The organism is Mesorhizobium sp. B3-2-1, assembly GCF_006439515.1.
Taxonomy (GTDB): Bacteria; Pseudomonadota; Alphaproteobacteria; order Rhizobiales; family Rhizobiaceae; genus Mesorhizobium.
The window spans coordinates 1-114791 of sequence record NZ_VFTI01000002.1 but is presented as its reverse complement, the minus strand read 5'-3'; the positions used below and the strand labels follow the sequence as shown (position 1 = coordinate 114791).

Sequence of the window (114791 nt, the reverse complement as noted above, 5' to 3'; positions counted from 1 at the left end):
GACGCCGTTGCCGACGTCGTCCTCAACCAGCTCTACCGGTTCACCCCGCTGCAGACGTCTTTCGGCGCCAATATGGTGGCGCTGAACGGCGGCAAACCGGAACTGCTGAACCTGATCGACATGCTGACGGCGTTCGTCACCTTCCGCGAGGAGGTGATCAGCCGGCGGACAAAGTTCCTGCTCCGCAAGGCGCGCGACCGCGCCCATGTGCTGGTTGGTCTGGCAATCGCCGTCGCCAACATCGATGAAGTGATCAAGCTTATCCGCACCGCGCCGGATCCGCAGACGGCGCGCGAGCAGTTGATGGAGCGGCGCTGGCCCGCGGGTGACGTCGAATCGCTGATCCTTCTGATCGACGATCCGCGCCACCGCATCAACGAGGACGGTACCTACAATCTGTCCGAGGAACAGGCGCGCGCCATCCTCGAACTGCGCCTGCAGCGCCTGACCGCGCTCGGCCGCGACGAAATCGCGGATGAGTTGAACACGATCGGCGACGAGATCAAGGACTACCTCGACATCCTGTCGTCTCGCGCGCGCATTCAGCAGATCGTCAAGGACGAGCTCGCCGCCGTACGCGACGAGTTCGGCACGCCACGCCGCACCGAGCTCACCGACGGCGGCGCGGACATGGAAGACGAGGACCTGATCCAGCGCGAGGACATGGTCGTGACGGTGAGCCATTCTGGCTACATCAAGCGCGTGCCGCTCTCGCTGTACCGGGCGCAGCGCCGCGGCGGCAAGGGCCGCTCCGGCATGTCGACCAAGGAAGAGGATTTCGTCACCCGGTTGTTCGTCGCCAACACGCACACGCCGGTGCTGTTCTTCTCCTCGCGCGGCATCGTCTACAAGGAAAAGGTCTGGCGCCTGCCGATCGGCAATCCGCAGTCACGCGGCAAGGCACTGATCAACATGCTGCCGCTGGAGCAGGGCGAGCGCATCACCACGATCATGCCGCTGCCCGAGGACGAGACGAGTTGGGGCGAGCTCGACGTGATGTTCGCCACCACGCGCGGAACCGTGCGCCGCAACAAACTGTCCGACTTCGTACAGGTCAACCGCAACGGCAAGATCGCCATGAAGCTGGAGGAGGAGGGCGACGAGATCCTCGGCGTCGAGACCTGCACCGACAATGACGACGTGCTTTTGACCGCCAGCTCCGGCCAGTGCATCCGCTTCTCGGTCGGCGACGTGCGCGTCTTCCAGAGCCGCAACTCTGTCGGTGTGCGCGGCATCACCATGGCAGACACCGACCGCATCATCTCAATGTCGGTGATCGAGAATGTCGATGCGCCGCCGGCCGAACGGGCCGCCTATCTCAAGCGGGCGGCGGCCGAACGGCGGCTCGCCGCCGGTATCGCCGCCGGTGAAGAGGAAGAGATCGCGCTGACCAACGAAGAGGTCGGCGAGGAGACGGAGCTTTCAGACGAACGCTACGAGTTCCTCAAGATGCACGAACAATACGTGCTGACAGTGACTGAATATGGCTACGGCAAGCGCTCTTCGTCCTATGATTTCCGCCTGACCGGGCGTGGCGGCAAGGGCATCCGAGCCACAGATGTCTCGAAGACGGCCGAAATCGGCCGTCTGGTGGCAACTTTCCCGGTCGGCAACGACGATCAGATCATGCTGGTTTCGGACGGCGGCACCGTCATTCGGGTGCCCGTCAACGGCATCCGTTTCGCCAGCCGCGCCACCAAGGGCGTGACCATCTTCAACACGGCTGAAGGTGAAAAGGTGGTTTCGGTCGAGCGAATCTCGGAGCCGCAATCGGACGAGGAAGTGGAGGAGGCCGTCGAGGATGGCGCGGAGCCCAATTCGACGACTGACGGTCCGGATAGCGCCGAATAGCTCCTGGGGCGGGTTTGACATAGCAACGCCGGCCTAGTCGCCGGGCGCGGCAGCAAGTCAAGACTGACTTAGTAGTGACGATACGGCTTGCGCGAGCCGAAGCCTTCGAAGCGCTTGGTGGTTGCCTTGACGCGGATGCGCTGTGCCTCCTGATGCAGCCCGAATACTGTGGCGATCAGCATGGCGACGGTCATCGCTGTGGCGAGCATGTAGATCAGCATGTGCGTGTTCTCCTGCGTCTTACCAACGGATATATGGGAGTTTGGTTTCATCTTATTAAGGGTGGAACCTAGTGAACGCTGCGTGAAGGCTTCGTGATCAGCGTATTCATCTGTCGTTCATGTGCCGGAAAAGGTTCACGGGCCGCCTGCTGATCGGATTTGCCTTTGTGAGAGAGGCTCGCTAGAAGCTCCCGCATGACCGAACGCATCGCCCTATATGCCGGCTCCTTCGACCCGCTGACCAACGGCCATCTCGATGTGCTGAAAGCATCGCTGGCCGTTGCCGACATCGTTTATGCCGCAATCGGCATTCATCCGGGCAAGAAGGCGCTGTTTTCCTTCGAAGAGCGGGTGCGGTTGATCGAAGCCGCCACGAAAGCCGAATTCGGCAGCGATGGCACCCGCATCAAGGTCGTAGCCTTCGATGGGCTGGTGATCGATGCCGCCAGAAGAGAAGGCGCCTCGATCATGATCCGCGGTCTGCGCGACGGCACCGACCTCGACTACGAAATGCAGATGGCCGGCATGAACGAAACCATGGCGTCGGAGCTGCAGACGGTTTTCCTGCCCGCCAGCCCGTCGGTGCGAACCATTACCGCCACACTTGTGCGCCAGATAGCCTCGATGGGTGGCGACATCCGCCCCTTCGTGCCGGCGGCGGTGGCCGGTGCGCTCACCGCAAAATTCGCGAAATAAGCTCGGAGAAAATCCTCATGCAGCTCAAAAGGCTCGCCTCATTCTTTGTTGTGCTCGCCGGTCTTTTGACCGCGTCCGCTTCGGCCTATGCCGCCGATCCGGAAAACACCATGGTCATCACGCTGAAAGATGGCGACGTGACCGTCGCGCTGCGCCCCGACCTGGCGCCCAAGCATGTTGCCCAGATCAAGAAGCTGGTGCGCGATCATGCCTATGACAATGTCGCTTTCCATCGCGTCATCGACGGCTTCATGGCGCAGACCGGCGACGTCAAGTTCGGCAACATGGAGAAGGGTTTCAATGCCCAGGCCGTCGGCACCGGCGGCTCGGACCTGCCCGACCTGCCGGCCGAATTCTCGCAGACCGAGCACTACAAGCGTGGCGTGGTCGGCATGGCCCGCTCGCAGGATCCGAACTCCGCCAATTCGCAGTTCTTCATCATGTTCGCACCGGCACCGCCGCTCGATGGCCAGTACACCATCGTCGGCAATGTCGTCAGCGGCATGGACCTGGTCGACAAGATCAAGAAGGGCGACGAGGCGGACAACGGCACGGTCACCGAGCCCGACCGGATGATCAAAGTGCGCATCGCCGCTGACAAATAATTCAATTTTTCAAAAGGATATCTAACATGGCTGAGATCAAGGATCGCGAGAACGCGCTCATCATGGAAACGACCAAGGGCAAGGTCGTCATCGAACTGTTTCCCGATTTGGCCCCCGGCCATGTCGCCCGCATCAAGGAACTGGCGCGCGAAGGCGCCTATGACGGCGTCGTCTTCCATCGCGTCATCGAAGGCTTCATGGCGCAGACCGGCGACGTCAAGTTCGGCAATTCGAGCAAGCCCTCGTTTGCACCGTCGCGCGCTGGCATGGGCGGCTCTGAAAAGCCTGACCTGAAGGCTGAGTTCTCCAACGCGAACCACGGGCGCGGCACCTGTTCGATGGCTCGTTCGCAGAACCCGAACTCGGCCAACTCGCAGTTCTTCATCTGCTTCGACGATGCCGCTTTCCTCAACCGCCAGTACACGGTCTGGGGCCAGGTCATCGAAGGCATGGACAATGTCGACAAGATCAAGCGCGGCGAGCCGGTGCAGGATCCCGACAAGATCGTGTCGCTGAAGGTCGCGGCAGACGTCAAGTAAGGCGAAACGACAATGATGGGCGTCGTCTGGTCGCTTCTCGGCATCCTGTCCGGCGCCTTCATTGCCATTCAGGCGCCGATCAACTCGCAGCTTGCACGCGGCCTGGGTCTCCCGGTCGCGGCGGCCGCGTTTTCATTCCTGTCGGGCGCGGTCGTGCTTGGCATCATCTCGGTCACGGTGGTGAAGCTGCAAGGCATATCGCTCGACTGGAAGGCGCCGGCGCCGTGGTTGTTCGTCGCCGGCGGTATGCTCGGCGGCTTCTACGTCACGCTTTCAACCATCCTGACGCCGCGCATCGGTGCGGCCGCCCTGATGGCGTTCCTAGTGGCCGGTCAGTTGATCGCCGGCATGCTCATCGACCGCATCGGCTTCCTTGGCGTTGCGGTGCGTGAAATCTCGCTCGGCCGGATCGCCGGCGCGGTGCTTCTGCTGGCCGGAGCGCTGCTCGTTCGGCTGTTTTGATTCCCGATGCGCGTCGACCTCTTTGATTTCGACCTGCCGGAGGAGCGTATCGCGCTTCGCCCGGCGGAACCGCGCGACAGCGCCAAAATGCTCGTCATCAAGCCGGGCGAGGAGCTGGAGGACCGGACGGTTGGCGATCTGCCGTCCTTGCTCGGCGCCGGCGACGTGCTGGTCTTCAACGACACCAAGGTCATTCCAGCGCAGCTGAAGGGCATCAGGCGGCGCGGCGAAGCACAAGCGCAGGTCGAGGCCACGCTGCACATGCGCATGGCTCCTGACCGTTGGCTGGCGTTCATGCGGCCGGGAAAGCGCATCGCCGCCGGCGACCGCGTCCATTTCGGCCATGACGGCAATTCCTGTTTCCTCGGCCAGCTCGACGCCACCGTGATCGAAAAAGGCGAGGGCGGTGAAGCGCTGCTCGGCTTTGATCTATCCGGGCCTTTCCTCGACGAAGCGCTGCACGCGGTCGGCCACATTCCGCTGCCGCCCTACATCGCCTCGAAGCGCGACGACGACGAGCGCGATCGTGCCGATTACCAGACCATCTATGCCCGGGAGGAGGGTGCGGTAGCGGCACCCACCGCGGGCCTGCATTTCACGCCGGAGCTTTTCGCGGCGCTGGATGCCAAGGGCATCGAACGCCACTTCGTCACGCTTCATGTCGGCGCCGGTACGTTCCTGCCGGTGAAAGCGGACGACACCGCCGACCACAAGATGCATGCCGAGATCGGCTCGGTCAGCGCGGCGACCGCCGAGGCGCTCAACGCCGCGAAGGCGAGGGGCGGGCGCATCGTTGCCGTCGGTACGACCTCGCTGCGCCTGCTGGAGAGCGCGGCGCGTGAAGACGGCACGCTGGCGCCATGGTCCGGACCGACCGACATCTTCATCACGCCCGGTTACCGCTTTCGCACCGCCGACATGCTGATGACCAATTTCCATCTGCCGCGCTCGACATTGTTCATGCTTGTCTCGGCCTTCAGCGGCCTCGACACGATGCGTGCCGCCTATGCGCATGCCATCGCGAACCGTTACAGGTTCTACTCCTATGGCGACGCAAGCCTGCTTTACCGAGCGGAGATGAGCGATGGACGATGATCTGCAAACCCTCGATGGCGAGAGCCTGATCGCGGAAGTGAAAAAGCTCCGCGCCGGCATTCGCGCGCACCGCGATACATCAGGCCACGATCTGTGCTGGCATCACCCCGATCTGTGGGACCTGCTGCCTGAGAAGACCGAGCCATCGATCGCCGTGCCGCCCTGGCCCAAATTCATGCGAGGCTGCATCCGGTACCGTCAATCGCTCGACAGGCAGGCGCCGGATGCGCCGGTCCACGACAAGGAATTCAATGACTGAGACGTTCAGCTTCAAGGTGCTGGCGACCGATGGCAAGGCGCGGCGCGGCCTGATCGACATGCCGCGCGGCGAAATCCGCACGCCGGCCTTCATGCCGGTCGGCACCGGTGGCACGGTCAAGGCCATGTACATGGACCAGGTGCGCGGCGTCGGCGCCGACATCATCCTTGGCAACACCTATCACCTGATGCTGCGGCCCGGGGCCGAGCGCGTGGCGCGGCTCGGCGGTCTGCACGAATTAGCCCGCTGGCCGCATCCGATCCTGACCGACAGCGGCGGATTCCAGGTGATGTCGCTGTCGAAGCTGAGGAAGCTGACCGAGAAAAGCGTCACCTTCCGTTCGCACATCGATGGCGCGGCTTATGAAATGTCACCGGAGCGCTCCATAGAAATTCAAGGATTGCTCGATTCCGACATCCAGATGCAGCTCGACGAATGCACGGCGCTGCCCGCCGAGGTGAAAGAGATCGAGCGCGCCATGGAACTGTCGCTGCGCTGGGCGGCACGCTGCAAGACGGCGTTCGGCGACCAGCCAGGCAAGGCGATGTTCGGCATCGTGCAGGGTGGCGACAACGCCGCGCTCAGGGTGCGCTCGGCGCAGGCGCTGAGTGCGATGAACCTCAAGGGCTATGCTGTCGGCGGCCTGGCTGTCGGCGAGCCGCAAGCGGTGATGCTCGATATGCTCGACATCACGTGCCCGGAACTGCCCGACAACAAGCCGCGCTACCTGATGGGCGTGGGCACGCCGGACGATATCCTGAAATCGGTGGCGCGCGGCATCGACATGTTCGACTGCGTGATGCCGACGCGAGCCGGCCGGCATGGTCTTGCCTATACCAGGCGCGGCAAGGTCAATCTGCGCAACGCCCGCCACGCCGACGATCCGCGCCCGCTCGACGAAGAGAGCGATTGCCCCGCGGCGCGCGACTATTCGCGCGCCTATCTGCACCATCTGGTGCGCTCGCAGGAGGCGCTCGGGGCGATGCTGCTGACCTGGAACAACCTTTCCTACTACCAGATGCTGATGCAGGACATCCGGGCCGCGATCGAAACGGGCAGGTTCGAGGCACGTGGCGCCGAGATCAGCGAAGGCTGGGCGAGGGGCGATATCCCGGGGGTGTAACGCTCCGACGCTGCAGCATTCACGTGCTCAGCGAATTCGACGCCCGCAGGCTGCAGCCGGTGATCTGGAACGTGCCGTCGGGCTGTTGCTGTAGCGTGTAGACCGCCTCGTAGTCCTTGCCGTCGGGGCCGACGATCAGCACCTGCTGGACGATCGAACCCGGGCCCGTCTGCTCGACCTTGCCGAAAGAGTAGGACTGTGGCCTGCGCACAGGCGGATAGCCGTTGGTCACCATGTTCATGAAGGCGTCGACGGTCGGGAATACCTGCTTCACATTCGGGGCGGCGAACCTATAGGCCTTGGCGCCGTCATTGGCGACGAGGGCCTTCAATTGACCGTCGATGACGGCCTGGCCAGCCTTGATCTCGGCATCGCCGGCAAACGCCTGGGAAACCAGCATGAGCGAAACGAATGCGAATGCGAAAAAGCCGCGGCGCATGGCCTGTCTCCACCGTCCCTTCGAAAAGCCGCCTCCAGAAACGCTGTTCCGGGAGGCATCCTAACATATGGGTGAGGGTGCTTCACGGTTTCAGGGGGCGCCAATGATGGGACCCTGAGGGAGAGAGCGTGTGCTGCGCGAGGCCGTTGCCAAGGTAGGTGCCGGCCAAGTGCGCATTCCAACGCTTGAAAGGCCGCCTCCAGTCTGCCAGAAGGGCCGCTTGGACCTGGAAGTTAGCGGGACGAAGCCATGAAGGCGTTTTTCGTGCAGATCAAATGCGAGCTGGGCAAATCCTATGAGGTTGCCAGCGCGCTTGCCGACGCCGAGATCGCCTCGGAAATCTACTCCACCGCCGGCAATTACGATCTGCTCGCCAAATTCTATGTCGATGATGAGGAAGACGTCGGCCATTTCGTCAACGAGAAGGTGCAGATTCTTCCCGGCATCAAGGACACGTTCACCGTCGTCACCTTCCGCGCCTTTTAGCAGCGCGAGGCATTTGCCCGGGCATGAGGCAAAGCCTGATCAAGCTCATATTTCAGCTGCCTCAATTTTAGGCAGCCGCAACATACTGATCGTCGGGATCTCCCAAATCACCGATTACGCTTGATTTTCTCCGACGACGCCAGTGAAATGGCGTCACAGGGGAGTATGCGATTGGCCGCGTTCGATGAAATGCTTCCGGAGGTCTCCGGACTTAGAAGACCATATTCGGCTTACGATCGCTGGCTGAAGGAGCAGGATCCAGCCAGACTTACCGAAAAGATGCAGGACGCCGAACGCGTCTTCCGCAAGACCGGCATCACGTTTGCGGTCTACGGCGAGCAGGAAGCATCCGAACGGCTGATCCCGTTCGATATCGTTCCCCGCATCATTTCAGGCAATGAGTGGCGCCGCCTGACGCAAGGCATCGAGCAACGCGTACAGGCGCTGAACGCCTTCCTCGACGACATCTACCATCGCCAGGAAATCCTTCGCGCCGGCCGCGTCCCCAGGGACCTGATCGCCAGGAACGAGGCATTCCTGCCGGAAATGATTGGCGTGCGGCCGCCGGCCGGCGTCTACACCCACATCATCGGCGTCGACATCGTGCGTATCGGCGAGGACGAGTTCTACGTGCTGGAAGACAATGCGCGCACGCCGTCCGGTGTCTCCTACATGCTGGAGAATCGCGAAACGATGATGCAACTGTTCCCCGAGCTGTTCCAGAAGATCAAGGTGCGGCCGGTGGAGAATTATCCGCAGCTGCTGCGCCAGTCGCTGGCGGCGGTGCGGCCACAAGGCACCAAGGGCGCGCCGACCATCGCGGTTCTGACGCCCGGCAGTTTCAATTCCGCCTATTTCGAACACGCCTTCCTTGCAGATCAGATGGGCGTGCAACTGGTGGAGGGGCAGGATCTGCGCGTCGTCGACGGCCATGTCGCGATGCGGACGACCGAAGGCTACAAGCAGATCGACGTTCTCTACCGCCGCGTGGATGATTCTTTCCTGGACCCGCTGACCTTCAGGCCGGATTCGGCCCTTGGCATACCGGGCATCATGGATGTCTACCGCGCCGGCAACATCACCATCGCCAATGCGCCGGGAACCGGCATCGCCGACGACAAGGCGATCTATTCGTACATGCCCGAGATCGTCGAATTCTACACCGGCCGCAAGGCGATCCTCGGCAACATCCCGACCTGGCGCTGTTCCGAGCCCGACAGCCTGAAATATGTGCTCGAACACATCGACGAGCTTGTGATCAAGGAAGTGCATGGTTCCGGCGGCTACGGCATGCTGGTCGGCCCGGCGGCGACCAAGAAAGAATGTCAGGATTTTGCCAAGAAACTGCAGGCCAAGCCGTCTAATTACATCGCCCAGCCGACGCTCGCGCTCTCGACCTGTCCGATCCTGACTGAAAAGGGGCTGGCGCCGCGCCACGTCGACTTGCGGCCTTATGTGCTGGTTTCCGACCGCATCCAGATCGTGCCTGGTGGGCTGACGCGCGTTGCGCTGAAGGAAGGCTCGCTGGTTGTCAATTCCTCTCAGGGCGGCGGGACGAAGGATACGTGGGTGCTGGATGATTAAAATGGGTGAGTAGGGAATAGTCAGTAATGAGTGGTGGAAGCAGAGGGGACAGGGAAATGCCATATTCCGTTGAAATTCAATCGCTTGCTATTCGCTGCTCGCTATTCCCTACTCACTAGCCCGAAGGGCCATTCCATGCTTCTCGGCCGCACCGCCAACGGGCTCTACTGGATGAACCGCTATATCGAGCGGGCGGAAAACATGGCGCGGCTGGTCGACGCCGGGCTGCGCATGGCGCTGACCCGCACCCAGAATGCGTCCGAGGAATGGAATTCGGTGCTGCTCAGCGCCGGCTCTGACGTCGCCTTCAAGCAGAAATACCCGGACTATACGGCGGCCAATGTCTCTGATTTCCTTTTGCGCGACACGTCGAACCCATCGAGCACGATGTCGTCGATCGAGACTGCCCGCAACAATGCGCGCATGGTGCGCACCGCGCTGACGCGCGAGACCTGGGAGAGCATCAACGAAGCCTGGATGGCGCTGAAACGGATGCTGGCGAGGCCGATCGACGAGCGCGACCTGCCCAACGTGCTCGACGCGATCAAGCGCGAGACCGCGCTGATCCGTGGCTCGTTCTACGGTACCATGCTGCGCAACGAGATTTTCGATTTTTCGCAGCTCGGCACCTATGTCGAGCGCGCCGACAACACCGCGCGCATCCTCGACGTGAAATACTATGTGCTGCTGCCGTCGATCTCCTGGGTCGGCTCGACGCTCGACAACTATCAGTGGGAATCGATCCTGCGCTCGGTGTCGGCGCATCGCTCCTATCGCTGGGTCTACGACGCCGACTACAAGCCGACCAATATCGCGGACTACCTGATCCTCAACGTCCGCATGCCGCGGTCGCTGACCTTCTGCTATCGCTTCCTGGCAGAGCATCTGAAGTTCCTCTCCGACGACTATGGCGAGCGCCATGCGTGTCACGCAACGGCGGAAAAGACGCAGGCAATGCTGAGGGCAGGGTCGATCAAGGATATATTCGACACCGGTCTGCATGAGTTCCTGGCCGGGTTCATCCGCGACAACACCAGGCTCGGCGACGAGATCGCGCAGGACTACAGGTTTTATTGAGGAAGCCATGCGGCTGAAAATCACGCACCGGACCGAATACCGCTACGACGCACCGGTGCAGTATTTGCTTCAGAGGCTGCGGCTGCTGCCCGTGAGCGGGCCGACCCAGACCGTGCTGTCCTGGGCGCTGAAGGTCGAAGGCGCGCGCGAGGAAGTGCGATTTGCCGACCATTACGGCAACGACAACAGGCTGTTGAGCGTCGAGGGTGACCACGACTTCATCACAGTCGAAGCGTTGGGCGAGGTGGTGACGCGCGATACATCGGGCGTCTGTGGGCCGCACCAAGGCTTCGCGCCGCTCTGGCTGTTCGCGCAGGAGACCGCTTTGACCGCCATAGGCGACGGTATCCGCAATCTTACCGAGGCGGTCGGCAAGGGCACCGACCTCGAAAGACTGCACCGGCTGATGGCCGCCATCGGCGAACGCGTCGCCTACACGCCGGGAACCACCAATGCGACAACCTCGGCCGAGGAGGCCTTGGTCCTGAAAACCGGAGTCTGCCAGGACCATAGCCACATTTTTGCCGCCGCCGCGCGCGCCATGGGATTTCCTGCCCGCTACGTCAGCGGTTATCTGATGATGGATGCGGTGGAGCAGGCGGCGAGCCACGCCTGGGCCGAAGCCCATGTCGCCGGCCTCGGCTGGGTTGCCTTCGATCCCGCCAATGGTATTTCTCCCGACGAACGCTATGTGAAGGTGGCCACCGGCCGCGACTACCGTGACGCTTCGCCGGTGTCGGGAATTCGGCTGGGACAGGCGGAAGAACTGCTTGCGGTCACCGTCACGGTAGAGCAGTAATCCCCAGGGATTGCTGCCTCAAGAGATTCCATGACCTATTGCGTCGGCCTCAAGATCGATCGCGGGCTCGTGTTCATGTCGGACACGCGCACCAATGCCGGCATGGATTCGATCTCGACCTTCAAGAAGATGCATGTCTGGGAACAGCCTGGCGAGCGTGTCATCGTCTTGATGTCGGCCGGCAACCTGGCGACGACGCAGGCCGTGGTCAGCCTGCTGGACGAGCGTACCAAGGCGGTGAGCGACCGCCACGAGAAGTTGCTCGAAACGCCGTCCATGTACCAGACGGTGCGGTTGGTCGGCGACACGGTGAAAGAGGTGATCGCGCAATCGTCGCCCGCCGGCGAGAAGGCCGATTCCTATTTCAATGCCTCCTTCATCCTCGGCGGGCAGATCAAGGGCAGCCCGCCGCGCCTTTTCATGATCTATCCCGAAGGCAATTTCATCGAATCGACCGACGACACGCCGTTCTTCCAGATCGGCGAAACCAAATACGGCAAACCGATCATCATTCGCGCCTACGAAAAGACGATGAGCCTCGCTGCGACGGTGAAACTCCTGCTGGTGTCGTTCGATTCGACGTTGAAGTCGAACCTGTCGGTCGGCTTGCCGCTCGACCTGCTTTTCCTGGAACAGGACGCCTTTCAGGTCGGCCTGAAAAAGCGGATCGCCCAGGACGATCAGTATTACCGCACGATCTCTGACGGATGGTCGAATGCCCTGAAGACGGCTTTCGCCAGTTTGCCGGATTTTCCTGGCTAGTCCGCTGTTTCGCCACTTGACGGCGGTTGCATTTATTTCACATGTTAATTAATATCTGAAGAGCCGGCGGCAACCACCGGCAGCGAAGGATCATGTCGGGAGGACAAGATGAACAATGATGATTTCCGGCACTGGTCGCAACGCGCCGCCGATTGGGGCGCCGACTATCGCAACAATTTGCGTGAGCAGCCTGTGCGGCCGCTGGTCGAGCCGGGCGACATTTTCAGGAGCATCGAGGCATCGCCGCCCGAAGAGGCGGAACCGATGGACAGGATTTTCGCCGACTTTGAAGCCAAGATCGTGCCAGGGATGACCCATTGGCAGCACCCGCGCTTCTTCGCCTATTTCCCGGCAAACGCGGCGCCCGTCTCGGTGGTGGCGGAGTATCTGGTGTCGGCGATGGCCGCGCAATGCATGCTTTGGCAGACGTCACCGGCGGCGACCGAGCTTGAAACGCGCACCGTCGACTGGATGCGCCAGGCGCTCGGCCTGCCGGTAGGCTTTTCCGGCGTCATCCAGGATTCGGCCTCCTCGGCGACACTGAACGCCGTGCTGACGATGCGCGAGCGGGCGCTCGATTGGCAAGGCAACAAAAAGGGCCTGGTTGGACAGTCGAGGTTGCGGATCTATTCTTCCGACCAGGTGCATACATCGATCGACCGGGCGATCTGGGTGTCAGGCATCGGTGAGGACAATCTGGTGCGCATTCCGGTCGCCGGCCGTTTTCGCGCCATGGACACGGCGGCCCTGGAAGCAGCCATCATCGCCGACCGGAAAGCCGGCATGCTGCCGGCCGGCATTATCGCCTGCGTCGGCGGCACCAGCACCGGCGGCACGGACGATATTGCAGCGGTCGCGGAGATTGCCCGGCGGCACGGGCTCTACCTGCATGTCGATGCCGCCTGGGCCGGGTCGGCGATGATCTGTCCGGAGTTCCGGCATTTCTGGATCGGTGTCGAAGGCGCGGACTCGATCGTCTTCAATCCGCACAAATGGCTCGGCGCGCAGTTCGATTGCTCGATCCAGTTCCTGCGTGACCCCTTGAGCCATATCAGGACGCTGGCCATCAAGCCCGACTATCTCAAGACGCACGGCCATGACGGCATCATCAACTTCTCAGAATGGTCGGTGCCGCTCGGCCGGCGCTTCCGCGCGCTGAAGCTTTGGTTTCTGCTGCGTGCCCATGGACTGGAAAATCTGCGAACCATGATCCGCAACCATGTCACCTGGAGCGAAGGCCTTGCCACGCGTCTGGCAAGGGAGCCGGATTTCGAGATTGTCAGCGAGCCGATGCTGTCGCTGTTTTCGTTCCGGCACAAGGCTGCCTCGGGCGCCGATGCCGACGAGCACAATCTGCGGCTGGTCAACATGATCAACGACGATGGCCGCATCTACCTGACGCAAACGAAAGTCGATGGCAGGGTGGCGATCCGCTTCCAGGTCGGCCAGTTCGATACGACGGCGGAGGATGTCGATACTGCTTTCGCCGTCATTACCGAAATTGCGCGTGCCACGGCCTGAAAAGGCTGGATCAAGGTCGCGCGGAGGTTCATCCGTACAATCATCGGATTTCATTAGCCGGCTTATGCCTTTTCAACGGTTTCGTTTTCGATTATAAGCAAGAAAAACGAAAACGGGAGCTTGTCTGATGTACCTGTCGCCGCGCCATGCCGAGATCATCCAGATGGCCAAGGACAATGGCCGCGTGCTGGTCGATGACCTGGCCACGCATTTCAACGTGACGCCGCAGACCATACGCAAGGACCTCAATGATCTGTGCGACCAACGGCTGCTTTCGCGCATTCATGGCGGCGCCTTGTTCCCGTCTGGTATCGAGAACATGGAGTATGAAGCCAGGCGCAAGATCGCGGCGGACGAGAAGGAAGCGATCGGCCGCGCGGCGGCCAGGTTGATCCCCGACAACGCCTCGCTGTTCATCAACATCGGCACCACGACGGAAGCGGTCAGCAAGGCATTGCTCGATCATGACGGCCTGATGGTCATCACCAATAACATTAACGTTGCCAACAGGATGCGCATCTATCCCTCGATCGAGGTGGTGATTGCAGGGGGCGTGGTGCGCGGCTCGGACGGGGGTGTCGTCGGCGAGGCGGCAGTCGATTTCATCAGGCAGTTCAAAGTCGATTATGCTGTTATCGGCGCCTCTGCCATCGATCATGATGGCGCCTTGCTCGACTTCGATTTTCGAGAGGTGAAGGTAGCGCAGGCGATCATCGCCAATGCCAGGCACGTCATCCTTGTATCCGACCAGACCAAATTCGAGCGTACGGCGCCGGTGCGCATTGGTCACCTGTCGCAGGTCAACACCTTCATCACCGATCGCTGCGATATCGCGTCGGTGCGCAAAATCTGCCAGGAGGCCGAGGTTCAACTGATCGAGACATCGCTTGGCTAGGCATTTCGCCGTCCTCTCACAGGCTCGTGATATTTCGTTTGACATTCGTTATGAGTTCGAAATAATTCCGCCACGGTTTCGCAAAAGACCCAAAATGGTGCAATGCGAAATCGTGGAGGAATTAAGTGGACACATCCTCAGTCAGGGACATTTTCGTCATAGGTGGCGGCATCAACGGCTGCGGCATCGCCCGTGATGCCGTTGGGCGCGGGTTTTCGGTCTTTCTTGCCGAGATGAACGATCTCGCCAGCGGAACCTCGTCCGGCTCGACCAAGCTGATCCATGGCGGGCTGCGCTATCTCGAATTCTACGAATTCCGCCTGGTGCGCGAAGCGCTCATGGAGCGCGAGGTTCTGTGGAAGAACGCGCCGCACATCATCTGGCCCATGCGCTTCGTGCTGCCCTATGCCAAGGGCCTGCGCCCCGCCTGGCTGATCCGGCTTGGCCTATTCCTTTACGACCACATTGGCGGGCGCAAATTGCTGCCGGCGGCCAGGACGCTCGACATGACAAGCGACCCGGCAGGCAAGCCTTTGAAACCACTGTTCAAGAAGGCTTTCGAATATTCCGACGGCTGGGTCAACGATGCGCGGCTGGTGGCGCTGAATGCACGTGACGCCGCTGACCGGGGCGCAACAATCCGGACCCGCACGAAAGTGGTCGGAGCCCGCCGCGAAGGCGGCATCTGGACGATAAAGATCGAGAACCTGCAGACCGGCGAGACCGAAGAGGTCAAGGCAAGGTTGCTGGTCAATGCGGCGGGTCCTTGGGTCGACCACGTGCTGTCCGGCGTTGTCGGCCTCAATGACGTGCACAATGTCCGCCTCGTGCAGGGCAGCCACATCGTCATCGCCAAGAAGTTCGACGATCCGCGCGCCTATTTTTTCCAGAACAAGGATGGCCGCATCATCTTCGCCATTCCCTACGAGGACGAGTTCACGCTGATCGGCACCACCGATCAGGATTATCCAGGCGATCCGCACGATGTGAAGATCAGCGACACAGAGATCGATTATCTCTGCGCCGCGGCCAGCGAGTATTTCGCGGTTCCCGTCAAGCGTTCGGACATCGTCTGGACCTATTCGGCCGTGCGTCCGCTCTATGATGACGGCGCCTCCAAGGCGCAGGAAGCGACACGTGACTATGTGCTGAAGGCCGATGGCGGTGAGGGTGCCGCGCCGCTGGTCAACGCGTTTGGCGGCAAGATCACCACCTACCGCCGGCTGTCGGAATCGATGCTGGAGAAGATCGAAGGGTTTCTCGGCAAGCGCGGTAAGCCGTGGACATCAGATGCGCCGCTGCCGGGCGGCGATTTTCCGGCCACCGGTTTCGATGCGCAGGTGGCGAAGCTGAAAAGCGCCTATCCTTTCCTCGACCAGCGCTTGGCGCGCCGGCTGACCCGGCTCTACGGGACGCGTGCACAGATTTTGCTCGGCTTGGCCAAGTCGATTGCCGATCTCGGCCGCAATTTCGGTGGCGATCTCCACGAGGCCGAGGTGCGCTATCTCGTTGAAAACGAATGGGCCGTCACGGCGGAAGATGTTTTGTGGCGGCGGACCAAGCGCGGCCTGCATCTTGGCCGCGAGCAGGTCGCGGCACTCGATGAATTCATGCGCGGCATAAGCCGGCGGCATGTCGCGGCTGCCGAATGAAGGGGGCTTTGAGCTGATGCGGAAAGCCTGGGAGGAGGCGTCATGCTTGAACTGAGGAATGTCACCAAGACGGTGGGTGCGGTCGAGCACATCCGGGATGTGTCGCTGACGCTTCAGCACGGCTCGCTCAACGTTTTGCTCGGGCCCACGCTTTCCGGCAAGACCAGCCTGATGCGCCTGATGGCCGGCCTCGATGTGCCGACTTCCGGCTCGGTCTGGTTCGACGGCCAAAATGTCACCGGCACGCCGGTGCAGAAGCGCAAGATCGCCATGGTCTACCAGCAGTTCATCAACTATCCGGCGATGACCGTCTACGACAACATCGCTTCGCCGCTCAGGGTGGCCGGCGTCGAGCAGGACAAGATCGACAGCCAGGTGCGCGAAGCGGCGGCACTCCTCAAGCTGACACCCTATCTCGACCGCACCCCGCTCAGCCTCTCGGGCGGCCAGCAGCAGCGCACGGCGCTGGCGCGTGCCATCGTCAAGAATGCCAGCTTGGTGCTGCTCGACGAGCCGCTTGCCAATCTCGACTACAAGCTGCGCGAGGAATTGCGGGCCGAGCTGCCGAGGATCTTTGCCGCCGCCGGCACCATCTTCGTCTATGCCACCACCGAGCCGCACGAGGCCCTGCTGCTCGGCGGCAACACGGCAACGCTGTCGGAAGGCCGCATCACCCAGTTCGGGCCGACCATCGACGTATTCCGCAAACCGGTCGATCTGGTGACGGCCAGGACCTTCGCCGATCCTCCGCTCAACACCATCGTGCTGGCCAAGAAAGGCCCGGACTTCCTGCTCGAGGGCGGCGTCAAGCTGCCGGTGCCCTCAGAACTCGCCGGCATCACCGATACGAACTATACGATTGGCTTCCAGCCGCACCATCTTTCGCTCGACCGGCCCAATGCCTTCGCGGTGCCGGTGCGGGCAAAGGTCACCATCACCGAAATCACCGGGTCCGAAAGCTTCATCCATCTCGACTTTGCCGATGCGCGCTGGGTGATGCTGACCCACGGCATCAGGGATTTCGAGACCGATGCAGTGGTCGAGGTGTTCATCGATCCCCGTCACATCATGGTCTTCGACGAGCACGGCCGGGCCGTGACCGCGCCGAAGCTGGCGGCTTAGGAGGGACGATATGGCACGCATCGACGTCAACCATGTCAGGCATTCCTATCTGCCGAACCCGCGCACGGATGCCGATTTCGCGCTACGCGAAGTGCACCACACTTTCGAGGATGGTGGTGCCTATGCGCTGCTCGGGCCGTCCGGCTGCGGCAAGACCACGCTGCTCAACATCATTTCAGGCCTGCTTCATCCCTCGCACGGCCAGCTGCTGTTCAACGGCCGGGACGTGACTACCCTGTCAACGCAGGAGCGCAACATCGCGCAGGTGTTCCAGTTCCCGGTCATCTACGACACCATGACGGTCTACGACAATCTGGCCTTCCCGCTGCGCAACCGCGGCGTGCCGGAGGCCGACGTCGACCGCAAGGTGCGCGAGACGCTGGAGATGATCGACCTGGCCTCCTGGGCGAAGAAGAAGGCGAGGGGCCTGACCGCCGACCAGAAGCAGAAGATATCGCTCGGCCGCGGGTTGGTGCGCTCGGACGTCAACGCCATCCTGTTCGACGAACCGCTGACCGTCATCGATCCGCATATGAAATGGGTGCTGCGCTCGCAGTTGAAGCAGTTGCACCGCCGCTTCGGCTACACGATGGTCTATGTCACGCACGACCAGACCGAGGCGCTGACCTTCGCCGACCAGGTCGTGGTGATGTATGATGGCGGCATCGTGCAGATCGGCACGCCGGCGGAACTGTTCGAGCGGCCGCGTCACACTTTTGTCGGCTATTTCATCGGCTCGCCAGGCATGAATGTGGTGCCGGTGGCAATCGAAGGCAGGACGGCGACGCTCGGCTCGCAACGGATCGAATTGCCTGGAGTGCCGAAGGCCAGCGCCGGGGCCGTCGAGCTTGGTATCCGCCCGGAATATGTACGGCTCGGCCGCGACGGCATGGCCGTCTCAATCACCAAGGTCGAGGATGTCGGCCGCCACAAGGTGGTGCGCGCCAAGCTGGAGGGCCGCGACATCGCGGCGGTGATCGGCGAGGACGAGACCGTTCCGGCCGAACCGAAGGTGCGGTTCGATCCGGCCGGTATCAACATCTATGCCGATTCCTGGCGTGTCGAGATGGGGGCATAGATGGACAAGACCTGGAACAACAAGGCCTGGTTCCTGGTGCTGCCGGTGCTGGTTCTGGTGGCCTTCACCGCCGTCATTCCGTTGATGACGGTCGTCAACTATTCGGTGCAGGACACTTTCGGCAACAACGTCTTCTTCTGGGCAGGCACGGAGTGGTTCGAAGAACTGCTTTCATCAAGCCGCTTCTGGGAAGCGATGGTTCGCAACCTGATCTTTTCCTTTATCATCCTGGCGATCGAGGTACCGCTCGGCATCTTCATCGCGCTCAACATGCCGAAAAAGGGCTGGGGCGTGCCGGTGTGCCTGGTGCTGATGTCGTTGCCGCTGCTGATACCGTGGAACGTGGTCGGCACCATCTGGCAGGTGTTCGGGCGCAGCGACATCGGTCTGATGGGCTACTACCTCAACGCCATCGGCATCGACTACAATTACGTGCAGGATCCGTTCGACGCCTGGGTGACGATCGTCATCATGGACGTCTGGCACTGGACCAGTCTTGTCGTGCTGCTCTGCTACGCCGGTCTGGTCTCGATCCCAGACGCTTTCTACCAGGCGGCCAAGATCGACGGCGCGTCGCGCTGGGCAGTCTTCCGCTACATCCAATTGCCGAAGATGCAGCGCGTGCTTCTGATCGCCGTGCTGCTGCGCTTCATGGACAGCTTCATGATCTACACCGAACCCTTCGTCGTCACCGGAGGCGGTCCGGGCAATTCGACGACGTTCCTGTCGATCGACCTCGTCAAGACGGCACTCGGCCAGTTCGACCTTGGTCCGGCGGCGGCAATGTCGCTGGTCTACTTCCTCATCATCCTGTTGTTGTCGTGGGTGTTCTACACCGTGATGACCAACTACGACGCGGAGCGCTGACATGGCCCACGCCAACGAACGCACCGAGCGCAATGCAATGAACGGCACTGCCGCCACCGAAGGGATTGCCAGTTCGCTGTCACAGGGCGAACTCGACCGGCGCATGCGCCGGCGCGGCGAGGAATCGCGCTGGTGGTGGATCGTGCCAACGCTTTACATCATCGTTCTGCTGCTGCCGATCTACTGGCTCATCAACATGAGCTTCAAGACCAATGCCGAGATCGTCAACTCGCTGACGCTTTATCCGCACGCGCCCACGATTGCCAACTACGTCACCATCTTCACGCAGAAGGCCTGGTATTCCGGCTACATCAACTCGATCACCTATGTCGTCATGAACATGGTGATTTCGGTGTCGGTGGCGCTGCCGGCGGCCTACGCTTTCTCGCGATATCGTTTCCTTGGCGACAAGCATCTGTTCTTCTGGCTGCTGACCAACCGCATGGCGCCGCCGGCGGTGTTCGCGCTGCCGTTCTTCCAGCTCTATTCGGCCTTCGGCCTCATCGACACGCACATAGCCGTGGCGCTGGCGCACTGCCTGTTCAACGTGCCGCTGGCGGTGTGGATTCTGGAAGGTTTCATGTCCGGCGTGCCGAAGGAGATCGACGAGACCGCCTATATCGACGGCTATTCGTTCCCGCGCTTCTTCATCAAGATCTTCATGCCTCTGATCGCCAGCGGCATCGGCGTCGCCTGCTTCTTCTGCTTCATGTTTTCATGGGTCGAGCTGCTGATCGCCCGCACGCTGACCACGACCGACGCCAAGCCGATCGCCGCGACCATGACGCGTACGGTGTCGGCGTCGGGCATGGACTGGGGTCTGCTGGCAGCCGCCGGCGTGCTGACGCTGATCCCCGGCGCGCTCGTGATCTGGTTCGTGCGAAACTATATCGCCAAGGGCTTCGCCCTGGGGAGGGTGTGACATGAACCTCGACTTCTCGTGGATGGCATGGACCTGGCCGACGGCCGCGTTCTTCAGCGTCATCGCGGCGCTTCTGCTTGGCATGGGCGTCTGGGAATACGCCTCGCCCGGCGGCAATCCACGTATCGGCGTGCTGCGCTTCGAGACGACGCGCGGCGACCGTCTCTTCGTTTCGCTGCTTGGCAGCGCCTTCATCCATCTCGCTTGGCTGGGTCTGGTTGGACCCAACCTGTGGTGGGCTCTCGCTCTCTCCGTGGTCTACGCCGTTGGCGTGTTCCGCTACGTATAGAGGGGGATACTGATGGAGCGGCCGCCCGTAGATGGTCGCTCCAGATCGCACTTGAAACCTTTTAAAAACTCGGAGGAGACACAATGCGACGGCAAATTTTAACGTCAACGACTGCCCTTGTCCTGTTGCTCGGCGCGGGCAATGCCTATGCCGGAATGGATGATGCAAAGACCTTTCTCGACAAGGAGATAGGACCTCTTTCGACGCTCTCGCGCGCCGATCAGGAAAAGGAAATGCAGTGGTTCATCGATGCGGCCAAGCCGTTTGCCGGCATGGACATCAAGGTCGTGTCGGAAACCTTGACCACGCACCAGTATGAATCGCAGGTGCTGGCGCCTGCCTTCACCGCCATCACCGGCATCAAGGTCACGCATGACGTCATCCAGGAAGGCGACGTCGTCGAGAAGATCCAGACCCAGATGCAGACCGGCCAGAACATCTACGATGGCTGGGTCAACGATTCGGACCTGATCGGTACACACTGGCGCTACCAGCAGGTGCGAAACCTGACTGACTGGATGGCGGGCGAAGGCAAGGACGTCACCGATCCGATGCTCGATGTCGACGACTTCATTGGCACCAAGTTCACCACAGCGCCGGACAAGAAGCTCTACCAGCTTCCCGACCAGCAGTTCGCGAACCTCTACTGGTTCCGTTACGACTGGTTCAACGACGAGAAGAACAAGGCCGACTTCAAGGCGAAATACGGCTACGACCTTGGCGTGCCCGTCAACTGGTCGGCTTATGAGGACATCGCGGAATTCTTCACCGGCCGCGACGTCGGCGGCAAGAAGGTCTATGGCCACATGGACTACGGCAAGAAGGATCCGTCACTCGGCTGGCGGTTTACGGACGCCTGGCTGTCGATGGCCGGCAATGGCGACAAGGGCCTGCCAAACGGCCTGCCGGTTGACGAATGGGGCATCAAGGTGGACGAGAACTCTCGTCCGGTCGGCTCATGCGTGGCGCGCGGCGGCGACACCAACGGCCCGGCGTCGGTCTATGCGATCCAGAAATACCTCGACTGGTTGAAGGCCTATGCGCCGCCGGAGGCGCAAGGCATGACCTTCTCTGAATCAGGCCCGGTTCCGTCGCAAGGCAATGTGGCGCAGCAGATCTTCTGGTACACCGCCTTCACCGCCGACATGGTCAAGCCCGGCCTGCCGGTCATGAACGACGACGGCACGCCGAAGTGGCGCATGGCGCCGTCGCCGCACGGCTCCTACTGGAAGGACGGCATGAAGCTCGGCTACCAGGACGTCGGCTCGTGGACGCTGATGAAGTCGACGCCGACCGACCGCGCCAAGGCCGCGTGGCTCTACGCGCAGTTCGTGATCTCCAAGACCGTGGATGTGAAGAAGAGCCATGTCGGCCTGACCTTCATCCGCGACTCCACGATCCACGACAAGAGCTTCACCGAACGCGCTCCCAAGCTCGGCGGCCTGATCGAGTTCTACCGTTCGCCGGCGCGCGTACAGTGGACGCCGACCGGCACCAACGTTCCCGATTATCCGAAGCTGGCACAGCTCTGGTGGCAGAACATCGGTGACGCCTCGTCGGGCGCCAAGTCGCCGCAGGAGGCCATGAATGGCCTGTGCGCCGATCAGGAGAAGGTTCTGGAGCGCATCGAGAAGTCGGGCGTCCAGGGCGATATCGGTCCGAAGATGGCCGAAGAGCAAGACCTTGCTTACTGGAATGCGGACGCGGTCAAGAAGGGCAACCTCGCACCGCAGCTGAAGCTAGACAACGAGAAGGAAAAGCCGGTCACCATCAACTACGACGAGTTGGTCAAGAGCTGGCAGAAGTAAGACGGTCTATGCGGGCGTTCGCGCTCGTGTGAAATTGAGGGAGGCGGCGCGTTGCCGTCTCCCTTCTTTGTGTCAAGGCGGAGGATGCGGGAATGAGCGGTTTTGTGCTGGCAATCGACCAGGGAACGACATCGACGCGGGCGATCCTGTTCGACGGCCAGATGAAGGTTGTGGGCAGCGGGCAGAAGGAGTTCACCCAGCACTATCCGGCATCCGGCTGGGTCGAGCACGATCCGGAGGAAATCTGGGCAAGCGTGGTGACCACCGTGAAGGCCGCGGTGAAAAAAGCTGGCTGCAATGCGTCGGAGGTGGCTGCCATCGGTATCACCAACCAGCGCGAGACCGTCGTCATCTGGGACAAGGCGACCGGCAAGTCGATCCACAATGCCATCGTCTGGCAAGACCGCCGCACAGCACCGCTGTGCCAGAAGCTGAAGAAGCAGGGGCTGGAGAAGAAATTTACACGCAAGACAGGGCTGCTGCTCGACCCCTATTTCTCTGGCACCAAGATCGCCTGGGTGCTGGACAAGGTGAAGGGCGCGAGGAAACGCGCCGAGAAGGGCGAATTGCTCGCTGGCACCATCGACAGTTTTTTGATCTGGCGGCTGACCGGCGGCAAGGTGCACGCCACCGACGCCACCAACGCCTCACGCACATTGGTCTACAACATCGCGGAGAATGCCTGGGATGAGGAGCTTTTGGCGATTCTCAACATCCCGGCTAAAATGCTGCCGGAGGTCAAGGATTGCGCCGATGATTATGGAATCACAGAGAAAAATCTGTTTGGCGCAGAGATAAGAATCCTCGGCGTTGCCGGCGACCAGCATGCAGCGACCATCGGCCAGGCCTGTTTCGAACCGGGCATGATGAAATCCACCTACGGCACCGGCTGTTTTGCGCTGCTCAACACCGGCAGCGATCTGGTGGTTTCGAAGAACCGCCTCTTGACGACCATCGCCTACCGGCTGAACGGCAAGACCACCTATGCGCTGGAAGGCTCGATCTTCATCGCGGGTGCCGCGGTGCAATGGCTGCGCGACGGCATCAAGGTGATCGGCAAGGCCGAGCAGAGCGGCAAGCTGGCTGCCGAGGCCGATCCGACTCAGAACGTCTATCTGGTTCCGGCCTTTGTCGGGCTTGGCGCGCCGCACTGGGACGCCGAGGCGCGCGGAGCCATCTTTGGGTTGACCCGCAATTCCGGTCCGGCCGAGTTCGCCCGGGCGGCTTTGGAATCAGTCGCCTACCAGACCCGCGACCTACTCGACGCCATGCACAAGGATTGGAAGGGCGCCAAGGCAAAGACGGTGCTCCGAGTCGACGGCGGCATGGTGGCGTCGGACTGGACCATGCAGCGCCTGGCGGACATTCTCGACGCGCCGGTCGATCGGCCGACAATCCTGGAGACGACTGCGCTGGGGGCCGCTTGGCTCGCCGGCTCGAAGGCGGGCGTGTGGCCCGCAGCGAGGGAGTTCGCGAAAAGCTGGGCGCTTGAGCGACGGTTTCAGCCGGAGATGGACGCTTCCAGTCGTGCTGCGAAACTAGCGGGCTGGCGCGATGCCGTGCGCAGGACACTGAGTGCATAAGGAAAAGCCCGCGCCGTTTCTGCCGCGGGCCTTCCACTCACACTTGCAGGTCACTCATACTTACCCACGCATCAGTAAGGCGAACGGCATTCCCGGCGAGGACCATTGTTCGGTTGGAAGGTGTTATCCGAGGCGCGGTAGCTCCGATAGTGATCGTAGCACCACTGCACATGGGCATTGCCTTCATAGACGCGGTTGTTCTCGTTGACGATCGCGCCGGTGATCAGGGCGCCAGTCGCGAAGGCCGCGAGCGGGAACCAGTAGTCGCCATGACGGCGATAGCCGCGGCGATATTCACGATAGCCGCGATGGCCATTCCAATACATGTCACCGTTGCGGCTAAAGCTGCGATTGCGCGAGAAATTGCGGTGGAAGGAGCGGTTCCTTCTCCACTCTTGGTACTGCACTGTCTGTACGTCCGGCGTTGCCACCTGGGATAATGGCACGTAGGCCGGCTGGGCGTTGACTGGCACCACTTCCGCCGCGACGAATGTGGCCGAGAGGGTGGCGGCAAGCAGGCTCGTTGTGATTCTATTCATTGGTATTCTCCTCAAGGGTTTGTCGGGCGTCCCTTTGGAAAAAAACGATAGTGCGTCGGATTTGTTCCCCCATGCTGGCGGCCGCTGCCGGACTGAAATCGAAACTGTCTGGCTGCTCGCCAGAATCCGGGGAACAAGCGGGGGTCAGCGATTTAGGGTAAAGAGCGGGTTTGGAACCCATCTTTTCCGGTTGACCGGTCGCGGCACTCTCCCTATGTTCCGCGCAATTTCGAGGGCGGCCTTTTCGAGCCCGCGGGAGCGCGTAGCTCAGCCGGTAGAGCAACTGACTTTTAATCAGTAGGTCATGGGTTCGAATCCCATCGCGCTCACCACTGTCTGAGGACATGCCAGCGCTTTTGGTTTGCCCGTGAATCCGTGCGGCGCGCAACGACTGGTCAGACGCCTGGTGACAGATGCACGTCCAAAACGGCGGCTTTCTTGGCAATCAGTCCTTCCAGATCCGCGTCGGATCGCTTGGTGCCGGTCCGTTGGCGCAGCAACGAGATCACCGCGCTCATCGAAAGCTGGACGGTGCGATCGCTCAGGATAGCGTCCACCGCGCCGGCGACATCCGGGGTCTCCGTCGGTGCTCGCATGATCGGTTCCTTTCTGTTCAAGTCGGCCTCGGCGCCGTCGGCCGGTCCCCGCACGCCCCGGTCGAAGATGACCGCCAGGCCATTCTTCACGGCGAGGGCGGCGACCATGTCGTCGAGGTGGCGATCGGAGAGCGCCGGCTCCGAAGGATCGGGTTTCAGGGTTCGGCGGATCACTCGGGCGGCCTGGTCCGTCGACACAAAGCCAAAGTGCCGTTTTCTGGCCTCGACATATTGTTCGACGATCATGCTCAGACGCCGGGCTGCGATATCCCCGGGTTCCTGCATCTGGACCTCCTTCGGCTGCCTAAGCGCAAGGGTCGGCATTACTGACAGGAAATAGGGCGGCTGGTCGAATCAAACAGGGGGAACGGATCGATCATTCCACGCACCTTCCAAAGATTCAGGAACGATCCCGGCCCTGATGCATTTTGGCTCTATGACCAGCTCATTGAGGGACGCCGGGACATGAAGATTGCCCATGTCGCGCCACTTTACGAATCGGTGCCGCCAAGGCTTTACGGGGGTACCGAACGTATCATCTCATATCTTACCGAAGCTCTCGTCGATCTCGGCCACGACGTGACATTGTTCGCCAGCGGTGACACGAAGACTTCCGCCAAACTGGTGGCGTGCCGCGAAAGGGCACTTCGTCTCGATCCGCGTCCGCTGAAGTCCGAGATCGCGGCGCATCTGTCGATGCTCGACGAAGTGAGGAATCGGGCCGACGAGTTTGACGTCGTTCATTTCCATCTCAGCCATTTCCTGCATTTCCCGTTTTTCCGCGATATGCCGCAACGCACGGTGACGACCCCGCATGGCAGGCTGGATTACGCGGACCTCGCGCAAGCCTATGACCGGTTTCCGCGGTTCCCCATGATTTCCATATCCCGCAGCCAGCGCGCGCGGTTCGCATCCGCGAATTGGCTGGCGACAATCCACCACGGCTTGCCGCCTGGGCTTTATGAGCCCGATTTCGAGGCAGGCTCGGACGGTACCTATCTTGCATTTCTCGGCAGAATGTCGCGCGACAAGCGGCCGGACCGGGCGATCGAGATTGCCCGCCGCACCGGTCTGAAACTGAAGCTCGCCGCCAAGATCGGCGATGGCGACCGCGCCTATTTCGAAGAAGTCGTGCAGCCGATGATCGATGGCGACCAGGTCGAGTATGTCGGCGAGATCGGCGAGGACCAGAAGAGCGGATTTCTGGGCAATGCGGCCGCTTTGCTGTTTCCCATCGATTGGCCCGAACCCTTCGGGCTTGCGGTGATCGAAGCCATGGCCTGCGGAACCCCGGTCATGGCCTGGAGTTGCGGGGCCATGCCCGAGATCGTCGACCATGGGGTCACGGGCTTTGTCGTCGAAACCATCGAAGACGCCGTCGCCTCGATACCGACTCTCCTGCAACTCGACAGGCGACGAATAAGAACGGTCTTCGAAAGGCGGTTTTCCGCCGTCAGAATGGCCAGGGATTATGTCGCAGCCTATTCGCGGCTGAGCGGTGGCCACGAGCAGAGCAGAGCCTCGTAAACCTTCACCGTCCAGAAATCAGCACGGGACAGTCTTCTTGACCATTACCCAACTCGACGAGCGCAAGCTTGATCCTGCAATAGCACTGGCTTCCCTGGACGAAACCGCGCCCAGGGAACCGCATCGGCTTTACGCCCTCAAGCATGGCGATTGCTTTGCCGTCGCCGATGCCTATGGCGACATACGCGGCGCTGGCGACGGCTTCTTTCGTGACGACACGCGTATGCTTTCGGAATTTCGCCTGACCGTTGGCGGGCGGTCGCTGTCCTTGCTTGGCGCATCGCTTAGCCAGGACAACGTCCTGTTCACCAGCAACCTGACCAATCTGCCGATCGAGAGCGCGGCGGGCCGCCAGATCCCGCAGGGCGCGATCCATATCGAGCGGGTCAGGCTTCTGTGGGAGGAAAGGCTATATGAACGCATCACGCTCTCCAACTATAGCCGGGAGCATTCGACGGTCCTAGTGTCGCTACGCTTTGGCGTCGATTTTCGCGACATGTTCGAAGTCCGGGGTTCGACCCGCTCCAAGCGCGGCACGGCGCACACGGCCGAGATCGACCAGAGTTCGGTCGTGCTCCGCTACGAGGGCCTGGACGAAGTGGTGCGGACATCGGCGATCTCGTTTTCACTGCCGCCCGATCAACTGACCTCCGAGCGGGCGGATTTCTTCATTGCCGTCACCAAGCGCAGCCGCCAGACGTTTTACGTGGAGGTGGGGAGCAAGACAGACGCCCAACCGCAAAGTGATCGGTTCCGGGCCGCCGCGGCCCGCGCCCGTTTCGGCATGCGCGCCAAGCGCCGGCATGGGGCGACGCTCCATAGTTCGGGCCGCGTCTTCAATGATTGGATGGAGCGGGCCCGCGCCGATGTGGCGTTGCTCACGACGGAATTGGCGACGGGGCCTTATCCCTATGCCGGCATTCCGTGGTTCTCCACCGCCTTCGGCCGGGACGGCGTGATTTCAGCTCTGCAGATGCTTTGGCTCAATCCCGGCCTCGCCCGTGGCGTGCTTGCGTTTCTCGCCCAGCACCAGGCGACCGAGACCTCTCCCTTCAGCGATTCCGAGCCCGGCAAGATCATGCACGAGACCCGCAAGGGCGAGATGGCGGCGCTGAGCGAGTTGCCGTTCGGCCGCTATTATGGCGGCGTCGACACGACGCCGCTCTACATCCATCTCGCCTCCGCCTATGCCGACCGCACGGGAGACACGGATTTCATCGATGGCCTGTGGCCATCGCTGTGCGCCGCCGCCGAGTGGATCGAGACAGCGAGCCGTTCGACGGGGTTCCTCACCTACCAGCGCGCCGCGGAATCCGGCCTTGCCAACCAGGGTTGGAAGGACAGTTTCGATTCCGTCTTCCATGCCGATGGCCGCATTCCGAAAGGACCGATCGCGCTGGTCGAGGTCCAGGGTTACGTCTTTGCCGCGTTCCAGGGGCTGGCAAAGCTGGCACGGCTGCGCGGCGAAGAGGAGCGGGCGGAAAATTGGGAAGTGCTCGCCGATGCGATTCGCCAACACGTCGAACGCCATTTCTGGATCGAAGACCTCGGCTATTATGCGCTGGCGATCGACGGCGATGGCCAACCCTGCAAGGTGCGCACGTCCAACGCCGGCCATCTGCTCTATGTCGGCCTTCCCAATCCGGATCGCGCACGCATTGTCGCCGACCAACTGCTATCGGCTTCGTTCCATTCCGGCTGGGGGTTGAGGACGCTGGCGGACGACGCGATCTTCTTCAATCCGATGTCCTATCACAACGGGTCCATCTGGCCGCACGACACCGCGATCTGCGCCGCCGGACTGGCGCGCTACGGCATCCGCGACAGCGTGGTGCGGTTGATGAGTGGGACCTTCGAATCCGCGGTTCATTTCAACATGCGGCTGCCCGAACTGTTCTGTGGGTTCACACGCGCGGCCGGCGAAGCGCCGATTGCCTATCCGGTGGCTTGCCTGCCGCAGGCCTGGTCCGCAGGCTCCGCTTTCATGCTCATGCAGGCCTGCCTCGGCCTTCAGATTGACGGTCGGACGAACGAAATCCACGTGACCCAGCCACGCTTGCCGATCGGTATCGACAATCTCGTCATTCGTCATCTCTCGGTAGGACATGTGGTGGTGGATCTGACGTTTCAACGCGTAGGAGATCGTGTCGGCGCCTTCCTTGCCGATGCGCATGAGGGACTGGTGCCTCTGGTGGTCAGGAGTTGAAAAATCGGAACCATCATGTGTCGGGAACGTTGAACCACCACGCCATGGATGCCGGAGTTCCTGTCGGTGGATTTGCCGCGTCCCATTGAAAGGTAGTCAATTCGAAATGCCCGACAACGGTTCGTATCTATTCGTTTCTCCGGCCGCAATGTGGCTCTTCATTCTCGCAATTGTCGGTATCTCATGCATCGTGCTTGCGGTGGTAATGGCGCGAGGGCTTCGGGCCAGAGGCGCCAAGCTCGCCCGCCTCGAAGCAGAACCCGTTCGCGGTCCTTTGCCGGAATTCGAAAAGAACGGGCAATCCGCGACCGCCGCGCTCGTCCAGTGGTCGCCGGAAACCTTGCGTCACATTTTGGCGAAGGAACTTCCCGATGCACAGGTGATCGTTGTTTCAAATCGCGAACCCTACATCCACAACCGCAAGGGGGATGATATTCAGCTGGTCGTGCCCGCCAGCGGGCTGGTCTCCGCGCTGGAGCCGATTACGCGCGCCTGCGCCGGCACATGGATCGCCTATGGCGGCGGTTCGGCCGATGCGCTTGTCGTCGACGAAAATGACCGCGTCGAGGTGCCGCCTGAAAATCCTTCCTACACGTTGCGCCGCGTCTGGCTGAGCGAGGAAGAACAGCAAGGCTATTATCTCGGATTTGCCAATGAAGGGCTTTGGCCGCTGTGCCACATAGCCTTTACCCGGCCGATATTCCGCGCCTCCGACTGGGAAGCCTATGAGGCGGTCAACCGCAAATTCGCCGACACCGTCGTCGCGGAGGCCCGCAACGAGCGGCCCATCGTGCTGGTCCAGGACTATCATTTCGCGCTGTTGCCGCGGATGATCCGGGAGCGCCTGCCGGAAGCGATCATCATCACCTTCTGGCATATTCCGTGGCCGAATTCCGAGGTGTTCAGTATCTGCCCATGGCGAGAGAAGATTCTCGAAGGATTGCTGGGCAGTTCGATCGTCGGCTTTCACACCCAGTTTCATTGCAACAACTTCATCGATAGCGTCGACCGCTTCCTGGAGAGCAGGATCGAGCGCGAGGATTCAGCCATCTCCTATGGCGGCCAGATCAGCCTGGTTCACGCCTATCCGATTTCAATCGAATGGTTGCCGCCGCATCTGAGCAAACTGCCTGCCGTTGCAGAATGTCGCCAGCTCATTCGCGAGAGATTCGGCTTGGCCGAAAACGTCAGGTTGTGCGTCGGCGTCGAACGCCTCGACTATACCAAGGGCATCCTCGATCGCCTCAACGCGCTCGACGAGCTGCTGACGCTGCATCCGGAATGGATCGGCAAGGTGGCGTTCCTGCAGATCGCCGCGCCCAGCCGCGGCACCTTGCCCGCCTACCAACAATTGTACGAGGAATGTCTGCGCCATGCCGAGGATATCAACCAGCGCCATGGTCGTGAAGGCTATACCCCCGTGGTGCTGGTGACCGAACATCACTCGCAAGTGCAGGTCTACGAGATTTACCGGGCCGCCGACGTCTGTATGGTCACCAGCCTCCACGACGGCATGAACCTGGTTGCAAAGGAGTTTGTGGCGGCGCGCGAGGATGAACAGGGCGTGCTGCTGCTCAGCATGTTCGCCGGCGCGTCGAAAGAGTTGCTGGAAGCGTTGATCGTCAATCCCTACGACGCGGCGATGATGGGCGATGCCCTGCTGCAGGCCTTGACCATGTCATCGGAAGAGCAACGTCAGCGCATGCGGCGCTTGCGCGAGGTCGTGCGTGAAAACAATGTCTATCGATGGGCGGGCAGCATGCTGTTCGACGCGGCGCGCCTGCGCAAACGCGATGCGGTCGATCGTGCCGTCAACGGTGCCCCCGGTTCTGCTGGCCCCGGTTCTGCCGGCCCCGGTTCTCCTGGCCCCGGTTCTCCTGACAATGTGATATCGCTGCACGACCGCAAGCGCGTGGCAGCGCTGTGATGTCGACATTGTCAAACTTGACCGAACCCAACGTCCCGCGGGATGCGTGGGCCTTGTTTCTCGATATTGACGGCACGCTTCTCGAACATGCCGCGCATCCCGATGCGGTGGTTGTCGGCGATGCGTTGCGGACGCTGTTGGCACGGCTCGAATTGCAATTGGACGGAGCTCTGGCATTCATCACGGGGCGGTCGATCGCCGCGGTCGACCATCTTTTCCAGCCCCTCAGACTGCGCGCTGCCGGGCTTTACGGCCTTGAGCACAGGCTCACGCGTGATGGTCCGGTCGAGGCGGCGGGAGAGCCGGCCGACATTGCGGCGCTTGCCGAGGAAATCGAGGCAGAGCTGGACAATACGGACGTCTATATCGAGCGCAAGGGCCCGATCCTGGCCATCCACACACGCGCGGCACCGCAATTGTTGCAGCGCGCCACGCAACTGGTCGAGCAGGCGCTGGACAGGTTGCCCAGGGGATATCGAGTGCTGGCCGGCAATGCCGGCGTCGAATTGATGCCGCTGGAGGCAGCGAAGGGAGCAGCAATCAGGCGCTTCTTGGACCTGCCGGCTTTCGAGGGGAGGCGGCCGGTGTTTCTGGGCGACGACACGTCCGACGAGAATGGTTTCGAGGCCGTCAATGAGATGGACGGCATTTCGATCCGCATCAAACCGCGCGGACCGACCGCCGCACGCCATGCGCTTGCAGGCGTTGGCGAGGCTTTGGCTTGGCTGGGTGCGGTGAGCCAGCGCAATGGGAATGGATCGACAGGTCTGGTCCGTTCCGTTCCTTGAAACAAAGGAGTCGGTGATGACCCAATTCACCAGTCTCATCCGGGAGATCATGCCCACCTGGCTACGCCGGCGGTCGCTCCCGAATGCGTACGAGAGCGAGCCGAGTTTCGATCCGCCACGCCCGCAGGACGCTGACGAGGTCTGGCGCCAGGTTGTCGAAAAGGATCTCTTTGGCGCCAACACGCAGGATTACGCCGAGACCGGGGACAAAAAGACCAGCCGCCACTGAGGGCGGTCAGCCCTCCCCGAAAACCAACGAAACATTGCCGCCGGCGTGACGTTCGAGGCGGCCGGCCAGATCGAGTTCCAGCAGCACCATGAACACCTGGGCGGGATGCAGGCCGGTGTGGCGGATGATTTCGTCGACCGGCACCGGTGTCGGTCCCAGCGCCTCAATCACCTTGGTCCGGTCGCTCTCGCCTGGTGGCGGTGTTGCCGAAAAATCGGGCGGATCTTCAAACGGCGGCAGATCAGGTGCTCGCATGCCGGTCAGCGGAAGGATCGCCCTGGAAACGTCTGAAGCTTCTGTCACCAGCGTGGCGCCGTCCTTGAGCAGGCCGTTGGTGCCGGCTGCGCGCGGATCGAGCGGAGAGCCTGGCACGGCAAAGACCAGTCGGCCCATCTCGCCGGCAAGCCTGGCGCTGATCAGCGAGCCTGAGCGCTGCGCCGCCTCGACCACCACCAACCCAAGGGCAGCGCCCGCGACCAGGCGGTTGCGGCGCGGGAAATCCTGGGCGCGCGGCTGCCAGCCGAACGGCATTTCCGAGATGAAGGCGCCACGTTCGGCGATGTCATCGCACAGTCCGGCATTTTCGGGCGGGTAGGGCAGGTCGAGGCCTCCGGCAAGAACACCGACCGTCCCGGTCGAGAGGCTGCCCTGATGCGCCGCCGTGTCGATGCCGCGCGCCAGGCCGGAGATGATCCCGTAGCCCTCTCTTCCGAGATCGGCTGCCAGCATGCGCGCCATCTTGATGCCGGCAAGCGATGCGTTGCGGGCGCCGACAATCGCGACCCCCGGCAGCCGGAACACCGCGGCGTTCCCCTTGACCGCCAGCAGCGGCGGCGGATTGTCCATGTTGCGCAGAAGCGGCGGATAGTCTGCCTCGCCGATGCCGACAAAGCGTGCCCCGATCCGCCGCGCGGCCTCCATCTCGGCCTCGGCTTCGGCGATGGAAGGGGTGCGCACGATCCGGTTGGCGCCACCGGAAATCATCAGTTCCGGCAGCATTTTCAACGCGACCTCGGCCGAACCGAAGCGGTTGATCAGGTCGCGAAAGGAGGCCGGCCCGACATTCTGGGTGCGGATCAGCCGCAGCCAGCTCAGCCGCTGGCGATCGGTGAGACGCGGCCCGGTGGCCGGTTCGCTCACCCCTTGGCTCCGATCTTGCCTTCGGTGCCGGCAATCAGCCGCGAAATGTTGGCTCTATGCATGATGAAAACGATGATGCTCATCACCACGAACAGCACCGCAATCCGCGGGGTGCTCATGGAATACAGGGCGATCGGGACGACGACGGCCGCAGCCAGCGCTGCCAGCGAGGAGAAGCGGAAAAGAAAAGCCATCACCAGCCAGGCGACAGCGAAGATCAGTGCCACCTGCCAGGCAAGGCCAACCAGCACTCCGAGATAGGTCGCGACGCCCTTGCCCCCTTTGAACCCCAGCCATGCCGGAAACAGATGGCCCAGAAAGGCGCCAAGGCCAGCCCAGATCGCCGTTTCAGGCGCGAAATGGCCTGCTATCAGCACGGCTGCCGTACCTTTCATCGCATCGAGCAGCAAGGTCGCTGCGGCGAGCCCCTTGTTGCCGGTGCGCAGCACATTGGTGGCGCCGATATTGCCGGAGCCGATATTGCGTACGTCTCCAAGGCCGGCCGCACGGGTGAGCAGCAGGCCGAACGGAATTGAGCCCAGCAAATAGCCGAACGCCAACGCCAGGATCAGGCCATAAGTCATTGTTTCCCCCGCATTTTCCACAACCATGCTCGATGCCGCATGGCTACCGCCGGCTCAGGCGGAAAATACTGTGCGGCCCGCCACCAGCGTTTGCAAGACCTTGCCTTGCAGTCGTGCGCCTTCGAAGCAGGTGTTTTTCGAGCGCGAGCGGATGCCGCTTTCACTGACGATCCAGGGTTCGTCGAGGTCGACAATGGCGAGATCGGCTACCGCGCCCGGCTTCAGCGTGCCGCCGGGCAATCCAAACAACCTCGCCGGCGCGGTGGACAAGGTCTCGATCAGCCTGAGCAACGGCACGTCGCCATTGTGGTAGAGGCGCAAGGCCGCGCCCAACAGGGTTTCGAGGCCGATGGCACCGGCTGCCGCGTCGGCAAAGGGCAGCCGCTTGGTGTCGACATCCTGCGGATCATGTGAAGAGACAACGACATCGACCGTTCCGTCCTTCACCGCCTCGATCATCGCCAGCCGGTCCTCTTCGGCGCGCAGCGGCGGCGTCAGGCGGAAGAAGGTGCGGTACTCACCGATGTCGTTTTCATTGAGCGACAGATTGTGGATCGATACGCCCGATGTCACTGCCGCGCCGTCAGCCTTCGCCCGCGCCACGGCGCTTGCCGCCATTGCTGTCGATATCTTCGCGGCATGGTACGAACCGCGCGTCAGCCGTGCCAGCGCAAGATCCCGCTCGAGGGGTATGGATTCGGCTTCACGCGGAATGCCGGAAAGACCGAGCCAACTGGCATACAGGCCTTCATTCATGACGCCCGACGATCCGAGGTCGGCATCCTGCGTTTCATGGACGATGGTGGCGCCGAAATCGCGCGCATAGGTCAGCGCGCGGCGCATCACCAGCGCGCTCGATATGGTATGCCGACCATCGGTGAGGGCGACGGCACCCGCCTCGCGCAGCAGGCCGAACTCCGTCATCTCGCGCCCATGGAGGCCCTTGGTGATGGCGGCGGCCGGAAAGATGTTGACGACGGCCGTGTCCTTGGCGGTGCGCAGCACGAATTCGACCAGCGCCACATTGTCGATCACCGGGTCGGTGTCGGGCATCATGACGATCGACGTCACCCCGCCGGCGGCCGCGGCGACGCTTGCCGAAGCGATGGTTTCGCGATGCTCGCCGCCCGGCTCGCCGATGAAGACGCGGCCATCGATCAAACCTGGCATGATCGCCTTGCCGGCGCAGTCGATTGCCGTGGCTCCGTCGGGGACGCCCTGGTTCAGAGCCACCTTGCCAGCGGCAACGATTTTCTTGCCATCGACTATGACGGAGCCGACTTCGTCGAGCTCGCGCGAAGGGTCGACGATGCGGGCGCGTTCAAAGACCGTGATGCTCATGCGCCGCGGCCCTCTGGATTGCGCCCCTCTTGGTTGCGACCGTCTTGATTACGACGGGGATCGAGCAGCGCTTCCATCACCGCCATGCGCACGGCGACACCCATTTCCACCTGCTCCTGGATGACGCTTTGCGGGCCGTCGGCGATTTCGGAGGCAATCTCGACACCTCGGTTCATCGGGCCGGGATGCATGACCAGCGCGTCGTCCTTGGCCGCCTTCAGCTTCTCGGCATCGAGGCCGAAATAGCGGAAGTATTCGCGCACCGACGGCACGAAGGCGCCTTCCATGCGCTCGCGCTGCAAGCGCAACATCATCACCACATCCGCGTCCTTCAGGCCTTCCGCCATCGAGCGGCAGACGATCACGCCCATCCTGTCGATGCCCGAGGGCAACAGCGTCGAGGGCGCCACCACCCGCACCTGTGCGCCGAGTGCGTTGAGCAGCATGATATTGGAGCGCGCCACACGCGAATGCAGGATGTCGCCGCAGATCGCCACGATCAGCTTCGACAGCGGACCCTTGGCGCGGCGGATGGTGAGCGCGTCGAGCAGCGCCTGTGTCGGGTGTTCATGCGCGCCATCGCCGGCATTGACCACCGAGCAGCCGACCTTCTGCGCCAGAAGGGCCGCCGCGCCCGCCGACTGATGGCGGATGATCAATATATCGGGCCGCATGGCGTTCAGTGTCATCGCGGTGTCGATGAGCGTTTCGCCCTTCTTTACGGAAGAACTCGCCACCGACATGTTCATGACATCGGCGCCGAGCCGTTTTCCGGCCAGTTCGAAGGACGACTGCGTGCGGGTCGAGGCTTCGTAGAAGAGGTTGATCTGGGTGCGGCCGCGCAATGTCGAGGTCTTTTTCTCGGACTGCCGCGAGATCGCGACCGCCCGATCCGCCCTGTCGAGCAACAGCTCGATGTCGGCGGGCGAAAGATCGCTGATGCCCAGAAGATGGCGGTGAGGATAGAGTGGCAGGGACGAAGCGTCGGTCATCTCAAGGGGCTGCTATAGGGTGCGGATTTCGCGCCCGCAAGCACCCGCGTTGGATTGATGCCGTTCTCCCCGGTATTTTCGTCGCGCGCGCAGCAACGCTTGGCTATATCTAGCCGATGGCCTCGGATTCGAGGCTTTCCGACGATAGGGCCTTTCCAGAAGGATTGGCTAGAAGGATTGGGCGTGACCGACGACGTGACGAACCAGCCGCCGCCGCTGACGGGAGGCAACGCCTGGCGAGGCGATCCGCTGCTGATCCAGCTTGCCGAGCGCTTCTCGGATCCGGTGCGCAAGGATCTCGACGGGCTTGGCCGTTTCGTGCTCACGCAAGAGGCGCAGGAACTGGCGCGTCTCGCCAATGTCGAGACGCCGAAACTCAGGACGCACGATCGCCAGGGACGGCGCATCGACCTGGTCGAATTCCATCCTGCCTACCACGCCCTGATGCGCCGTTCGGTGGCCAACGGTCTGCACTCTTCTATCTGGGAAAATGGCGACGCCGAGATTGGCCGCCGCCATCAAGTGCGGGCCGCCCGTTTCTACCTGACCGCCGAACTCGAGACCGGACACCTCTGCCCCATCACCATGACCAGCGCCTCGCTGGCGGCATTGATGGCCAGCCCAAAACTGTTTCGCGAATGGGCGCCGCGCGTGACGACGCGCAAATACGACCAGAGCCAAAAGCCGCCAGTAGAGAAGACCGGACTGACGCTCGGCATGGGCATGACCGAGAAACAGGGCGGCACGGATGTGCGTGCCAATGTGACCAGGGCCGAACGCGTCGGAAGCGGGTTCTACCGCCTGACGGGGCACAAATGGTTCATGTCGGCGCCGATGTCGGATGCCTTCCTGGTGCTGGCGCAGGCGCCGGAGGGGCTGTCGTGCTTCCTGGTGCCACGCGTTCTCGGTGACGGGTCGGGCAATGGCTTTCGCTTCCAGCGGCTGAAGGACAAGCTCGGCAACCGCTCCAACGCGTCTTCCGAAGTCGAGTTCGTCAATGCCATCGGCGAGATGGTCGGTGAGCCCGGCGCCGGCGTCAAGACGATCATGGACATGGTGACGCTGACCCGGCTCGACTGCGCGGTGGCGTCTTCGGCGATCATGCGGGCGGGGCTGGCCGAAGCGATCCAGCATGCCCGCCATCGCCAGGTGTTCGGGACCAACCTGATCGAGCAACCGCTTATGCAGCGCGTGCTGGCCGACATGGCGCTCGATGTCGCCGCGGCGACCGCGCTGTCATTCCGGCTGGCGCGTTCCTTCGACGAGGCGGCGAGCGATCGCGGCGAGGCGGCGTTCGCCCGCGCCATGACGCCGGTCGTCAAATACTGGGTCTGCAAGATCGCGCCGCCGCTGCTTTACGAGGCGATGGAGTGCCTTGGCGGCAATGGCTATGTCGAGGAAGCTCCGCTCGCCCGCTATTACCGTGAAGCGCCCGTCAACGCGATCTGGGAAGGATCGGGCAATGTCATGGCGCTCGACGTGCTGCGCGTGCTTGGCCGCGCGCCGGGCCTTTTCGACGAGGTGCTGGGCGGCATCGACCGCGACCTCGGCACCGGCGGGCGCGGCACGATCGGTGTTCTGAAGGCGGCCATGCAGGTCGCTTCGACGGACGAGGGCTCGGCCCGGCTGCTGACGGAACAGCTTGCACTGTCGGCGGCGGCCGCCGAGCTACGCCGGCTGGGGGCAGGGCGGATCGCCGATGCTTTCGTCGAGACGCGGCTCGCGGGCCAATGGCGCAATACCTACGGTATGCTCGATTCGCGTCACGATGCGCGCATGATCATCGATACGCTCTATCCGCCGGTGAATTGACGACGAAGCCATTCATCGTTCGACGACGTAATCCTGGCCGGCGCCGTTAACCTTAACAAATGGTTTCCATTGCGGCGGCGAACCGCAAAGCCCACTGTCATTCCTGTCGAAGCAGGAATCACGATGCGACACGTATTGACCTCCTTTCTGTCGGTGCACTGGGCGATCGTTTTCGCTCTGCTCGCGCTGATCTGTATCGATGGAAATCGAGGTGTGGCGGCGGCTCTTGGCGTACTCGGCGTCGCCGTCCAAAGCGCCCGATTGATCAATCTGGAGAACATCGTCGTGGTCGCTCCGCTGGCAACCGCATTGCTGGTCGTGGCGGTGCTGTTCTTCTGGGCCTTTGTCGATACGCTGATCAACGACGCGTCCAGCCCGGGCGCCGACAGCGTCGTTCGCATCGCCTTTATTTCCGCTTCGGGCGTGATGTCGATGATCCTGATCGGCGGCGCGGCCCAAGGCATCGACGGCCTGTTCATGGTGGTGGCCGTGCAATTGGCCGCACTTCTGGCCTCCTATGTCGCGATGCTCGCCGAACGGCGTTCGGTGGCTGCGTTGGATGAGGACGATTTCCACGCCACGGCTCACAGCATGGCAAAGGCCGCGGCGCATAATTCACTGCTCTCCCTGATATCGGGCAGGACCGGGCCGAACGGCAAGGTAGGTCGCTGATGCGCTACATCTTCGCATTGTGGGCGGGCCCGATGGCGCTGTTCTGGGGCTGGTTCTACCTGTCGCTCAACGACATGAATTTCGGCTATGTGATGCTCACCCGGCAGCTGCACGATTTCGTGTTCCAGCTCTATGGCCAGCTGCTCGGCATCGATCCGGCAATCATCCCGGGCATGGTGGCAAAAGCCTGCGTGTTCGATGGCTTGCTGCTTGTTGCGATATGGGTGTTTCGCAGGCGTCGCGAGATTTTGGGCTGGATCAGGCGCCGCTGGACGGGTCCGGTTCCGTTCGATCGGCTGCGTCGAGCGACTGAAGCCGGTCCAAAACTCCCTGCAGAATAAAGGCGGCTGCCGCCGAATCGATCTTGCCGGCGCGCTTGGCGCGCGAGAAGTCCATTTCGATCAGAGTCCGTTCGGCCGCGACCGTCGATAGCCGCTCATCCCAGAACACGAAGGGCAGGTCGCTCAGTTGCGCCATGTTGCGCACGAAGGCGCGCGATTTCTGTGCGCGTGGGCCTTCGGATCCGTCCATGTTGATCGGCAGTCCGATCGCCACCGCGCCGACATTTTCTTTCTCCAGTAAGGCCAAAAGGACGGCGGCGTCGAGCGAGAATTTCTTTCTGAGTATGACCGGGCGGGGATGAGCGAAGGAGAAACCGCGGTCGGAAACCGCGACGCCGATCGTCTTGTCGCCGAGATCGAGCCCCGCCAGGGTCCTGCCGCCGGTGAGCCGTGCCGGCAATTGCTCAATCGTGATGACGGCCAACGGTTTTCTCTCGTCTTTTCGGTAGCACGCGTCTTTTCGGATGCGCAGCGGACACTATACCCTTTGATATCGGGGCTATCGGCGTTCTATCGTCAGGCTCGGCAAAAATCGAGGAAATGCATTCATGAAACTGACCTGGTACGGCCACTCGGCCTTCCGCATCGAAACCGGTGCCGCGAAAATCCTGATCGACCCCTATCTGATCGGCAACCCGTCCTGGACAGGCGGGTGGGAAGAGCCGGCCGAAGGGGTCACGCATGTTCTTTTGACGCACGGGCATAGCGACCACATCAGCGGCGCGCTGGAAGTGCTCGGCAAGAGCGGCGCCCAACTGGTCGCCAATTTCGAGATCTGCATGTACCTCGTCGGCAAGGGCGTCAGCGACAAGAAGATCAATCCCGGCAATATCGGCGGCACGGTCGATTGTGGCCGCTTCACCACCACCTTCGTCCAGGCGCTGCACTCCTCCTCGTTTGGCGAAGACGGCGGCAAGAACGTCTATCTCGGCAATCCGGGCGGACTGGTTCTGCATTTCCCGGAAGACAGGACGCTCTACCACATGGGCGATACCGACATCTTTTCCGACATGGCGTTGATCAACGAGCTGCACGAGCCGAAGATCGGCATTGTTCCGATCGGCGACCGCTTCACCATGGGCGGCGCGGTGGCAGCCCTTGCCTGCCGCCGCTTCTTCAAGTTCGACACGGTTGTCCCTTGCCACTTCGGCACGTTTCCAATGATCGATCCGACGGCTGAGAAATTCGAAGCCGGCATGGAAGGATCCGGCGTCAAGGTCGCATTGCCGAAGATTGGTGAAACGATAACCATCTAGAAACAACAAAAACAGAACAAATCCATGGCGTTGGGGCGATCTCTTTGCGTATCGATGGTTGTCGCGGCGTCGCCCGCGCTCGCCGCCGATGAATTCATCGAAGGCGCTATCTGCAGTCCGAGGAGCTTTGCGCGCAGGCCAGGAAGGACACGCTGCAGGCGCTGATCGATACCGGCAACATCGTACTTTCGAAGAATGGCCTGCAAGGCGTGGAATACAATGCGAATTCGTTCATGTCAGCAAGGCGACGCGTGTCCTGTCGGTAACGCGGATCAGGCCGACGCACCTCGATCTCGTCTCGGTCCGGCCCATCGACGATGAAAGCGAGGCGAGCGGTAACAGCGGCAGCTATTATCTGTGCGAGGGTGTTGCCCTGCCATGAAGCTGTTTGCCCGATTGTCGGCCGGCGCATGTTGCGCGCCGCGCGCCGCGCCGCTATAGCCCGGACTGGTTTTCCCCGAGGCAAAATACATGTCCGTTGATGTCAAGACAGTGAAGCGCGTCGCGCATCTCGCCCGCATCGCGGTGAGCGAGGAAGATGCCGAGCGGATGACCGGCGAGTTGAACGCCATACTGGGCTTCGTCGAACAGTTGAACGAGGTCGATGTTTCCGGCGTCGAACCAATGACCTCGGTGACTCCGATGGAGATGAAGAAGCGCGGGGATGTTGTCACCGACGGCAACAAGGCGGCCGAAATCGTTGCCAACGCACCGGCGACCGACGAGAATTTCTTCCTCGTGCCGAAGGTCGTGGAGTAAGGCGCCGATGGCAATCGAGATCGCCATCGAGACGCCGCTGCAGGATGACGTGCGCGGCCTGGTCAGGGAACTCAACGAAACCTTGCTCGAGTTGACGCCGCAGGAGCATTGCTACCATTTGACGGTCGAGCAGATGGCGGGCCAGGACACGACGGTTTTCATCGCTCGCGACAATGGTATCGCCGTTGGGTGTGGCGCCTTGAAGCGGCATGGTGATGCCACCGGCGAGGTGAAACGCATGTACACGCGGCCGTCGCATCGCGGTCAGCGGATCGGCGCCAGGATTGTCGAACGCGTTGAAGCCTTGGCGCGCGACGAAGGGTTGAAGCGGCTGGTGCTGGAAACCGGCGATCGCCATCCCGCCGCCTGGACCGTCTATGAACGTGCCGGGTTCTCGCGCTGCGGCCCGGTGCTGGATTATCCCGATTCCGAGTGGTCGGTGTTTTACGAAAAGAGCCTTTGATGAGCGACCTGACCCATCTGACGATTTCGCAGGCCCGCGCCAAGCTGCGCGCCAAGGAGATCACCGCCACCGAGATCACCGAGGCCTATCTCTTGGCGATCGATCGCGCCAATCCGGCGCTCAATGCCTATGTCGCGGTGACCGGCGACAAGGCGCGCGACATGGCCAAGACGTCGGACGCCAGGCTGCTCAAGGGCGAGGGCGGTGCGCTGGAAGGCATTCCGCTCGGGATCAAGGATCTGTTCGGTACCGAAGGCGTCCATACCCAAGCCTGCAGCCACGTGCTCGACGGCTTCAAGCCGCGCTACGAATCAACCGTCACGTCCAATCTGTGGGCCGACGGCGCGGTCATGCTGGGCAAGCTCAACATGGACGAATTCGCCATGGGCTCGTCCAACGAAACCTCCTACTATGGCCCGGTCATCAACCCGTGGCGACGTTCGCGCCTCGATACGGTGGTGATGCCGACGACGCATCAGGGTGATGGCGGCTTCGTGTCGGCCGGTGGCACGAAAACCCAGCGCAGCCTCGACAATGCACAGCTGGTGCCGGGCGGCTCTTCCGGCGGTTCGGCGACCGCCGTATCAGCCTTCCTTTGCGCCGGTGCGACGGCGACCGACACCGGCGGCTCGATCCGCCAGCCGGCCGCTTTCACCGGCACGGTCGGCATCAAGCCGACCTATGGCCGCTGCTCGCGCTGGGGCATCGTCGCCTTCGCCTCGTCGCTAGACCAGGCCGGGCCGATCGCCCGCGACGTGCGCGACGCCGCGATCCTGCTCAAGTCGATGGCCTCGGTCGATCCGAAGGACACGACGTCAGTCGACAGGCCGGTGCCGGACTACGAGGCTGCGATCGGCAAGCCGATCAGGGGCATGAAGGTCGGTATTCCCAAGGAATACCGCGTCGAAGGCATGCCGGAGGAGATCGAGGCCCTGTGGCAGAAGGGTATTGCCTGGCTCAGGGATGCCGGCGCCGAGATCGTCGACATCTCCCTGCCGCACACCAAATACGCGCTGCCGGCCTATTACATCGTGGCACCCGCGGAAGCTTCGTCCAATCTCGCCCGCTATGACGGCGTCCGCTACGGCTTGCGAGTGCCGGGCAAGGACATCGTCGAGATGTACGAGAAGACCCGCGCCGCCGGCTTTGGCCGCGAGGTCAAGCGCCGCATCATGATCGGCACCTATGTGCTGTCCGCCGGCTACTACGACGCCTACTATCTGCAGGCTCAGAAGGTGCGCAATCTGATCAAGCGCGACTTCGAAAACGTCTTCGCTGCCGGCGTCGATGTCATCCTGACCCCGGCGACACCGTCCGCCGCCTTCGGCATCGCCGACGAGGACATGGCCGCCGATCCGGTCAAGATGTACCTCAACGACATTTTCACGGTCACCGTGAACATGGCCGGCCTGCCGGGCATCGCCGTGCCCGCCGGGCTCGATCCCAAGGGATTGCCGCTCGGCCTGCAGCTGATCGGCAGGCCGTTCGAGGAAGAGACATTGTTCCAGACCGCTGCCGTCATCGAGCAGGCGGCCGGCACATTCCAGCCGGAGAAGTGGTGGTAAGGATATCGCTCGCCTGACGTATGACCCCGAAATTGCGATCGATTTCCGGGGGCATGCGCAAAACTAAAGCATTGCAGCGTCCTTGGCGCTGTAGGGGTTGAGCGATGTTCTACTTTCTCTCCAAGATCTTCTGGTTCTTCATCCAGCCGCTCAACCTGACGATCTTCCTGCTTCTGGCAGGGCTGATCGCCGGGATGCTCAGCCGGCGGCGACTTGCCGTCACCGGCAGCGTGCTGGCGTTTGCGATCCTTGCGCTATCGGCCTGGACGTCGCTGGGCGCCATGATGCTCAATCCGTTGGAAGAACGCTTTCCCAAGCCGCCTTTGCCGGCGAAGGTAGACGGCATCGTCGTGCTCGGCGGCGGCTTCGAGGGCGCTATCAACCTCGCGCGTGGCGGCTATGAATTGAACAGCAGCGGCGATCGCATGGTCGAGACCGCAATCCTCGCCCGGCGCTTCCCGCAGGCCAAAGTGGTGGTGTCAGGCGGAAATGGCTCACTGTTCCTCGACGGCGAAGGTGATGCCGACACCGCGCCGCGCCTGCTCGGCTCGCTCGGCGTTTCGGCGGATCGTCTCGTCCTTGAGGACAAGTCCCGCAACACCTACGAGAATGCGGTCTTCAGCCGCGAACTGGTCAAACCCAAACCGGGCGAAACATGGCTACTGGTGACGTCGGCCTTTCATATGCCGCGCGCCAAGGGGCTATTCGACAAGGCCGGTTTTCCAACCATTCCATGGCCGGTCGACTATCGCACCACGGGGAAGGAAGGCGTCGGCTTCTTTCGCGATAATGCGGCCGATTCGCTTGAGAACACGACCATTGCCGTTCGTGAGTGGATCGGACTTTTCGCCTATTGGCTTTCCGGGCGCATCGATGAGCCGTTTCCGGCGCCGGGCGGCTGACCGATGACGGCGCGCCGCGCCGCCGAGAAGAACTGGCGCCGCACCAGCACGGCGAGCAGCAGAAGCGTCGACAGCACGAACACCACCGGATCGACGAACCAGCCGAGATAGCCGATCGAGAAGAACACGCCGCGCAAGCCCGAGTTGAAATGCTTGCCGGCCAGCATGTTCATTTGCGTCGCGCGCCACACAGCCGTTTGCGTGACCGGATTGCGCGAGGCTTCGCCATGAGGGATCGGCACCGCGCCGATCAGGATCGAACAGTAGTTGAACAGCCTGTAGGCCCAGCCGAATTTGAAGAAGGAAAAGGCTAGGATCAGCACAAGTCCCAGCACCTTGATCTGAAAGGCCGAGCGCGACGGCGCGCCGCCCAAGGGCAGGGTGCTCAACACCTCAAGCACCCGGTCGGACGCGCCAAGCAGGGCGAAACAGCCGCCGAGTGCGATCAGCGAACTGGAGGCGAAGAAGGCGGTTCCTTGCTGCAGGCCGCTCATGATGGCGGTGTCGACGATGCGAATCTCGCGCTCGGCCATAGTGCGCATCCAAGCCTCGCGCTGCGCATTCATGGCGGTCGTCAGCGACATGCGGCTTACCAGCTTGCCGTCGGAAGCGAGCGTGTGCAGCACCCATACGAGGACGAAAAAGCCCAGCGCCGCGAGATCGGCCGTCGAAAGGTAGGAGGAATCGCCCATAGGGTGAATTTATCACATCTTGATGGCTTCGATCGCCCCCGCAGCGTCGGGCAATCAATGTCGCTGCCGGAGCAAACAAGGTCGGCAGGTGCTGCGCCGCGATCGTCAAAAGAGCGGAAACATCCCGGGAATTCCTATATGTAGTCCTCGACGTGATCCAGGAGACAGCGTGTTCCTTTCGGTTTTCGACCTGTTCAAGATCGGCATCGGCCCCTCGAGCTCGCATACGATGGGGCCGATGACGGCTGCGCGGCGCTTCCTCGACGAGGTCGCGGGCGACGACTGGCCGCGCCCCGCCGGCGCCAAGGTCGACCGCATCGGCGCCAGCCTGCATGGCTCGCTCGCCTATACCGGCATCGGCCATGGCAGCGACCGTGCCGTGATTCTCGGCCTTGCCGGTCAGACGCCGCAAACGGTCGACCCTGACCAGGCCGACGGCATCATCAGCCGCATCACCGCCGACAAGCTGGTTTCACCGCCCGGCCACCCATCCTACCATTTCGATCCGGCCACCGATCTGGTACTCGACCGCAAGACACCGCTCACCGGTCATGCCAATGGCATGGCGTTTTATGCCTACGACGCCGTCGGCCGGTTGCTGCTCAAGCGCATCTACTATTCGATCGGCGGTGGCTTCGTGGTTTCGGAGGAAGAGCTGCAGCGGATGAAGGCCAAGGGCTCGGTCACGACCGAGGGCAAGAAAGTGCCGTATCCCTTCAAGAACGCGGTCGAGATGCTGAAGATGGCGGCCAGGAGCGGCCTGTCCATCGCCGACATGAAGCGAACCAACGAGGAGACGCAGATGTCGCGCGAGGCGCTCGACGCCGGTCTCGACGCTATCTGGGACGCGATGAAGGGCTGCATCGACCGCGGCCTGTCGCAGGACGGCATCATGCCGGGCGGGCTGAAGGTGCGGCGACGTGCCAGACAGCTCCATGACAAGCTGCAGGAGCAGTGGCAGCAGAACCGGCCGAATCCGCTGCTAGCCAATGACTGGCTGTCGATCTATGCGATGGCCGTCAACGAGGAGAATGCGGCCGGCGGGCGTGTCGTCACCGCGCCGACCAACGGTGCTGCCGGCACGCTGCCGGCAGTGCTGCGCTACTGGCTGCATTTCCATCCCGAGGCGGACCAGCCGAGCATTCGCGACTTCCTGCTGACGGCCGCGGCGGTCGGCGGCATCATCAAGTCCAATGCGTCGATCTCCGGCGCCGAAGTCGGCTGCCAGGGCGAGGTGGGCTCAGCCTCGGCGATGGCAGCCGCAGGCCTGTGCGCCGTCATGGGCGGCACGCCCGAACAGGTCGAGAATGCCGCCGAAATCGCGCTCGAACATCATCTCGGCATGACCTGCGATCCGGTCGGCGGGCTGGTCCAGGTGCCGTGCATCGAGCGCAACGCGCTGGGTGCCGTGAAGGCGGTGACGGCCGCCTCCCTGGCGATCAAAGGCGATGGCGTGCATTTCGTGCCGCTCGATGCCGCGATCGAGACCATGCGTCAGACCGGCCTCGATATGAACGAGAAGTACAAGGAAACCAGCCTTGGCGGGCTGGCGGTCAATGTCGTGGAGTGTTGAGGGCTGGCCCAAGCCGGCACTGTGGAGAAGTCCGCCAGGCCGTTGACGTCTCGGCGCCCCGGACTAACCTTGGTGCATGGCTCTCAACCTCCTAAAGCTTTGCGTCGGCTGCGACAGTGTCGAGGATCTCGAAGAGTGGATCGCCTTCCGTCTTGAAGAGCGCCGCCGCGCCGGCGAACCAGCCGAACACTGGCACACCACCCGCATGGTGCCGACACGTGGCGACGAGGTCACCGATGGCGGCTCGCTCTACTGGGTGATCAAGGGCAGCGTGCAATGCCGGCAATTGATCACGGAAATCCGGCCGTTCACCGATGACGACGGCATCGGCCGCTGCCATTTGATGCTCGACCCCGAGGTGGTGCGGACCGACTGGCAGCCGCGCCGCGCCTTCCAGGGCTGGCGTTATCTGAAGCCAGCGGACGCCCCGTCCGATCTCGGCAAGGGCAAAGCGGGATTGGTCGAGATGCCGCCGAAACTCAGGCGCGAGCTGGCCGATCTCGGCTTGCTCTAGACATTGAGCGGAAGGATTCCCTGTTTCTGCCCGGACCTTTCTGGCCCTCAATCTTGCCTGGCGCTGGACTTGCAAGCGACGCGACAACGCCACATCTTGAATCATGCGCGATGAACAACCGTCGAAGTCGACACAGGCCGCTGCGTTGAAGACCCAGTTCGCATGATGGTCCTCTTCCAGCCCGGGTAAAGGCCATGATTCTGGCGCAGAAAACGTGTTGAAGGACATCACGCGGCTGTCCAGGCGGACAGGATACCTGCGGGGCGATGGGAAATGTTAGGCGCGATTATCGTTGTGGTGGCGTTGTTGCTGGTGCTCCTGGGGGTAGCCACCGCCTTTCTCCGCGCGGATCCGGCGCAACTCGCAAGCGGGATGAGAACCTTGGGGCCGATCCTGCTGGCGCTGGTCGGCGGCGCCGTGCTCGTGGTCGGGCGTCAAGGCCTCGGCGGCATCATCCTGTTCGTGGCAATCGCCTGGTACGGCGCCACACTTACGCGCCGGCCAAATGCCAGGCCAATTGCTGGAAAACGCTCAACCGTGCGGACAGCGGCACTCGAGATGGAACTCGATCACAATACGGGCGGCCTTGAAGGGCTGGTTCTGGCCGGACGTCACGATGGCAAGATGCTTGGCTCGATGACCCTTGCGGAATTGCAGCATCTCTACCGCGAGCTCTCCGGCGATCCTGAGAGCCGCCAATTGCTAGAGACGTATCTTGACGGCAGATTTCCCGTCTGGCGCAAAAACGCTGAGACGAACGGTGGCGAAGGGCTGGGTATTGCGCCAGGTCCGGGCGCCATGACTAAGGAGGAGGCCTACAAGGTCCTTGGTCTTGAAGCGGGGGCCGCCGCGGCGGATGTCCGCAAGGCGCACCGCCGCCTGATGCAGCGCCTGCACCCCGATATCGGCGGCACGTCTTTCCTGGCGGCGCGGATTAACGAAGCCAAGGACGTCTTGCTCTCCAATCACAACTAGTCTCCTTCGACGCAGTATTTTTCCGGGAGATATCTTCCACGCTGTCCTATTGCTGGACGGCGTAGCACTCGATCTTCTTCTTCTTCAAAGCGGTGCAGGCCTTCCAGGCGGCATCCTTCGACCCAAACCCGCCGAAACGTGCGCGGTAGTAGGTGACGCCGTCCTTGTCGAAAGCGACGGTGAAGCCGGAAGCATCGGCCAGCACCTTGGGAGCCTGCTTGGCAGTCTCGTCGAGGAGAGCCTGGGCCTCGGACTGCTTGGGCGAGGAGGCAACCTGGATGGCCCAGCCCGACGGAACCGACGCGGTGCTGACCGGATCAACGGCCGGGGTGGGTTCGGCATAGGCGGCCACGACCTGGGCAGTGGCGACCTTGGGAGCGGAGACGATGACCGTCTTCACCTTCTTTGCCGGGACAACCAGCTTGGGCGCCTCCGCCTCGGCTGTATCCTCGTCCTCGCTGTCGCCCTGGGCAACGGTCGCATCGTCCGCGACGGCCGTATCGGCTTCCGCCACGGCCACCGGCTTTTCGTCCGGCGTCGGCGCGTCATGCTTGGGCAGGAGAACCTTCGCCAATGCGCTGACGGGATTGCTGTCCGCCTTGGCGATCAGATCGCCGCCACCGCGGGTCGAGGCCCTCGGCAAATAGGTGTTGATCAGGCCTGCCATCTGGTTGTCGCGGCTGCCGCCCGACGTGCCGCCCATGACGACGGCGACAAGGCGGCGGTTGCCGTCATTGACGGACGAGACAAGATTGAAGCCGGAGGCGCGGGTATAGCCGGTCTTGATGCCGTCGACGCCCTTGATGCGCCCGAGCAGGCGGTTGTGGCCATTGATGCGCTGGCGACCGTAGAGAAAGGATCGCTGCGCGAAATAGCCGTAGTACTGGGGAAAATGCTCCCTGAGCGCGATGCCGAGCGTGGCCATGTCGCGCGCCGTGGTGAACTGCCCCGGGTCGGGCAGGCCGTTGGCGTTACGGAAGACGGTGCCGTTCATGCCGAGCTGCCGCGCCTTGGCCGTCATCATGCGGGCGAAATTGGTTTCGTTGCCGCCGAGCATTTCGCCGAGCGCGGTCGCCGAGTCGTTGGCCGACTTGGTGACTATCGACAGGATCGCGGTCTCGACGGCGACCGATCCGCCCGGCTTCACGCCGAGTTTGGTCGGCGCCTCGGCGGATGCGTGGGCCGAAAACACGACTGGCGTGTTTCTGCTGATCTTGCCCTTCGCCATCGCTTCGAAGGTCAGATAGAGCGTCATCATCTTGGTCAGCGAGGCAGGATAGCGCCGGCCATCGGCGTTGGCCGAGTAGAGCACCTTGCCGGTCTTGGCGTCGACGACGATGGCTGCCGACTTTGCCGCGAACGACGAGGCGGCACCCGCGACGACGAATGTCATCGCCATGGCGAGGATCATGATCGTTTTGAGAGGGGACGCGGATTTGGAAACGATGCCCGACAACGCCTGACGCACTGGTAGTTCCTTTGAATTTCTCGTTGCGCTGGAGGCGGCAAAGGGATCCTGCCTCACTTTCGGCCAAGCTAACGGGGCAGCGTTACCAATCCGTTTATGGTAACCGCCGCGTTCACCATTTTCCGGTGGTTTGAGCCTTCCTTTATTCGAATCTTAGCCATTGGCGTTCGGGTAGTGCCTCCATGCAGGCGAAATGTTGACTTTTTGTGCATCGCACAATATGTTACGTGCATTGCACAAAACGCCGCCCGGCTAGGGCGCGTCCTATGAACAGGCAACCGTCAAGGGAATCAGGAAATGACCCAGACCTACGAAGATTTCAGCAAATACGGCAAAGAGTTTGCCGACACCGGACTGAAGAGCTTCGCTTCGCTGTCCAAGGGCGCGCAGGCAATCGCCACCGAGGCCGGCGAATACACCAAGAAGAGCTTCGAAGCCGGTAGCGCCGCGTTCGAGAAGCTGTTCTCGGCCAAGTCACTGGACAAGGCAATCGAGATTCAATCCGACTATGCCAAACAGTCCTACGAGGCGTTCGTCGCCGAGGCCACCAAGATTGGCGACCTCTATGCCGAACTCGCCAAGGAAGCCTACAAGCCGTTCGAATCGATCGTTGCCAAGGCGAAGTAATTTTTGCTCGGGCGGATGATTTCGCCCTGAGAATTCCAGATCCGGCCCTTTGGGCGTGGGAAGGAAACCCGGTCGTGGAAACGCGGCCGGGTTTTTTCATGCCAACGCTTCACGATCGCGAAAATCCGCCAAGTTGGTCACCTAGCCATATTGTCAGCTAACCAGAAGGGCTTAAAATCGTCCATCGAACACCTACATGTGAAACTCGCATGAGGATTCGAAGAGGCAGGACTACGTGACGATCGGTTTGACTGCCACGAGACGAGTGGCGCGGATGCAAAATGGCGGCGGCGACGGCAATGAGGCCGGCCGCGGGACGGCCGTTATCACGCGCACCAAAACCAAGACCAAGAAGCCCAGCCTTTACCGGGTCCTCATCCTCAACGACGACTACACTCCGATGGAGTTCGTGGTTCACGTGCTGGAGCGTTTTTTCCAGAAGGACCGCGAAGCTGCCACACGCATCATGCTTCATGTTCACAATCATGGAGTGGGCGAGTGCGGGGTCTATACATTCGAGGTGGCCGAGACCAAAGTGTCCCAGGTCATGGATTTCGCCCGACAGAATCAGCATCCGCTGCAATGCGTGATGGAGAAGAAGTGAGGTAACATGCCGGCTTTCTCCCAAGGCCTGGAAAAGGCGCTTCATCAAGCGCTGACGCTCGCCAACGAGCGGCACCATGAATATGCAACCCTTGAACACCTGCTGCTCGCGCTCATCGACGACACCGAGGCGGCCGCTGTCATGCGCGCCTGCAACGTCGACCTCGACGAGCTGAAGCATACTGTTCTGACCTACATCGATACCGAGCTCGACAATCTGGTCACCGGCTACGATGAGGATTCCAAACCGACGGCCGGTTTCCAGCGCGTCATCCAGCGCGCGGTCATCCATGTGCAGTCATCTGGCCGCGAGGAAGTGTCGGGTGCCAACGTGCTCGTCGCCATCTTCGCCGAGCGCGAAAGCCATGCCGCTTATTTCCTGCAGGAACAGCAGATGACCCGCTACGACGCGGTCAACTACATCTCGCATGGCATCGCCAAGCGTCCGGGCGCGTCCGAGAGCCGCACCCCGCGCGGCGCCGATGACGAGCAGGGCGGCCAGAACGGCGCCGAGCCGCAGGAAGAAGGCGGTAAGAAGAAGCAGCAGCAGGACGCGCTGACCGCCTATTGCGTCAACCTCAACAACAAGGCCAAGGCCGGCAAGATAGATCCGCTGATCGGCCGCGAGAGCGAGATCAACCGCACCATCCAGGTGCTGTGCCGCCGCTCCAAGAACAACCCGCTCTATGTCGGTGACCCTGGCGTCGGCAAGACGGCGATCGCCGAAGGCCTGGCCAAGCGCATCGTCGAGGGCGACGTGCCTGAGGTGCTGCACAATGCCACCATCTTCGCGCTCGACATGGGCACGCTTTTGGCCGGCACGCGCTATCGTGGCGATTTCGAGGAGCGGCTGAAGCAAGTCGTCAAGGAGCTCGAGGACTATCCGGGCGCAGTGCTGTTCATCGACGAGATCCACACCGTGATCGGCGCCGGCGCGACTTCGGGCGGCGCGATGGACGCGTCGAACCTGTTGAAGCCGGCGCTGTCGTCGGGTGCGATCCGCTGCATTGGTTCGACCACCTACAAGGAATTCCGTCAGTTCTTCGAGAAGGACCGCGCGCTGGTGCGGCGCTTCCAGAAGATCGACGTCAACGAGCCGACCGTCGAGGATGCCATCGAGATCATGAAGGGCCTGAAGCCCTATTATGAGGAATTCCACAAGGTGAAGTTCACCAACGAGGCAATCAAGGCCTCGGTGGAGCTGTCGGCGCGCTACATCAACGACCGCAAGCTGCCGGACAAGGCGATCGACGTGATCGACGAGACCGGCGCCTCGCAGATGCTGGTGCCTGAAGCCAAGCGCAAGAAGACGATCGGCATCAAGGAAATCGAAGCGACGATCGCCACCATGGCGCGCATCCCGCCGAAGACGGTCTCGGCCGATGACGAGAAGGTGCTACAGGGCCTGGACATCGAGCTCAAGCGCGTCGTCTACGGTCAGGACACCGCCATCACCGCGCTGACCTCGGCGATCAAGCTGGCGCGGGCCGGCCTGCGCGAACCGGAAAAGCCGATCGGCTCATATCTGTTCTCGGGTCCGACCGGCGTCGGCAAGACCGAAGTCGCCAAGCAACTGGCCGCCTCGCTCGGCGTCGAACTGATCCGTTTCGACATGTCGGAATATATGGAACGCCACACCGTCTCGCGGTTGATCGGCGCCCCTCCCGGCTATGTCGGCTTCGACCAGGGCGGCCTTTTGACCGACGGTGTCGACCAGCATCCGCACTGCGTGCTGCTGCTCGACGAGGTCGAGAAGGCACATCCGGACCTGTTCAACATCCTGTTGCAGGTGATGGACCACGGCAAGCTGACCGACCACAACGGCAAGCAGATCGACTTCCGCAATGTCATCCTGATCATGACCACCAATGCGGGCGCATCCGATGCGCAGCGCGCGGCGATCGGTTTCGGTTCGACCAAGCGCGAAGGCGACGATGTGGAGGCGATCAACCGGCTGTTCACGCCGGAATTCCGCAACCGTCTCGATGCGATCATTCCGTTCGGCTCGCTGCCGGTGCCGGTCATCCATCAGGTGGTGCAGAAGTTCGTCATGCAACTGGAAGCCCAGCTTTCCGAGCGTGGCGTTACCTTCGACCTGTCGCCCGACGCGATCGCCTGGCTCGCCGACAAGGGCTATGACGAACGCATGGGCGCGCGTCCGCTCGGCCGCGTCATCCAGGAGCACATCAAGAAGCCGCTGGCCGACGAAGTGCTGTTCGGCAAGCTCAAGAAGGGCGGCACGGTGCGCGTCACCGTCGAGAAGAAGGAAACCGGCGAGACCGGCCTCAAGCTCGAATCGCTCGCCGACGAGGCACCAGTGAAGCCGAAGAAGGAAGAGCCGGAAGACGCGCCGAAGCCGCCCAAGGCCGTGGCCAGGAAGCCCGCGGCAAAGAAGGTCGTTGCGCAGAAGCCCGAGCCCAAGGGCAAGGACGGCGGCAAGCGCAGCCTCGTACCGCAACTGCCCAGAAAGGGCTGAGCCTGACAAAAAGTCGAAAGGAGCCCCGGAACGGGGCTTTTTTCATGGAATGAATGAGGTGGCGCATGGCCGGGCAAATCATCATCCTCAACGGCGCGCCGCGTTCGGGAAAGTCGAGCATCGCCGGGGCCATCGGAGAAAGCTTTGACCGTCCATGGATGAATCTGGGCGTTGGCAGCTATGAGCAGATCACGCCGCCGCGATATCGTCCCGGAATAGGCCTGCGCCCTGGCGGCGAGCGGCCCGATCTCGAAGTTTTCGTGCCGCGCTTTTACAGCATGTCGCGGCGAATAGGATTCGCCCGACCTGCTGTAAGTTTCTGATTTTATGCATGTCGTTATCCCGGAACCGAGGACACTTCCGTGCGACATGCATTATGCGGCCCTCTATGAATCAATTGCGGCGCATAGCCGATTGGGGCTGAATGTCGTTGCCGAAGTCGGCCACCACGAAGCCGTAGCTCCTGCCCGCCGCGCTGGCGGCGCGCCTTTCTATGATGACCTCGATCGGGCAGTGAACGCCGACGAACAGGGCCGGCAGGCCGGCGAGCCGCCTTGCGCAATCGGCCAGGATGTGGAGCGGTTTCGAAAAGGTTACCGGCGCGCCCGGTGATCGTGCCTTTGCCTGTACGCCTGTGGCAGGAAGAGGTGCACGGGCCTTGCGTGTATGATTTGGAAGTCGATACGTCACGCCTGGTTCCGGGGTAATGCGCGGATGCGATCCGCCGGCGGCTTCTGACGGGAATGATGCCGCCGACGGCATTTCAGAGGCTTTCGGATCCGTCCTTTTCCGAGCTCCGGCCTTCCTGATCCATCTGTCCGCAAATGATTTCACGTGGATAAGCGCCATCCGCCATGGCCAGGACATGATCCGGTTGCGGCCTCAAGCGAATGAGTGGGGCGCCGAGGTCGGATAGCCCTTCCGAAATCGTGACAGTTCCGGCGTGCGCTCGGGACAATGCTGCGCCAGTGATTTTCCAGATCGCAAGGGCAATGAGGGCGCCGGCGTAGCCGTCAATGGCATAGTGCCAGCCAAGTACCACCGAACCGAGCATGATCAGCGCCGCGAATATCCACATCAAAATGCCAAGGCGGGCGGATAGCCTTGTCGCATGGAGGGCAATGAGCACGGCCGACGCGACATGCATGGAGGGAAATGCCGATATGCCCATGCTGCCCGAAGGCAAGCCCTGATAGCCGCCCCACAGCCTGTCCTGCAGGGACAGAGCCCAGATCGGATATTGCTGATTTGCCGATTGAAGTGCGTCCATCAACGGTTGATAGAGATCGCCAAGGCCGAGCCTGGCGTAGTAGCAAGGGCCGGCGGACGAGAATATCAGGGCAATGCCGAAGCCGCCTATCAGCCATAGCAGCATGAAGCTGAGCAGAAACTGATGGCGCAGCAGGGAATCGCGAGCGGCGGCGACGCTCGAAAAGATCGCCGAGAGCAGCACCACGAACCAAAGATTGTAGCAAAGATTGAGAAAACGAACGGCCTCGGGGCTTTCAATGATCCACCAGACCCATTGGTAGGTAGGGCGGCCGAAATGCAGGCCGACGCTGAATTGCGCAAAGGCCTGGTCCCAGGAGAAAGGCGCCAGCAACGCGATCGCCCCTTTCAGCACCGCGAAGCCGGATACAAAAGCCATGATCGCGACCAGTCCGTTCATGCTGTTGGCGATGCGCCTTCGATCAGACAGCAACTGCCAGAACGAATTCAGGAAAAGGCGGAGCGGCGATGCGGCACCGTCAACAAACGCCAGCCATAACAGCCGGAATGCCGCGTAGACACATCCGGCGACCCACAAATACACCCCCAGGTAGAAGCCGTATTCGGCAAGCAGTCCAAAATCCGGCAGGTTGCCGACCCGGGCGCCAACCACGAAACTCAATCCGAGAGTAAACAAGGCGACCGCATGAACAACGCGGTGGCGAAAAAATGATTCGGCCAAAAGATGCAGAAAGACGCCGCTCGCGCTGGCGTCAGGCTGCCTGCCTATAGTTTCCGAAAGGTCCTGCATCGCCGCCCATCCCTAGCGAAAAGATGCATCGGGACGGCTTGCAAAGATATGAACAAAGTAATCGCAGGCAGCAATACAGGCGACAAGATGATCCGCCGGTTTATAAAGGATTAAGGTCAGCTCTGGAGGACGCCGCGGATCTTGTCTGCGTTCTGCGCCAGCACTTCCGGATTCTCCATCGCGCCTGTGTGCGGCTTCAGAGGGATGCCGTCGAAACGCGGGACGACATGGACATGCAGGTGATAGACGGTTTGTCCGGATGCAGGCTCATTGAACTGCATGATGGTGACGCCGTCGGCATTGAAAGCCTTCCTGACCGCGCGTGCCACTTTCTGAACGACCACGAAAAGGGGGCCGAATGTCGACGGGTCGGCGTCGAGCAGATTGCGCGACGGCGCTTTCGGCACCACCAGCGTATGGCCAGGTCCTTGCGGCATCACATCCATGAAGGCCACGACGGCTTCGTCCTCGTACACACGCTGCGAGGGTATTTCGCCGCGCAGGATTTTTGCGAAGATGTTGTCGGTGTCATAGGCGGCCTCAGTCATGGTGAACGCTCCGGAGTGTGCCTTGCCCTCCGGTGTAGCGAAGCCGCCTCCGAGCGGCAAGACGAAGCTGCGCTGCGATCAGCCGAGATCGCTTGCGCGTCCATGCCCGAGGCATGGCTTGGTGGATACCTGCCGCAGGGTAAACAGCGTCGGCAGGCGTGTCGAAAAAGCCTGCTATTCCTCGAGATCTTTGCGGAACGGGGTATGTTCTTCCAGATATTCGCCCATCCGCTCCACCTCGCGCCGCTCGCGCCCGAGATAATCGGCGACCGCTTTGCGCAGGCCGGGATGGGCAATGTAGTGCGCCGAATGCATGGTCACCGGCCGGTAGCCGCGCGCCAGCTTGTGCTCGCCTTGCGCGCCTGCTTCGACCACCTTCAGCTTGCGTTCGATGGCGAAGTCGATTGCCTGGTGATAGCAGACCTCGAAATGCAGGTAGGGGTGATCCTCGATGCAGCCCCAGTTGCGGCCGTAGAGCGCGTCGGAGCCGATGAAGTTGATGGCGCCGGCAATGTAGCGCCCTTTGCGCCTGGCCATCACCAGCAGGATGTCGTCCGCCATGCGTTCGCCGATCAGCGAGAAGAACTGGCGGTTCAGGTAGGGGCGGCCCCATTTGCGGCTGCCGGTGTCCGTATAGAATGCGAAGAAGTCGTCCCAGGCCTTTTCGGTCAGGTCCTTGCCGGTCAGCCAGTCGATCGTGATGCCATCGGCAAGCGCCTCGCGCCGTTCCTTCTTCATCGCCTTGCGCTTGCGCGAGGCAAGCGTGGCGAGGAAGTCATCATAGGTGGAAAAGCCTTCGTTGAAGAAATGGAATTGCTGGTCGGTGCGATGCAGGAAGCCTGCGGCCTCCAGCGTCGCGACGTCGCTCTCCTGCGCGAAAGTGACATGCGCCGAGGATATGCCGAGCTTGTCGGTCACCATTTTGAGCCCGGCGGCAAGCCCCGCCTTGACCGCGTCCTGATCCTCGCCTTTGCCGACCAGCAGGCGAGGGCCGGTGACGGGCGTGAACGGCACGGCACTTTGCAGTTTTGGATAGTAACGGCCGCCGGCGCGCTCGAAGGCATCCGACCAACCGTGATCGAACACATATTCGCCCTGGCTGTGCGATTTGAGATAGCAGGGAACAGTGCCGAGCAGCCTGCCTTGCGCGGTTTCCAGCCGCAGGTGATGGCCCTGCCAGCCGGTGCGCCGCACGGCGCAGCCGGAATCCTCCAAGGCGCTCAAAAAAGCGAATGAAACGAGTGGGTTATATCCGGCTTCCGCGTCGCCGCGCGTGGTACCGGCAAAGCCGTTCCATTCATCGGAGGTAAAGGCGCCTATGCCCGCGGCGATGCGAATCGAATAGTCCGCATTCGCCGTTTGTCCGTCGCAGTCGTCGCCCTGATCCATGAGGCTTATTTAAGCTCCATTCGGGCCGCTACAAGTCACGTTTCGGGCACCTGCTCAGCCGACTTTGACCATGTCGGGCTCGAACCCTTCGAACGTCATCTGGTCGGCATATCTGAAGGTCAGGTCGATCGCCGGCTGGTCATGCACCGTCCAAGTGATGACAGGCATTTTGAGCTTTTCGCGCACGAAGCTGACAAACGGGTTCGGCAGATCGCCGGCGGCGTAGGAGGTAAAGGAGAGTTCGTGCGCCAGCATGGAAAAATGCGCTTCTATCAGCTTGGCGCCCTTCCCATAGGCAGTCAAACCAGCCGGAATGCCGGGCGCGTGCCTGGGGAAATCGCGGATCAGCCAGTGGTCGAACGACATGATCGCCGCCTTGCCCTTGTAGCGCTTCAGCATCTTGCCCACGCGCGCCACCAGGCCTTCGTCGCGACCGGGAGTTCCTTTCAGTTCGACGACCATGGGCACACGACCATCGACGAGATCGAGCGTTTCCTGCAGCGTCGGCACGCGATCCGCCGTGCCGCCAACCTTGAGCGCGGTAAGTTCGGCCGCGCTGCGTTGCCAGACGAAACCGTCCTGTCCGGTCAGCCGTTGCAAGTCGTCATCATGGATGACGACGGGAACGCCATCCGACGACAGATGCACGTCGCATTCGATCGCGTAGCCGCGTTCGGCCGCGGCGGCGAAGGCGGAAAGCGTGTTTTCCCAGCGCGTCTTGTTCATGTCGTGAAAGCCGCGATGGGCAACCGGCCGGGCAGTCAACCAAGAGAGGTCGGTCATGTCCGCGCCTTCGCTCATTTGACTTCGAAGATCGCTTCGATCTCCACCGCGGCATTAAGCGGCAGGGAGGCGGTGCCGACGGCGGAGCGTGCGTGCTTGCCGGCTTCGCCAAGCGCGGCAACCAGGAAATCCGAGGCGCCGTTGGCGACCAGATGCTGCTCGACGAAGTCGGGGGCCGACGCCACGAAGACGGTGATCTTGACCAGACGGCGGATCTTCTCGAGGTCGCCAAGTGCCGCCTTGGCTTGCGCCAGGATGTTGATGGCGCAGTATTTCGCCGCGTCCTTGCCACTTGCCGTATCGACGTCGCGGCCGAGCAGGCCGCTCGCCTGCAGCTTGCCGTCCTTCAGCGGCAATTGTCCTGCCGTGAACAGCAGGTTTCCGGTCCTGCAATAGGGCACGTAGTTGGCGGCAGGCGCGGCGGCAACAGGAAGCGTCACGCCGAGATCACTTAGCCGCTTTTCGATTGTTTCACTCATTGCTTTTCCCTATTGCTGGAAGGTGCCGCGCTGGCCGGGCCGAAATTGCTATTTTTGCCTCGCTTCCGCCATGACTTTTTTTAAGCTGGACCATCTTTCCCTGCGGTCTGCCATCAGCCGCGACGATTGGAGTACCTCATGCGCGCATCGCGCCTTGCATTCCACGCCGTTCTGTTGTCGGCGCTCTTCCCCGTGGGCTCCGCTTTTGCCGTACCGGCGCTGCAGGCGCATCGCGCCGTCTACGATCTCACCCTCAAGAAAGCGGATGATCGATCCGGCATCACCGGTATCACCGGCCGTATGGTCTACGAGTTCAACGGCTCCGCCTGCGAGGGCTATACGGTGAAATTCCGTTTCGTCACGCAGATCGCGACCAGCGACAACACGAAGCTGACCGACCAGCAGACCACCACCTTCGAGGATGCGGAAGGCAAGATGTTTTCTTTCGTGACGAAGTCCTTCGTCGACCAGAACCTCGACAAGGAGGTCAAGGGCGTCGCGACAAAGAATGCCAAGGGGCTGAAGGTCGATATCGACAAGCCGGAGAAGAACAGTCTTGAACTCGCTGCCACCCAGTTTCCGACCCAGCATCTGGTCGAGCTGATCGGCAAGGCCGAAAAAGGCGAAACCTTCTACCAGACCAACCTGTTCGACGGCTCGGAGGACGCCAACAAAGTGATGACGACCACGGTTGTCGTCGGCAAGAAGACCGAAGCCGACAAGGCCGATCCGGAAGCGCCGGCTCTGGCGAAGCTTGCCACCGATAAATATTGGCCGGTCGACATCGCCTATTTCGACGACAGCGCCCAGAAGGGCGAGGAAGTGCCGGAATACCGGATCAGCTTCAAGCTGCACGAGAACGGCATCACCCGTGATCTCGTCATGGACTATGGCGACTTCTCCATGACCGGCAAGCTGGTCAACCTGTCGCTGTTCGACCAGACAAAGCCTTGTCCGGTATCGAAATAGCAACGATGCGCAACTGAGTTGGCCGCGGCGGGCCTGATGGCGGTCTATGTCGATGCGGCGATCTGGAAGTGGGCAGGCCATCGCTGGTGCCATCTGATGGCCGACGACACCGAAGAGCTGCATCGGTTCGCAGCCCAGCTTGGCGTGAAGCGCTCGTCCTACCAGGGGCCGCCCAGGACATCGGCGCCACACTATGACATAACCGGCTTCGAGCGCGACCGCGCGGTGAGGCTCGGCGCGATCGAATGCAGCCGCGAGGAGATCGTCGCGATCTTCAGGCGCGTGCGGGTACCCAACGGAAAGGTAAAGCGCTGAGGACAGGGCCGTATCGTCGCATGTCACGCCACGGATGCCGCGGCGCTTGCGTTTAGCGCACTTCCCCTCTATATGCCCGCTCATTCCACACACGGACTTTGGTGTCTGCCCGGGAGAAATCCGGCTGAAACCTCCGGTGGCGTTCAAGGACTTCGGTCCAAAAATGCCTGTGTCCGTGGAGGCTAACCGGAAAGGAAATGAGAATGGCACTGCCTGATTTCAGCATGCGTCAGCTTTTGGAAGCTGGCATTCACTTCGGCCACCAGACCCACCGCTGGAACCCGAAGATGGCGCCCTACATCTACGGCGCCCGCAATAACATCCACATCATCGACCTCTCGCAGACGGTGCCTTTGCTGCACCAGGCGCTGAAGCAGGTTTCAGACACCGTTGCCAAGGGCGGCCGCGTGCTGTTCGTCGGCACCAAGCGCCAGGCGTCGGACATCGTCGCCGATGCGGCGCAGCGTTCGGCCCAGTACTACGTCAATTCGCGTTGGCTCGGCGGCATGCTGACCAACTGGAAGACGATCTCGAACTCGATCCAGCGCCTGCGCAAGCTCGACGAGATGCTGGCCGGCGAGGCGCAAGGCCTGACCAAGAAGGAACGCCTGAACCTCGACCGCGAGCGCGAGAAGCTCGACAAGGCGCTCGGCGGCATCAAGGACATGGGCTCGACGCCCGACCTGATGTTCGTGATCGACACCAATAAGGAGGCGATCGCCATCCTCGAGGCGAAGCGCCTGGGCATACCGGTGGTCGCTATCATCGATTCGAACTGCGATCCGGACAAGATCGACTTCCCGATCCCCGGCAATGACGACGCGGCCCGCGCCATCCAGCTCTATTGCGACCTGATCGCCAAGGCTGCGATCGACGGCATCGCCCGTCAGCAGGGCGCGCTCGGCGTCGACATCGGCGCTTCCGTCGAAGCTCCGGTCGAACCGGCGCTCGATCCGGCTCCGGCGTCGGAAGCCCCCGAGGCTTGATAATCGAAGGCCGGCTTGCGGCCTTCATCTTTCTCATATTTTGGCACGCTAAACAGACGCACCGTCGAGATTCGATGGTGCGTCGGCGCATTTGAAACAAAGAGGCGACAATGAGCATTTCGGCTGCACAGGTCAAAGAACTCCGCGACTTGACCGGCGCGGGCATGATGGACTGCAAGGCGGCGTTGAACGAGACCAACGGCAACATGGAAGAGGCCGTCGACTGGCTGCGCAAGAAGGGCATTTCCAAGGCCGACAAGAAGGCTGGCCGCACCGCCGCCGAAGGCCTGATCGGCGTCGACAACGGCGTGCGTGAAGCCGCCGTCGTCGAGGTGAATTCCGAGACCGATTTCGTCGCCCGCAATGCCGCCTTCCAGGAAATCGTCGCCAACGTCGCCAAGGTCGCGCTTGCCTATGGCACGACCGAAGCTGTGGCCGCCGCGAAATATCCGGGTTCGGACAAGTCGGTCACGGACACCATCAAGGACGCTGTCGGCACCATCGGCGAGAACCTTGGCTTTCGCCGCTCGGCCAAGCTGACCGTTCCGCACGGCGCGGTTGCTACCTACGTCCACAATTCGGTTGCCGACGGCCTTGGCAAGCTCGGCGTGCTGGTCGCGATCGAGACCACGGGCAATGAGCACGCCGCCAACGCCTTTGGCCGCCAGGTCGCCATGCATGTCGCCGCCACCAACCCGATGGCGCTGACCGCAGAGCAGATCGACCCGGCAGCTGTCGAGCGCGAGAAGGCAATCTTCTCCGACCAGGCGCGTCAGTCGGGCAAGCCGGAAGCCATCATCGAAAAGATGGTCGAGGGTCGCCTGCGCAAGTTCTATGAGGAAGTCGTGCTCTTGAAGCAGGCGTTCGTGCTCAATCCCGACATCACCGTCGAGAAGGCGCTGAAGGATGCCGAAAAGGAAATCGGCGCGCCGGCCAAGATCACGGCTTATCTGCGCTTCGCGCTTGGCGAGGGCATCGAGAAGGAAGAGTCCGATTTCGCCGCGGAAGTCGCGGCGGCGGTCAAGAAGTAAGCGTCCTACCGCATTATTGCGACTGTGTTTTTCGGCCGGGCGTCCGCGGGGATGCCCGGCCGATTTCGTTTGCGGTGTCGATGAAGGCCCTGAGCTTCGGCGCCATTGCCGCGCGGCGCGGGAAGTAGAGGAAAAGGCCGGGTTCCTCGATCGCCGATTGCGGCAGGACCTGCACCAGGCGCCCGGCTGCAAGATCCGCGCGCGCCAGCGGCTCGAACATATAGGCGAGGCCGACGCCGGCGAGCGCCAGATCAATGGCGGCGAGCGAGTCCGTCACGATGGCCGTACCGCTGGTCTCCATGACCACATCCTTGCCATCCTCGGTCAAATCCCAGCGATAGAGAGCGCCCGAACGGACAAGCCGGTACCCGATGCAATTATGGTTCGCGAGATCGGCTACGCGGCGCGGACGGCCACGTCGCCCGATATAGGCGGGAGAGGCGACGATGACGACCTTGAAGGGCTGCGTCAGTCGGATCGCCACCATGTCCTGCGCTATCATCTCGCCGAGCCGGATGCCGGCGTCAAAGCCTTCGCCGACGATGTCGACCAATCCCTGATCGGCAAAAATCTCGACCGTAATGTCTGGATAGCGCTCGGCCATCGCGGCGACGACCTGCGTCACAGCCAATGGGATCGCGATGTTGGAGGCGTTGATCCTGAGCAGGCCGGACGGCCTGCCCTTGACGCTGCGGATACGCTCCATCCGCTCGGCAATATCCTGGAGGGCAGGGGCCGCCGTTTCCACCAGCGCCTTGCCGGCCTCGGTGAGCGAAACGCTGCGAGTCGTGCGCGCAAACAGCGGCTGGCCGATCCGCTCCTCGACGAGGCGCACCGCATGGCTGACCGCCGAAGGGCTCATGCCGAGTTCAGCCGCGGCAAGCGCGAAACCGCCGCGCCGGGCGACGGCAACGATGACAGGCAGGTGGGCGAGCAGGTCCCGGTCCATTCATGACCTACATCGCATAGTCCATGCAGATCATGCAATCTTATCGACGCCGAGGCAGAGGTCCACATTGTCGCCAACACATCGGCGATCGGGCTGGTGGCACAAAGGAGAAGAGACATGAATGCCTTGAAACACGTTACCTTCGCCGCAGGCCTTGCCTTGGCACCCGTCGATGCCGGTGGTGCCGAACCGACCGGCTGGCAGGCCCTTGCCGATGAACGCGCCGTCATTCGTATCGCCGATGCCAGCGATCGCGCCGTCGACGCGCAGGACTGGAAACGCGCGCGCAGCTATTTCGCCGACCGGGTCACCGCCGACTTCAGCAGCCTGTCGGGTCAGCCCGCGGCCAACATTGCCTCCGACGATCTGATCGGCGCCTGGGCAGGTAACCTCAAGGGCAGCAAGACCAGCCTGCACCTGCGCACCAATCACCAGGTCGTCCTCGGGGCGGACACGGCGACTGTTCTGTCGAACGGCTACGCCTGGAACCGGATGGAGGGCAATGGCGATCCGCTCTGGGAAGTCTGGGGCACATATGAGCACCACTTGACGCGTTCCGGCACCGCCTGGAAGGTCGACGGCTTCACCTTCCGCATGACGCATGAACGCGGCAATCCCTGGGTCAAGACGACCCCAGGCCAATGACGCCTCGCATCAACCGGAGCAGGATCGGAGAAGACAATGACGATGAGCTACTACACACTCGGCAATAGCGGCCTGCGCGTCAGCCGGCTGGCACTGGGCACGATGACCTTCGGCACGGAATGGGGCTGGGGCGCGGACCGGGATACGGCGCGCGCGATGTTCGACGCCTATGTCGAGGCCGGCGGCAATTTCTTCGACACCGCCGACCTTTATACCGGCGGCACGGCCGAGACCTGGCTCGGTGAATTCGTGGCCGAGCGGGGCTTGCGCGACAAGGCGGTGATCGCCACCAAATTCACCATGAACTCGAACCCCGGCAATCCGAACGCCGGCGGCAACGGCCGCAAGAACATCATGCGTGCCGTCGACGCCTCGCTGAAGCGGCTGGGTACCGACTACATCGATCTCTATCTCATGCATATCTGGGACAGGCTGACGCCGGCCGAGGAGGTGCTGCGTACGCTCGACGATCTGGTTCGGGCAGGCAAGATACGTCACATCGGCCTGTCCGACGTGCCGGCCTGGTATGCCGGGCGGGCGCAGGCGATCGCCGAACTGCGCGGCTATGAGCCGATCTCGGCGTTGCAACTCGAATACTCGCTGGCGGAGCGTGCCATCGAGCATGAATTCGTGCCATTCGGGACACGCCATGGCGTCGGCATCATGGTCTGGAGCCCGCTGGCCAGCGGGCTGTTGAGTGGCAAATACCGCCCGGTGCAAGCGGGCAATGCCGGCCGGCTCGACGGTTTCCGCAACACCACCCATCCGGGCTTCCAGAAATTCACCGAGCACAACTGGACTGTCGTGGCGGAGTTGGAAAAAGTCGCCGCCGAACTCGGCCGCGGCATGGCTCAGGTGGCGCTCAACTGGGTGGCGACACAGCCGGGAATCGCCACTGTCATCCTTGGGGCAACGCGGCTTTCGCAGTTGCAGGACAATCTTGCGGCGCTCGATTTCTCCATACCGCCCGCGCTTCGTCAGCGGCTGGACAAGGTGAGCGGCACGCCGGCGCCATTCCCGCATTCCTATTTCGGTCCCGAGATCCAGGTTCGTGTCGCCTGCGGTGTCGTGACCGGCGACAAGCCGTCCGGCTATGCATCGCCGGTCGTGGTCGAAGGCGAGGCCGTTGCCATCAGCAGCACCTGATCCAAAAAGCCTGGAATTTTGCACAAGGGCGCGGCGTGACATCGCTGCGCCCTTCGTGTATCCGGTCAACCCGTCATGACAGCACCGCCGGGCGAAGCAGGAGGTCTTTTTCGCCTTCAGAGCTTGCCGCGCCGGGATTTTCGAGGAACCAGATGACGGCGAAGCCCCTCTACCGACGTGTTCTGCTGAAAGCTTCGGGCGAAGCGTTGATGGGCGAGCAGCATTTCGGCATCGACGTCTCGGTCGTGGACCGCATCGCCGCCGATATCGCCGAGGCGCGCGCGCTGGGCATCGAGGTGGGTGTCGTCATTGGCGGTGGCAATATCTTTCGCGGCGTGGCCGTCGCCTCCAAGGGCGGCGACCGCGTCACCGGCGACCATATGGGCATGCTTGCCACGGTCATAAATTCGCTGGCACTGCGCACGTCTCTGAACAAGATCGGCGTCGACGCCGTCGTGCTGTCTGCGATTGCCATGCCCGAGCTTTGCGAGAGCTTTTCGCAGCGCCAGGCGACCGCCTACATGAACCAGGGCAAGGTGGTGATCTTCGCCGGCGGCACCGGCAATCCGTTCTTCACCACTGATTCGGCTGCCGCGCTCCGCGCGGCCGAGATCGGCGCAGACGCGCTGTTCAAGGGCACGCAAGTCGACGGCGTCTATTCTGCCGACCCGAAAAAGGACCCGAATGCGACACGTTTCGAGCGCATCAGCCATGCCGAGGTCATAAATCGAGGGCTTTCGATCATGGATACGGCTGCGATTGCACTTGCGCGCGAAAACAACATTCCGATAATCGTCTATTCGATCCACGAAAAAGGTGGTTTCGGCGATATTCTGAGGGGCGGCGGCCGCTGTACGGTCGTCGCGGACGAGTGATCCGGGGCCGAAGAAGGGAAACCGGATTTCGAAATCGGGCTCGAACACGGGGTTTTGCCCCGAAGCAGTGAACCCGCGGCAGACGGGTCGAGGAGACTAACATGAGTGGTGAGTACGACGATCTCAAGCGACGCATGGATGGGGCAATCGCGGCGTTCAAGCATGATCTGGCCTCGCTGCGGACCGGTCGCGCCTCAAGCAACTTGCTCGACGCGATCCAGGTGCAAGCCTATGGCACCACCATGCCGATCAATCAGGTGGCCAACGTTACCGTGCCGGAGCCCCGCATGATCTCGGTCTCGGTCTGGGACAAGTCGATGGTCGGTGCGGTCGACCGCGCGATCCGGGAATCCAATCTGGGCTTCAACCCGATCGTCGACGGCACCAATCTGAGGATTCCGCTGCCGGAGCTCAACGAACAGCGCCGCAAGGAGCTGGTCAAAATTTCGCACGGCTATGCCGAGAACGCGCGTGTCGCCGCGCGCCATGTGCGCCGTGACGGCATGGATTTCCTGAAGAAAGCGGAGAAGGACGGCGACATTAGCGAGGACGATCAGCGCAAGCGTTCCGACCAGGTCCAGAAACTTACCGACGAAACCATCAGCACTATCGATCATCTGCTTTCCGACAAGGAAGCTGAAATCATGCAGGTTTAGGGTTGGCCCTTGGCTGACCCGAAAGCGAGATCATGACAACGCCCGCGCATGTCGCGATCATCATGGATGGAAATGGACGCTGGGCCAAGGCGCGCGGCATGCCGAGGCTCGCGGGTCATCGCGCCGGCGTCGAGGCGCTGCGCAAGGCTGTGCGTGCTGCCCCCGGCCTCGGAATCTCCTTCCTGACCGTCTATGCTTTCTCGTCGGAGAACTGGTCGCGACCGAAGTCCGAGGTCAGCGATCTTATGGGCCTGTTGAAGCTGTTCATCCGTCGCGACCTTGCCGAGCTGCACCAGAGCGGCGTGCGGGTCAGGATCATCGGCGACCGGGCAGGGCTGCAGGCGGACATCAGAGGGCTGCTCGACGAAGCCGAATCGCTGACGATCCACAACACCTCGCTGACGCTGGTGATCGCCTTCAACTACGGCGGGCGCGACGAGATCGTCCGCACGGCGCGCAAGCTCGCCGAGGCGGTGGCGCGCGGTGAAATCGACAGCGAGGCGATCACCGCCGAAAGCTTTGCCGGCTCTCTCGATACGCAAGGCATTCCCGATCCGGAGTTGGTCATCCGCACCAGCGGCGAGCTTCGCTTGTCCAACTTCCTCTTGTGGCAGGCCGCCTACAGCGAGCTCGTCTTCCTGCCGTGCTACTGGCCGGACTTCAACCGTGAGCACTTCGCCGAGGCCTTGCGTGAATATGCCGGCCGCGAGCGCCGCTTCGGCGGACTGGGTCCGCAAGACGTCGCTTCGCGACCGGCCGCGGGATGAGCAACCTTCAGCTGCGTGTGATTTCGGCGGTCGTGCTGGCCATTGTCACCCTTGGCCTGACCTGGCTTGGCGGCCTGCCTTTCCGGCTGCTGTGCACCGCGATGGCGGCAATGATCTTTTATGAGTGGACACGCATGGCGCGGCCCGCCGCGGCCGACGGGCTTGGTTTCCTGCCGGAAGCGCTGATGGTCATTTTCGTCGGCGCCCTGATTGCCGGCGTGTCCGCATTTTGGCTGCTGCCGCTCGTGGTGATTCTGGTTGCGATAGCGGCAGCCACCGCGGGAATCCGCAAGATCGGCCAGTGGGACGCCGGCGGCCTTGCCTATGCCTGTGTGTCGGGCCTGTCGCTTGCCCTGCTGCGCGATGGCGATCATTCGGGTCTCGTCGCCATCCTGTTCCTGTTCGCTGTCGTCTGGGCGACCGACATTTTCGCCTATTTCGTTGGGCGCGCCTTCGGCGGGCCCAAACTGGCGCCGTCGATTTCGCCAGGCAAGACGCGCAGCGGCGCGCTCGGCGGGGCGGTCGGTGGCGTCGTCGCGGGACTTCTGCTGGCAGCCATTGCCGGCGCCGGCAACCTGGCTTTGCTTAGCCTTGTGGCGCTGGTTCTGTCTGTTGTCGCCCAGGCTGGCGACCTGTTCGAATCCTGGGTCAAACGGCGGCATGACCGCAAGGATTCGGGCGTGCTCATTCCTGGCCATGGCGGCATCATGGATCGTGTCGACGGGCTTGTCGCGGCCGCTCTTGCCCTATACGTCATCGGTTGGATTTTGGTGGGCGCCAATCATCCGGCACAGGGACTGTTTCCCATTTGAACGGTGTCATTCCACGATCTGGCGCGAACGTGCCTTGGATTCGCCTGTATTGATGTCACAGTCATGCAGCGACCGCGGAAGAATTTGAGGGCTTGAGTTGAACGAGATTCTTCACGCGATTTTCAGCACGGAAGGCCTCTTTCTCGGCACGCTCGTGCCGTTTCTCTTTGTGCTGACCGTGGTGGTGTTCGTTCACGAGATGGGCCACTACCTCGTCGGCCGCTGGTGCGGCATCGGGGTCAGGGCCTTCTCGATCGGCTTCGGTCCGGAGCTCGTCGGCTTCAACGACAGGCACGGTACGCGCTGGAAGCTTTGCGCCATACCGCTAGGCGGTTATGTCAAGTTTGTCGGCGACATGAGCGCCACCTCAAGCAAGCCGACATCGGACGAGCTCGAAACGCTGACCGACGAGGAACGCAAGGTTGCCTTCCACACCCAGGCGATCTGGAAGCGCGCGGCAACTGTGGTGGCCGGCCCGCTGTTCAACTTCCTGCTGACGATCGTCGTCTTTTCCGTGCTGTTTGCCTCCTATGGGCGTTATGTCGCGGAGCCCATGGTGGCGGAGGTTACAACTGGCAGTCCCGCGGCCAAGGCCGGCATTTTGCCTGGAGACCGATTCGTCAGCGTCGACGGCAGCAAGGTCGAAACCTTCGGCGACGTGCAGCGGCTGGTCTCGGGCCGCGCCGGCGATACCATCACCTTCGTCATGCTGCGCAACGGCAAGGAGGTCACGGTGACCGCGTCGCCGCAGCTGATGGAGCAGGAGGACGCGCTCGGCAACAAGATCAAGGTCGCGGTAATCGGCGTCGTCAACAACAAGGAACTCGGCCAGCCTCGTCTCATCACATACACTCCGGTGGGAGCCGTTGCGGCGGCCGTTGAGGAAACGGGCCACGTCATCGAGCGCACTGGCCAGTTTCTGCAGCGCTTCGTCGTCGGGCGCGAGGACAAGTGCCAGTTGGGTGGTCCGGTCAAGATCGCCGGCATGGCCGGCAAGGCTGCCAAACTCGGTTTCGAGTGGCTGGTGCAGCTCGTCGCGCTGCTCTCCGTTGGGATAGGCATTCTAAACCTTTTGCCGATTCCCCCCCTCGACGGCGGCCACCTGTTGTTCTACGGGGTGGAGGCCGTCATCCGCCGGCCGGTGTCGGAACGGATGATGGAAATGGCCTATCGGGCCGGTCTGCTTCTGGTGCTGTGCTTCATGGGGTTCGTGTTCTGGAACGATCTCTTTGGGTGCTGAAATCATGAAGGAATTTGGCCCGGGCATGGTCGATGTTGAGACGCCGTTTACCATGCACGGGGATATGAGTGACGCGAAAGCCACGCAACAGGGTTAAGTAAATACAAATTAACCAGAAGCCTTGCGTGTAGGGAAAATCCGGTTAATACGGTAGGGGAAATGACCGCACGTCCGGTTTTCTCGCCGTGGGGACTACGAGAAAAGGTTATTAAGCCCGATGAAGGCAGCATCCAAGTTTCTAAACGCCGCGTCAGCGGCGGCACTGTCCGCCGCTCTGGTCGTACCCGGTGCGTTCGCAGTGCAGTTCGTTGCCACATCGGCGGCCGAAGCCGCTGTCGTAAGCAGGGTGGAGGTGAGCGGCAACCAGCGTGTCGACGCCGATACCATCCGCAACTACATCACCATCAAGCCCGGCAAGGCCTTCTCCAGCTCCGATGTCGATAGCGCGGTCAAGGCGCTGTTCGGCACCGGACTGTTCTCGGATGTCCAGATCAACCAGGTCGGCTCGACCCTGGTGGTCAAGGTTTCGGAATACAAGGTCGTCAACCAGGTGCTGTTCCAGGGCAACAAGAAGCTCAAGGACAACGCGCTTCAGGCGGCAGTTCAGCTGAAGCCGCGCGGCACGTTCTCTCAGGCTACGCTCGATTCGGACGTCGAGGCGGTCAAGGCCGCTTACAGGCGCATCGGCCGTGACGATGCCGGCGTGACCGCACAGATCATGGAGCTTGGCGACAACCGCGTGAATGTGGTGTTCCACATCACCGAAGGCGATCGCACGCAGATCGCGGCAATCAATTTCGTCGGCAACAGCGCCTATTCGAGCCGCCGCCTGTCGGACGTGATCAACACCAAGCGCTCATCCTGGGTCTCGTTCATCCTGCGCGACGACGTTTATGATGAAGACAAGCTGCGCGCCGACCAGGAACTGCTGCGCCGCTTCTACTTCAATCACGGCTACGCCGATTTCCAGGTCGTGTCCGCTGTCGGCGAGCTCGACAATGCGACCAACAAATACACGGTCACCATCACCGTCCAGGAAGGCGAGCGCTATACTTTCGGCGACATCAGCGTCGAAAGCACGATCCCGGAAGTGGACTCCAAGTCTCTGGAATCGGTGGTCGAAACCCGCAAGGGCGATGTCTACAATGCCAAGAATGTCGAAGACTCCATCATTGCCCTGACCGAGAAGGTGGCCGGTTCCGGCTACGCGTTCGCGCAGGTGACGCCGCGTGGCGACCGCAACTTCGAGAACCATACGATTTCGGTGGTCTACACGGTCGACCAGGGCACCAAGGCCTATGTCGAGCGCATCGAGATCCGCGGCAACGATCGGACGCGTGACTATGTCATTCGCCGCGAATTCGATGTCAGCGAAGGCGACGCGTTCAACCAGGTGCTCATCCAGCGCGCGAAGAAGCGTCTGGAAGACCTCAATTACTTTGACAAAGTCGACATTTCGACGGTGCCTGGCTCGGCCCCTGATCAGGTCGTGCTGGTGGTTGACGTGGTCGAGAAGTCGACGGGTGAATTCTCGGTTGGCGCCGGCTATTCGACCGGTGGCGATACGGCCGGACCGTCCGTCGAAGGGTCGATCACCGAGCGCAACTTCCTCGGTCGCGGCCAGTTCATCAAGGTGTCCGCCGGCGGCGGCAAGAACTCGCGCGATTACAGCCTGTCCTTCACCGAACCCTATTTCCTCGGGCGGCGCATCGCCGCCGGTTTCGACATCTACAAGTCGACGAGGCAGTACAACAACAACTACGACAGCGACACCACGGGCGCGACGATCCGGTTCGGACTGCCGATCACCAACAGCATCACGACCCAGTTGGCGTATAATATCTCGCAGGAGAAGTATAAGGTCGACAAAGGTTGCAATCCCACTGACGCGGTACCGCAAGGTACCTGCAACATTTCGGCAGCCATTCTGGATGCCATAGAAAACCAAAGTCCGTGGGTCAAGTCGTCGGTCAGTCTGGGGTTGGTCTACAACACCATCGACGATATGAAGAACCCGCATGAAGGTATTTACGCCAACACGACGGTGGAAGTTGCTGGCCTTGGTGGCGATGCCAAGTTCGTGAAGGTCACAGGACGCGGCAGCATCTATCAGACGCTGTCGGAACAGCTTGATCTGGTGGGATTGATTTCGGGTGGCGCCGGTCATGTCGAGGGGTATGGCAACGGCGATTTGCGCGTATTCGATCACTTCCAGAGCACCGACCGCATGATCCGCGGCTTTGCCTACGGTGGTATCGGCCCGGTCGCTTCCGGTACAAGCGGTGACCATCTCGGCGGCACGACCTACTTCAACGCGTCGGCGGAAGCCCAGTTTCCGTTGCCGGTTGTTCCGGAGAGCTTCGGTTTGCGTGGTGCGGTGTTCGCCGATGCGGCGACGCTCTATGGCAGCAAGCTTGCCACTGGCCTGGTCGATCAAGATTCTACCGGCATGAAAGTGCGCGCCTCGGTCGGTCTCGGCCTGATGTGGGCCTCGCCGTTCGGGCCGATCCGTATCGACTATGCGATCCCGGTCAAGAAGGAAGCCAAAGACGACGTGCAGGAATTCAACTTCGGCATATCGACCCGCTTCTGATCGGCGGCCAACGATGCTCCCGGGTTTTGGATCCGGGAGAAATGTTCCGACCTAGCTGGATATAGCTTCTGGAATGACCGATCCGGTGTTCTTCGCGCCATCACGCCGGTATACGGCGGCCGAAGTCGCGAATCTGACCGGCTCGGTGCTTGTCGATTCCGGCCAATCCGACGTTTCGATCGAAGCGCTGGCGCCAGCTCATGAAGGTGGCGCCAACGCGCTCGTCTTCGTCGACGGCAAACGCAATTCAGCGCTGATGCCGTCGCTGCGGGCGGCGGCGGTCCTGTGTCCGGCGGACTTCGCAAACAAGGCGCCTGCCGGCATCGCTGTCCTGATCCATCCACGGCCGCAACAGGCTTTCGCGCTGGTTGGGCGCCTCTTGTTCCCGACAGCCGCCACGCCGGGGCCAATGACCGGTGAGACCGGCGTTTCGCCGCATGCCCATATCGACCCGACCGCGCATGTCGAAGCCGGCGCTGTCATCGAGGCCGGCGCTGTCATCGGCCCAGGCGTCTCGATCGGCGGCGGCACCGTCATTGCGCCAAACGCCGTCATCGGACAGTCCTGCCAGATCGGCCGTGACGGCTATGTCGGCCCGGGCGCCAGTATCCAGTACGCGCTGATCGGCAATCGGGTCATCATCCATGGTGGCGCCAGGATCGGCCAGGACGGATTCGGCTTTGTCGGCGGCGCCAAGGGACCGGAGCGTGTTCCACAGATCGGACGTGTCATCATCCAGGACGATGTCGAGATCGGCTCCAATTCCACAGTCGATCGCGGCGCCATGTCCGATACGATCATCGGGCAAGGCACCAAGATCGACAATCTCGTGCAGATCGCCCATAACGTCCGCATCGGCCGCAATTGCATAGTAGCCGGGCTTTCAGGTATTTCCGGTTCCGTCGTGGTGGGTGACAATGTCACCATGGGCGGCGGCGTCGGGCTTGCGGATCATCTGACGATTGGTTCAGGTGCCAAGCTTGCCGCCAGAAGTGGATTTATGAGCAATGTTCCCGCCGGCGAGATATGGGGTGGCTATCCGGCACAGCCGATGGCGGAAGCCATGCGAGAGATAGCCATGTTGCGCACGATGGCCAGGGCACGCAAGCAGGGCAAGGACAATGGCTGACATGGTGGCGGCGACAACGCTGGAAGCGGTCGACATACTGGGGCTGATGAAGCTCCTGCCGCACCGTTATCCCTTCCTCATGATCGACCGCATCGTCGACATCGATGGTGACGAATCCGCCATCGGCATCAAGAACGTGACCATAAACGAGCCGCATTTTCAGGGGCATTTCCCGGAGCAGCCGGTGATGCCGGGCGTACTGATCGTCGAGGCCATGGCGCAGACGGCCGGCGCCATCTGCATCCGAAGCCTCGGAGCGTCGAAACCGTCGCTGGTCTATTTCCTGACCATCGACAACGCCAAATTCCGCAAACCGGTCGTTCCCGGCGACCAGTTGAAGATCCATGTCAAGAAAATCAAGAAGCGCGGCAACCTGCTCAAATTCGCCTGCGAAGCCCTGGTCGAAGGTACCAAGGCGGCCGAGGCCGAGATTTCAGCCATGATGGTCACCGGCGACTGACGATCGAGTGCTTATGAAAATCAAGACGTCAATCCATCCTTCCTCCATCGTGGAAGAAGGCGCCCAAATCGGCCAGGGTGTGCGCATTGGGCCGTTCTGCCATGTCAGCGGCGACGCTGTGATCGGTGACGGTGTCGAACTGGTCAGCCATGTCTCGGTGATGGGCGCGACCACTATCGGAGCGTCGACCAAGGCCTATCCGATGGCGATCCTGGGCGGACCGCCGCAGAATACCAAGCACAAGGGCGGCCGCACCACACTCGTCATCGGCGCCAACTGCACCATCCGCGAAGGCGTGACCATGCATGTCGGCACCGACACCAGCCGCGGCGAAACGACGGTGGGCGACAATGGCAATTTTCTGGCCTACGCCCATATCGCCCATGACTGCGTCGTCGGCAACAACGCTACCTTCGCCAATGGAGCGACATTGGGCGGCCACTGCGAGATCGGCAACAATGTCTATATCGGCGGCCTCAGCGCAGTCCATCAATTCGTGCGTGTAGGCGACAACGCCTTTCTTGGCGGGTGCTCGGCTTTTGTCGGCGATGTCATTCCCTATGCCATCGCGGTCGGTAACCGCGCCAGCTTGCGCGGCTTGAACATCATCGGCCTCAAGCGCGCCGGTCTGCCGCGTTCGGAGATCTATCTGCTGCGCAAGGCCTACAAGACGATCTTCGACCGCTCCCGCACAGTCGGCGAGAACATCGAATTGGCCAAAGCGGAGTTCGCCTCGTCGCCGACAGCGATGAAGATCATCGACTTCATCAGCAGTCGCGGCAAGCGGCACTATGCGGTGCCATCGCTCAAGGGCGGCGATGGCGACGATACCGATGACGAAGGCTGAGACAGCCGCGGCTGGTCTTGGTCTCCCGCCTGATGCCAGGGTCGGCATCATCGCCGGCGGTGGCAGCCTTCCGGTCGAAGTCGCTGCCGGTTTGGCCGAACAGGGTCATCCGCCCTTCATCGTGCTCATGGACGGCGAGGCCGACCGCCTGGCGGAGTTGCGCCAGTACGAGCATGAGACCCTTGCCCTGGAGGCGATAGGGTCGCTCGTTCCGCTGCTCAAGCACAACCGGATTACCCATCTGGTGCTTGCCGGCGAGATAAAGCGCAGGCCCAGACTGACACATCTGCGTCCAAGCCTCAGCCTGCTCGCCGTGGTACCCCTCGTTGTCATGGCGTTGGCGCGTGGCGACGATGGGCTGCTCAAGGTGGTGGCGCGCGGGCTAGAGGCTCGGGGCATAAAGGTCGTGGGCGCCCACGAGATCGTGCCGAGCCTTGTCGCCGCCGAAGGGGTGTTGACCAGGGCCGCGCCTCAGAAATCGGACTGGCGCGACATCGAGGCGGGTTTCGCCGCGGCAAAGGCCATCGGGGCGCTGGATATCGGCCAGGCGGCGATCGCGATCGGCGGCCGGACCATTGCGCTTGAAGGCATCGAGGGCACGGCCGGATTGCTGGACCGCGCCAGGTTGCTGCGCGGCCACGGCCGTATCGCCGGCAAGACGCGCGGCGTTCTGGTCAAATGCGCCAAGCCTGGCCAGGAGTTGCGCGCGGATCTTCCTTCCATGGGGCCACAGACGGTTGAGGCAGCGCATGCCGCGGGGCTTGCCGGCATTGCCGTTGAGGCGGGACGCTCCCTGATCCTCGAAGGCCCCGCAACTCTCTCGTGTGCCAATGACCTTGGGCTGTTCATCGTCGGCCTGGCCGCAGCGGAGTCCGAACATGGCTGACAGGGCGCTGAAGATCGCGATCGTGGCGGGCGAGGAGTCGGGCGACCTGCTTGGCGCCGACATCGTCCGGTCGCTCCGCCAGACAACAGGTCGCGAGGTGCAACTCGTCGGGCTCGGCGGCCGCCATCTGCAGGCGCTCGGGCTGGTTTCGCCGTTCGACGCCGGCGAGGTCGCGCTGATGGGGTTCAGTGCCGTCCTGCGTGACCTGCCGCGCCTGGTCCGGCGGATCGGCCAGCTGGCGGGGATCGTTGCGGACGCCAAGCCCGACTGCCTCGTCACCATCGACAGCCCCGATTTTTCGCTGCGCGTCGCCAAGAAGGTGCGCGCGGCCAACCCGTCGATCCCGATCGTCCACTATGTCTGCCCGAGCGTCTGGGCATGGCGGCCGGGCAGGGCGGTGGCGATGAAGCCCTATGTCGACCACATCCTGTGCATCCTGCCATTCGAGGTGAAGGAGCTCGATCGGCTAGGTGGTCCGCCCGGCACCTATGTCGGGCATCGCCTGACGCACGATCCGGGCGTGCTCTCGGCGGCAAAGGCTCAAGGCCAGCCGCGTGATCTATCACCAGACCGCGTGAAGACGCTGCTTGTCCTGCCCGGCTCGCGGCGCGGCGAGGTGAGGCGGCTGCTCGAGCCGTTCGGCGAGACCGTGTCGATGTTGCGGGCTCGCGGGCATCGGCTCCGCCTGATGCTGCCGACGGTGCCGCATGTCGCGGATACCGTGCGGTCCGCAGTCACGCGCTGGGACGAGAAACCCGAGATCATCCTCGAGCCCGAGCGCAAATGGCAGGCCTTCGGCAAGGCCGACGCCGCGTTGATCGCGTCCGGCACGGTGTCCCTGGAACTGGCATTGTCCGGGGTGCCGATGATCTCCTGCTACCGGCTCGACCCGGTCGCGCGTGTCGTCGCGCCGTATCTCGTTTCCGTCTGGTCGGCCCTGCTGCCCAACCTGATCTCGGATCGCGCGTTGATCCCGGAATTTTACAACGAGTATGTCAAACCGAACAATCTGGCGCGCCAGCTGGAAGCGCTGTTGGCCGACAGTGGCATGCGCACCTGGCAGAAAGATGGGTTTGCCGCGATCTCACGGCGCATGGCAACGGACAAGCCGTCTGGTGAGATCGCGGCGCAGGTGGTGATGGGGTGCGTGAAGAGAGTGAGTAGAGTAGAGTAGGCAGTAGTGAGTGGTGAGTAGTGAGTTAGCACATCCTCCAATCTCACTACTCACTACTCACCACTAACTTGTCTCAGCGCTTGGCGATCGGCACGTAGTCGCGCTCCGGCGCGCCGGTGTAGAGCTGGCGCGGGCGGCCGATCTTCTGGCGCGGATCCTCGATCATTTCCTTCCATTGCGCGATCCAGCCGACCGTGCGGGCGACCGCGAACAGCACGGTGAACATGGTGGTGGGGAAACCCAGCGCCTTCAGTGTGATGCCGGAGTAGAAGTCGACGTTGGGATAGAGTTTCTTCTCGATGAAATAGGGATCGGTCAGCGCGATCTTTTCCAGTTCCATCGCGATGTCGAGCAGCGGATCGTCCTTGATGCCGAGTTCGCCTAGGACCTCATGCGCCGTCTTCTGCATGATCTTGGCGCGTGGATCATAGTTCTTGTAGACGCGGTGGCCAAAGCCCATCAGGCGGAACGGATCGTTCTTGTCCTTGGCACGGGCGATGAATTCCGGGATGTGATCGACATGGCCGATCTCGCCCAGCATGTTGAGCGCCGCTTCATTGGCGCCGCCATGGGCCGGGCCCCACAGGCAAGCGATGCCGGCGGCAATGCAGGCGAAGGGGTTGGCGCCCGAGGAGCCGGCGAGACGAACGGTGGAGGTCGAAGCGTTCTGCTCATGATCGGCATGCAGGATGAAGATGCGCTCCATGGCGCGCGCCAGCACCGGGTTGATCTTGTATTCCTCGCAGGGCACGGCAAAGCACATATGCAGGAAGTTGGCGGCAAAATTCAGCTCGTTCTTCGGGTAAATGAAAGGCTGGCCGATGTGGTACTTGTAGGCCATGGCCGCGATCGTCGGCATTTTGGCGATCAGGCGCATGGAGGCAACCATGCGCTGGTACGGGTCGGAGATGTCGGTCGAGTCGTGATAGAAGGCCGATAGCGCGCCGACCACGCCGCACATCACCGCCATCGGGTGCGCGTCGCGGCGGAAGCCGGTGAAGAAGCGCGACATTTGCTCATGCACCATGGTGTGGCGCGTCACGCGATAGTCGAAATCGTCCTTTTGCGCCTTGGTGGGCAGTTCGCCGTAGAGTAGGAGATAGCAGACCTCGAGGAAGTCGCCGTGTTCGGCCAACTGGTCGATCGGGTAGCCGCGATGCAGGAGGATGCCGGCATCACCGTCGATGAAGGTGATCTCCGACTCGCAGCTTGCCGTCGAGGTGAAGCCGGGGTCATAGGTGAAGGCGCCGGTGGTGCTGTAGAGCGAGGCGATGTCGATGACGTCAGGTCCGACCGAGCCGCTTCGCACCTTGAATTCGTGGGTCTTGCCGGCGAATTCCAGCGTTGCCGTGGCCTCCTGGCCGCCCATATCCAGTTTTTTCGCAGCTTCGGTCATTGCAAACTCCTTCTTGTTTCCTCATGCCGGCAAAGGCAAATTCCGCAGAGCGACACGTCGAAATCACCGCAATGCGCGTAGTCGCCACCGCATTTTAGGAGGTGCGTGCCAGATTGGGCCAGGGCCTAATGTTGCACTGCGAAACGCGCCTTTCAATGCCAATCTTCTTGGGCCAGTTTCTTCTTGGGCCAGTTTTCTCCTAATCGATTTGATCCGCTATGCGCGCGAGGCTTTCCTCGCGCCCCAGCACGGCCAGCACGTCGAAGACGCCTGGCGAGGTGCTTTTACCGGTCAAAGCGGCCCGCAACGGCTGGGCCACGGCGCCAAGCTTGTAGCCGCCGGCCAGCGCATAGTCGCGGATCGCGGCCTCGGCCGTGGCCGCTGTCCAGTCGCCGGACAGCGCATTCAAAGCTTCGTGAGCGCCACGCAGGATCTTGCGGGCATCGTCATTGAGCAGGAGAGCCGCCTTGTCGTCGATCGGCAGTGGCCGCGTGGCAAACAGAAAGCCGGCGCCGTCGACGAGCTCGACCAGCGTCTTGGCGCGCTCCTTCAGGCCTGGGAGCGCTGCCAGCAACTGCGCCTTGTTCTTCTCGTCGAGGCGCGCCGCCATCGCCGGGCCACTCTCCAGATAAGGCAAGGTGGCGATGAAGATGTCGAACAATTCGATATCGGCCATGCGGCGCATATGGACGCCGTTCAGCGCCTCGAGCTTGGCGAAGTCAAAGCGCGCCGCGCCCTTGTTGACGTCGCCGATATCGAACCAGGAGATCATGTCCTTGATCGACATGATCTCGTCATCGCCATGGCTCCAGCCGAGCCGCGCCAGGTAATTGAGCAGCGCCTCCGGCAGATAGCCCATGGCACGGTAGGCCTCGACGCCCAGCGCGCCATGGCGCTTCGACAGCTTGGCGCCGTCGGCGCCATGGATGAGCGGGATATGCGACATCGAAGGCACGTCCCAGCCCATGGCGTTGTAGATCACGGTCTGGCGCGCGGCGTTGGTCAGGTGATCGTCGCCACGGATGATGTGGGTGACGCCCATGTCGTGATCGTCGACGACGACGGCATGCATGTAGGTCGGGTTGCCGTCCGAGCGCAGGATGATGAAATCGTCGAGATCCTTGTTGGGGAAGCGCACCTCGCCCTGGACCCGGTCCTGCACCACCGTCTCGCCCTCGGTCGGTGCCTTGATGCGGATGGCGCCCTTGACGCCGGCGGGCGCCTCCGACGGGACGCGGTCACGCCAGTGGCCGTTATAGCGAGGCGGCAGGCCCTTGGCGCGGGCCGCCTCGCGCATCGCCTCGAGCTCGGCTGAAGTCTCGTAGCTGTAATAGGCCTTGCCCAGCCGCACCAGTTCCTCGGCGACCTCCCGGTGGCGCGGCGCGCGCTCGAATTGGGAGACCGCTTCACCGTCCCATGACAGGCCGAGCCAGGTCAGTCCGTCCAGAATGGCTGATGTGGCCGCCTCGGTCGAGCGCTCGCGATCGGTGTCCTCGATACGCAACAGCATCGTGCCGCCGGTGTGCTTGGCATAGAGCCAGTTGAACAGCGCCGTGCGTGCGCCGCCGATGTGCAGATAGCCGGTCGGCGAGGGGGCAAAACGGGTGATGACCTTGTCGGGCATGAAACTCTCGGAAAACGTCTGAAGCTGGGTGCGGAGTGCGCGGACTTTCGCGCGTCGCGCGTTCATGTAGCATAGGGTGTCGAGGGCGCAAGGGGCAGACCCGATGACTGGACGAGGCCGGGGCTCGGATCGGGGCGAGGGCGCCATTGTCGGCGTCAGCGAGCGGTCCCTGTTTACAACGCCTCCGGCGATCCCACTGCCATCGCCGCTCGTGGCTGCGCCCGCAATCCAGCCGCCGCAGGCGGACAGCCCGGCGCCAACTCCGTCTCCCGCCGCGCGCGGGATTGTGCGCGTGCGCCGGCAAATCGGCCTGATTGCCTTGCCTCGCCTGCGTCACGGCGTGGCCAAGGCGGCGGAGCTGGAACTCGACCGGGGCATCGCCTTCCTGCTGGTGCCGGTCTGCCTGGCCGTTGGGGCGATCGGCTACTTTTCGCTGGCGTCCGAGCCCGATTTTGCAAGGCCCGTCGCTGCCGTGATGCTGGCGGCGATCTGTGCATTCGTCTCCCGCTCTTGGCCGAAAACCCATCTGTGTTTCATGGCAGTGCTGTTGTGTGTGCTTGGCCTGCTCGCGGCGAAGGTCGAAACATGGCGAGCCGGAACCCGGATGCTGGGCTCGGAGATATCGACGCAGCTGACCGGCCGCGTGGTCTCGATCGAAGAAATGGAGACCGGCCGCATCCGGCTGACCATGGACGTGATTTCGACGGCCCGCCCGAAACTGCGCTATGCGCCGGAAAGGGTCCGGCTTTCGGCACGCAAGATACCGCCGGAAATGACCGCCGGCTCGCTTGTCACAGGTTATGCCAAACTGCTGCCGCCGACCGGTCCGGTGCGGCCGGACAGCTACGACTTCTCCTTCGAGAGCTATTTCGCCGGCATCGGCGGCAGCGGCTTCTTTCTCGGCAATCCAACCGTTGTCTCCGCCGACGACGGTGAGATGCCGCTGCCGGCACGCCTTTTTTCTGGCATCGAAGATGCCCGCGAAGCCATCGCCGACCATATCAGGGGCAGCATTGGCGGCGCCGAAGGCGAGATCGCGGCGGCGCTGATCGTTGGCGTGCGCGCCGGCATTCCCAATGAAATCAACGAAGCGATGCGGCGTACCGGCATCTATCACATCATCTCCATTTCGGGACTGCATATGGCGCTGGTGGCCGGCACCATCATGGGTCTGTTACGCGGCGTCTTCGCGCTGTTTCCAGGCTTTTCCGCGCGCCGGCCGGTGAAGAAATACGCGGCCGCCGCCGCACTTTTCTCTATCGCCGCCTATCTCGTCATTTCCGGCGTCGTCGTCGCCGCCGAGCGCAGCTTCATCATGCTGGCGGTGATGCTGGCCGCCGTCTTGTTCGATCGCGCGGCACTGACCATGCGCAACCTGGCGATCTCGGCGATCGCCGTCATCCTGGTTTCCCCGCACGAGGTCGTCGGCCCGAGCTTCCAGATGTCGTTCGCTGCGACAGCGGCCTTGGTAGGCGCCTATGCCGGCTGGGCCGACCACCATGCGGGAAAGACGAGGCCACCGCCGCCAAAGCGATCCCTGCCCGGGTTCCTGACGCGAAAGTTCCTCTTGGCGACAGGTGGATTGGCCGTGACATCCATCATCGCCGGCAGCGCAACGGCGCTGTTTGCCATCTGGCATTTCCAGCGGGTGTCGCCGCTCAGCCTGTTCGCCAATCTGGCCGTCATGCCGATCGTATCGGTTGTGATGTTCCTGGCTGTCGCCAGCGCGTTGCTGATGCCGTTCGGGTTGGATTGGCCGGCTCTCTACCTCATGGGCAAGGGCCTGACGGCGATGATCGCCGTATCGGCGTGGATATCGGAGCGCTCTCCGATCGATGGGGTCGGGCTGATCTCGCAGCAATCCGTGCTGCTGGTCACCGTCGCGCTGGTCATCGCGACGATGGCGACGACCTGGCTGCGGCTTGCCGCGCTGCCATTCGCGCTTGCCGGCCTGTTGACCGTGTCGCACACGCGCACGCCCGATGTGCTGATCTCGGAAGATGCGCGGCTGGTCGCATTGCCGATCGGCAATGGCGAACTGGCCGTCAACCGGGAACGTCCGAACGAATTCGCAGCCGAAAACTGGAAACGCGCCCTGGTCTCAGAATCAATCGTCAAACCGGAAATGTTCGACAAGACGGACGGGCAATTCGACATCGCTAGTCCCACCGACCTGCCGCAGGGATCGCCGTTCTATTGCCGCGAAGGCCTGTGTCTTGCCAGGCACCCATCCGGCGCAATCATCGCCTATGTCGAGGATCGCAAGAACACCTGGAAGGCCTGCGCCTTCGCCGACCTGATCGTCGTCAATGACGCTACCGCCTATGACGCCTGCCACAATCCGCTGGTTCTCGTCGTCACGAAACGGCAACTCGCCCGCAAGGGGAGTGCCGCCGTCTTCTTCGATCCCCAGTCGGCCACGAGCCCGGCTGCGATCGAATTCGCCGTCGACGGACCATACCGGCCCTGGCACGAGCAGCGAAAATTCTCACGCGAGGCGAGGGGGCTGCCGCCCTATAAAAAGCCTGACAAACCCGATGGCAAACCGGTTCAGTAGCGTCTTATCAGCCCGACCAGCTTGCCCTGCACCTTGACCCTGTCTGGCCCGAAGATGCGTGTTTCGTAGGCTGGATTGGCGGCTTCGAGCGCGATCGAAGCGCCCTTGCGGCGAAACCGCTTCAGCGTTGCTTCCTCCTCATCGACCAGCGCCACGATGATTTCGCCCGGACTTGCCGTATCGGCATTGCGGATGATGACCGTGTCGCCGTCGAAGATACCGGCCTCGATCATCGAGTCGCCCTTGACCTCCAGCGCATAGTGCTCGCCGCCCATGATCATGTCCGGCGGCACCGAAATCGAATGCGTCTGATGCTGGATGGCATCGATCGGCACACCGGCGGCGATACGGCCCATGACCGGAATGGACACGGCTGAAACCGCATCGTCGTCGTTACCGGCCGCCGGCAGGCGAGAAGGCGCCGCCGCCGGCCTGATCTGGCGGCCGAGACCGCCTTGGCCAAGGCTGCCCTGGATGACGCTTGGCGAGAACTTCTTCGCCGCATTGAGGCCCGGCGCGATCGAGTCCGGCAGCCGCAGCACTTCCAGCGCGCGCGCCCGGTTGGGCAGCCGGCGAATGAAGCCGCGTTCCTCCAGCGCCGTGATCAGGCGATGGATCCCCGACTTGGAGGCAAGATCGAGCGCTTCCTTCATCTCGTCGAAGGAGGGCGGTATCCCGCTTTCCTTGAGCCGTTCGTGGATGAACATCAGCAGTTCATGTTGCTTGCGTGTCAGCATGGCGGCCCCCAAGGCATTGAACGAAAGGTCTGAACCAGAATCGAAAAACAAACCCAGAACAAACACTATCTGTTCCAGTTGTGTTCCGCAACCGTTTAAAGTTTAATGAATTTGTTAAGGCATCTGAAGTTTTTTGCCCGCGACAGCGGACGGCAATCGACCTTTTCCGCCGTCGGCAAGCACATTGAAATCGTTTTGGTTAATGGGCTGTGGCCCATCCTCCGCCGAGGCTTGGCATCAGTCTTTTGGAGGGCTTTTCCGGGGGTGGATCGTAAAAATTGTGGATCCATCATTCGCGGAACGAAACGAAATCAAAACGCCAACGATCGTAGCTTCGGGCAGCGATGGATCCAGGCGTCCGGCCGGCCCCGATCAAGTGCGTGCGAACAGGCGTCGCAGGAGCGCTGAAGTCATCCCGAACTCGCTTTCGAGCTGCCGGCGCGGGCAGCGTATTCGGTTGCGCCGCTGTCTTCGCTGTGGACGTAGACACGCAGGGTGTAGCCGATATGCGCCGTCATCAGCGCCTTGGCCCGCTCGACGTCACGATCGAGTGCCGCTTCCATGATCGCGGTATGGTGTTCGATCGCAATCGCTTCGCGCAGTGCCTTCATCGCCGCTTCATAGCCATCCTTGAGGCCAGCCGCGGCCCGCAATGTCGGCGCCAGACCAAGAAAGCGATGGTGCCGGCGCAGCTGATCCGAGATTGTCGAGCGGAAACGCAGCAGCCAGTCGCATGTGGCGGCGCTCAGTAGCGCCGCATGGAAAGCCTCGTGGTTCTCGTCCCATTTGTCGACGGCCGCATCCGAGGGATCGTCGACCGCGGTCTTGCAGCGGGAGAGCCGGTAGTGGGCGGTGACGACAGCATCCTCCCACTCCTTGCCGCCTTTCTCCATCGCTTCGAGGAACAGGGGGATCTCGACCACCATCCTGGCGCGCGCCAGATCCTCCAGTTCGGCCCGCGACACCGGAGCCACGGTAAAGCCGCGATTGCTGATGGCGGTGACTAGGCGTTCGGCCTCGAGCCGCGACAAGGCTTCTCGCAACGGCGTCCAGCCGACGCCGTAGGTACCGCGCAGCGCACTCAGCTTGAGCGGGGCGCCGGGCATGAGGCGCGTGGTCAGGATATCGCGCCGCAACAGCTGATAGGCTGCCTCCGTCTTTGTGGAGCTGGTTTGATCCTGCATCGCGGTCCATCCGTCGTCTGGCAGAGAAAAATTATATATGATGTCGGAGCATGGCAAGAATTATATATAATATTTGACACGGGCCGGCGGACTGACCATGATCGCCGCAGTAGCCGCGCTCCAAGCGGCGCTGATCAAATCTGGGAGGAAATGATGTTGAAGTCGAAATCCGCTTGGTTGTCGGGTTTGTTCCTGGCCGGCGCATTGATGGTGAGCGCGGGTACTGCCGCTGCCGATCAGATACGCATCGGCATTGCCAATTTCGGCGAGCACCCCCAGCTCAACGCCGCTATAGCCGGCTTCAAGAAGGCGCTGACGGATAATGGCTTCGTCGAGGGCAAGGACGTCGTCTATACGGAGAGCCATACGAATTTCGATGCATCGCTGGTGCCGCAGATGATCGCCAAGCTGCAAGCGGAGCAGCCCAAGCTGATCTACACCATCACCACGCCGGTCTCGCAGATCGCCAAGAAGGCGCTCGCGGGCTCCGGCATTCCGATCGTCTTTGCCGCGGTCACGGATCCGGTGGCGGCCAAGCTGGTACCGTCATGGGACTCCGGAGACGAAGGCATGACCGGCGCCAGCGACCTGCAGGACGTCGCCGCGGTAATGGCCTTCACCAAGAAGCTGCTGCCGAACGCCAAGCGCTTTGGCGTGCCTTACAATCCGGGCGAGGCCAACGACGTTGCCTTGGTCGAAAAGATCAAGGCGGCGGCACCCGCCGCCGGCTTCGAGGTCGTGGAAGTCGGCATCGACAACGTCAATGACATCCAGCAGCGCATCGCTTCGCTTGCCGGCAAGGCCGACGTGATCTACGGCCCGGCTTCGAACCTGATCCAGCCGGCGATCGCCGCTGTCTCCGCGGCCGCCCGCCAGGCCGGTATTCCGGTCGTCAATTCCGATGACAGCGCGGTCCGCAACGGCACCGTGCCGGCAAGCTTCGCGGTCAATTACACGCAGGTCGGTATCAACGCCGGCAACATCGCCGCCGAAATCCTAAGGGGCAAGGATCCCAAGACGATCGCGCCGTCACGTCCTGCCTACAAGGACCACATGGCGACGATCTCGCGCAAGGCGATGGCGGCGTTCGGCATCGAGATACCGGCTTCGATGGCCGATTGCGGCTGCATCGTCGACTGACATCGGGGCTGTGAGGGTGACGGCGCGGACGCCGTCACCTTGAGGTCAGGGAGGAACGATGCTCGAGATCCGATCCGCGCGCAAAGTGTTCTACAAGGGCCAGGCCGACGAGAAGGTCGCGCTGGACGGTCTCAGCCTGTCGCTTGCCACGGGCGAGTTCGGCATCGTCATCGGCTCCAACGGAGCCGGCAAGAGCAGCATGCTCAACGCCATTTCCGGCGCCCTGATCCTCGATTCCGGCCAGATCCTGATCAACGGCACCGATGTGACTGGCATGCCCGTGCACAAGCGCGCCGCGAAGCTGGCTCGGGTGTTCCAGGACCCGATGCGCGGTACCGCCGCCAGCATGACGGTCGCGGAAAACATGCTGCTGGCTGATTTGCGCAGCAGCAAGCGCACTTTGCGCCAGGGCCTGAACGCCACCCGGCTTGCGTCCTACAGGGAACGCCTATCGATACTGGGTCTCGGCCTCGAAAATCGTCTCGGCACGCGCGTCGACCTGCTCTCGGGCGGGCAGCGGCAATCCCTGTCTCTGATCATGGCAGTCGGCGGATCGCCGGACCTGCTGCTGCTCGACGAGCATACCGCGGCACTCGATCCGCGCACGGCCGAGATCGTCATGCAGGCAACGGTGCGCGCCGTCAGCGCATTGAAGCTGACGACCTTGATGGTGACCCACAACATGCAACACGCCGTCGACTATGGCAGCCGGGTGATCATGCTCGACGCCGGCCGTGTCCTCCTGGAGGTCACAGGCGAAGAGAAGGCGAGGGTCACGGTTATCGATCTGATCGGCCATTTCTCCGTCAAGACCGACCGCATGCTGCTGGCGAGCTGATCATCATGGGCTTTATCGAGGACGTTCTCACCAGCTTCGTCGCGATCATGCCGGTCACCCTGGCGCAAAGCCTGATCCTGGCCTTTGTCGTGCTCGGGATCATGATCCCGTTTCGGATGCTGAATTTTCCCGATCTCACCAGCGAAGGCGCTTTTCCGCTGGGCGGCTGCGTCTGCGGCGTTCTCCTTGCCGCCGGCGCATCGCCGCTGATGGGCATCGCTGCCGCCCTCGTTGCCGGCTTTGCGGCGGGCTGCTGCACTGCCTTCATCCATCTGCGCTTCCGCATCCACACGCTTCTTGCCGGCATCCTGATGATGACGATGCTCTACAGCATCAATCTTCGGATCATGGGTAAGTCCAACCTCTCCGTGTTCGGGTCGCCGACGGTGTTCGACTGGGTGCCGTTCGCGCGGCCGGGTTTCCCCGCCAGCAAGATCGCCGTCGCGGGCCTTCTCGCGCTTGTCGCCTTCATGCTGCTCTACATGTTCTTCAGGACCGAGAAGGGGACTGCCGTGCGCGCCGTGGGCGCCAATCCTGACATGGCCGAGGCGCAAGGCATCAATGTCTGGGCCGCGACCATAGGCGGTGTCGGGTTGGCGAGCGCTTTTTCGGCTTCAAGCGGCGCGCTGATGGTGCAGTCGCAGGGGTTCGCCGACGTCAATATGGGCCTGGGAATTCTCATCAATGGCCTTGCCGCGCTGATGATCGGCGAGGCCGTCGTCGGCAAGCAGACGGTCTGGCGTCAGTTGCTGGCGCCCTTCGCCGGCGCGATCATCTACTACCAGCTGGTGTCGTTCTGCCTCGCCGCCGGCATGCCGCCGCCTGATCTGAAGCTTGCAACGGGCCTGTTCGTGCTGGCCATGCTTGCCTTGCCCAGCCTGAAGCGCAGCCGGGGAGCCGCACCGGTACGCGAAGCCATTCGTGAGTAACCAGGACGTGAATAACCAGGGAATGTCACAGATCATGCACGCAACGCTCGATCTAGCAGCCGTCGAAGCCATGGACGCGGCGGACCCACTGCGTGCCATGCGCGACCGGTTCATTTTGCCGGAAGGCGTCATCTATCTCGACGGCAATTCGCTCGGCGCCGCGGCACCCGCGATTTTCAACGAGCTGCAGAAGGCAGCGACGCAGGAGTGGGCGCAGGATTTGATCCGCGCCTGGAACACCGCCGGCTGGTTCGACATGCCGGTCGCGCTTGGCGACCAGTTGGGACGGCTGATCGGTGCGGCGGCCGGTCAGACGGTGGTCTGCGATACGACCTCGATCAACATCTACAAGGTGCTGCATGCCGCACTTGGCATGCGGCCGGACCGGTCGGTCATCGTCGCTGAGGGCGACAGTTTTCCAACCGATCTCTATATGGCCGAAGGCGTGGCCTCGACGCGGCCCGGCACCGTGCTGCGGCTCGAGGGCGTCGATGCGCCGACTATCGAGGAACTGATCGACGAGCGCGTTGCGGTCATCCTGGTCAACCATGTCAATTACAAATCCGGCCAGCTGCGCGACATGGCGGCGCTGACATGCAAGGCCCATCAGGTCGGTGCGCTGATCGTCTGGGATCTCTGCCATACGGCCGGCGCCTTGCCGGTCGAACTCGACAGCACCAATGCGGATTTCGCCATCGGCTGCACGTACAAATATCTCAATGGCGGTCCGGGCGCGCCAGCCTTCATCTACGCCGCCGAACGTCATCACGATAGAGTCCAGCAGCCGCTCAGCGGTTGGTGGGGCCATGCGCGGCCCTTTGCCTTCGAACAGGGTTATGCGGCCGGCAGCGGCATCCGCAGGTTTCTGTGCGGCACGCAGCCTGTCTTGTCGATGCGGGCGCTCAAGGGAGCACTGGACCTTTGGGACGATGTCGACATGGCGGCGGTGCGCAAGAAGAGCATTGCACTCACCGATCTGTTCGTCCAACTCGTCGAAACCAGATGCGGCGCCTACGGCCTGGAGCTGGAAAGCCCGCGCGACGGCAAGCAGCGCGGCAGCCAGGTGTCGTTCCTCCATCCGCACGGCTACCAGGTGATGCGGGCACTGATCGAGCGCGGCGTGATCGGCGATTTCCGTGCGCCGTCGACGATCCGCTTCGGCTTCACGCCGCTCTATGTCCGTTACGCCGATGTATGGCAGGCGGTCGAGGTACTGGAAGATATCCTGCGCACCGGCGCCTGGAAGGATGCGCGCTTCGCGGTCAAGACGGCGGTGACCTGAAAAGTCGGCGCAATTCCTGTGGGAAACCTGTGATGCGGTTTTCCCACGGGAATTGCGTCAAAACAAAGAGTTCAAAGCCGGGTACGGACGTTCCAGAGTTCCGGAAACAGGACGACCTCGAGCATCTTCTTGAGGTAGGAGGCGCCCGATGTGCCGCCGGTGCCGCGCTTCAGGCCGATGATGCGTTCGACCGTGGTGACGTGGTTGAAGCGCCAGCGGCGGAAGTAGTCCTCGAAATCGACCAGTTTCTCGGCCAGTTCGTAGAACATCCAGTAGCGTTGCGGATCGCGGTACACCGTCTGCCAGGCTACAAGGACCTCTTCGTTCTCCGTTCGCGCCTCGCGCCAGTCCGTGCGCTTTGCGTCCGCGCCAATATCGAAGCCGTTGCGCGCCAGAAGCAGCAGCGCTTCGTCGTAGAGCGACGGCTCGGCCAGGATCACCTCCAGCTTCTGGCTGAGGTCCGGCCGGTGCTTGTGCGGCCCGAGCATGGCGAGATTGCGATTGCCGGCCATGAACTCGATGGCGCGATACTGCCAGGACTGGAAACCCGAGGACTGGCCGAGCGCGTCGCGGAACTCGGTGTATTCGCTGGGCGTCATCGTGCGCAGCACGTCCCAGGCATTGTTCAACTGCTCGAAAATGCGGGCGACGCGCGACAGCATCTTGAAGCTCGGCTCGAGCCGATCGGCACGGATCGAGCGGATCGCCGCGCCAATCTCATGCAGGGCGAGCTTCATCCAGAGTTCCGATGTCTGGTGCTGGATGATGAACAGCATCTCGTCATGCGCCGACGACAGCGGCGCCTGCGCGTCGAGCACTTTCTCCAGGTGCAGATAGTCGCTGTAGGACATGCGTTCGTTGAACGACATCTCAGCACCTTCGGACGCCGGATCGTAGGGCTCGCTCAATTGATTTTCTCCGTGCGCAGCCGGAAGCGCTGGATCTTGCCGGTCTGGGTCTTGGGCAGGGCGGCGATGAATTTGACCGATCGCGGATATTTATAGGGCGCGATGATTGTCTTGACGTGGTCCTGCAGGCGCTTGACGGTCATCGCGTCCGGCGCGACGCCTTGTACCAAGACGACATGCGCCTCGACGATCTGGCCGCGCTCGCCATCCTCGGCGCCGATGACCGCGCATTCGGCGACATCGGGATGCGACAGCAGCGCCGCCTCGACCTCGGGGCCTGCGATGTTGTAGCCGGCGCTGACGATCATGTCGTCGGAACGCGCTGCGAAGTGGAAGAAGCCGTCCTCATCCTGCGTGAAGGTGTCGCCGGTGAGGTTCCAGCCGTCGCGCACATAATCCTTCTGCCTGTCATCGGCCATGTAGCGGCAGCCGGTCGGACCGCGCACCGCCAGCCGTCCGGTCTCGCCACGCGGCACCTCGCGCATCTCGTCGTCGACGATGCGCGCCTCGTAGCCGCCGACCGGCTTGCCGGTCGAAGCCGGCTTCCTGTCGTCGAAGCGGTTGGAGATGAAGATATGCAGCATTTCGGTGGCGCCGATGCCGTCGAGGATCGGCTTGCCGGTCTTTCGTGTCCACTCTTCGAAGACCGGAGCCGGCAAGGTCTCGCCGGCGGAAACGGCAACGCGCAGCGATGACAGGTCGGCGCCTTCGTCCATGGCCTTCAGCATGGCCCGGTAAGCGGTCGGCGCGGTGAAGGAAATGGTCGCTTTGTAGGTCTCGATGATGTGGATCATGTTGGGCGGCGTCGCCTGCTCCAACAGCGTCGCCGCCGCGCCGAATCGCAGGGGAAAGATGGCGAGCCCGCCGAGACCAAAGGTGAAGGCGAGCGGCGGCGAGCCGACGAAGATGTCGTCGGGCGTCACCTGCAGGACTTCACGGGCGTAGGCATCTGCGATGATCAGGAGATCGCGGTGGAAATGCATGGTAGCCTTCGGCACGCCCGTGGTGCCCGAGGTGAAGCCGAGCAGGGCGACATCGTCGCGGCCGGTGCTGACGGCGGTGAAGGTAACAGGCTTATCGAGGGCGGCGCGGTCGAGTTCGGCGTCATGGTTGGCGGTGCCGTCGAAGCCGATCACCTGCTTCAGGAACGCGCTGTCCTTGGCGCAGGCGGTCATCTCGTCCATCAGCCTGGTGTCGCAGAGCGCGGTCGTGATCTCGGCCTTGTCGACGATCTTGGTGAGTTCACCGGCGCGCAGCATGGGCATGGTGTTGACGACGACAGCGCCGACCTTGGTGGCGGCCAGCCAGCAGGCGACCATTGCCGGGTTGTTGGCGGAGCGGATCAGCACCCGGTTGCCCGGCTCGACGCCATAATTCTCGACCAGCGCATGGGCGAGCCGGTTCGTCCAGTCTGACAGTTCCTTGTAGGTGCGGCGACGGCCATTGCCGATCAGGGCGGTGTGGTCGCCGAGGCCCTTCTCGACCAGCCTGTCGGTCAGTTCGACACCGGCGTTGAGGTGTTCTGGATAGTCGAAGCCGTCGAGCAGGAAGTCCGGCCATTGCTCGGGCGGCGGCAGATGATCGCGCGTGAACGTGTCGGTATGCGCTGAAGGCCCAAGCATGTCGCCGCTGTCCCTATCTGCTGCCCGGCCAGCGTGCTGGACACGTGACCAGAGGCGGTGGATCTGAATTCCTGTCTCTCGCGAAAGGCTTCGTGCGGCCGGAAAACACCTTGTCGACATGCCACCGGAAAGGTCACCATCGACACGTTCGGACAGCACAGCGGACCTCCCATTTTGTCGGCTGTTCCGTAGGCAGGATCGCACCACTCGAAATTTGCTTCAAGCCTAAAATGTTTTGCCGTGGAGCATTGACGCAAGACGTGGCGGCGGCCATTGCTAGTGTTGAAACGATGCCGCTTCGGGGAGGGTGCCGATGCTCGACCATCGCATTGCCGACTGGGACAATGCCTACGCCAACGGCGCCAATATCGCCGGCAGCGACCGTTGGCCGGCCGCCTGGGCGGAACCCGCGCAAGCGTTTCGTGACGCACTGTCGGCGCAGGGCCGGGCACGGCTCGACATCGCCTATGGTGATCGGCCGCGCAATCGGTTCGACCTTTTCCTTCCCAATAGCGCTCCCAGAGGACTCGTGGTGTTCATCCATGGCGGCTATTGGATGGAGACCGACAAGAGCTTGTGGTCGCACCTCGCCGGTGGCGGGGTCGGCAACGGCTTCGCCGTGGCGATGCCGTCCTATACGCAATGCCCGGACATACGCATCGCCGGCATTGTCAGCGAAATCGGGGCGGCGATCGGCAAGGCGGCGACCATGGTCGGGGGACCACTGATGCTGACCGGACATTCGGCCGGTGGACATCTCGCCAGCCGCATGGTGACCGAAACAGCGCCTCTGGTCCCAGATGTTGCAAGGCGCATACGCCATGTCGTTTCGATTTCAGGCTTGCATGATTTGCGTCCGCTGATGCGCACGGACATGAACGCGGTGCTGAAGATCGACGAGCATGAGGCGCTGACGGAAAGCCCGGCACTGCTACGGCCCATGGATGGTGTCCGCATCACTTGCTGGGTCGGAGGGGGTGAACGCTCGGAATTTCTGCGCCAGAATGCGTTGCTGGCCAACATCTGGACCGGGCTTGGTGCCACCACCAGCGCCGTGGTCGAACCCGACCGGCATCATTACGATGTTGTCGATGGCCTTGCCGACCCTGCGCACGCGCTGACGCGAACCTTGATCTCGGAATAGCCGAGATCATTTTTATCTTCTTATCAGCTCATTATCGGAAAATTCTTCAGCGTAACATCAGAACGCTGCAAGCGTCTCCGGCAACAGATGCAGGGGCAAAAGGCGCGCGTACGACCAGCCCGTTGGCGTCGGCAAGCATCCTCAGCATCGAAGAATCCTGGATGCCGAACGGCGTTGCTACCATTTCGCCGTGGTCTTCCCTGACCACCGCCCGCACATAATCCTGGCGCAGGTCGTTGGCCGGCATTGCGGTGCCCAACCGCGCCGGGCGGATGGCCTGACGGTAGGCGCGGCCGCCCAGTCTTGCCAGAAGCGGCATCAGGAACAATTGCGAACAGACCAGGCTGGCCACCGGGTTGCCGGGCAGGCCGATGCATCTGATATCGCCGAGGCGTCCGAACATCAGCGGCTTGCCGGGGCGCATGGCGATCTTCCAGAAGCCGAGGGTCATGCCTTCGCCGGTCAACACGTCATGGATCAGGTCGTGGTCGCCGACCGAGGCGCCGCCCAGCGTGACGATGACATCGGCGCCCGCCGCGACCGCTTTCCTGACCAGGCCGGCGATGGCGTCCTTGCGGTCGGCGGCAATACCGAGATCGAGCGCGCGGGCACCGACCGATTGTGCTGCCGCGACGACGCCATAAGCGTTGGACGAGATGATCTGGTCCGGCCCGAGTTCGCTTCCGGGCGGCAACAGCTCGTCACCGGTGGCGATGATGGCGACCAGCGGCCGTTTCACCACGCTCACCTGGGGATGATTGGCCGATGCCGCCAGCGACAGTGCCGCCGGGTCGAGCGCGCGCCCCTTTTCCAGCACGACGTCGCCCTTGGAAAAATCGAGACCGATGCGGCGGATGTTACGCCACTCTGTGGTGGGCTCGATCACCTCGATGTTGCCACCGCCGATATCCCGGACATTCTCCTGGATGACGATGGTGTCGGCGCCTTCAGGCAGCGGTGCGCCGGTGAAGATGCGCACGGCCTGTGCCTGGCCGACCGTACCGTCAAAGCCACGCCCGGCCGGCGCCATGCCGATCACCGAGAGTTTCGACGGTACCGACGCGACATCGGCGGTTCGCACCGCATAGCCGTCCATGGCCGAAGCGTTGAAGGGCGGCTGGGTGCGTAGCGCCACGACCGGTTGCGCCAGCACACGGTCGACCGCCTCGATGAGAGGGACGCTTTCGCCGGCCAGCGGCATGGCGCCGTCGAGGAGGCGTTCGAGCGCCTCGGCGACCGGAACCAGCGCCATCAGGCACCTGCCTTGTAGTCGCCGGACTTGCCGCCGGTCTTTTCGACCAGCCGGACGCCTGAGATGACCATGGCGCGGTCAACGGCTTTGGCCATGTCGTAGATGGTCAGGCAAGCCACCGACGCGGCGGTCAACGCTTCCATCTCGACGCCTGTCTTGCCGCTGACACGAGCCAATGCCGTGACTTTCAGGCCGGGCAGCGCATGGTCAGGCTCGATGTCGACGGAAACCTTGGTCAACAGCAGGGGATGGCAGAGCGGGATCAACTCATGCGTCTTCTTCGCCGCCATGATGCCGGCGATGCGCGCGGTGCCGAGCACATCGCCTTTCTTGGCATTGCCGGCGAGGATGGTCTTCAACGTCTCTGGCCGCATCGAGACGAAACCTTCGGCAATCGCGGTGCGCGTCGTCTCGTCCTTGTCGCCGACATCGACCATGTTGGCCTCGCCCTGCGCACCGAGATGAGTGAGGCCGGCCGCCATCGTCAAATCGCCATGGAGCGACGTGCGTCCATTCGGACGCACAAAGTGCGCTCTATCACTTTGACTCTATGCATCGTGCTCTCCGAAAGTCGATTCCGATTTTCGGGCCGATGCATCGGACGCCTTGCCCGTGAGCAGCAAGCGCGTTGCAGCGGTCACATCCCGTTGGCGCATCAAGCTCTCGCCCACCAGGAAGGCGCCGATGTCCATCCTTTGCAGTCTAAGGCAATCGTCATGCGAGAAGATGCCGCTTTCGCTGACCAGCAAATGACCACCCGGCACCATCGCCCGCAGCCGCTCCGACGTATCGAGGCTGGTCTCGAATGTCCGCAGATTGCGGTTGTTGATGCCGATCAATTGCGATGACAGTTTCAGCGCGCGCTCCGTCTCGGCCTCGTCGTGCACCTCGATCAAGGCATCCATGCCGAGCTCGAACGCGGTAGATTCGAGTTGGCTGGCCATAGCGTCATCGACGCTGGCCATGATGATCAAAATGGCGTCCGCGCCCCAGGCCCGCGCCTCGTAGACCTGGTAGGGGTCGAACAGGAAATCCTTGCGCAGCGCGGGCAGGGCGACGGCGGCTCTTGCCGTGGTGAGGAATTCCGGCGCGCCCTGAAAGGAGGGCGCATCGGTCAGCACGGAAAGGCAGGCCGCGCCGCCTTTTTCATAGGCCCTGGCCAGGCTCGGCGGATCGAAATCGGCACGGATCAACCCTTTGGATGGACTTGCCTTCTTGATCTCGGCGATCAGTGCGAAGCCGCCCGATCTGCGCTTCGCTTCGAGCGCCGCGAGAAAGCCGCGCGGTACGTCCGCGTCTTTTGCGCGCGCCTTGATCTCGGCCAGCGACACGCGCGCCTTGGCGGCTGCGATCTCGTCGCGCTTGTAGGCTTCGATCTTGCGCAGAATGTCAGACACGGTTCACCCGTTCGAAATTTCGACCAGCCGGTCGAGCACCTGCAGCGCCCGGCCGCTGTCGATCGCCTGCGCGGCAATGGCGATGCCGTCGCGGAGCGTCGTCGCCTTGCCCGCAATCACCAGTCCGGCGCCGGCATTCATCAACACCGTGTCGCGGTAGGCGCCGGCGGCGCCACGCAGCATGTCGCGCAAGGCTTTGGCATTGTAGGCGGCATCGCCGCCGCGCAGCTCATCCTTGGTATGGCGCTTCAGTCCAACCTCTTCCGGGGTCAGCGTAAAGCTGCGGATTTCGCCGCCAACCAGTTCGGCGACCTGCGTCTCGCCGGTGGTGGTGATCTCGTCATAGCCATCGCCATGGGCGACCCAGGCATGTTCGGTGCCGAGCGCCTTCAGCGTTTCCGCCACCGGCATGATCCATTCCGGCATGAACACGCCGACCATCTGCCGTTTGACGCTGGCCGGGTTGGAAAGCGGTCCGAGCAGGTTGAAGATGGTGCGCGTGCCAAGCTCGCCGCGAACCGGACCGACATGCTTCATCGCCGGGTGGTGCGCCGGCGCGAACATGAAGCCGACGCCGGCTTCATGGATGCACTTGCCAATAATCTCCGGCGCTATGTCGATCTTGACGCCGAGGGCAATCAGCACGTCGGCCGCGCCGGTCAACGAGGACAGACCGCGGTTGCCGTGCTTGGCGACCGGCACGCCGCTGCCGGCAATGACGAAGGCGGAAGCCGTCGAGATGTTGACCGAGTGCGAATTGTCGCCGCCGGTGCCGACGATGTCGATGGCGCCATCAGGGGCATCGACGCGCAGCATTTTGGCGCGCATGGTGGCGACAGCACCCGAAATCTCGTTCACCGTTTCGCCGCGCACGCGCAACGCCATCAGGAAGCCGCCGATCTGCCCTGGGGTCGCATCGCCCGACATGATGATGTCGAAGGCCTCGCAGGCCTCCTCGAAGGACAGGGCGGTACCGGTCGCGACCTTGGCGATATGGGCTTTCAGCGCGCTCATCTTGTCGAGGCTTGGGCAACGGCGGCTTGGTCGATGCGGACGTCGTACTGCGTCTGCAACTGCGCCACCAATTGATCGAGCAGGTCGTCGGACATGCCGGAGGTGAATGATTTCTGCGCCTCGTCCGGCACCGAGCTGGCGTCGGCGCCGGCCGGTTCGAACACTTCGGCAACCTTGAACAGGATCTGGCCGTCGCCAGTGGGCGAGGGGATCAAGCCGGTGCCGCCTTCGCCGACGCCGAACATCACGGCGGCGCCTTGCTTGCCGAAATCGGCGTCATCGGCTTCGCGCTTCAAGCCGCGCTTGGTCTGCTTTTCCAGCTTGAGGTCACCGGCGATGACGTCGAGCGTGGCGCCGGCCTTGAGGCGCTTCTCGAGTTCGCCCGCCTTGGCGGCGAGCCGCTTGGTGGTCTCGGCCGCCGTCCAGTCGGCGACAACTTTCTGGCGCACCTCATCAAGAGTGCGGTCGCGGGCCGGCGTGATCGAACCGACCTCATAGAAGACGAAGCCATTGTCCGCCGTGGTCAGCGCCTCGTTTTCGGTGTTGGGTTCCGCATCAAAGACGGCCTTGATCAGCGACGGCGATTCCGGCAGGTCCTTGACGATCGAGCCATCGGGCCTCAGGCCACTGCGATCGACGGCATCGACGGTGATGTCCTTAAGCTTCAATTTGGCGGCCGCGTCGGCCAGCGAGCTGCCCGATGCACGGGTGTCTTCGTAGTTGTCATGCACGTCCAAAAGGATGCGGCTTGCTTCACCCAGCGCCAGGTCCTTGCGGATCTGGTCGGACACTTCGGCGAGCGGCTTCACCACCTCGGGCTTGATCTCGGTCACGCGCAGCAGCACTGGACCGAAGGTACCCTGAACGACCTGGCTGACTTCATTGACGTTGAGCGCGAAGGCGGCATCGGCAACAGCCTTGTCAGCGATCTTGTCCTTGGCGAGTGTGCCAAGCAGCGTGTCGGCCGGAGTCTTGCCTTCGGCGGTCACCAGCTTGTCGAAGGTGGCGCCGGCCTTGAGCGAATCAAGCGCTGCCTTGGCGGCATCCGGCGTCTTGAACACAAGCTGCTCGATGGTGCGCATTTCGGGCGTGGTGTAGCGTGCCTTGTTCTTGTTGTAGTCGTCACTGACCTGCTGGTCGGTGACCGCGGTCGTATCCATGATGTCCACCGGTTCCAGGCGGACATAGGAGAATTTGCGGTATTCAGGTGCGGCATAGGTTTTCTTGTTGGCCTCGAAATAGGCCTGGAGCACGCTGTCGCTCGGCGCCTCGATCGGCTCGACCAGCGTCTTTGGCAGCGTCAAATAGTCGACGGTGCGGTCTTCGCCGCGGTAGAGCGCGACCGCCTTGAAGAACGTGTCCGGGGCCTTGAGGCCGTCCGAGACCGCCTCGACGATCTGCTGGCGCACCGCCACCTGGGCGCGGTTCTTCAGGTAATCCTCGGGCCGCATGCCGACCTCGTGCAGCATGTAGTCGAATGTCCGTCGGTCGAACTGACCGCCAGGGCCCTTGAACGCCGGATCTTCGCGGGTGAGTTCGGCCAGCCGGTCCTTGGACAGGCCGAGGCCCAGCTTGCGTGCCTGTTCGTCGAGAACGGCACCGGAAACGAGTTGCGCCAGCACCTGGTTGTCGATGCCCAGCGCCTTTGCCTGTTCGTGAGTGAGGCGCTGACCGAACTGCTGCGACATGACGGCGAGCTGGCGGTCATAGGCAAGGCGGTATTCGTTGATCGATACCTTGGTGCCACCAGCGGTTATCACCGAATCGTGGCCCGCAAAGCCACCCATCAGCCGTCCAGAGATGCCCCAGGCGGCGAAACTGACCACCAGTAGCGAAAGCAGTGTCTTCGCGACCCAGGTACCCGCCGCGTTTCTCAATACACCAAGCATGGTTACTTCCGATTTATGCGCATTTTCGCGTGCGCCGAGTCTGAAACAAGCGCAATAGCGCCCTTCCGGCCCACTGTCGATTGCTTTGTGGCCTGATTTTGGTAGTGAGGGCCAGAGCCTGATATCGCCCGGAGAAGCACACCATGACGCCAGGAATTCGCCCGCTTGTCGCCGGCAACTGGAAAATGAACGGCACCAGCGCCTCGCTGAACGAGCTCAGGATGATCGGCAACGGTTTCATGAGCGGGCTCGACGCCGAGACCGAAGCACTGGTCTGCGTTCCCGCGACGCTGCTTTCCCATGCCGCGGAGATCCTGTCACGCACGCCTGTCCATGCCGGCGGTGAGGACTGCCATAGCAAGGAAAGCGGCGCCTATACCGGCTGTATTTCCGCGGAGATGCTGAAGGACGCGGGCGCGAGCCATGTCATTGTCGGTCACTCCGAATGCCGCGAACAAAGGGGCGAGGACGACGCGACGGTCCAGGCCAAGGCCGCCGCGGCCTGGCGTGCCGGGCTGGTGGCCATCGTTTGCATCGGCGAGACGCGGCAGGAGCGTGAGGCTGGAGCCACGCTGGAGGTGCTGTCGCGCCAGGTGGCCGGCTCGGTGCCGCCAAGCGCGACGCACTCCAACACCGTCATTGCCTATGAGCCAGTGTGGGCGATCGGCACCGGCCTGACGCCAACCGCCGCCGATGTGGCTGAAGCGCATGCGCATATCCGCGAAAAGCTGTCGGAAAAGCTGGGGACCGCCGCTGCTAGAATGCGCATTCTCTATGGCGGATCGGTCAAGCCGTCCAACGCGGTGGAACTGCTGGGCGTCCGGAATGTCGATGGCGCGCTGGTCGGCGGCGCCAGCCTGAAAGCGGCTGATTTCCTGGATATCGCCGAAGCCTATCGCAGCATTGCAGGCTGAGATTCACGAGGATGGGCGGCTCTCGTCCCGTCCAAATTCGTTGCAAAGGGCGCGTTGCTTCCCATATTCCGGCCACGGGCTTGGAAATGCCGTGAAAGCATTGTATTGAGCCGCCTCCAATTCACCGGTCGTGTCCGCGGCCGGGCAAGGCCTTGCCAGGATAAACTATGCAAACCGTACTGATCGTCATCCATCTAATGGTCGTGCTCGCCCTTGTCGGCGTGGTGCTGCTGCAGCGCTCCGAAGGCGGCGGTCTCGGCATTGGTGGCGGATCGGGCTTCATGACGGCGCGCGGCGCCGCCAACGCTTTGACCCGGGCGACGGCGATCCTGGCGGCTGCGTTCTTCGTGACCTCGCTGACCTTGTCGATCATTGCCCGCTACGGCGAGAAGCCGATCGACATTCTCGATCGGGTTCCCACGACCTCGGACGGCAAGGGCGTGCTCAACCAACTGCCGGGTAAGACCACGCCGGCACCCGCCGGCAACGCCACGCCGACGCCGCCGTCCGGAAACGACGCCGCGGCAAAGCCTCCGGCAACGGCCCCGGCCACCGCGCCAACGACCAATGGGACCACCAGCACCGCGCCGGCGGCGCCTCAGGTTCCGAACCAGTAACCTCCACGTTTCCAAACCGCGATCTGTGATCGTTTGAACACAGTCGCGGCAAATGCTGCGCGATCACGAAGATTCGACGGGCGGCAGTGCGGTCTCGCGCTTGAGGCATCCGCGCTTATTCGACTATAGATTGCACGCGGCATTTTCGGCGTCCTTGGGGGACGTCGGGCGACGCCGTGGGCAACAAGCATTGAACGATCGGATCTTCGCCATGCAGCTTCGCAGCTTCATTTTCCTGGGACTTTGCGCCGCAATCGGCATGAGTTCCCCGGCCTTCGCCGGCATGCCGGCAAACATGGCCGCACAACAGTCGGTGTCGCTTGAAAAAACTGACGCCATCCCCGTCGCGGCCAAGAGCGATGCGGCGCAGTTGAAGCTTCTCAAGAAGAAGAAAAACCCGACACCGGACGATCTCGCCCAGATCAAGAAGATCGAGGCCAAGATCGCCGCTGGCAAGGAAGGCGCCAAAGCCAAGGCGCTCGAAGCCAGGAAGCTGGCGATGCGCGAAGCGGCGAAAGCCAGGGCTGACGCGGACCGGAAGGCATTCCTGGCCAGCAAGGGCCAGAAAGCATCAGCATCTGAAGTGGCCGATGCCAAACCGGCCAAGAAGACCATCAAGGTCATCGAGCCGATTGAACCGGTCACGCCGATCCAGTCGGCCGAGCCGATCCCGGCCGAGGCGATGAATGTCGCTTTGACCGGTAACAATGGCGAATTGCGCAGCGAGGTCGTCGGTGGCCAGAAGCGGTCGAGCGGCGGTCTGTTTGCTGGTCTGTTCGGTGGAACCTTATCAGGCTCATCGATCAGCTATCTGCCCGAGACACGCGCGCTCGACTCGGCGCTTGCACAGAAGAACGCCAAGAAGCCGTTCAAGGTAAAGCCGGAATTCGTGCCTCAGGACGTGGAATTCACGGGCTATGATGCCGGTACAATCGTCATCGACACCAGCGCTCGCCGGCTCTATCTCGTCGAATCGTCCACGACCGCGCGTCGCTACGCCATCGCGGTCGGTCGCGAAGGCCTGCAGTTCAAGGGCACGGTCGCGGTCGGCGACAAGCAGGAATGGCCGCGCTGGATCCCGACGCTCGACATGCAGAAGCGCGAGCCCAAGCACTATGGCCAGTACAAGGACGGCATGGCCGGCGGTGGCCAGAATCCGCTCGGCGCCCGCGCCATCTATCTCTATGACGGTAAGAAGGACACGCATCTGCGTATCCACGGCACCATCGCGCCGCAGTCTATCGGCACCAGCGCCTCCAATGGCTGCTTCCGTATGATGAACGAGCACGTCATGGATCTCTACAGCCGCGTCCGCGTCGGCACCAAAGTCGTCATCATCTGACGTTTCCATCATCATGCCGAAAGGGCCGGCTCAGCCGGCCCTTTTGTTTTGCTTGGAGCGGTCCAACGTTTGATAGAATCGCCGACTCGCTCCAAGTCTTTGTTTTTATGTCAATTCCGGACGGAAAGCCGCTGCGCGCTTTTTCTGGAATTGCTCTAAGGTCCCGATCAAACCCGTTTGGTCGTGATCCCGTCCGAAAACCGGATTCCACTTTTCGGGAATCATGGTCCGAGCGCCTTTTTGGGAAAAAGCCTTCGCGGCGGTTTTTTCTCTGGCGGAATCAATCAGGCCGCGTTAAGCGATGACTCCCATGGCGCGATATGTATTCATCACAGGCGGCGTGGTTTCCTCACTTGGAAAAGGCATTGCCGCAGCGGCCCTTGGGGCTCTCCTGCAGGCGCGAGGTTATCGCGCACGCATCAAAAAACTCGACCCCTACCTCAATGTCGATCCCGGCACGATGTCGCCGTACCAGCATGGCGAAGTGTTCGTCACCGATGATGGTGCCGAGACCGACCTCGACCTTGGTCATTACGAGCGCTTCACCGGCCGTTCCGCCAATCAGCAGGACAACATCACCACCGGGCGTATCTACAAGAACATCATCGAGCGCGAGCGGCGTGGCGACTATCTCGGCGCGACCGTGCAGGTCATCCCGCACGTTACCGACGAGATCAAGAACTTCGTCCTCGACGGCAATGACGACTATGATTTCGTGCTGTGCGAGATCGGCGGCACGGTCGGCGACATCGAGGCGATGCCGTTCCTCGAGGCGATCCGCCAGCTCGGCAACGATCTACCGCGCAACAACGCTGTCTACGTGCATCTGACCTTGATGCCCTATATCCCGACGGCGGGTGAACTGAAGACCAAGCCGACCCAGCATTCGGTCAAGGAATTGCGCGGCATCGGCATTGCGCCGGATATTCTTCTGGTGCGCGCCGACCGTGCCATCCCCAAGGAAGAGCGCCGCAAACTGTCGTTGTTCTGCAATGTCAGGGAGAGCGCCGTCATTCAGGCGCTCGACGTGCCGCATATCTACGACGTGCCTATGGCCTATCACAGGGAAGGTCTCGATTCGGAAGTGCTGGCCGCCTTCGGCATCGACCCGGCGCCCAAGCCACGCATGGAGCCGTGGCAGGCGGTCTCGAACCGCATCCACAATCCGGAGGGCGAGGTCACCATCGCCATCGTCGGCAAGTATACCGGCCTCAAGGACGCCTACAAATCGCTGATCGAGGCGCTTTCGCATGGCGGGCTGGCCAACCACGTCAAGGTCAAGCTCGACTGGATCGAATCGGAAATCTTCGAAAAGGAAGACCCGACGCCTTGGCTGGAGAAGGTGCACGGCATTCTCGTGCCCGGCGGCTTCGGCGAACGCGGCTCCGAAGGCAAGATCCTGGCGGCGAAATTCGCGCGTGAGCGCAAGGTGCCGTATTTCGGCATCTGCTTCGGCATGCAGATGGCCTGCATCGAGGCGGCGCGATCGCTGGCCGGCGTCGAACATGCCTCGTCGACCGAATTCGGCCCGACCAAGGAACCAGTTGTCGGTTTGATGACCGAATGGCTGAAGGGCAACATGCTGGAAAAGCGTAGGGCGAGCGGCGATCTCGGCGGTACCATGCGGCTCGGCGCTTATCAGGCCGAGCTCGCCAAGGGCTCGAAGATCGCCGATATCTATGGCGACACCCAGATTTCCGAACGTCACCGGCACCGCTACGAGGTCAATATCGACTACAAGCAGCGCCTGGAGGAATGCGGGCTGGTCTTTGCCGGCATGTCGCCCGACGGTGTGCTGCCGGAGACGGTCGAATACCCCGACCATCCCTGGTTCATCGGCGTGCAATATCACCCCGAGCTGAAGAGCCGGCCTCTCGATCCGCATCCGCTGTTCGCCAGCTTCATCGAGGCGGCGGTGGAGCAGAGCCGGCTGGTCTGATCGCTACCATGCGGACCTATGTGGCGCTCCTCTACAGCATCACCCTGGGAGAGGGGCGGCGGGTCGTCATGTCCGATCTCAAGGCGATGGCGGAAGGCCTTGGCCTGAAGAATGTCCGCACCCTGTTGGCGACCGGCAATCTGGTTTTCGAGAGCGAGAAGATCTCGGTGGCCGGACTCGAGGAGCGGCTGGAATCCGCCTTCGAACAGACCTTTGGCCGCCATGTCGACATCATCGTCCGTGCCGCCGGAGACTGGCGCAAACTCGCAAACGGCAATCCATTCCCGAGCGAGTCGGTGGAAGCCGGCGACCAGGTCGTGGTGCGCGTGATGCGCAAACCCGTGGCCGAGGATGCCATATCGGGCTTTCAGGCTTATGCCGCAGTGGACGAGAAGGTGCTTCTGGTCGGCGGCGACATCTGGGTCGTCTTTTCACGGGAGAGGCCCAGCTCGCGGCTGCTTGCGGCCGCAAATCACAAGCGCATGGGCATCGGAACCTCGCGCAACTGGAATACGGTGCGCAAGCTGGCCGAGATGACAAGGGCATAAATCTGGGGCGGCGTTGCGCCGCCCCAGAAATGCCTTTCAGGCTTTTGCTATCTTGGCGCCTGCACCCACGGCCGCGGTGCGCAGCACGTAGTAGATGACGCCGGCGATCGCCACGCCGAAGAACCAGCCATAGACACCCCACCAGGACGGCAGCCAGTTGGTGAAGTTCGGCAGGATCGAGGAGAAGATGGCGCCGATGCCGGCGGCGATGAAAGCATTGACGTGCCAGCCGCCCTGGAAGCGGAACTCGCCGTCCTCGCGATATAGCGCCTCGACGTCGACCTCGCCCTTCCGGATCAGATAGTAATCGACCATCATCACGCCGAAGATCGGTCCCATCGTCGCGCCGATGACGTTGACGAAGGAGGCGGCACTGCCTTCCCACGGTGCGAAGGGATAGAGAACGAGCGCGATGACGGCGGCGATGTAGCCACCCTTCTTGAAGTCGATCTGACGCGGGAAGACGTTGGAGAAGTCGAACGCAGGTGAGACGAAGTTGGCCACCACATTGATACCCAAGGTCGCCACCGCGAACGTCAAGGCGGCAAGGGCAGCTAGGAACAGGCTGTCGAACTTGGCCGAGATCTGGTCGGGGTGCAGCAGCACCTCATGGTAGACGTCGTAGGCGGCGATGGTGGTGACGCCGGCGACCAGCGAGAACAGGATGAGGTTGACCGGCAGACCCCAGATGTTCCCCTTGCGCAACGCCGCCTGATTGGGCGCATAGCGGGCGAAATCGCAGAAATTGAGATAGAGCGCCGAAAAATAGGTCACCCAGATCGCGGCCACCGCGAACAGCGACGTCCACGAGCCCGGCGTTCCAGGCACGCCGGCGTCCTTGGTCTTTTCCAGAAGCACGTCCATCGGGATGTCGCTGGTGAAGGCGAAGGTTCCGGATTTGACGCAGAGATAAACGGCCAGGAGCAGCATCATCACCCAGACGGCGGGGCCTGCCCAATCCTGGAACCGGCGCACCGTTTCCATGCCTTTCTGGATGATCAGCAGTTGCAGGGCCCATATGACCACGAAGCAGATCACCTCCAGGCCGGAATGGCCGAGGAAATGGGTATTGGCGTTGAAATCGGCGAACCATTGCGAGCGGATGAGCAATGCGACGATCGCACCGGAGGCGGCGGCTGTCTGCGCGCCGTACCAGAAGCAGGCGACGACGGCGCGCACCAGTGCCGGAATGTTGGCGCCCCAGATGCCGAAGGAGGCGCGGGCGAGCACGGGGTAGGGCACACCGGTCTTCACACCGGCGTAGCCGACCATGTTCATCAGCGCGTAGATGATCAGCGAGCCGATGCCGATGGCGATGATGAAATTGACGAAGCCGCCACAGAACAGAAACAGGCTGGCGGCGAGGTAGTAGCCCCACAGGCTATGGACGTCCGACGTCCAGACGTTGAAGATCGAGAACGGTCCCCAGTTTCGAACCTTGGCGGGAGCGAGGTCTTCATTATACAGGTCAGGCGATGCGCCTTGTATCGTCATTGCAATGTCCCCTTCTTACATCACGCGCCCTCACGCGTTGACCAACAAGGTTACGCCTGACGCGGGGGAACCGACAAGCAAGCTATTTGCCGGCTTTGGCCTTAAAGACATTCAATACGAACCGGCATTATCGACGGGCTATGATGGTGAGCCGATTTTGAAACAGGTCTGTCTGTCGATTCGAATCTTCGATCCACGGCTTCGAGCTGGATGAACCCGCGTTTCCAACTCCGTCCGTAAGACAGCCTAGGCGATGGCCATGACCCGCTTGTGGTCCTCGACTTCGGAAAGCAGCCAATCCTGAAACAGGCCGGTACCCGGCTTGTTGCCTATGCTGCGACGCTGATGCAGGTAGATGCCGGCCGGATAGGTGTGGCGGGCGCTGAACGGGGCGACCAGCTTGCCCTGCTGCAGCAGATCCTGGGCCATCATCGTGTCGGCAAGCGCTATTCCAGCGCCATTGATCGCCTCGCGCATGATCAGCGTGCAATCATCCAGCGTCGTGCTGGATTTCGGCGTCGTGTCCAAGACGCCTTCCTGCTCCAGCCAGCGCTTCCATCGCATGGTCTCGCATTCGTGGATCAGATGGTGATTGACCAGATCGGCGGGCGATCGCAGCGGCATCGGCCCGTCGAGCAGCGAGGGCGCGCAGACCGGCGTCAGAACCAGCGGGATCAGCAGCGTCAGCGCCGGGCCGGCCTTGTAGACGAACTCGTCGACGATGGCCAAATCGAAATTGGCCCGCTTGCCCGATGTCGATATCTCCAGATCCACGGCCGGATGCTGCCGGCGAAAGCTCGGCAACCGGTCCGCCAGCCAAAGGTTCAGAACTGCCGGCACGCACAGGACCCGGACACGCTGGGTCCTGCCGTGGCTCGGGCCGTTGGCGAGACTGACATCGTCGGTAGCGCGCCAGATGGCCTCGAACGCCTCGGAGAGGCTGCGTGCATAGTAAGAGCCCCGGATGGTCGGCGTTATCTGACGAAAGCCGCGCTCGAACAAATCCTGACCGAGATTCCTTTCAAGCGCACGGATGTGACGGCTGATGGCAGAGGGCGTCAAATGCAGTTCTTCCGCTGCATCCTTGACGCTGCCGAGACGTGCGGCGGCCTCGAAAGCGCGCATGCCATTGAGTGAGGGTAGGGCCATTGGGCGATCATGAATTGTCAGTTGAGTTTTTGTCAATCGACATGGACAAAATTGGCGTTTGATCGCTTGGCCGGTTCAGGGATACCCAAGAGGGAAGAGCAACTAAGTCGTCTTACGAAAACGACTATTTGGGGACTTCGGCACCATTCCACCAACGGCGGCGACCGGCTTGACCGGCTTCCACCGGTGGCAGGCGAAGCATTGCGCAAGCTGCAAGCGGCGCTTCGGCCAAAGCCCACGATGAGGAGAACGCCCACTTATGCCTCAATCGCCAGTGCCGGTCTTTGAAACGGCGGAAGAGATTTCCGCGGAAACCTCCGTCGTCGTGATCTTGCAGACTGCCCAGACAGGCTTTGGTCCGCGGGCAATGGCACTGGATACCGAAATGGGCGGGATCCTCTCCCGGGCATGTGCCGATACGACCGTCTTGGCCGAATCCGGCACCTGTATCGATGTCATTGCCCCCCAGGCGGTATCGGCCCGTCGCGTGATCGTACTTGCCCTGGGCAAGGCCGAGCCCGTCACCGCGCTCTCCTTGGCGCACGCCGGCGGCCTGCTGGCTGCCCATCTGGAAGGCAAAGGGGAATGCGCGGCTACCTTGGTCCTGGACCCTATTGCAGGCATAGGTCTGCCGGGAGCGGAAATCCTGGCAAGAATAGCGCTTGGCATGCGGCTGCGGCGCTATCGTTTCGACATGCGCAACCGGCGCCAAGGGGCGGGGGCCGATCGGACCCTGCGAGTGCAACTGGTCGGGGCCGGCGGTCCGGAGCTGAATTCGGCGCTGGCGCGGATCAATGCCATCGCGGATGGCGTCGAATATGCGCGCACGCTGGTCAACCTGCCGCCGAACCATCTCCATCCCGACAATTTCCACGATCATCTGGAGCCGTTGCGCGAAGCTGGCATCGACGTCGAGATACTCGATACGGCAAGGCTTGGGGAACTGGGCATGAACGCGATCCTGGCCGTGGGGTCAGGTTCGGTCCGGCCGCCGCGCGTCGCGGTCCTGCGCTATCGCGGCAAGGGTGCCCCCGCACAGCCGCTGGCCTTCGTCGGCAAGGGCGTCTGTTTTGACTCCGGTGGTCTCTGCATAAAGCGCGGCGAGCAGATGTTCGACATGAAGGCCGACATGGGCGGCGCGGCCGCGGTGGTCGGCCTGCTGATCGCGCTGGCCCGGCAAGGCAGCCCGGTGCACGTGGTCGGCGTGCTCGGCATTGCCGAGAACATGCCGTCGGGCACCGCGCTCAAGCCGCGCGACATCATCACGACAGCGTCCGGGCATACCGTGGAAGTGTTCGACACGGATGCGGAAGGGCGCCTGATCCTGGCCGACTGCCTCTATTATGCCGCCTCACGCTTCAACCCGTCGGTGATCGTCGATCTCGCCACTTTGACCTATTCGGTGATGCGCGGTCTCGGATCGGTATTCGCCGGCCTTTTCAGCACCGACGATGCCATCGCCTCGCGGATGATCGCGGCCGGAGAAACGGTCGGCGAGCGGTTCTGGCGGCTGCCGCTCGACCGGGCTTATGACGAGGGGCTGCAATCGCCGTTCGCGGACCTGCGGCATCACGCCAAGGACATGGAAGACGGCGACGCTCCCTACGCCGCGGCGTTCCTGCGTCACTTCACCGAGGATCGGCCCTGGGTGCATCTCGACATTGCCGGCAAGGAACTGGCCGACACGGATCGGCCCCTTGGCAGGCAAGGCGCCACGGCGTTCGGCGTGCAGATGCTGGAAGAATGGGTTCGGTCCAGCCGGGAGGCGAACTAGTGACAAGCAACATGTCTTCAACCGCGCAAGGAGCGGGGATGTCATCGGAAATCGTCACCAGGGAAGGGCGGGCCGGCTTCGGCGGCTACGAAACCTGGTATCGGGTCAGCGGCGAGCTCGATGCCGGCAAGGCTCCGGTCGTTATCCTGCATGGCGGGCCGGGCGCCGCGCATAATTACGTCGATGCCTACAAGCTTCTTGCCCAAAGAGGCCGTGCCGTCATCCACTACGACCAGCTGGGCTGCGGCAATTCCACCTTGCTGCCTGACAGAGGCGCCGATTTCTGGACGCCCAGGCTGTTCATCGACGAACTTGAAAACCTCGTCGATCATCTCGGGATCCGAGGCGGCTTCCACGTGCTCGGACAGAGCTGGGGCGGCATGTTGGGCGCTGAATATGGGGTGACGCGGCCGAAGGGCCTGAAGTCGCTAACCATCGCAAACTCGGCGGCGTCCATGACGCTATGGCTACAGGAGGCCAACCGGCTGCGCGCCGACCTGCCCAAGGACGTGCAGGAGACGCTGACCCGGCACGAACAGGCCGGCACGACGGATCATCCGGATTACCAGGCAGCGACGATGGTGTTCTACGAGCGCCATGTCTGCCGGGTCGTGCCGTTCCCGCCCGAAGTGACTGAGACTTTCGCCCAGGTCGTGCGCAATCCGACCGTTTACAACGTCATGAACGGTCCGAACGAATTCCACGTCATCGGCACGCTGAAGAGCTGGAGCATCATCGACCGCTTGCCTGCCATCGATGCTCCCACGCTGATCATCTCCGGCCGTTACGACGAGGCCACGCCTGCGACAGTGCAGCCCTTCAAGGACGGCATCAAGGGATCGCGCTGGCAGATATTCGAGCATTCCAGCCATATGCCGCATGTCGAAGAGCAGGATCTATGCATGCGGGCGGTGGGAGACTTCCTGGACGACAACGACAACTGAGAAAAGGGGAACTACGACATGAAGAAATTGCTCTTGGCGGCGTCGGCCGCGGCATTGCTGGCCGGCATGTGGCTGGCTCCGGCACAGGCCGAATATCTCAAGGAACACCGAGGCGGCACTATTCGCCTGCTGGCCCGCTCGGCGGCCGGAACGCTCGATCCGCATATCAACTACACCGATCAGGGCTGGCAAATGTATCAGCCGATCTATGACGGCCTGGTCGCCTTCCGCAAGGCCGAGGGCATGGACGGCTTCACCATCGTTCCCGATCTGGCCGAGGCGCTGCCCCAGGTCAGCAATGACGGCAAGACCTTCACCTTCAAGCTGCGCAAGGGCATCAAGTTCTCCGACGGCAAGGATCTCGGCGTGAAGGACGTCGTTGCTTCCTTCCAGCGCATCTTCAAGGTCTCCGGACCGACCTCTGGCACATTTTATGCCGGCATCGTCGGCGCCGACAAATGCCTTGCCGACACCAAGAGCTGCACGCTGGAAGGCGGGGTTGTGGGCGACGAAGCGGCCGGCACCGTCACGTTGAACCTCACCAAGCCGGACGCCGAGATTCTCTACAAGCTCGCCTTGCCGCACGCCGTGGTGCTGCCGGCGGACACGCCCGCGGAAGACATGGGCTCCAAGCCCATTCCCAGCACCGGCGCCTACATGATCTCCGCCTTCGATCCCAACAAAGGCATGACGGTGACCCGCAACCCCAACTTCAAACAGTGGAGCGAGGAAGCCCAGCCGGACGGTTATCCTGATGTCGTCCAGTATGATTTCGGCCTCTCCGAGGAAGCTGCCGTCACCGCGATCCAGAACGGCGAAGCCGACTGGATGTTCGACGCACTCCCCAGCGATCGCCTTGGCGAGCTTGGCACCAAGGCCATGGACCAGTTGCACATCTCGCCGCTTTCGGCGTGGTGGTATGCGCCGCTCAACAATCGGCTGGCACCGTTCGACAATGAAAAGGCGCGCCAGGCCGTTGCCTACGCGGTCGACCGCAACACGCTGGTCAAGCTGTTCGGCGGTAAGGTGCTGGCCTCGCCGGTGTGCCAGGTCCTGCCTCCGGACTTCCCCGGCCACGAGGATTACTGCCCCTTCACCAAGAACCCCGGCGCCAAATGGTCGGCGCCTGACCTCGACAAGGCAAAGCAGCTCGTCGAGGAATCGGGCACCAAGGGCCAAAAGGTGACCATCATCGTCGAGGACACGGCCATTTCACGGTCCATCGGCGTCTATCTGCAGAGCGTGCTGACCACCATCGGCTATGTCGCCGACGTCAAGCCGATCTCTTCCAACATCCAGTTCACCTACATTCAGAACACCAACAACAAAGTGCAGATGTCCGTCACCCAATGGTACAAGGACTATCCCGCGGCTTCGGACTTCCTGAACATCCTGTTCAGCTGCGCCTCCTTCCGCGAGGGTTCTGACGCTTCGATCAACATCGCCGGCTTCTGCGACAAGGATATCGACGCCAAGATGCAGAAGGCATTGGACCTCGGCGTGACCGACCAGAAAGCCGCCGACAAATTGTGGGCCGAAATCGACAGGCAAGTCACGGACAAGGCACCGGCCGTCGGCCTTTTCACGCCGAAGCGGCTCGACTTCGTCAGCAAGCGCGTTGGCAATTTCAAATTCAACCGGCAGTTCAACTGGATGATCACCCAATCCTGGGTACAGTAATGGCCTGGGTGCAGTAACGAACCGCGGAGGGGCACGTCCGTGTCGAACGAAGCTGTCGCCATGCCGCGCAAGACGCGAGGGCCTTGGGCCGTCGCGTTTGCGAAGCTGGCAACGGACAGGGCTGCAATGGCATCCCTGGCCGTGTTCCTCCTCATCGTCCTAGCCTGCCTTAGTGCGCCTCTCTACGCGAAATGGGCTGGCGTGGACCCCTTCGCCTCGACGCTCGACGCCGTCATCCAGATCGACGGCGCCGACGTTCCGGTGATGGAACAATCGACAGAGGGGCTCGGGCTCGGCTACACGCCGCTCGGGCCGACATGGCGGCTCGGCAATTATTTCCTAGGCGCCGACAGCCAGGGGCGCGATGTCATGGCCCGGATGCTCTATGGCGGGCTGAGCTCGCTGCTGATCTCCGGGGCGGCCACCATCTTCACCCTGATTCTAGGCACGGCGGCGGGATTGATCGCGGGATATTTCGGCGGCTTCACCGACACGGTGCTGTCGCGCTTGCTGGATGTGCTGTGGGCGTTTCCGATCTATCTCCTGGCGATTTCGCTTTCCATCGTCACCATCGCGCAAGGCATCTCGATCGGGCCGATCGAGATCGAGTCCGGCAGTCTGTGGCTGCCGGTCATCATCATCGGCATCGTCTACATACCCTACGTGGCGCGTCCGATACGCGGGCAGGTCCTGTCGCTGCGCCACAGCGAGTTCGTGCTTGCCGCGATCAATCTGGGGGTGCCGGGGCCGCGGATCCTGTGGCGCGACATCCTGCCCAACATCACCACCACGCTGATCGTCTTCGTGCCGCTGATGATGGCACTGAACATGCTGACGGAATCGGCGCTTTCCTTCCTGTCGATCGGCGTGCAGCCGCCCGCGGCGAGTTGGGGCACCATCATCCAGGACGGCCAGGCGCTGCTTTACACCAGGCCGTTGGTGGCGCTTGTACCGGGCCTGGCGATCGCGGTTTCCGTGATGGCGCTCAATGTCTTCGGCGACGGCCTGCGCGACGCGCTCGACCCGCGCTCCAAGGTTCGGCTGGGGCGCGACTGATGATCTACGCCATCCTGCGCCGTTTCGGTCAGATGCTGTTCGTGATGTTCGGCATCTCGGTCATCGTCTTTTTGATCTTCTTCGCGACGCCGGGGGCCGACCCGGCGGCGCGCATCGCCGGCCGCAATGCATCGCCCGAGGTGCTGGAGGCGGTACGCCACAGCTTCGGCTTCGACCGGCCGCTCTACGTGCAATATGTGAAGATGATGGAGAAGATCTTCGTCACGGGCGACCTGACCTCCTTCGTCAATCGTGGCTGGAAGGTGGTGCCGGCGGTCATGGATTCGATCCCCGTCACACTCTCGCTGGTGTTCGGAGCGGCTCTCCTGTGGGTGGTTGTCTCGATCATGATCGGCATCGTCGCCGCCGCCACCCGCGACAGCTGGCTGGACAAGCTGCTGATGGCGTTGGGTCTGCTCGGCATTTCCATGCCGGTCTACTGGCTGGGAGAGGTGATGAACCTGATCACCCAGAGCCGCTACCACGACAGCTGGGCGTTCTCCTGGGTGCCGCCGCTCGGCTACAAGAATTTTTCCGACGATCCGAAAGGCTGGTTCCTGACGCTGGTCATACCCTGGATCACGCTGGCCATCCTCTACATCGGCATCTATGGGCGGGTGTTGCGAGCGGCCATCATCGAATCCCTGCAGGAAGACTATATCCGCACGGCCCGGGCCAAGGGCCTGTCGGAGACCCGCATCCTACTGCGCCATGCCTTGCGCACGTCGCTCATCGCCTTCGTCACCTTGTTCGGCCTCGACTTCGGAGCGCTGGTGGGCGGCTCGGCCCTGCTGACCGAGGTGGTGTTCGGCCTGCACGGCATCGGCAAGCTCACCTATGACGCGCTGCAGAACCTCGATCTGCCGATGATCATGGCGACGGTGATGTACGCTTCCATGTTCGTGGTGGTCGCCAACGCGGTTGTCGATTTCGTCTACATCCTTCTCGATCCGCGCCTGAGGACATCATGATATTGTCGGTGCGTGATCTCCGGGTATCCTTCCGGACCGATGACGGCCTTGTGAGGGCCATCGATGGCGTTTCCTTCGATCTCGCGGAAAGCGAAATTCTCGGTGTCGTCGGCGAGTCCGGCTCCGGCAAGACAGTGTCGCTGCTTGCGGTGATGGGCCTGGTCACCGACCCCAACGCAATCATCGAAGGCTCGATCCGCTACAAGGGCCGCGAGTTGGTTGGACTGCCGCCGCGCGAACTCAGGCGCCTGCGGGGCAACGAGATCGCGATGATCTTCCAGGATCCGATGACGGCGCTGACACCGGTCTACACCATCGGCTGGCAGATCGCCGAACAGATCCGCGCGCATCGCAACATCAGCAAATCGAAGGCAATGGAGCGGGTGGAGGAACTTCTGGCCGAGGTGAACTTCCCCAACCCCCACGAAGCGATGTCGCGCTATCCGCATCAGCTCTCCGGCGGCATGCGCCAACGGGCGGTGATTGCGATGGCGCTGTCCTGCAACCCGGCGCTGCTGGTGGCGGACGAGCCGACCACGGCGCTCGACGTCACCGTGCAGGCCGGCATTCTCGATCTCGTGCGCAAGCTGCGCGCCACGCACAAATCGGCCGTCGTCTTCATCACGCATGACATGGGCGTGGTCTCCGAACTCGCCGATCGGGTCATGGTCATGTATGCCGGCCGCATCGTCGAACGCGGCAGCCGCACGGAGTTGTTTTCCGACCCGCGACACCCCTATACGCGTGCATTGCTTGGTTCGATCCCGCCGCTGACTGGTGCGAAACCCCGCCGCCTGCCAGCCATCCCCGGGTCACCGCCATCGCTGCTGCGGTTGCCGCAAGGCTGTGCCTTCGGCCCGCGTTGCCCGGTCCGGTACGAACCCTGTCTAACCGGCAAGCCCGAGCTTGGCGCCGCCACGCACGCGGCGGCCTGCTTTCGGGTGGCGCAGACATGAGCGGACCGATGATCTACAACGACCGTCCAATCCTCGAAACGCGCTCGCTCGGCAAGCGCTTCTCGATCGGCACCCGTTTTTCCGCCGAAGGCAGGCGAACCGTCCACGCGGTCGACAATGTCTCCCTGACGGTGCGGCGCGGAGAAACCGTCGGATTGGTCGGGGAGTCCGGATGTGGCAAGTCCACGCTGGCGCGCTGTCTGGTTAGGCTCTACGACATTTCAGACGGTGAGCTTCTGTTCGAAGGCGACGACATCACCTCGAAGTCGCTGTCTGAACTGAGGCCCCTGCGGCGGCGCCTGCAGATGGTATTCCAGGACCCGTCGGCCTCGCTCAATCCGCGCCGGCGCGTCGGCGATCTCGTGGCCGAACCGCTGCGCATCCATGGCAGGCTCTCGTCGCGCGAGATCACCAACCGCGTCGCGGAACTCTTCGACCTCGTCGGACTGTTGCCGGACCATGTCATGCGCTTTCCCCACGAATTCTCCGGCGGGCAGCGCCAGCGTGTCGGCATAGCGCGCGCCATCGCCCTCAATCCCGATCTCGTCGTTCTCGACGAACCGGTCTCCGCGCTCGACGTGTCCGTACAGGCGCAGATCGTCAACCTGCTTGCCGACCTTCAGGAGAAGCTGGACCTCACCTATGTCTTCATCGCCCACGACCTGTCCGTGGTGCGTCAGGTCTCGACCCGCATCGCGGTCATGTATCTCGGCTCGATCGTCGAGGAAGGATTCGCGGAAGAGGTGTTTTCAGCCCCGGCCCACCCTTACAGCCAGGCGCTGATCTCGGCTGTTCCCGTCGTCGAGACTACGCCCGGCGGGACGCGCAAGCGGATCATCCTGACAGGCGACGTACCGAGCCCGCTCAAGCCGCCATCCGGCTGCCGGTTCCATCCCCGATGCCCAATAGCGGTTGAGCGCTGCCGCACAGAGCGGCCGGAGCTGAGGGAGTATAGGCCCGGCCGCAAGGTGGCGTGCCACTTTCCGACGGTATAGGCGACATCGCTCATCCATCCGACCGCCAGATTCTTCAAAAATTCAGTTTTTCGCATGGAACCAACCGCCGGGCGGCGCGTTTCATGGGGTTCGGTCGAGCGCATCTCGATCGACCGGAGGAAACAATGGACTACCTGCATTTCTTTGCGCCCGTGCGAATATCGCGCGGGCAGGGGTACCCTGTAGAAGAAGTGGACAGCGTCGCCGAGGCGATGGTTTTCTTGCGCAAATGGCCGACAGGACGGCGCGGGCCTGTGTATCAGTGCGCGCTGAATTGCTGCTCGGCCGCCTTGTCGGGACAGATGTCGGCGGAGGAAGCAAGAAAGGCGTTCACCGGCTTTGCCCGGATCACGCGGCTTCTCGACGATGACACGGCTCTGCCGATGGGCAGCGACAGCAAGGCAAGCATACACGCGCTGCGGCGGTAGCCGCCGCGGCCTTTACTGTTGGTGGATCGCGCCCGTTGCGGGCGCGATGTCGCTTGCGCTGCGCTTCGGGGCAAGCCGTCCCCGGCAAACCTGCGGCCGGAGGCGATGACATCGGCATAGTAGCTGCGAATGGCTTCGTGGCCGCGCGGAAACCATCCACCGCCACAGTCGATCACCCCATCCGGTTCGAACAGCGCCGTCATACCATCGACGTCGCCCGCATCTTGCCGCGCAATCGGCAACGGCTCCTGCGGATCGTAGACCGGGTTTCTCAGACTCGGGTCGCTCATCGCCGTAACTCCATTGTTGAGACGGGGTCCGGCGCAATTGGCTCAGACATACCCGGCAGGTCGAGGATTCCTTGGTTTAGCAAGCAATCGTCCGCACCTACGCTGATGACCAAGGACGGCAGACAGTTTGATTGCGGCAATAAATACGCTACATGTCGCGGCAGAACCCGATCCGCCTGGACGGATCGCCTGGAAAACCAATCCGAACAACATGTTGAATGCAAAACTCGCAATCGCCCCGATGATGGACAGGGCAGATAGATAAGTAATATCAGATGGTTGCGGAAGGTCGTGTGCAAAAATCGCACACGAAAGTTCTGCTTCTCTTCCATTTTCGTTCTTGCGACAGACTAGCCGAGTTGCCGCTCAACGCGCCCTATTGCATACGCGCTTGCCGAGCGATCATTTGCGCTAGCCTATCCACTGTTCGCCACCGGCCAGTTTTGTACAGATGAACAACTAGGCTCCAGCAGGCTCTTGGACGTCTGGAGGAAACGAGAGGGTAAGAGGCGGCCCACGGCGTTCGGCGTTCAACTCGAAGTGGCTCCCCGGGCCGGACGAAACTGCGAACTATGAGCTGCCGATCCCCCTCAAAACCAAGCCAAAGCCCTCCGGCGGGTTCGAAAGCGTGATCGCGACCGCGCCGTCTTGCTCGCTATCGACAAGGGCGAAGTCCGGACAAAAGGCCTGACCGACATCGGCGTTCCTCGCTGGTACCTTGCCCGCATGTGCGGAGAGCGGCTATTCATTAAGGTATGCTACGGAACCTGTCGCGCCAGAGATCGCGAGCCGGCATGACCAGCTCGTTGCCAAACCGGTTTGCGAAGGGGAGCATTGCTGGCGTTCCAGGCGCGGTACTCGCTTCGTCCAAGCGCGGATCGTCGGGCTCTTCGGCTGCTCGGATTGCAGGGCTGCGGGCCGTGACCGCCGGCCGGTGTTCTTCACACTCACTCCTGACTACGAAGGCTAGCAGCAGGCGCTCAACCGCGACTGGAGGCCGACGTTCCCATAGCGTCACCTCTGCAGCGGCCCGGCACTCGCGAGCGGGGGCGGCCAGCAAATACCGGGCCTAACCGGCGCTGTTGCCTAGTCGCGTCGGCTGCAACTCTTATGCGCTTCCGCTAATATGGGCGAAGCATGCGATTGAAGGAGATCAAAGGCCTGGCGACGGAGCGACGCCCGGCCGGTGCGTGGCCCGGCGGTAAATATTTCACCTTGTTGCAAAAGTAGCGCAGACTTTTCATGGGAAAATGCGCCAAATTGGAAGTTGACGATTTGGAGACGAAGGCATGAAACTCAGGCTCATCTGTTCCGCGGCGTTTCTGGCAGCCTCTTCTCCAGTCCTGGCGGCCGACTTGGTTGAGCCAGTGGCCGTCATGCCGTACTCATGGACAGGCCTCTATGTCGGCGCTCAAGTCGGTGGCGCCTGGAATGACAGCCGTTGGTCGCCGGCAACCTCTCCGGGCTTCGTTCCCTTTAATACAAACGGGTCCGGAGCCGTGTACGGCGGCCAGATCGGCTACAACTTCCAGATCAACCAATTCGTCATTGGCATTGAGGGCAACTTCGCTGGCTCTACCGTAAAGGGCGATAGTCAATGTCCGGCCACGCCTGGGTCGGTTTGCCAAACCAAGCAGGACTATCTGGGTTCGGTGCGCGGACGCCTTGGGTACGCAATCGATCGGGTGCTTATCTATGGCGATGGCGGCGTTGCATTCAGCAAGTACAAGTTTGCCGAGACGCAGCTTTTGTTGCAATCTTTTGGGGGTGGGTCTCGGGT

At 62.3% G+C, this 114791-nt stretch carries 109 protein-coding genes, 1 tRNA gene and 3 pseudogenes (1 of these 113 running past the window's edge); 82 read left to right on the top strand and 31 right to left on the bottom strand.

Annotated features, from left to right (window positions below; all coding sequences use genetic code 11):
• Positions 1 to 1851, top strand: the 3' portion of a protein-coding gene (gene gyrA, locus FJW08_RS02390; RefSeq protein WP_140808548.1) for a DNA gyrase subunit A. The gene continues 951 nt to the left of window position 1, outside the view; the window shows 1851 of its 2802 coding nt (coding positions 952-2802); its start codon lies off the left edge, out of view; its stop codon occupies positions 1849 to 1851.
• A gap of 68 nt (positions 1852 to 1919) precedes the next feature.
• Here the strand turns inward: gyrA and FJW08_RS02385 are convergent, their stop codons facing one another.
• Positions 1920 to 2072, bottom strand: coding sequence for a hypothetical protein (locus FJW08_RS02385; RefSeq protein ID WP_084636784.1), 153 nt, complete (start codon positions 2070 to 2072; stop codon positions 1920 to 1922).
• Between the two features lie 195 nt (positions 2073 to 2267).
• On the opposite strand from FJW08_RS02385, the gene coaD reads away from it, so the two are divergent.
• The 7 genes from coaD to tgt are packed head-to-tail and all read left to right on the top strand — an operon-like array spanning position 2268 to position 6851.
• Positions 2268 to 2768, top strand: coding sequence for a pantetheine-phosphate adenylyltransferase (gene coaD / locus FJW08_RS02380; RefSeq protein ID WP_140808546.1), 501 nt, complete (start codon positions 2268 to 2270; stop codon positions 2766 to 2768).
• A gap of 17 nt (positions 2769 to 2785) precedes the next feature.
• Positions 2786 to 3373: a peptidylprolyl isomerase gene (locus FJW08_RS02375; RefSeq protein WP_140808544.1), complete on the top strand. Its 588-nt coding sequence runs from the start codon at positions 2786 to 2788 to the stop codon at positions 3371 to 3373.
• Positions 3374 to 3399: 26 nt separating this feature from the next.
• Positions 3400 to 3912: a peptidylprolyl isomerase gene (locus FJW08_RS02370; RefSeq protein ID WP_015317720.1), complete on the top strand. Its 513-nt coding sequence runs from the start codon at positions 3400 to 3402 to the stop codon at positions 3910 to 3912.
• A gap of 12 nt (positions 3913 to 3924) precedes the next feature.
• Positions 3925 to 4374, top strand: a complete 450-nt coding sequence (locus tag FJW08_RS02365) for a DMT family transporter (protein WP_140808542.1) — start codon at positions 3925 to 3927, stop codon at positions 4372 to 4374.
• A gap of 6 nt (positions 4375 to 4380) precedes the next feature.
• Positions 4381 to 5469: a tRNA preQ1(34) S-adenosylmethionine ribosyltransferase-isomerase QueA gene (queA, locus tag FJW08_RS02360; protein WP_140808540.1), complete on the top strand. Its 1089-nt coding sequence runs from the start codon at positions 4381 to 4383 to the stop codon at positions 5467 to 5469.
• Complete coding sequence (locus tag FJW08_RS02355; RefSeq protein WP_140808538.1) at positions 5459 to 5728, top strand: hypothetical protein; 270 nt, start codon at positions 5459 to 5461, stop codon at positions 5726 to 5728. The genes queA and FJW08_RS02355 overlap by 11 nt, the downstream gene beginning before the upstream one ends.
• Positions 5721 to 6851 carry a tRNA guanosine(34) transglycosylase Tgt gene (gene tgt / locus FJW08_RS02350; RefSeq protein WP_140808537.1) on the top strand — a complete coding sequence of 377 codons (1131 nt, stop codon included), beginning with the start codon at positions 5721 to 5723 and terminating at the stop codon, positions 6849 to 6851. Before FJW08_RS02355 ends, tgt begins: the two co-directional genes overlap by 8 nt.
• 19 nt (positions 6852 to 6870) lie before the next feature.
• Here the strand turns inward: tgt and FJW08_RS02345 are convergent, their stop codons facing one another.
• Positions 6871 to 7290 (bottom strand): DUF4864 domain-containing protein, encoded by a 420-nt coding sequence (locus FJW08_RS02345; protein ID WP_140808536.1) that lies wholly within the window; start codon positions 7288 to 7290, stop codon positions 6871 to 6873.
• 249 nt (positions 7291 to 7539) lie between these two features.
• Here FJW08_RS02345 and FJW08_RS02340 point away from each other — a divergent pair, with 249 nt between their 5' ends.
• The 15 genes from FJW08_RS02340 (at position 7540) to glpK (ending at position 23735) form a co-directional block, all read left to right on the top strand.
• Entirely contained in the window at positions 7540 to 7776 is a 237-nt protein-coding gene (locus FJW08_RS02340) for an Lrp/AsnC family transcriptional regulator (RefSeq protein WP_010909609.1), read from the top strand.
• A 171-nt stretch (positions 7777 to 7947) separates the two neighbouring features.
• Positions 7948 to 9360 carry a circularly permuted type 2 ATP-grasp protein gene (locus FJW08_RS02335; protein ID WP_181182816.1) on the top strand — a complete coding sequence of 471 codons (1413 nt, stop codon included), beginning with the start codon at positions 7948 to 7950 and terminating at the stop codon, positions 9358 to 9360.
• 135 nt (positions 9361 to 9495) lie between these two features.
• A complete protein-coding gene (locus FJW08_RS02330; protein ID WP_140757511.1) occupies positions 9496 to 10437 on the top strand; it encodes an alpha-E domain-containing protein in 942 nt (313 codons plus the stop codon).
• 7 nt (positions 10438 to 10444) lie between these two features.
• The gene (locus FJW08_RS02325; protein ID WP_140808532.1) at positions 10445 to 11236 is read left to right on the top strand and encodes a transglutaminase family protein; all 792 of its coding nucleotides are present in this window, start codon (positions 10445 to 10447) and stop codon (positions 11234 to 11236) included.
• Between the two features lie 30 nt (positions 11237 to 11266).
• The gene (locus tag FJW08_RS02320) at positions 11267 to 11998 is read left to right on the top strand and encodes a peptidase (protein ID WP_140808530.1); all 732 of its coding nucleotides are present in this window, start codon (positions 11267 to 11269) and stop codon (positions 11996 to 11998) included.
• Positions 11999 to 12106: 108 nt separating this feature from the next.
• Complete coding sequence (locus FJW08_RS02315; protein ID WP_140808527.1) at positions 12107 to 13519, top strand: aspartate aminotransferase family protein; 1413 nt, start codon at positions 12107 to 12109, stop codon at positions 13517 to 13519.
• Positions 13520 to 13646: 127 nt separating this feature from the next.
• Positions 13647 to 14414: a DeoR/GlpR family DNA-binding transcription regulator gene (locus FJW08_RS02310; protein ID WP_140503763.1), complete on the top strand. Its 768-nt coding sequence runs from the start codon at positions 13647 to 13649 to the stop codon at positions 14412 to 14414.
• 125 nt (positions 14415 to 14539) lie between these two features.
• A complete protein-coding gene (glpD, locus tag FJW08_RS02305) occupies positions 14540 to 16066 on the top strand; it encodes a glycerol-3-phosphate dehydrogenase (protein WP_140808525.1) in 1527 nt (508 codons plus the stop codon).
• 42 nt (positions 16067 to 16108) lie between these two features.
• Positions 16109 to 17188: an ABC transporter ATP-binding protein gene (locus tag FJW08_RS02300; protein ID WP_140808523.1), complete on the top strand. Its 1080-nt coding sequence runs from the start codon at positions 16109 to 16111 to the stop codon at positions 17186 to 17188.
• 10 nt (positions 17189 to 17198) lie between these two features.
• The gene (locus tag FJW08_RS02295; RefSeq protein WP_140808521.1) at positions 17199 to 18266 is read left to right on the top strand and encodes an ABC transporter ATP-binding protein; all 1068 of its coding nucleotides are present in this window, start codon (positions 17199 to 17201) and stop codon (positions 18264 to 18266) included.
• Entirely contained in the window at positions 18267 to 19133 is an 867-nt protein-coding gene (locus FJW08_RS02290) for a sugar ABC transporter permease (protein ID WP_140757504.1), read from the top strand. It begins immediately after the preceding gene.
• 1 nt (position 19134) lies between these two features.
• Positions 19135 to 20055, top strand: a complete 921-nt coding sequence (locus tag FJW08_RS02285; protein WP_140757503.1) for a carbohydrate ABC transporter permease — start codon at positions 19135 to 19137, stop codon at positions 20053 to 20055.
• Between the two features lies 1 nt (position 20056).
• On the top strand, positions 20057 to 20344 hold the full coding sequence (locus FJW08_RS02280; RefSeq protein WP_140757502.1) for a DUF2160 domain-containing protein: 288 nt from the start codon (positions 20057 to 20059) through the stop codon (positions 20342 to 20344).
• An 83-nt stretch (positions 20345 to 20427) separates the two neighbouring features.
• Positions 20428 to 22152: an ABC transporter substrate-binding protein gene (locus FJW08_RS02275; protein ID WP_140808519.1), complete on the top strand. Its 1725-nt coding sequence runs from the start codon at positions 20428 to 20430 to the stop codon at positions 22150 to 22152.
• 92 nt (positions 22153 to 22244) lie between these two features.
• On the top strand, positions 22245 to 23735 hold the full coding sequence (gene glpK / locus FJW08_RS02270; protein WP_140808517.1) for a glycerol kinase GlpK: 1491 nt from the start codon (positions 22245 to 22247) through the stop codon (positions 23733 to 23735).
• Between the two features lie 71 nt (positions 23736 to 23806).
• Here the strand turns inward: glpK and FJW08_RS02265 are convergent, their stop codons facing one another.
• Positions 23807 to 24274: a BA14K family protein gene (locus FJW08_RS02265; protein ID WP_140808516.1), complete on the bottom strand. Its 468-nt coding sequence runs from the start codon at positions 24272 to 24274 to the stop codon at positions 23807 to 23809.
• A gap of 256 nt (positions 24275 to 24530) precedes the next feature.
• Between FJW08_RS02265 and FJW08_RS02260 the strand changes: the two genes are divergently transcribed.
• Positions 24531 to 24606: transfer RNA gene (locus FJW08_RS02260), tRNA-Lys, on the top strand.
• Positions 24607 to 24669: 63 nt separating this feature from the next.
• Here the strand turns inward: FJW08_RS02260 and FJW08_RS02255 are convergent.
• On the bottom strand, positions 24670 to 25116 hold the full coding sequence (locus FJW08_RS02255) for a hypothetical protein (protein ID WP_246682164.1): 447 nt from the start codon (positions 25114 to 25116) through the stop codon (positions 24670 to 24672).
• Positions 25117 to 25335: 219 nt separating this feature from the next.
• Here FJW08_RS02255 and FJW08_RS02250 point away from each other — a divergent pair, with 219 nt between their 5' ends.
• The 5 genes from FJW08_RS02250 (at position 25336) to FJW08_RS02230 (ending at position 31547) form a co-directional block, all read left to right on the top strand.
• Positions 25336 to 26397, top strand: a complete 1062-nt coding sequence (locus tag FJW08_RS02250) for a glycosyltransferase family 4 protein (RefSeq protein ID WP_140808514.1) — start codon at positions 25336 to 25338, stop codon at positions 26395 to 26397.
• Positions 26398 to 26440: 43 nt separating this feature from the next.
• On the top strand, positions 26441 to 28603 hold the full coding sequence (locus tag FJW08_RS02245; protein WP_140808881.1) for an amylo-alpha-1,6-glucosidase: 2163 nt from the start codon (positions 26441 to 26443) through the stop codon (positions 28601 to 28603).
• 106 nt (positions 28604 to 28709) lie between these two features.
• On the top strand, positions 28710 to 30530 hold the full coding sequence (locus FJW08_RS02240) for a trehalose-6-phosphate synthase (RefSeq protein WP_140808879.1): 1821 nt from the start codon (positions 28710 to 28712) through the stop codon (positions 30528 to 30530).
• Positions 30530 to 31318: a trehalose-phosphatase gene (gene otsB, locus FJW08_RS02235; RefSeq protein WP_140808512.1), complete on the top strand. Its 789-nt coding sequence runs from the start codon at positions 30530 to 30532 to the stop codon at positions 31316 to 31318. Before FJW08_RS02240 ends, otsB begins: the two co-directional genes overlap by 1 nt.
• A gap of 16 nt (positions 31319 to 31334) precedes the next feature.
• Positions 31335 to 31547 (top strand): hypothetical protein, encoded by a 213-nt coding sequence (locus FJW08_RS02230; RefSeq protein ID WP_140808510.1) that lies wholly within the window; start codon positions 31335 to 31337, stop codon positions 31545 to 31547.
• A 6-nt stretch (positions 31548 to 31553) separates the two neighbouring features.
• Here FJW08_RS02230 and dprA read toward each other — a convergent pair whose 3' ends face one another.
• From dprA to FJW08_RS02210, 4 genes are read right to left on the bottom strand one after another with little or no spacing between them, the layout of a single operon-like run.
• Positions 31554 to 32687: a DNA-processing protein DprA gene (gene dprA, locus FJW08_RS02225; protein ID WP_140808508.1), complete on the bottom strand. Its 1134-nt coding sequence runs from the start codon at positions 32685 to 32687 to the stop codon at positions 31554 to 31556.
• Positions 32684 to 33271: a glycerol-3-phosphate 1-O-acyltransferase PlsY gene (gene plsY / locus FJW08_RS02220; protein WP_140808505.1), complete on the bottom strand. Its 588-nt coding sequence runs from the start codon at positions 33269 to 33271 to the stop codon at positions 32684 to 32686. The genes dprA and plsY overlap by 4 nt, the downstream gene beginning before the upstream one ends.
• A gap of 54 nt (positions 33272 to 33325) precedes the next feature.
• Positions 33326 to 34612, bottom strand: coding sequence for a dihydroorotase (locus tag FJW08_RS02215; protein WP_140808503.1), 1287 nt, complete (start codon positions 34610 to 34612; stop codon positions 33326 to 33328).
• Positions 34609 to 35604 (bottom strand): aspartate carbamoyltransferase catalytic subunit, encoded by a 996-nt coding sequence (locus tag FJW08_RS02210; protein ID WP_140757492.1) that lies wholly within the window; start codon positions 35602 to 35604, stop codon positions 34609 to 34611. The genes FJW08_RS02215 and FJW08_RS02210 overlap by 4 nt, the downstream gene beginning before the upstream one ends.
• Positions 35605 to 35787: 183 nt before the next feature.
• On the opposite strand from FJW08_RS02210, the gene FJW08_RS02205 reads away from it, so the two are divergent.
• From FJW08_RS02205 to FJW08_RS02195, 3 genes are all read left to right on the top strand, one after another.
• A complete protein-coding gene (locus FJW08_RS02205) occupies positions 35788 to 37416 on the top strand; it encodes a DNA alkylation response protein (RefSeq protein ID WP_140808501.1) in 1629 nt (542 codons plus the stop codon).
• 123 nt (positions 37417 to 37539) lie between these two features.
• Complete coding sequence (locus FJW08_RS02200) at positions 37540 to 38088, top strand: hypothetical protein (protein ID WP_140757490.1); 549 nt, start codon at positions 37540 to 37542, stop codon at positions 38086 to 38088.
• Entirely contained in the window at positions 38088 to 38429 is a 342-nt protein-coding gene (locus FJW08_RS02195; protein ID WP_140757489.1) for a DUF6105 family protein, read from the top strand. Before FJW08_RS02200 ends, FJW08_RS02195 begins: the two co-directional genes overlap by 1 nt.
• Here the strand turns inward: FJW08_RS02195 and ruvX are convergent.
• The gene (gene ruvX / locus FJW08_RS02190) at positions 38347 to 38853 is read right to left on the bottom strand and encodes a Holliday junction resolvase RuvX (protein ID WP_140757488.1); all 507 of its coding nucleotides are present in this window, start codon (positions 38851 to 38853) and stop codon (positions 38347 to 38349) included. The two genes, FJW08_RS02195 and ruvX, sit on opposite strands and share 83 nt — an antisense overlap.
• A 124-nt stretch (positions 38854 to 38977) precedes the next feature.
• Between ruvX and FJW08_RS02185 the strand changes: the two genes are divergently transcribed.
• The 6 genes and pseudogenes from FJW08_RS02185 to FJW08_RS02160 all read left to right on the top strand — a co-directional run bounded on the left by FJW08_RS02185 (position 38978) and on the right by FJW08_RS02160 (position 43374).
• Complete coding sequence (locus FJW08_RS02185) at positions 38978 to 39685, top strand: metal-dependent hydrolase (protein ID WP_140808499.1); 708 nt, start codon at positions 38978 to 38980, stop codon at positions 39683 to 39685.
• A gap of 24 nt (positions 39686 to 39709) precedes the next feature.
• Positions 39710 to 40067: pseudogene (locus FJW08_RS32835) on the top strand (hypothetical protein).
• An 89-nt stretch (positions 40068 to 40156) separates the two neighbouring features.
• Positions 40157 to 40444 carry an Asp-tRNA(Asn)/Glu-tRNA(Gln) amidotransferase subunit GatC gene (gene gatC, locus FJW08_RS02175; RefSeq protein ID WP_140808498.1) on the top strand — a complete coding sequence of 96 codons (288 nt, stop codon included), beginning with the start codon at positions 40157 to 40159 and terminating at the stop codon, positions 40442 to 40444.
• Positions 40445 to 40451: 7 nt separating this feature from the next.
• Positions 40452 to 40907 (top strand): GNAT family N-acetyltransferase, encoded by a 456-nt coding sequence (locus tag FJW08_RS02170; protein ID WP_140808496.1) that lies wholly within the window; start codon positions 40452 to 40454, stop codon positions 40905 to 40907.
• Entirely contained in the window at positions 40907 to 42472 is a 1566-nt protein-coding gene (locus tag FJW08_RS02165) for an amidase family protein (RefSeq protein ID WP_140808494.1), read from the top strand. Before FJW08_RS02170 ends, FJW08_RS02165 begins: the two co-directional genes overlap by 1 nt.
• 104 nt (positions 42473 to 42576) lie before the next feature.
• Positions 42577 to 43374, top strand: a complete 798-nt coding sequence (locus FJW08_RS02160) for a YdcF family protein (protein ID WP_140808492.1) — start codon at positions 42577 to 42579, stop codon at positions 43372 to 43374.
• On the opposite strand, the gene FJW08_RS02155 is transcribed toward FJW08_RS02160, so the two are convergent.
• Positions 43323 to 44066: a DUF599 domain-containing protein gene (locus FJW08_RS02155; RefSeq protein WP_140757482.1), complete on the bottom strand. Its 744-nt coding sequence runs from the start codon at positions 44064 to 44066 to the stop codon at positions 43323 to 43325. The two genes, FJW08_RS02160 and FJW08_RS02155, sit on opposite strands and share 52 nt — an antisense overlap.
• Before the next feature lie 169 nt (positions 44067 to 44235).
• On the opposite strand from FJW08_RS02155, the gene FJW08_RS02150 reads away from it, so the two are divergent.
• The 3 genes from FJW08_RS02150 (at position 44236) to FJW08_RS02140 (ending at position 47128) form a co-directional block, all read left to right on the top strand.
• Positions 44236 to 45639, top strand: a complete 1404-nt coding sequence (locus FJW08_RS02150; RefSeq protein ID WP_140757481.1) for an L-serine ammonia-lyase — start codon at positions 44236 to 44238, stop codon at positions 45637 to 45639.
• 76 nt (positions 45640 to 45715) lie between these two features.
• Entirely contained in the window at positions 45716 to 46153 is a 438-nt protein-coding gene (locus tag FJW08_RS02145; protein WP_140808490.1) for a DUF1489 family protein, read from the top strand.
• A gap of 273 nt (positions 46154 to 46426) precedes the next feature.
• The gene (locus FJW08_RS02140; protein WP_140808488.1) at positions 46427 to 47128 is read left to right on the top strand and encodes a DnaJ domain-containing protein; all 702 of its coding nucleotides are present in this window, start codon (positions 46427 to 46429) and stop codon (positions 47126 to 47128) included.
• A gap of 46 nt (positions 47129 to 47174) precedes the next feature.
• Here FJW08_RS02140 and FJW08_RS02135 read toward each other — a convergent pair whose 3' ends face one another.
• Positions 47175 to 48596 carry a D-alanyl-D-alanine carboxypeptidase gene (locus FJW08_RS02135; protein WP_140808486.1) on the bottom strand — a complete coding sequence of 474 codons (1422 nt, stop codon included), beginning with the start codon at positions 48594 to 48596 and terminating at the stop codon, positions 47175 to 47177.
• 297 nt (positions 48597 to 48893) lie between these two features.
• Between FJW08_RS02135 and FJW08_RS02130 the strand changes: the two genes are divergently transcribed.
• From FJW08_RS02130 to FJW08_RS02115, 4 genes and pseudogenes are all read left to right on the top strand, one after another.
• Complete coding sequence (locus tag FJW08_RS02130; protein ID WP_095774324.1) at positions 48894 to 49223, top strand: phasin family protein; 330 nt, start codon at positions 48894 to 48896, stop codon at positions 49221 to 49223.
• 274 nt (positions 49224 to 49497) lie between these two features.
• Positions 49498 to 49827 carry an ATP-dependent Clp protease adapter ClpS gene (gene clpS, locus FJW08_RS02125; RefSeq protein WP_010909565.1) on the top strand — a complete coding sequence of 110 codons (330 nt, stop codon included), beginning with the start codon at positions 49498 to 49500 and terminating at the stop codon, positions 49825 to 49827.
• 6 nt (positions 49828 to 49833) lie between these two features.
• On the top strand, positions 49834 to 52302 hold the full coding sequence (gene clpA / locus FJW08_RS02120) for an ATP-dependent Clp protease ATP-binding subunit ClpA (protein ID WP_140757477.1): 2469 nt from the start codon (positions 49834 to 49836) through the stop codon (positions 52300 to 52302).
• 53 nt (positions 52303 to 52355) lie between these two features.
• Positions 52356 to 52758: pseudogene (locus tag FJW08_RS02115) on the top strand (hypothetical protein); the annotation flags it as partial.
• 27 nt (positions 52759 to 52785) lie between these two features.
• Here the strand turns inward: FJW08_RS02115 and FJW08_RS32830 are convergent.
• The 6 genes and pseudogenes from FJW08_RS32830 to FJW08_RS02085 form a co-directional block, all read right to left on the bottom strand.
• Positions 52786 to 52893, bottom strand: a pseudogene (locus tag FJW08_RS32830) (chloramphenicol phosphotransferase); the annotation flags it as partial.
• Between the two features lie 172 nt (positions 52894 to 53065).
• A complete protein-coding gene (locus FJW08_RS02105) occupies positions 53066 to 54184 on the bottom strand; it encodes a phosphatase PAP2 family protein (protein ID WP_246682162.1) in 1119 nt (372 codons plus the stop codon).
• Positions 54185 to 54438: 254 nt separating this feature from the next.
• A complete protein-coding gene (locus tag FJW08_RS02100) occupies positions 54439 to 54870 on the bottom strand; it encodes an HIT family protein (protein WP_140757475.1) in 432 nt (143 codons plus the stop codon).
• 174 nt (positions 54871 to 55044) lie between these two features.
• Positions 55045 to 56259, bottom strand: a complete 1215-nt coding sequence (locus FJW08_RS02095) for a GNAT family N-acetyltransferase (protein ID WP_140808483.1) — start codon at positions 56257 to 56259, stop codon at positions 55045 to 55047.
• Between the two features lie 54 nt (positions 56260 to 56313).
• On the bottom strand, positions 56314 to 57042 hold the full coding sequence (locus FJW08_RS02090) for a glycerophosphodiester phosphodiesterase (RefSeq protein ID WP_140808482.1): 729 nt from the start codon (positions 57040 to 57042) through the stop codon (positions 56314 to 56316).
• 14 nt (positions 57043 to 57056) lie between these two features.
• A complete protein-coding gene (locus FJW08_RS02085) occupies positions 57057 to 57521 on the bottom strand; it encodes a RidA family protein (protein ID WP_140808481.1) in 465 nt (154 codons plus the stop codon).
• A gap of 138 nt (positions 57522 to 57659) precedes the next feature.
• Between FJW08_RS02085 and FJW08_RS02080 the strand changes: the two genes are divergently transcribed.
• From FJW08_RS02080 to tsf, 4 genes are all read left to right on the top strand, one after another.
• Entirely contained in the window at positions 57660 to 58490 is an 831-nt protein-coding gene (locus tag FJW08_RS02080; RefSeq protein WP_140757471.1) for a cell envelope integrity EipB family protein, read from the top strand.
• A 36-nt stretch (positions 58491 to 58526) separates the two neighbouring features.
• The gene (locus FJW08_RS02075; RefSeq protein ID WP_140808480.1) at positions 58527 to 58805 is read left to right on the top strand and encodes a DUF4031 domain-containing protein; all 279 of its coding nucleotides are present in this window, start codon (positions 58527 to 58529) and stop codon (positions 58803 to 58805) included.
• A 203-nt stretch (positions 58806 to 59008) separates the two neighbouring features.
• Positions 59009 to 59791, top strand: a complete 783-nt coding sequence (rpsB, locus tag FJW08_RS02070; protein WP_023777441.1) for a 30S ribosomal protein S2 — start codon at positions 59009 to 59011, stop codon at positions 59789 to 59791.
• Between the two features lie 110 nt (positions 59792 to 59901).
• The gene (tsf, locus tag FJW08_RS02065) at positions 59902 to 60822 is read left to right on the top strand and encodes a translation elongation factor Ts (protein WP_027142611.1); all 921 of its coding nucleotides are present in this window, start codon (positions 59902 to 59904) and stop codon (positions 60820 to 60822) included.
• Positions 60823 to 60835: 13 nt separating this feature from the next.
• On the opposite strand, the gene FJW08_RS02060 is transcribed toward tsf, so the two are convergent.
• Complete coding sequence (locus tag FJW08_RS02060; protein WP_140808479.1) at positions 60836 to 61771, bottom strand: LysR family transcriptional regulator; 936 nt, start codon at positions 61769 to 61771, stop codon at positions 60836 to 60838.
• 117 nt (positions 61772 to 61888) lie between these two features.
• Here FJW08_RS02060 and FJW08_RS02055 point away from each other — a divergent pair, with 117 nt between their 5' ends.
• The 13 genes from FJW08_RS02055 (at position 61889) to lpxB (ending at position 75001) form a co-directional block, all read left to right on the top strand.
• Positions 61889 to 62416: a nuclear transport factor 2 family protein gene (locus FJW08_RS02055; RefSeq protein ID WP_140808477.1), complete on the top strand. Its 528-nt coding sequence runs from the start codon at positions 61889 to 61891 to the stop codon at positions 62414 to 62416.
• A gap of 36 nt (positions 62417 to 62452) precedes the next feature.
• A complete protein-coding gene (locus tag FJW08_RS02050; RefSeq protein ID WP_140808475.1) occupies positions 62453 to 63562 on the top strand; it encodes an aldo/keto reductase in 1110 nt (369 codons plus the stop codon).
• A gap of 152 nt (positions 63563 to 63714) precedes the next feature.
• The gene (pyrH, locus tag FJW08_RS02045) at positions 63715 to 64437 is read left to right on the top strand and encodes a UMP kinase (RefSeq protein WP_140808474.1); all 723 of its coding nucleotides are present in this window, start codon (positions 63715 to 63717) and stop codon (positions 64435 to 64437) included.
• Between the two features lie 101 nt (positions 64438 to 64538).
• Complete coding sequence (frr, locus tag FJW08_RS02040; RefSeq protein ID WP_027142617.1) at positions 64539 to 65093, top strand: ribosome recycling factor; 555 nt, start codon at positions 64539 to 64541, stop codon at positions 65091 to 65093.
• A gap of 32 nt (positions 65094 to 65125) precedes the next feature.
• Entirely contained in the window at positions 65126 to 65860 is a 735-nt protein-coding gene (locus FJW08_RS02035; protein ID WP_140757465.1) for an isoprenyl transferase, read from the top strand.
• Complete coding sequence (locus FJW08_RS02030) at positions 65857 to 66672, top strand: phosphatidate cytidylyltransferase (RefSeq protein ID WP_140808472.1); 816 nt, start codon at positions 65857 to 65859, stop codon at positions 66670 to 66672. The genes FJW08_RS02035 and FJW08_RS02030 overlap by 4 nt, the downstream gene beginning before the upstream one ends.
• Positions 66673 to 66769: 97 nt before the next feature.
• Positions 66770 to 67912 carry an RIP metalloprotease RseP gene (rseP, locus tag FJW08_RS02025; protein WP_140808470.1) on the top strand — a complete coding sequence of 381 codons (1143 nt, stop codon included), beginning with the start codon at positions 66770 to 66772 and terminating at the stop codon, positions 67910 to 67912.
• 217 nt (positions 67913 to 68129) lie between these two features.
• Positions 68130 to 70505, top strand: coding sequence for an outer membrane protein assembly factor BamA (gene bamA, locus FJW08_RS02020; RefSeq protein ID WP_140808468.1), 2376 nt, complete (start codon positions 68130 to 68132; stop codon positions 70503 to 70505).
• A gap of 73 nt (positions 70506 to 70578) precedes the next feature.
• Positions 70579 to 71634: a UDP-3-O-(3-hydroxymyristoyl)glucosamine N-acyltransferase gene (gene lpxD, locus FJW08_RS02015; RefSeq protein ID WP_140808466.1), complete on the top strand. Its 1056-nt coding sequence runs from the start codon at positions 70579 to 70581 to the stop codon at positions 71632 to 71634.
• Positions 71627 to 72094, top strand: coding sequence for a 3-hydroxyacyl-ACP dehydratase FabZ (gene fabZ / locus FJW08_RS02010; RefSeq protein ID WP_140757460.1), 468 nt, complete (start codon positions 71627 to 71629; stop codon positions 72092 to 72094). Before lpxD ends, fabZ begins: the two co-directional genes overlap by 8 nt.
• A gap of 13 nt (positions 72095 to 72107) precedes the next feature.
• Positions 72108 to 72941 (top strand): acyl-ACP--UDP-N-acetylglucosamine O-acyltransferase, encoded by an 834-nt coding sequence (gene lpxA, locus FJW08_RS02005; protein ID WP_140808464.1) that lies wholly within the window; start codon positions 72108 to 72110, stop codon positions 72939 to 72941.
• Positions 72928 to 73827 (top strand): LpxI family protein, encoded by a 900-nt coding sequence (locus FJW08_RS02000; protein ID WP_246682160.1) that lies wholly within the window; start codon positions 72928 to 72930, stop codon positions 73825 to 73827. The genes lpxA and FJW08_RS02000 overlap by 14 nt, the downstream gene beginning before the upstream one ends.
• Entirely contained in the window at positions 73820 to 75001 is a 1182-nt protein-coding gene (lpxB, locus tag FJW08_RS01995) for a lipid-A-disaccharide synthase (RefSeq protein ID WP_140808461.1), read from the top strand. Before FJW08_RS02000 ends, lpxB begins: the two co-directional genes overlap by 8 nt.
• A 73-nt stretch (positions 75002 to 75074) precedes the next feature.
• On the opposite strand, the gene gltA is transcribed toward lpxB, so the two are convergent.
• Together gltA and gltX are read right to left on the bottom strand one after the other, a co-directional pair.
• Positions 75075 to 76397: a citrate synthase gene (gltA, locus tag FJW08_RS01990; RefSeq protein WP_140808460.1), complete on the bottom strand. Its 1323-nt coding sequence runs from the start codon at positions 76395 to 76397 to the stop codon at positions 75075 to 75077.
• 199 nt (positions 76398 to 76596) lie between these two features.
• Complete coding sequence (gltX, locus tag FJW08_RS01985; RefSeq protein ID WP_140808458.1) at positions 76597 to 78021, bottom strand: glutamate--tRNA ligase; 1425 nt, start codon at positions 78019 to 78021, stop codon at positions 76597 to 76599.
• A gap of 103 nt (positions 78022 to 78124) precedes the next feature.
• Between gltX and FJW08_RS01980 the strand changes: the two genes are divergently transcribed.
• Positions 78125 to 80578: a ComEC/Rec2 family competence protein gene (locus FJW08_RS01980; protein WP_140808456.1), complete on the top strand. Its 2454-nt coding sequence runs from the start codon at positions 78125 to 78127 to the stop codon at positions 80576 to 80578.
• Here the strand turns inward: FJW08_RS01980 and lexA are convergent.
• Positions 80572 to 81315: a transcriptional repressor LexA gene (gene lexA / locus FJW08_RS01975; RefSeq protein ID WP_140757454.1), complete on the bottom strand. Its 744-nt coding sequence runs from the start codon at positions 81313 to 81315 to the stop codon at positions 80572 to 80574. The genes FJW08_RS01980 and lexA overlap by 7 nt on opposite strands.
• A gap of 410 nt (positions 81316 to 81725) precedes the next feature.
• The gene (locus FJW08_RS01970; protein ID WP_140808454.1) at positions 81726 to 82499 is read right to left on the bottom strand and encodes a GntR family transcriptional regulator; all 774 of its coding nucleotides are present in this window, start codon (positions 82497 to 82499) and stop codon (positions 81726 to 81728) included.
• A 153-nt stretch (positions 82500 to 82652) separates the two neighbouring features.
• On the opposite strand from FJW08_RS01970, the gene FJW08_RS01965 reads away from it, so the two are divergent.
• The 4 genes from FJW08_RS01965 to kynU are packed head-to-tail and all read left to right on the top strand — an operon-like array spanning position 82653 to position 86688.
• The gene (locus tag FJW08_RS01965) at positions 82653 to 83639 is read left to right on the top strand and encodes an ABC transporter substrate-binding protein (protein ID WP_140808452.1); all 987 of its coding nucleotides are present in this window, start codon (positions 82653 to 82655) and stop codon (positions 83637 to 83639) included.
• Positions 83640 to 83697: 58 nt separating this feature from the next.
• Positions 83698 to 84477: an ABC transporter ATP-binding protein gene (locus tag FJW08_RS01960; RefSeq protein ID WP_140808450.1), complete on the top strand. Its 780-nt coding sequence runs from the start codon at positions 83698 to 83700 to the stop codon at positions 84475 to 84477.
• A gap of 5 nt (positions 84478 to 84482) precedes the next feature.
• Positions 84483 to 85406, top strand: a complete 924-nt coding sequence (locus tag FJW08_RS01955; RefSeq protein WP_140757450.1) for an ABC transporter permease — start codon at positions 84483 to 84485, stop codon at positions 85404 to 85406.
• Between the two features lie 34 nt (positions 85407 to 85440).
• Positions 85441 to 86688 (top strand): kynureninase, encoded by a 1248-nt coding sequence (gene kynU / locus FJW08_RS01950; protein ID WP_140808877.1) that lies wholly within the window; start codon positions 85441 to 85443, stop codon positions 86686 to 86688.
• A gap of 71 nt (positions 86689 to 86759) precedes the next feature.
• Here kynU and kynA read toward each other — a convergent pair whose 3' ends face one another.
• Both kynA and FJW08_RS01940 read right to left on the bottom strand, forming a co-directional pair.
• Positions 86760 to 87596, bottom strand: coding sequence for a tryptophan 2,3-dioxygenase (gene kynA / locus FJW08_RS01945; protein WP_140808448.1), 837 nt, complete (start codon positions 87594 to 87596; stop codon positions 86760 to 86762).
• Positions 87593 to 89218, bottom strand: a complete 1626-nt coding sequence (locus FJW08_RS01940; protein ID WP_140808446.1) for an AMP-binding protein — start codon at positions 89216 to 89218, stop codon at positions 87593 to 87595. Before FJW08_RS01940 ends, kynA begins: the two co-directional genes overlap by 4 nt.
• A gap of 313 nt (positions 89219 to 89531) precedes the next feature.
• Here FJW08_RS01940 and FJW08_RS01935 point away from each other — a divergent pair, with 313 nt between their 5' ends.
• The gene (locus tag FJW08_RS01935) at positions 89532 to 90362 is read left to right on the top strand and encodes an alpha/beta hydrolase (protein WP_140808444.1); all 831 of its coding nucleotides are present in this window, start codon (positions 89532 to 89534) and stop codon (positions 90360 to 90362) included.
• 46 nt (positions 90363 to 90408) lie between these two features.
• Here the strand turns inward: FJW08_RS01935 and glp are convergent, their stop codons facing one another.
• From glp to FJW08_RS01910, 5 genes are all read right to left on the bottom strand, one after another.
• Entirely contained in the window at positions 90409 to 91614 is a 1206-nt protein-coding gene (gene glp, locus FJW08_RS01930; protein WP_140808442.1) for a gephyrin-like molybdotransferase Glp, read from the bottom strand.
• Positions 91614 to 92096, bottom strand: coding sequence for a cyclic pyranopterin monophosphate synthase MoaC (moaC, locus tag FJW08_RS01925; protein ID WP_140808440.1), 483 nt, complete (start codon positions 92094 to 92096; stop codon positions 91614 to 91616). Before moaC ends, glp begins: the two co-directional genes overlap by 1 nt.
• Before the next feature lie 66 nt (positions 92097 to 92162).
• Complete coding sequence (gene trpC, locus FJW08_RS01920) at positions 92163 to 93011, bottom strand: indole-3-glycerol phosphate synthase TrpC (RefSeq protein ID WP_140808438.1); 849 nt, start codon at positions 93009 to 93011, stop codon at positions 92163 to 92165.
• 3 nt (positions 93012 to 93014) lie between these two features.
• A complete protein-coding gene (trpD, locus tag FJW08_RS01915) occupies positions 93015 to 94025 on the bottom strand; it encodes an anthranilate phosphoribosyltransferase (protein ID WP_140808436.1) in 1011 nt (336 codons plus the stop codon).
• Complete coding sequence (locus FJW08_RS01910; protein ID WP_140808434.1) at positions 94022 to 95914, bottom strand: SurA N-terminal domain-containing protein; 1893 nt, start codon at positions 95912 to 95914, stop codon at positions 94022 to 94024. The genes trpD and FJW08_RS01910 overlap by 4 nt, the downstream gene beginning before the upstream one ends.
• 143 nt (positions 95915 to 96057) lie before the next feature.
• On the opposite strand from FJW08_RS01910, the gene tpiA reads away from it, so the two are divergent.
• The 5 genes from tpiA (at position 96058) to FJW08_RS01885 (ending at position 101274) form a co-directional block, all read left to right on the top strand.
• Positions 96058 to 96828: a triose-phosphate isomerase gene (gene tpiA / locus FJW08_RS01905; RefSeq protein WP_140757441.1), complete on the top strand. Its 771-nt coding sequence runs from the start codon at positions 96058 to 96060 to the stop codon at positions 96826 to 96828.
• 167 nt (positions 96829 to 96995) lie between these two features.
• On the top strand, positions 96996 to 97445 hold the full coding sequence (secG, locus tag FJW08_RS01900) for a preprotein translocase subunit SecG (RefSeq protein ID WP_140808433.1): 450 nt from the start codon (positions 96996 to 96998) through the stop codon (positions 97443 to 97445).
• 211 nt (positions 97446 to 97656) lie between these two features.
• Positions 97657 to 98787: a L,D-transpeptidase gene (locus tag FJW08_RS01895; protein ID WP_140808432.1), complete on the top strand. Its 1131-nt coding sequence runs from the start codon at positions 97657 to 97659 to the stop codon at positions 98785 to 98787.
• A 301-nt stretch (positions 98788 to 99088) separates the two neighbouring features.
• Positions 99089 to 100726 (top strand): CTP synthase, encoded by a 1638-nt coding sequence (locus FJW08_RS01890; RefSeq protein ID WP_140808430.1) that lies wholly within the window; start codon positions 99089 to 99091, stop codon positions 100724 to 100726.
• 8 nt (positions 100727 to 100734) lie between these two features.
• Positions 100735 to 101274, top strand: coding sequence for a DUF1697 domain-containing protein (locus tag FJW08_RS01885; protein WP_140808429.1), 540 nt, complete (start codon positions 100735 to 100737; stop codon positions 101272 to 101274).
• Between the two features lie 36 nt (positions 101275 to 101310).
• Here FJW08_RS01885 and FJW08_RS01880 read toward each other — a convergent pair whose 3' ends face one another.
• Both FJW08_RS01880 and FJW08_RS01875 read right to left on the bottom strand, forming a co-directional pair.
• Positions 101311 to 102768, bottom strand: a complete 1458-nt coding sequence (locus FJW08_RS01880; RefSeq protein WP_140808428.1) for an NCS1 family nucleobase:cation symporter-1 — start codon at positions 102766 to 102768, stop codon at positions 101311 to 101313.
• A gap of 246 nt (positions 102769 to 103014) precedes the next feature.
• Positions 103015 to 103917, bottom strand: a complete 903-nt coding sequence (locus tag FJW08_RS01875; RefSeq protein ID WP_140757435.1) for a LysR substrate-binding domain-containing protein — start codon at positions 103915 to 103917, stop codon at positions 103015 to 103017.
• A gap of 259 nt (positions 103918 to 104176) precedes the next feature.
• Between FJW08_RS01875 and FJW08_RS01870 the strand changes: the two genes are divergently transcribed.
• The 9 genes from FJW08_RS01870 to FJW08_RS01820 form a co-directional block, all read left to right on the top strand.
• A complete protein-coding gene (locus FJW08_RS01870; RefSeq protein ID WP_140808427.1) occupies positions 104177 to 105691 on the top strand; it encodes a leucyl aminopeptidase in 1515 nt (504 codons plus the stop codon).
• Between the two features lie 38 nt (positions 105692 to 105729).
• A complete protein-coding gene (locus FJW08_RS01865) occupies positions 105730 to 106635 on the top strand; it encodes a proline iminopeptidase-family hydrolase (RefSeq protein ID WP_140808426.1) in 906 nt (301 codons plus the stop codon).
• A gap of 18 nt (positions 106636 to 106653) precedes the next feature.
• Positions 106654 to 108315 carry an ABC transporter substrate-binding protein gene (locus tag FJW08_RS01860; protein WP_140808425.1) on the top strand — a complete coding sequence of 554 codons (1662 nt, stop codon included), beginning with the start codon at positions 106654 to 106656 and terminating at the stop codon, positions 108313 to 108315.
• Between the two features lie 39 nt (positions 108316 to 108354).
• On the top strand, positions 108355 to 109371 hold the full coding sequence (locus FJW08_RS01855; RefSeq protein WP_140808424.1) for an ABC transporter permease: 1017 nt from the start codon (positions 108355 to 108357) through the stop codon (positions 109369 to 109371).
• The gene (locus FJW08_RS01850; protein WP_140808422.1) at positions 109371 to 110342 is read left to right on the top strand and encodes an ABC transporter permease; all 972 of its coding nucleotides are present in this window, start codon (positions 109371 to 109373) and stop codon (positions 110340 to 110342) included. Before FJW08_RS01855 ends, FJW08_RS01850 begins: the two co-directional genes overlap by 1 nt.
• Entirely contained in the window at positions 110339 to 111298 is a 960-nt protein-coding gene (locus FJW08_RS01845; protein ID WP_140808421.1) for an ABC transporter ATP-binding protein, read from the top strand. Before FJW08_RS01850 ends, FJW08_RS01845 begins: the two co-directional genes overlap by 4 nt.
• An 8-nt stretch (positions 111299 to 111306) precedes the next feature.
• Positions 111307 to 112293 (top strand): oligopeptide/dipeptide ABC transporter ATP-binding protein, encoded by a 987-nt coding sequence (locus FJW08_RS01840; protein ID WP_140808875.1) that lies wholly within the window; start codon positions 111307 to 111309, stop codon positions 112291 to 112293.
• An 83-nt stretch (positions 112294 to 112376) separates the two neighbouring features.
• Positions 112377 to 112721: a DUF982 domain-containing protein gene (locus tag FJW08_RS01835; RefSeq protein ID WP_348642644.1), complete on the top strand. Its 345-nt coding sequence runs from the start codon at positions 112377 to 112379 to the stop codon at positions 112719 to 112721.
• A gap of 1579 nt (positions 112722 to 114300) precedes the next feature.
• The coding region (locus FJW08_RS01820) for an outer membrane beta-barrel protein (protein WP_140808420.1) at positions 114301 to 114791 on the top strand (491 nt) is incomplete at its 3' end.

Coding starts and splice junctions, on each gene's coding strand:
- rpsB (WP_023777441.1), top strand. CDS start 59,009: ATGGCACTGCCTGATTTCAGCATGCGTCAGCTTTTGGAAGCTGGCATT.
- trpD (WP_140808436.1), bottom strand. CDS start 94,025: ATGAGCGCGCTGAAAGCCCATATCGCCAAGGTCGCGACCGGTACCGCC.
- FJW08_RS01970 (WP_140808454.1), bottom strand. CDS start 82,499: ATGCAGGATCAAACCAGCTCCACAAAGACGGAGGCAGCCTATCAGCTG.
- FJW08_RS01860 (WP_140808425.1), top strand. CDS start 106,654: ATGAAGAAATTGCTCTTGGCGGCGTCGGCCGCGGCATTGCTGGCCGGC.
- tpiA (WP_140757441.1), top strand. CDS start 96,058: ATGACGCCAGGAATTCGCCCGCTTGTCGCCGGCAACTGGAAAATGAAC.
- lexA (WP_140757454.1), bottom strand. CDS start 81,315: ATGCTGACACGCAAGCAACATGAACTGCTGATGTTCATCCACGAACGG.
- FJW08_RS02255 (WP_246682164.1), bottom strand. CDS start 25,116: ATGATCGTCGAACAATATGTCGAGGCCAGAAAACGGCACTTTGGCTTT.
- FJW08_RS02035 (WP_140757465.1), top strand. CDS start 65,126: ATGACAACGCCCGCGCATGTCGCGATCATCATGGATGGAAATGGACGC.
- FJW08_RS01960 (WP_140808450.1), top strand. CDS start 83,698: ATGCTCGAGATCCGATCCGCGCGCAAAGTGTTCTACAAGGGCCAGGCC.
- FJW08_RS02325 (WP_140808532.1), top strand. CDS start 10,445: ATGCGGCTGAAAATCACGCACCGGACCGAATACCGCTACGACGCACCG.
- FJW08_RS02000 (WP_246682160.1), top strand. CDS start 72,928: ATGACGAAGGCTGAGACAGCCGCGGCTGGTCTTGGTCTCCCGCCTGAT.
- FJW08_RS02085 (WP_140808481.1), bottom strand. CDS start 57,521: ATGAGTGAAACAATCGAAAAGCGGCTAAGTGATCTCGGCGTGACGCTT.
- plsY (WP_140808505.1), bottom strand. CDS start 33,271: ATGACTTATGGCCTGATCCTGGCGTTGGCGTTCGGCTATTTGCTGGGC.
- FJW08_RS02185 (WP_140808499.1), top strand. CDS start 38,978: ATGAAACTGACCTGGTACGGCCACTCGGCCTTCCGCATCGAAACCGGT.
- glpK (WP_140808517.1), top strand. CDS start 22,245: ATGAGCGGTTTTGTGCTGGCAATCGACCAGGGAACGACATCGACGCGG.
- FJW08_RS01955 (WP_140757450.1), top strand. CDS start 84,483: ATGGGCTTTATCGAGGACGTTCTCACCAGCTTCGTCGCGATCATGCCG.
- FJW08_RS02215 (WP_140808503.1), bottom strand. CDS start 34,612: ATGAGCATCACGGTCTTTGAACGCGCCCGCATCGTCGACCCTTCGCGC.
- FJW08_RS02250 (WP_140808514.1), top strand. CDS start 25,336: ATGAAGATTGCCCATGTCGCGCCACTTTACGAATCGGTGCCGCCAAGG.
- FJW08_RS01980 (WP_140808456.1), top strand. CDS start 78,125: ATGACTGGACGAGGCCGGGGCTCGGATCGGGGCGAGGGCGCCATTGTC.
- moaC (WP_140808440.1), bottom strand. CDS start 92,096: ATGGCGGCCGGCCTCACTCATCTCGGTGCGCAGGGCGAGGCCAACATG.
- lpxA (WP_140808464.1), top strand. CDS start 72,108: ATGAAAATCAAGACGTCAATCCATCCTTCCTCCATCGTGGAAGAAGGC.
- FJW08_RS01845 (WP_140808421.1), top strand. CDS start 110,339: ATGATATTGTCGGTGCGTGATCTCCGGGTATCCTTCCGGACCGATGAC.
- FJW08_RS02165 (WP_140808494.1), top strand. CDS start 40,907: ATGAGCGACCTGACCCATCTGACGATTTCGCAGGCCCGCGCCAAGCTG.
- otsB (WP_140808512.1), top strand. CDS start 30,530: ATGTCGACATTGTCAAACTTGACCGAACCCAACGTCCCGCGGGATGCG.
- clpA (WP_140757477.1), top strand. CDS start 49,834: ATGCCGGCTTTCTCCCAAGGCCTGGAAAAGGCGCTTCATCAAGCGCTG.
- FJW08_RS02365 (WP_140808542.1), top strand. CDS start 3,925: ATGATGGGCGTCGTCTGGTCGCTTCTCGGCATCCTGTCCGGCGCCTTC.
- glp (WP_140808442.1), bottom strand. CDS start 91,614: ATGGCGCTGGTTCCGGTCGCCGAGGCGCTCGAACGCCTCCTCGACGGC.
- FJW08_RS02100 (WP_140757475.1), bottom strand. CDS start 54,870: ATGACTGAGGCCGCCTATGACACCGACAACATCTTCGCAAAAATCCTG.
- FJW08_RS02155 (WP_140757482.1), bottom strand. CDS start 44,066: ATGGGCGATTCCTCCTACCTTTCGACGGCCGATCTCGCGGCGCTGGGC.
- FJW08_RS01910 (WP_140808434.1), bottom strand. CDS start 95,914: ATGCTTGGTGTATTGAGAAACGCGGCGGGTACCTGGGTCGCGAAGACA.
- FJW08_RS02345 (WP_140808536.1), bottom strand. CDS start 7,290: ATGCGCCGCGGCTTTTTCGCATTCGCATTCGTTTCGCTCATGCTGGTT.
- FJW08_RS02290 (WP_140757504.1), top strand. CDS start 18,267: ATGGACAAGACCTGGAACAACAAGGCCTGGTTCCTGGTGCTGCCGGTG.
- FJW08_RS02050 (WP_140808475.1), top strand. CDS start 62,453: ATGACGATGAGCTACTACACACTCGGCAATAGCGGCCTGCGCGTCAGC.
- FJW08_RS02160 (WP_140808492.1), top strand. CDS start 42,577: ATGTTCTACTTTCTCTCCAAGATCTTCTGGTTCTTCATCCAGCCGCTC.
- FJW08_RS02315 (WP_140808527.1), top strand. CDS start 12,107: ATGAACAATGATGATTTCCGGCACTGGTCGCAACGCGCCGCCGATTGG.
- tgt (WP_140808537.1), top strand. CDS start 5,721: ATGACTGAGACGTTCAGCTTCAAGGTGCTGGCGACCGATGGCAAGGCG.
- FJW08_RS02285 (WP_140757503.1), top strand. CDS start 19,135: ATGGCCCACGCCAACGAACGCACCGAGCGCAATGCAATGAACGGCACT.
- FJW08_RS02075 (WP_140808480.1), top strand. CDS start 58,527: ATGGCGGTCTATGTCGATGCGGCGATCTGGAAGTGGGCAGGCCATCGC.
- FJW08_RS02200 (WP_140757490.1), top strand. CDS start 37,540: ATGCGACACGTATTGACCTCCTTTCTGTCGGTGCACTGGGCGATCGTT.
- fabZ (WP_140757460.1), top strand. CDS start 71,627: ATGGCTGACATGGTGGCGGCGACAACGCTGGAAGCGGTCGACATACTG.
- tsf (WP_027142611.1), top strand. CDS start 59,902: ATGAGCATTTCGGCTGCACAGGTCAAAGAACTCCGCGACTTGACCGGC.
- FJW08_RS02140 (WP_140808488.1), top strand. CDS start 46,427: ATGTTAGGCGCGATTATCGTTGTGGTGGCGTTGTTGCTGGTGCTCCTG.
- FJW08_RS02265 (WP_140808516.1), bottom strand. CDS start 24,274: ATGAATAGAATCACAACGAGCCTGCTTGCCGCCACCCTCTCGGCCACA.
- gltX (WP_140808458.1), bottom strand. CDS start 78,021: ATGCCCGACAAGGTCATCACCCGTTTTGCCCCCTCGCCGACCGGCTAT.
- FJW08_RS02230 (WP_140808510.1), top strand. CDS start 31,335: ATGACCCAATTCACCAGTCTCATCCGGGAGATCATGCCCACCTGGCTA.
- FJW08_RS01850 (WP_140808422.1), top strand. CDS start 109,371: ATGATCTACGCCATCCTGCGCCGTTTCGGTCAGATGCTGTTCGTGATG.
- FJW08_RS01840 (WP_140808875.1), top strand. CDS start 111,307: ATGATCTACAACGACCGTCCAATCCTCGAAACGCGCTCGCTCGGCAAG.
- secG (WP_140808433.1), top strand. CDS start 96,996: ATGCAAACCGTACTGATCGTCATCCATCTAATGGTCGTGCTCGCCCTT.
- FJW08_RS01940 (WP_140808446.1), bottom strand. CDS start 89,218: ATGCTTGGGCCTTCAGCGCATACCGACACGTTCACGCGCGATCATCTG.
- FJW08_RS02370 (WP_015317720.1), top strand. CDS start 3,400: ATGGCTGAGATCAAGGATCGCGAGAACGCGCTCATCATGGAAACGACC.
- FJW08_RS01835 (WP_348642644.1), top strand. CDS start 112,377: ATGGGGTTCGGTCGAGCGCATCTCGATCGACCGGAGGAAACAATGGAC.
- gatC (WP_140808498.1), top strand. CDS start 40,157: ATGTCCGTTGATGTCAAGACAGTGAAGCGCGTCGCGCATCTCGCCCGC.
- FJW08_RS02310 (WP_140503763.1), top strand. CDS start 13,647: ATGTACCTGTCGCCGCGCCATGCCGAGATCATCCAGATGGCCAAGGAC.
- FJW08_RS02240 (WP_140808879.1), top strand. CDS start 28,710: ATGCCCGACAACGGTTCGTATCTATTCGTTTCTCCGGCCGCAATGTGG.
- FJW08_RS02280 (WP_140757502.1), top strand. CDS start 20,057: ATGAACCTCGACTTCTCGTGGATGGCATGGACCTGGCCGACGGCCGCG.
- FJW08_RS02195 (WP_140757489.1), top strand. CDS start 38,088: ATGCGCTACATCTTCGCATTGTGGGCGGGCCCGATGGCGCTGTTCTGG.
- FJW08_RS02275 (WP_140808519.1), top strand. CDS start 20,428: ATGCGACGGCAAATTTTAACGTCAACGACTGCCCTTGTCCTGTTGCTC.
- FJW08_RS02330 (WP_140757511.1), top strand. CDS start 9,496: ATGCTTCTCGGCCGCACCGCCAACGGGCTCTACTGGATGAACCGCTAT.
- FJW08_RS01895 (WP_140808432.1), top strand. CDS start 97,657: ATGCAGCTTCGCAGCTTCATTTTCCTGGGACTTTGCGCCGCAATCGGC.
- FJW08_RS01870 (WP_140808427.1), top strand. CDS start 104,177: ATGCCTCAATCGCCAGTGCCGGTCTTTGAAACGGCGGAAGAGATTTCC.
- FJW08_RS02375 (WP_140808544.1), top strand. CDS start 2,786: ATGCAGCTCAAAAGGCTCGCCTCATTCTTTGTTGTGCTCGCCGGTCTT.
- FJW08_RS02080 (WP_140757471.1), top strand. CDS start 57,660: ATGCGCGCATCGCGCCTTGCATTCCACGCCGTTCTGTTGTCGGCGCTC.
- frr (WP_027142617.1), top strand. CDS start 64,539: ATGAGTGGTGAGTACGACGATCTCAAGCGACGCATGGATGGGGCAATC.
- FJW08_RS02210 (WP_140757492.1), bottom strand. CDS start 35,604: ATGACCGACGCTTCGTCCCTGCCACTCTATCCTCACCGCCATCTTCTG.
- FJW08_RS02300 (WP_140808523.1), top strand. CDS start 16,109: ATGCTTGAACTGAGGAATGTCACCAAGACGGTGGGTGCGGTCGAGCAC.
- FJW08_RS01890 (WP_140808430.1), top strand. CDS start 99,089: ATGACTCCCATGGCGCGATATGTATTCATCACAGGCGGCGTGGTTTCC.
- gltA (WP_140808460.1), bottom strand. CDS start 76,397: ATGACCGAAGCTGCGAAAAAACTGGATATGGGCGGCCAGGAGGCCACG.
- coaD (WP_140808546.1), top strand. CDS start 2,268: ATGACCGAACGCATCGCCCTATATGCCGGCTCCTTCGACCCGCTGACC.
- clpS (WP_010909565.1), top strand. CDS start 49,498: ATGCAAAATGGCGGCGGCGACGGCAATGAGGCCGGCCGCGGGACGGCC.
- FJW08_RS01865 (WP_140808426.1), top strand. CDS start 105,730: ATGTCATCGGAAATCGTCACCAGGGAAGGGCGGGCCGGCTTCGGCGGC.
- FJW08_RS02130 (WP_095774324.1), top strand. CDS start 48,894: ATGACCCAGACCTACGAAGATTTCAGCAAATACGGCAAAGAGTTTGCC.
- lpxD (WP_140808466.1), top strand. CDS start 70,579: ATGACCGATCCGGTGTTCTTCGCGCCATCACGCCGGTATACGGCGGCC.
- FJW08_RS02055 (WP_140808477.1), top strand. CDS start 61,889: ATGAATGCCTTGAAACACGTTACCTTCGCCGCAGGCCTTGCCTTGGCA.
- FJW08_RS02385 (WP_084636784.1), bottom strand. CDS start 2,072: ATGCTGATCTACATGCTCGCCACAGCGATGACCGTCGCCATGCTGATC.
- pyrH (WP_140808474.1), top strand. CDS start 63,715: ATGACGGCGAAGCCCCTCTACCGACGTGTTCTGCTGAAAGCTTCGGGC.
- FJW08_RS01885 (WP_140808429.1), top strand. CDS start 100,735: ATGCGGACCTATGTGGCGCTCCTCTACAGCATCACCCTGGGAGAGGGG.
- FJW08_RS02030 (WP_140808472.1), top strand. CDS start 65,857: ATGAGCAACCTTCAGCTGCGTGTGATTTCGGCGGTCGTGCTGGCCATT.
- kynU (WP_140808877.1), top strand. CDS start 85,441: ATGCACGCAACGCTCGATCTAGCAGCCGTCGAAGCCATGGACGCGGCG.
- queA (WP_140808540.1), top strand. CDS start 4,381: ATGCGCGTCGACCTCTTTGATTTCGACCTGCCGGAGGAGCGTATCGCG.
- FJW08_RS01880 (WP_140808428.1), bottom strand. CDS start 102,768: ATGACGATACAAGGCGCATCGCCTGACCTGTATAATGAAGACCTCGCT.
- FJW08_RS02090 (WP_140808482.1), bottom strand. CDS start 57,042: ATGACCGACCTCTCTTGGTTGACTGCCCGGCCGGTTGCCCATCGCGGC.
- FJW08_RS02340 (WP_010909609.1), top strand. CDS start 7,540: ATGAAGGCGTTTTTCGTGCAGATCAAATGCGAGCTGGGCAAATCCTAT.
- FJW08_RS02295 (WP_140808521.1), top strand. CDS start 17,199: ATGGCACGCATCGACGTCAACCATGTCAGGCATTCCTATCTGCCGAAC.
- FJW08_RS02170 (WP_140808496.1), top strand. CDS start 40,452: ATGGCAATCGAGATCGCCATCGAGACGCCGCTGCAGGATGACGTGCGC.
- FJW08_RS02060 (WP_140808479.1), bottom strand. CDS start 61,771: ATGGACCGGGACCTGCTCGCCCACCTGCCTGTCATCGTTGCCGTCGCC.
- FJW08_RS02095 (WP_140808483.1), bottom strand. CDS start 56,259: ATGGATCAGGGCGACGACTGCGACGGACAAACGGCGAATGCGGACTAT.
- bamA (WP_140808468.1), top strand. CDS start 68,130: ATGAAGGCAGCATCCAAGTTTCTAAACGCCGCGTCAGCGGCGGCACTG.
- FJW08_RS02145 (WP_140808490.1), top strand. CDS start 45,716: ATGGCTCTCAACCTCCTAAAGCTTTGCGTCGGCTGCGACAGTGTCGAG.
- FJW08_RS02355 (WP_140808538.1), top strand. CDS start 5,459: ATGGACGATGATCTGCAAACCCTCGATGGCGAGAGCCTGATCGCGGAA.
- FJW08_RS01875 (WP_140757435.1), bottom strand. CDS start 103,917: ATGGCCCTACCCTCACTCAATGGCATGCGCGCTTTCGAGGCCGCCGCA.
- lpxB (WP_140808461.1), top strand. CDS start 73,820: ATGGCTGACAGGGCGCTGAAGATCGCGATCGTGGCGGGCGAGGAGTCG.
- FJW08_RS02320 (WP_140808530.1), top strand. CDS start 11,267: ATGACCTATTGCGTCGGCCTCAAGATCGATCGCGGGCTCGTGTTCATG.
- FJW08_RS01935 (WP_140808444.1), top strand. CDS start 89,532: ATGCTCGACCATCGCATTGCCGACTGGGACAATGCCTACGCCAACGGC.
- FJW08_RS01965 (WP_140808452.1), top strand. CDS start 82,653: ATGTTGAAGTCGAAATCCGCTTGGTTGTCGGGTTTGTTCCTGGCCGGC.